103 protein-coding genes, 3 tRNA genes and 2 pseudogenes (1 of these 108 cut by a window edge) are annotated in these 115,343 nt (G+C 57.9%); 42 read left to right on the top strand and 66 right to left on the bottom strand.

What is annotated here, in order from left to right; translation table 11 throughout:
* On the top strand, positions 1-136 hold the final stretch of the coding sequence (gene gutQ, locus Electrica_RS04960; RefSeq protein ID WP_141963733.1) for an arabinose-5-phosphate isomerase GutQ. It extends 830 nt beyond the left edge of the window; only the last 136 of its 966 coding nucleotides appear in the window; its start codon lies beyond the left edge, outside the window; the stop codon is at positions 134-136.
* Here the strand turns inward: gutQ and norR are convergent.
* Entirely contained in the window at positions 99-1,643 is a 1,545-nt protein-coding gene (norR, locus tag Electrica_RS04955) for a nitric oxide reductase transcriptional regulator NorR (RefSeq protein ID WP_131048923.1), read from the bottom strand. The genes gutQ and norR overlap by 38 nt on opposite strands.
* Before the next feature lie 187 nt (positions 1,644-1,830).
* Between norR and norV the strand changes: the two genes are divergently transcribed.
* Both norV and norW read left to right on the top strand, forming a co-directional pair.
* On the top strand, positions 1,831-3,273 hold the full coding sequence (norV, locus tag Electrica_RS04945; RefSeq protein ID WP_141963731.1) for an anaerobic nitric oxide reductase flavorubredoxin: 1,443 nt from the start codon (positions 1,831-1,833) through the stop codon (positions 3,271-3,273).
* Positions 3,270-4,403 (top strand): NADH:flavorubredoxin reductase NorW, encoded by a 1,134-nt coding sequence (gene norW / locus Electrica_RS04940; RefSeq protein ID WP_141963729.1) that lies wholly within the window; start codon positions 3,270-3,272, stop codon positions 4,401-4,403. Before norV ends, norW begins: the two co-directional genes overlap by 4 nt.
* A 331-nt stretch (positions 4,404-4,734) precedes the next feature.
* On the opposite strand, the gene Electrica_RS04935 is transcribed toward norW, so the two are convergent.
* The 4 genes from Electrica_RS04935 to Electrica_RS04920 all read right to left on the bottom strand — a co-directional run bounded on the left by Electrica_RS04935 (position 4,735) and on the right by Electrica_RS04920 (position 9,713).
* A complete protein-coding gene (locus Electrica_RS04935; protein ID WP_141963727.1) occupies positions 4,735-5,781 on the bottom strand; it encodes a HoxN/HupN/NixA family nickel/cobalt transporter in 1,047 nt (348 codons plus the stop codon).
* Entirely contained in the window at positions 5,778-8,012 is a 2,235-nt protein-coding gene (hypF, locus tag Electrica_RS04930; RefSeq protein ID WP_141963725.1) for a carbamoyltransferase HypF, read from the bottom strand. Before hypF ends, Electrica_RS04935 begins: the two co-directional genes overlap by 4 nt.
* Before the next feature lie 12 nt (positions 8,013-8,024).
* The gene (gene hydN, locus Electrica_RS04925; RefSeq protein ID WP_141963722.1) at positions 8,025-8,552 is read right to left on the bottom strand and encodes an electron transport protein HydN; all 528 of its coding nucleotides are present in this window, start codon (positions 8,550-8,552) and stop codon (positions 8,025-8,027) included.
* A 147-nt stretch (positions 8,553-8,699) separates the two neighbouring features.
* Positions 8,700-9,713, bottom strand: a complete 1,014-nt coding sequence (locus Electrica_RS04920; RefSeq protein ID WP_141963720.1) for a LacI family DNA-binding transcriptional regulator — start codon at positions 9,711-9,713, stop codon at positions 8,700-8,702.
* Positions 9,714-9,979: 266 nt separating this feature from the next.
* Between Electrica_RS04920 and ascF the strand changes: the two genes are divergently transcribed.
* The gene (gene ascF, locus Electrica_RS04915; RefSeq protein ID WP_100686467.1) at positions 9,980-11,422 is read left to right on the top strand and encodes a PTS cellobiose/arbutin/salicin transporter subunit IIBC; all 1,443 of its coding nucleotides are present in this window, start codon (positions 9,980-9,982) and stop codon (positions 11,420-11,422) included.
* A 29-nt stretch (positions 11,423-11,451) separates the two neighbouring features.
* Entirely contained in the window at positions 11,452-12,876 is a 1,425-nt protein-coding gene (locus Electrica_RS04910) for a 6-phospho-beta-glucosidase (protein WP_141963718.1), read from the top strand.
* Positions 12,877-12,969: 93 nt separating this feature from the next.
* Here the strand turns inward: Electrica_RS04910 and hycI are convergent, their stop codons facing one another.
* The 9 genes from hycI to hycA form a co-directional block, all read right to left on the bottom strand.
* Positions 12,970-13,455, bottom strand: coding sequence for a hydrogenase maturation peptidase HycI (hycI, locus tag Electrica_RS04905; protein WP_141963716.1), 486 nt, complete (start codon positions 13,453-13,455; stop codon positions 12,970-12,972).
* Complete coding sequence (locus tag Electrica_RS04900) at positions 13,448-13,858, bottom strand: formate hydrogenlyase maturation HycH family protein (RefSeq protein ID WP_141963714.1); 411 nt, start codon at positions 13,856-13,858, stop codon at positions 13,448-13,450. Before Electrica_RS04900 ends, hycI begins: the two co-directional genes overlap by 8 nt.
* Positions 13,855-14,622 (bottom strand): NADH-quinone oxidoreductase subunit B family protein, encoded by a 768-nt coding sequence (locus Electrica_RS04895; protein WP_100686463.1) that lies wholly within the window; start codon positions 14,620-14,622, stop codon positions 13,855-13,857. Before Electrica_RS04895 ends, Electrica_RS04900 begins: the two co-directional genes overlap by 4 nt.
* Positions 14,622-15,164, bottom strand: a complete 543-nt coding sequence (locus tag Electrica_RS04890; protein WP_141963712.1) for a formate hydrogenlyase complex iron-sulfur subunit — start codon at positions 15,162-15,164, stop codon at positions 14,622-14,624. Before Electrica_RS04890 ends, Electrica_RS04895 begins: the two co-directional genes overlap by 1 nt.
* 9 nt (positions 15,165-15,173) lie before the next feature.
* The gene (gene hycE / locus Electrica_RS04885; protein ID WP_141963710.1) at positions 15,174-16,883 is read right to left on the bottom strand and encodes a formate hydrogenlyase subunit HycE; all 1,710 of its coding nucleotides are present in this window, start codon (positions 16,881-16,883) and stop codon (positions 15,174-15,176) included.
* A 16-nt stretch (positions 16,884-16,899) separates the two neighbouring features.
* Complete coding sequence (locus Electrica_RS04880) at positions 16,900-17,823, bottom strand: respiratory chain complex I subunit 1 family protein (protein WP_141963708.1); 924 nt, start codon at positions 17,821-17,823, stop codon at positions 16,900-16,902.
* A gap of 2 nt (positions 17,824-17,825) precedes the next feature.
* On the bottom strand, positions 17,826-19,652 hold the full coding sequence (gene hycC, locus Electrica_RS04875) for a formate hydrogenlyase subunit 3 (RefSeq protein ID WP_141963706.1): 1,827 nt from the start codon (positions 19,650-19,652) through the stop codon (positions 17,826-17,828).
* A complete protein-coding gene (locus tag Electrica_RS04870) occupies positions 19,649-20,257 on the bottom strand; it encodes a 4Fe-4S dicluster domain-containing protein (RefSeq protein WP_141963704.1) in 609 nt (202 codons plus the stop codon). The genes hycC and Electrica_RS04870 overlap by 4 nt, the downstream gene beginning before the upstream one ends.
* An 82-nt stretch (positions 20,258-20,339) precedes the next feature.
* Complete coding sequence (gene hycA, locus Electrica_RS04865) at positions 20,340-20,789, bottom strand: formate hydrogenlyase regulator HycA (protein ID WP_100686458.1); 450 nt, start codon at positions 20,787-20,789, stop codon at positions 20,340-20,342.
* A 211-nt stretch (positions 20,790-21,000) separates the two neighbouring features.
* Between hycA and hypA the strand changes: the two genes are divergently transcribed.
* From hypA to Electrica_RS04805, 12 genes are all read left to right on the top strand, one after another.
* Positions 21,001-21,351, top strand: a complete 351-nt coding sequence (gene hypA, locus Electrica_RS04860) for a hydrogenase maturation nickel metallochaperone HypA (RefSeq protein ID WP_131048937.1) — start codon at positions 21,001-21,003, stop codon at positions 21,349-21,351.
* 64 nt (positions 21,352-21,415) lie between these two features.
* Positions 21,416-22,288, top strand: a complete 873-nt coding sequence (gene hypB / locus Electrica_RS04855) for a hydrogenase nickel incorporation protein HypB (protein ID WP_141963702.1) — start codon at positions 21,416-21,418, stop codon at positions 22,286-22,288.
* Positions 22,279-22,551 (top strand): HypC/HybG/HupF family hydrogenase formation chaperone, encoded by a 273-nt coding sequence (locus tag Electrica_RS04850; protein ID WP_141963700.1) that lies wholly within the window; start codon positions 22,279-22,281, stop codon positions 22,549-22,551. The genes hypB and Electrica_RS04850 overlap by 10 nt, the downstream gene beginning before the upstream one ends.
* On the top strand, positions 22,551-23,672 hold the full coding sequence (gene hypD / locus Electrica_RS04845) for a hydrogenase formation protein HypD (RefSeq protein ID WP_141963698.1): 1,122 nt from the start codon (positions 22,551-22,553) through the stop codon (positions 23,670-23,672). Before Electrica_RS04850 ends, hypD begins: the two co-directional genes overlap by 1 nt.
* The gene (hypE, locus tag Electrica_RS04840) at positions 23,669-24,679 is read left to right on the top strand and encodes a hydrogenase expression/formation protein HypE (RefSeq protein WP_141963696.1); all 1,011 of its coding nucleotides are present in this window, start codon (positions 23,669-23,671) and stop codon (positions 24,677-24,679) included. Before hypD ends, hypE begins: the two co-directional genes overlap by 4 nt.
* A gap of 273 nt (positions 24,680-24,952) precedes the next feature.
* A complete protein-coding gene (gene flhA, locus Electrica_RS04835; RefSeq protein ID WP_167686261.1) occupies positions 24,953-27,010 on the top strand; it encodes a formate hydrogenlyase transcriptional activator FlhA in 2,058 nt (685 codons plus the stop codon).
* A gap of 38 nt (positions 27,011-27,048) precedes the next feature.
* The gene (locus tag Electrica_RS04830; protein ID WP_131048943.1) at positions 27,049-27,477 is read left to right on the top strand and encodes a TOBE domain-containing protein; all 429 of its coding nucleotides are present in this window, start codon (positions 27,049-27,051) and stop codon (positions 27,475-27,477) included.
* A gap of 195 nt (positions 27,478-27,672) precedes the next feature.
* Positions 27,673-28,590: a metal ABC transporter substrate-binding protein gene (locus tag Electrica_RS04825; RefSeq protein WP_141963692.1), complete on the top strand. Its 918-nt coding sequence runs from the start codon at positions 27,673-27,675 to the stop codon at positions 28,588-28,590.
* The gene (locus Electrica_RS04820; RefSeq protein ID WP_141963690.1) at positions 28,587-29,408 is read left to right on the top strand and encodes a manganese/iron ABC transporter ATP-binding protein; all 822 of its coding nucleotides are present in this window, start codon (positions 28,587-28,589) and stop codon (positions 29,406-29,408) included. Before Electrica_RS04825 ends, Electrica_RS04820 begins: the two co-directional genes overlap by 4 nt.
* Positions 29,405-30,256, top strand: a complete 852-nt coding sequence (gene sitC, locus Electrica_RS04815) for an iron/manganese ABC transporter permease subunit SitC (protein WP_141963688.1) — start codon at positions 29,405-29,407, stop codon at positions 30,254-30,256. Before Electrica_RS04820 ends, sitC begins: the two co-directional genes overlap by 4 nt.
* The gene (gene sitD, locus Electrica_RS04810) at positions 30,250-31,104 is read left to right on the top strand and encodes an iron/manganese ABC transporter permease subunit SitD (protein ID WP_142255840.1); all 855 of its coding nucleotides are present in this window, start codon (positions 30,250-30,252) and stop codon (positions 31,102-31,104) included. Before sitC ends, sitD begins: the two co-directional genes overlap by 7 nt.
* 30 nt (positions 31,105-31,134) lie before the next feature.
* On the top strand, positions 31,135-31,362 hold the full coding sequence (locus Electrica_RS04805; RefSeq protein WP_407081250.1) for a metal ABC transporter permease: 228 nt from the start codon (positions 31,135-31,137) through the stop codon (positions 31,360-31,362).
* A gap of 71 nt (positions 31,363-31,433) precedes the next feature.
* Here Electrica_RS04805 and Electrica_RS04800 read toward each other — a convergent pair whose 3' ends face one another.
* Entirely contained in the window at positions 31,434-31,784 is a 351-nt protein-coding gene (locus Electrica_RS04800; protein ID WP_141963686.1) for a nitrous oxide-stimulated promoter family protein, read from the bottom strand.
* A 75-nt stretch (positions 31,785-31,859) separates the two neighbouring features.
* Complete coding sequence (locus tag Electrica_RS04795; protein WP_141963684.1) at positions 31,860-32,153, bottom strand: SelT/SelW/SelH family protein; 294 nt, start codon at positions 32,151-32,153, stop codon at positions 31,860-31,862.
* Positions 32,154-32,369: 216 nt separating this feature from the next.
* On the opposite strand from Electrica_RS04795, the gene Electrica_RS04790 reads away from it, so the two are divergent.
* From Electrica_RS04790 to Electrica_RS04770, 5 genes are all read left to right on the top strand, one after another.
* The gene (locus tag Electrica_RS04790; protein ID WP_141963682.1) at positions 32,370-34,739 is read left to right on the top strand and encodes a TonB-dependent receptor domain-containing protein; all 2,370 of its coding nucleotides are present in this window, start codon (positions 32,370-32,372) and stop codon (positions 34,737-34,739) included.
* Positions 34,740-34,900: 161 nt separating this feature from the next.
* Entirely contained in the window at positions 34,901-35,932 is a 1,032-nt protein-coding gene (locus tag Electrica_RS04785) for a hemin-degrading factor (RefSeq protein ID WP_141963680.1), read from the top strand.
* Positions 35,929-36,747, top strand: coding sequence for a heme/hemin ABC transporter substrate-binding protein (locus tag Electrica_RS04780; RefSeq protein WP_141963678.1), 819 nt, complete (start codon positions 35,929-35,931; stop codon positions 36,745-36,747). The genes Electrica_RS04785 and Electrica_RS04780 overlap by 4 nt, the downstream gene beginning before the upstream one ends.
* Positions 36,747-37,742: a FecCD family ABC transporter permease gene (locus Electrica_RS04775; protein WP_131048952.1), complete on the top strand. Its 996-nt coding sequence runs from the start codon at positions 36,747-36,749 to the stop codon at positions 37,740-37,742. Before Electrica_RS04780 ends, Electrica_RS04775 begins: the two co-directional genes overlap by 1 nt.
* Positions 37,735-38,523: a heme ABC transporter ATP-binding protein gene (locus Electrica_RS04770; RefSeq protein ID WP_141963676.1), complete on the top strand. Its 789-nt coding sequence runs from the start codon at positions 37,735-37,737 to the stop codon at positions 38,521-38,523. Before Electrica_RS04775 ends, Electrica_RS04770 begins: the two co-directional genes overlap by 8 nt.
* Positions 38,524-39,197: 674 nt before the next feature.
* Here the strand turns inward: Electrica_RS04770 and Electrica_RS04765 are convergent.
* Complete coding sequence (locus Electrica_RS04765; RefSeq protein WP_208764236.1) at positions 39,198-40,682, bottom strand: carboxylesterase/lipase family protein; 1,485 nt, start codon at positions 40,680-40,682, stop codon at positions 39,198-39,200.
* Positions 40,683-40,784: 102 nt separating this feature from the next.
* On the opposite strand from Electrica_RS04765, the gene Electrica_RS04760 reads away from it, so the two are divergent.
* Complete coding sequence (locus Electrica_RS04760; RefSeq protein ID WP_141963674.1) at positions 40,785-41,687, top strand: LysR substrate-binding domain-containing protein; 903 nt, start codon at positions 40,785-40,787, stop codon at positions 41,685-41,687.
* Between the two features lie 79 nt (positions 41,688-41,766).
* Here Electrica_RS04760 and Electrica_RS04755 read toward each other — a convergent pair.
* Positions 41,767-41,931, bottom strand: a pseudogene (locus Electrica_RS04755) (integrase); the annotation flags it as partial.
* A gap of 126 nt (positions 41,932-42,057) precedes the next feature.
* Between Electrica_RS04755 and mutS the strand changes: the two are divergent.
* Complete coding sequence (gene mutS, locus Electrica_RS04750) at positions 42,058-44,625, top strand: DNA mismatch repair protein MutS (RefSeq protein ID WP_142255838.1); 2,568 nt, start codon at positions 42,058-42,060, stop codon at positions 44,623-44,625.
* A gap of 124 nt (positions 44,626-44,749) precedes the next feature.
* Here mutS and Electrica_RS04745 read toward each other — a convergent pair whose 3' ends face one another.
* The 4 genes from Electrica_RS04745 to Electrica_RS04725 all read right to left on the bottom strand — a co-directional run bounded on the left by Electrica_RS04745 (position 44,750) and on the right by Electrica_RS04725 (position 47,507).
* Positions 44,750-44,902: a Hok/Gef family protein gene (locus Electrica_RS04745; protein WP_100684545.1), complete on the bottom strand. Its 153-nt coding sequence runs from the start codon at positions 44,900-44,902 to the stop codon at positions 44,750-44,752.
* Between the two features lie 337 nt (positions 44,903-45,239).
* Positions 45,240-45,476, bottom strand: a complete 237-nt coding sequence (locus Electrica_RS04735; RefSeq protein ID WP_141963672.1) for a non-oxidative hydroxyarylic acid decarboxylases subunit D — start codon at positions 45,474-45,476, stop codon at positions 45,240-45,242.
* 10 nt (positions 45,477-45,486) lie between these two features.
* Complete coding sequence (locus Electrica_RS04730; protein WP_141963670.1) at positions 45,487-46,914, bottom strand: non-oxidative hydroxyarylic acid decarboxylases subunit C; 1,428 nt, start codon at positions 46,912-46,914, stop codon at positions 45,487-45,489.
* Positions 46,914-47,507, bottom strand: coding sequence for a non-oxidative hydroxyarylic acid decarboxylases subunit B (locus Electrica_RS04725; RefSeq protein WP_142255837.1), 594 nt, complete (start codon positions 47,505-47,507; stop codon positions 46,914-46,916). Before Electrica_RS04725 ends, Electrica_RS04730 begins: the two co-directional genes overlap by 1 nt.
* A gap of 171 nt (positions 47,508-47,678) precedes the next feature.
* On the opposite strand from Electrica_RS04725, the gene Electrica_RS04720 reads away from it, so the two are divergent.
* Entirely contained in the window at positions 47,679-48,098 is a 420-nt protein-coding gene (locus Electrica_RS04720) for a MarR family winged helix-turn-helix transcriptional regulator (protein ID WP_131048956.1), read from the top strand.
* On the opposite strand, the pseudogene Electrica_RS04715 reads toward Electrica_RS04720, so the two are convergent.
* Positions 48,095-48,268: pseudogene (locus tag Electrica_RS04715) on the bottom strand (LysR substrate-binding domain-containing protein); the annotation flags it as partial. The gene Electrica_RS04720 and the pseudogene Electrica_RS04715 sit on opposite strands and share 4 nt — an antisense overlap.
* Before the next feature lie 105 nt (positions 48,269-48,373).
* Here Electrica_RS04715 and Electrica_RS04710 point away from each other — a divergent pair.
* Positions 48,374-48,751, top strand: a complete 378-nt coding sequence (locus Electrica_RS04710) for a DUF4440 domain-containing protein (protein WP_141963668.1) — start codon at positions 48,374-48,376, stop codon at positions 48,749-48,751.
* A gap of 55 nt (positions 48,752-48,806) precedes the next feature.
* On the opposite strand, the gene rpoS is transcribed toward Electrica_RS04710, so the two are convergent.
* From rpoS to cysG, 13 genes are all read right to left on the bottom strand, one after another.
* Positions 48,807-49,799, bottom strand: a complete 993-nt coding sequence (gene rpoS, locus Electrica_RS04705; protein ID WP_004866938.1) for an RNA polymerase sigma factor RpoS — start codon at positions 49,797-49,799, stop codon at positions 48,807-48,809.
* A gap of 153 nt (positions 49,800-49,952) precedes the next feature.
* On the bottom strand, positions 49,953-51,074 hold the full coding sequence (nlpD, locus tag Electrica_RS04700; RefSeq protein ID WP_100684539.1) for a murein hydrolase activator NlpD: 1,122 nt from the start codon (positions 51,072-51,074) through the stop codon (positions 49,953-49,955).
* 124 nt (positions 51,075-51,198) lie between these two features.
* The gene (locus tag Electrica_RS04695) at positions 51,199-51,825 is read right to left on the bottom strand and encodes a protein-L-isoaspartate(D-aspartate) O-methyltransferase (RefSeq protein WP_100684538.1); all 627 of its coding nucleotides are present in this window, start codon (positions 51,823-51,825) and stop codon (positions 51,199-51,201) included.
* On the bottom strand, positions 51,819-52,580 hold the full coding sequence (surE, locus tag Electrica_RS04690) for a 5'/3'-nucleotidase SurE (RefSeq protein WP_100684537.1): 762 nt from the start codon (positions 52,578-52,580) through the stop codon (positions 51,819-51,821). The genes Electrica_RS04695 and surE overlap by 7 nt, the downstream gene beginning before the upstream one ends.
* Positions 52,561-53,610, bottom strand: a complete 1,050-nt coding sequence (truD, locus tag Electrica_RS04685; protein WP_141963666.1) for a tRNA pseudouridine(13) synthase TruD — start codon at positions 53,608-53,610, stop codon at positions 52,561-52,563. The genes surE and truD overlap by 20 nt, the downstream gene beginning before the upstream one ends.
* Positions 53,607-54,086: a 2-C-methyl-D-erythritol 2,4-cyclodiphosphate synthase gene (gene ispF, locus Electrica_RS04680; RefSeq protein WP_131048958.1), complete on the bottom strand. Its 480-nt coding sequence runs from the start codon at positions 54,084-54,086 to the stop codon at positions 53,607-53,609. The genes truD and ispF overlap by 4 nt, the downstream gene beginning before the upstream one ends.
* A complete protein-coding gene (ispD, locus tag Electrica_RS04675) occupies positions 54,086-54,796 on the bottom strand; it encodes a 2-C-methyl-D-erythritol 4-phosphate cytidylyltransferase (RefSeq protein WP_100684534.1) in 711 nt (236 codons plus the stop codon). The genes ispF and ispD overlap by 1 nt, the downstream gene beginning before the upstream one ends.
* 19 nt (positions 54,797-54,815) lie before the next feature.
* Entirely contained in the window at positions 54,816-55,127 is a 312-nt protein-coding gene (gene ftsB, locus Electrica_RS04670) for a cell division protein FtsB (protein ID WP_004866952.1), read from the bottom strand.
* Between the two features lie 140 nt (positions 55,128-55,267).
* Positions 55,268-55,594, bottom strand: a complete 327-nt coding sequence (locus Electrica_RS04665) for a DUF3561 family protein (protein WP_100684533.1) — start codon at positions 55,592-55,594, stop codon at positions 55,268-55,270.
* A gap of 48 nt (positions 55,595-55,642) precedes the next feature.
* Positions 55,643-56,248 carry an adenylyl-sulfate kinase gene (gene cysC, locus Electrica_RS04660; protein ID WP_141963664.1) on the bottom strand — a complete coding sequence of 202 codons (606 nt, stop codon included), beginning with the start codon at positions 56,246-56,248 and terminating at the stop codon, positions 55,643-55,645.
* The gene (cysN, locus tag Electrica_RS04655) at positions 56,248-57,675 is read right to left on the bottom strand and encodes a sulfate adenylyltransferase subunit CysN (RefSeq protein ID WP_141963662.1); all 1,428 of its coding nucleotides are present in this window, start codon (positions 57,673-57,675) and stop codon (positions 56,248-56,250) included. Before cysN ends, cysC begins: the two co-directional genes overlap by 1 nt.
* 9 nt (positions 57,676-57,684) lie before the next feature.
* Positions 57,685-58,593 carry a sulfate adenylyltransferase subunit CysD gene (gene cysD / locus Electrica_RS04650; protein ID WP_004866959.1) on the bottom strand — a complete coding sequence of 303 codons (909 nt, stop codon included), beginning with the start codon at positions 58,591-58,593 and terminating at the stop codon, positions 57,685-57,687.
* A 9-nt stretch (positions 58,594-58,602) separates the two neighbouring features.
* A complete protein-coding gene (cysG, locus tag Electrica_RS04645) occupies positions 58,603-60,009 on the bottom strand; it encodes a siroheme synthase CysG (RefSeq protein WP_160703333.1) in 1,407 nt (468 codons plus the stop codon).
* A 247-nt stretch (positions 60,010-60,256) separates the two neighbouring features.
* On the opposite strand from cysG, the gene Electrica_RS04640 reads away from it, so the two are divergent.
* Positions 60,257-61,300: an aminopeptidase gene (locus Electrica_RS04640; protein ID WP_141963660.1), complete on the top strand. Its 1,044-nt coding sequence runs from the start codon at positions 60,257-60,259 to the stop codon at positions 61,298-61,300.
* 68 nt (positions 61,301-61,368) lie between these two features.
* On the opposite strand, the gene cysH is transcribed toward Electrica_RS04640, so the two are convergent.
* From cysH to cysJ, 3 genes are all read right to left on the bottom strand, one after another.
* A complete protein-coding gene (cysH, locus tag Electrica_RS04635; protein ID WP_141963657.1) occupies positions 61,369-62,103 on the bottom strand; it encodes a phosphoadenosine phosphosulfate reductase in 735 nt (244 codons plus the stop codon).
* Between the two features lie 98 nt (positions 62,104-62,201).
* Complete coding sequence (cysI, locus tag Electrica_RS04630; RefSeq protein ID WP_100684527.1) at positions 62,202-63,914, bottom strand: assimilatory sulfite reductase (NADPH) hemoprotein subunit; 1,713 nt, start codon at positions 63,912-63,914, stop codon at positions 62,202-62,204.
* Complete coding sequence (gene cysJ, locus Electrica_RS04625) at positions 63,914-65,713, bottom strand: NADPH-dependent assimilatory sulfite reductase flavoprotein subunit (protein ID WP_141963655.1); 1,800 nt, start codon at positions 65,711-65,713, stop codon at positions 63,914-63,916. The genes cysI and cysJ overlap by 1 nt, the downstream gene beginning before the upstream one ends.
* A gap of 319 nt (positions 65,714-66,032) precedes the next feature.
* Here cysJ and queD point away from each other — a divergent pair, with 319 nt between their 5' ends.
* Positions 66,033-66,395, top strand: a complete 363-nt coding sequence (gene queD, locus Electrica_RS04615) for a 6-carboxytetrahydropterin synthase QueD (RefSeq protein WP_100684525.1) — start codon at positions 66,033-66,035, stop codon at positions 66,393-66,395.
* Between the two features lie 80 nt (positions 66,396-66,475).
* Here queD and queE read toward each other — a convergent pair whose 3' ends face one another.
* Positions 66,476-67,147, bottom strand: coding sequence for a 7-carboxy-7-deazaguanine synthase QueE (queE, locus tag Electrica_RS04610; RefSeq protein ID WP_131048703.1), 672 nt, complete (start codon positions 67,145-67,147; stop codon positions 66,476-66,478).
* A gap of 464 nt (positions 67,148-67,611) precedes the next feature.
* Between queE and Electrica_RS04605 the strand changes: the two genes are divergently transcribed.
* Complete coding sequence (locus Electrica_RS04605; RefSeq protein WP_131048702.1) at positions 67,612-68,721, top strand: SDR family oxidoreductase; 1,110 nt, start codon at positions 67,612-67,614, stop codon at positions 68,719-68,721.
* 81 nt (positions 68,722-68,802) lie between these two features.
* Here the strand turns inward: Electrica_RS04605 and eno are convergent, their stop codons facing one another.
* The 5 genes from eno to rlmD all read right to left on the bottom strand — a co-directional run bounded on the left by eno (position 68,803) and on the right by rlmD (position 76,622).
* Positions 68,803-70,101 carry a phosphopyruvate hydratase gene (gene eno, locus Electrica_RS04600; RefSeq protein WP_141963653.1) on the bottom strand — a complete coding sequence of 433 codons (1,299 nt, stop codon included), beginning with the start codon at positions 70,099-70,101 and terminating at the stop codon, positions 68,803-68,805.
* 80 nt (positions 70,102-70,181) lie between these two features.
* The gene (gene pyrG, locus Electrica_RS04595) at positions 70,182-71,819 is read right to left on the bottom strand and encodes a glutamine hydrolyzing CTP synthase (RefSeq protein WP_100684522.1); all 1,638 of its coding nucleotides are present in this window, start codon (positions 71,817-71,819) and stop codon (positions 70,182-70,184) included.
* Positions 71,820-72,042: 223 nt separating this feature from the next.
* A complete protein-coding gene (gene mazG / locus Electrica_RS04590) occupies positions 72,043-72,834 on the bottom strand; it encodes a nucleoside triphosphate pyrophosphohydrolase (protein ID WP_100684521.1) in 792 nt (263 codons plus the stop codon).
* 136 nt (positions 72,835-72,970) lie between these two features.
* The gene (relA, locus tag Electrica_RS04585) at positions 72,971-75,208 is read right to left on the bottom strand and encodes a GTP diphosphokinase (RefSeq protein ID WP_100684520.1); all 2,238 of its coding nucleotides are present in this window, start codon (positions 75,206-75,208) and stop codon (positions 72,971-72,973) included.
* Positions 75,209-75,317: 109 nt separating this feature from the next.
* The gene (gene rlmD, locus Electrica_RS04580) at positions 75,318-76,622 is read right to left on the bottom strand and encodes a 23S rRNA (uracil(1939)-C(5))-methyltransferase RlmD (protein ID WP_141963651.1); all 1,305 of its coding nucleotides are present in this window, start codon (positions 76,620-76,622) and stop codon (positions 75,318-75,320) included.
* A 167-nt stretch (positions 76,623-76,789) separates the two neighbouring features.
* On the opposite strand from rlmD, the gene barA reads away from it, so the two are divergent.
* Positions 76,790-79,543 carry a two-component sensor histidine kinase BarA gene (barA, locus tag Electrica_RS04575; protein ID WP_141963649.1) on the top strand — a complete coding sequence of 918 codons (2,754 nt, stop codon included), beginning with the start codon at positions 76,790-76,792 and terminating at the stop codon, positions 79,541-79,543.
* A 77-nt stretch (positions 79,544-79,620) separates the two neighbouring features.
* On the opposite strand, the gene Electrica_RS04570 is transcribed toward barA, so the two are convergent.
* From Electrica_RS04570 to syd, 8 genes are all read right to left on the bottom strand, one after another.
* Positions 79,621-80,760 (bottom strand): glycerate kinase, encoded by a 1,140-nt coding sequence (locus tag Electrica_RS04570; protein ID WP_131048699.1) that lies wholly within the window; start codon positions 80,758-80,760, stop codon positions 79,621-79,623.
* 70 nt (positions 80,761-80,830) lie between these two features.
* On the bottom strand, positions 80,831-82,171 hold the full coding sequence (gudD, locus tag Electrica_RS04565; protein ID WP_141963647.1) for a glucarate dehydratase: 1,341 nt from the start codon (positions 82,169-82,171) through the stop codon (positions 80,831-80,833).
* 15 nt (positions 82,172-82,186) lie between these two features.
* A complete protein-coding gene (locus tag Electrica_RS04560; RefSeq protein ID WP_141963645.1) occupies positions 82,187-83,542 on the bottom strand; it encodes an enolase C-terminal domain-like protein in 1,356 nt (451 codons plus the stop codon).
* A gap of 2 nt (positions 83,543-83,544) precedes the next feature.
* A complete protein-coding gene (gene gudP / locus Electrica_RS04555) occupies positions 83,545-84,897 on the bottom strand; it encodes a galactarate/glucarate/glycerate transporter GudP (protein ID WP_100684514.1) in 1,353 nt (450 codons plus the stop codon).
* 493 nt (positions 84,898-85,390) lie between these two features.
* Positions 85,391-85,834 (bottom strand): flavodoxin, encoded by a 444-nt coding sequence (locus Electrica_RS04550; protein ID WP_100684513.1) that lies wholly within the window; start codon positions 85,832-85,834, stop codon positions 85,391-85,393.
* Positions 85,835-85,836: 2 nt separating this feature from the next.
* Complete coding sequence (truC, locus tag Electrica_RS04545) at positions 85,837-86,631, bottom strand: tRNA pseudouridine(65) synthase TruC (RefSeq protein ID WP_100684512.1); 795 nt, start codon at positions 86,629-86,631, stop codon at positions 85,837-85,839.
* Positions 86,631-86,960: a YqcC family protein gene (locus tag Electrica_RS04540; RefSeq protein ID WP_100684511.1), complete on the bottom strand. Its 330-nt coding sequence runs from the start codon at positions 86,958-86,960 to the stop codon at positions 86,631-86,633. The genes truC and Electrica_RS04540 overlap by 1 nt, the downstream gene beginning before the upstream one ends.
* A gap of 793 nt (positions 86,961-87,753) precedes the next feature.
* Complete coding sequence (gene syd, locus Electrica_RS04535) at positions 87,754-88,299, bottom strand: SecY-interacting protein (RefSeq protein ID WP_131048693.1); 546 nt, start codon at positions 88,297-88,299, stop codon at positions 87,754-87,756.
* A gap of 68 nt (positions 88,300-88,367) precedes the next feature.
* Here syd and queF point away from each other — a divergent pair, with 68 nt between their 5' ends.
* From queF to Electrica_RS04510, 5 genes are all read left to right on the top strand, one after another.
* Complete coding sequence (queF, locus tag Electrica_RS04530; RefSeq protein ID WP_131048692.1) at positions 88,368-89,213, top strand: NADPH-dependent 7-cyano-7-deazaguanine reductase QueF; 846 nt, start codon at positions 88,368-88,370, stop codon at positions 89,211-89,213.
* Positions 89,214-89,324: 111 nt separating this feature from the next.
* The gene (ppnN, locus tag Electrica_RS04525) at positions 89,325-90,692 is read left to right on the top strand and encodes a nucleotide 5'-monophosphate nucleosidase PpnN (RefSeq protein WP_131048691.1); all 1,368 of its coding nucleotides are present in this window, start codon (positions 89,325-89,327) and stop codon (positions 90,690-90,692) included.
* 544 nt (positions 90,693-91,236) lie between these two features.
* Positions 91,237-92,526, top strand: a complete 1,290-nt coding sequence (locus Electrica_RS04520; RefSeq protein ID WP_141963643.1) for an HAAAP family serine/threonine permease — start codon at positions 91,237-91,239, stop codon at positions 92,524-92,526.
* A 56-nt stretch (positions 92,527-92,582) separates the two neighbouring features.
* Positions 92,583-93,950: an L-serine ammonia-lyase gene (locus Electrica_RS04515; protein WP_141963641.1), complete on the top strand. Its 1,368-nt coding sequence runs from the start codon at positions 92,583-92,585 to the stop codon at positions 93,948-93,950.
* Positions 93,951-94,096: 146 nt separating this feature from the next.
* On the top strand, positions 94,097-95,032 hold the full coding sequence (locus Electrica_RS04510; protein WP_141963639.1) for a sulfonate ABC transporter substrate-binding protein: 936 nt from the start codon (positions 94,097-94,099) through the stop codon (positions 95,030-95,032).
* A 40-nt stretch (positions 95,033-95,072) separates the two neighbouring features.
* Here the strand turns inward: Electrica_RS04510 and Electrica_RS04505 are convergent, their stop codons facing one another.
* From Electrica_RS04505 to ssuD, 8 genes are all read right to left on the bottom strand, one after another.
* Complete coding sequence (locus Electrica_RS04505; RefSeq protein WP_131048687.1) at positions 95,073-96,296, bottom strand: acyl-CoA dehydrogenase family protein; 1,224 nt, start codon at positions 96,294-96,296, stop codon at positions 95,073-95,075.
* 10 nt (positions 96,297-96,306) lie between these two features.
* Positions 96,307-97,728 (bottom strand): MFS transporter, encoded by a 1,422-nt coding sequence (locus Electrica_RS04500; RefSeq protein WP_141963637.1) that lies wholly within the window; start codon positions 97,726-97,728, stop codon positions 96,307-96,309.
* A gap of 170 nt (positions 97,729-97,898) precedes the next feature.
* Complete coding sequence (locus Electrica_RS04495) at positions 97,899-98,777, bottom strand: MetQ/NlpA family ABC transporter substrate-binding protein (protein ID WP_141963635.1); 879 nt, start codon at positions 98,775-98,777, stop codon at positions 97,899-97,901.
* Positions 98,774-99,472 (bottom strand): methionine ABC transporter permease, encoded by a 699-nt coding sequence (locus tag Electrica_RS04490; protein WP_141963633.1) that lies wholly within the window; start codon positions 99,470-99,472, stop codon positions 98,774-98,776. Before Electrica_RS04490 ends, Electrica_RS04495 begins: the two co-directional genes overlap by 4 nt.
* Positions 99,469-100,488, bottom strand: coding sequence for a methionine ABC transporter ATP-binding protein (locus tag Electrica_RS04485; RefSeq protein ID WP_131048683.1), 1,020 nt, complete (start codon positions 100,486-100,488; stop codon positions 99,469-99,471). Before Electrica_RS04485 ends, Electrica_RS04490 begins: the two co-directional genes overlap by 4 nt.
* Entirely contained in the window at positions 100,485-101,891 is a 1,407-nt protein-coding gene (locus Electrica_RS04480) for an LLM class flavin-dependent oxidoreductase (protein ID WP_131048682.1), read from the bottom strand. The genes Electrica_RS04485 and Electrica_RS04480 overlap by 4 nt, the downstream gene beginning before the upstream one ends.
* A gap of 71 nt (positions 101,892-101,962) precedes the next feature.
* Positions 101,963-103,360 (bottom strand): FAD/NAD(P)-binding protein, encoded by a 1,398-nt coding sequence (locus Electrica_RS04475; RefSeq protein ID WP_141963631.1) that lies wholly within the window; start codon positions 103,358-103,360, stop codon positions 101,963-101,965.
* Positions 103,361-103,406: 46 nt separating this feature from the next.
* On the bottom strand, positions 103,407-104,579 hold the full coding sequence (gene ssuD, locus Electrica_RS04470) for an FMNH2-dependent alkanesulfonate monooxygenase (protein ID WP_131048680.1): 1,173 nt from the start codon (positions 104,577-104,579) through the stop codon (positions 103,407-103,409).
* 271 nt (positions 104,580-104,850) lie between these two features.
* Here ssuD and Electrica_RS04465 point away from each other — a divergent pair, with 271 nt between their 5' ends.
* Together Electrica_RS04465 and xni are read left to right on the top strand one after the other, a co-directional pair.
* Complete coding sequence (locus tag Electrica_RS04465) at positions 104,851-106,794, top strand: sigma-54-dependent Fis family transcriptional regulator (protein ID WP_141963629.1); 1,944 nt, start codon at positions 104,851-104,853, stop codon at positions 106,792-106,794.
* Positions 106,795-106,914: 120 nt separating this feature from the next.
* Entirely contained in the window at positions 106,915-107,676 is a 762-nt protein-coding gene (xni, locus tag Electrica_RS04460; RefSeq protein WP_141963626.1) for a flap endonuclease Xni, read from the top strand.
* 145 nt (positions 107,677-107,821) lie between these two features.
* On the opposite strand, the gene rlmM is transcribed toward xni, so the two are convergent.
* The 3 genes from rlmM to gcvA are packed head-to-tail and all read right to left on the bottom strand — an operon-like array spanning position 107,822 to position 110,247.
* Complete coding sequence (gene rlmM / locus Electrica_RS04455) at positions 107,822-108,922, bottom strand: 23S rRNA (cytidine(2498)-2'-O)-methyltransferase RlmM (protein WP_141963624.1); 1,101 nt, start codon at positions 108,920-108,922, stop codon at positions 107,822-107,824.
* On the bottom strand, positions 108,915-109,310 hold the full coding sequence (locus Electrica_RS04450) for a DUF423 domain-containing protein (protein WP_100684494.1): 396 nt from the start codon (positions 109,308-109,310) through the stop codon (positions 108,915-108,917). The genes rlmM and Electrica_RS04450 overlap by 8 nt, the downstream gene beginning before the upstream one ends.
* A gap of 19 nt (positions 109,311-109,329) precedes the next feature.
* Positions 109,330-110,247 (bottom strand): glycine cleavage system transcriptional regulator GcvA, encoded by a 918-nt coding sequence (gene gcvA, locus Electrica_RS04445; RefSeq protein WP_141963622.1) that lies wholly within the window; start codon positions 110,245-110,247, stop codon positions 109,330-109,332.
* A 444-nt stretch (positions 110,248-110,691) separates the two neighbouring features.
* Between gcvA and csdA the strand changes: the two genes are divergently transcribed.
* On the top strand, positions 110,692-111,897 hold the full coding sequence (csdA, locus tag Electrica_RS04440; RefSeq protein WP_141963620.1) for a cysteine desulfurase CsdA: 1,206 nt from the start codon (positions 110,692-110,694) through the stop codon (positions 111,895-111,897).
* A complete protein-coding gene (gene csdE / locus Electrica_RS04435) occupies positions 111,897-112,328 on the top strand; it encodes a cysteine desulfurase sulfur acceptor subunit CsdE (RefSeq protein WP_131048676.1) in 432 nt (143 codons plus the stop codon). Before csdA ends, csdE begins: the two co-directional genes overlap by 1 nt.
* A 293-nt stretch (positions 112,329-112,621) precedes the next feature.
* On the opposite strand, the gene tcdA is transcribed toward csdE, so the two are convergent.
* Together tcdA and mltA are read right to left on the bottom strand one after the other, a co-directional pair.
* The gene (gene tcdA, locus Electrica_RS04430; protein ID WP_131048675.1) at positions 112,622-113,440 is read right to left on the bottom strand and encodes a tRNA cyclic N6-threonylcarbamoyladenosine(37) synthase TcdA; all 819 of its coding nucleotides are present in this window, start codon (positions 113,438-113,440) and stop codon (positions 112,622-112,624) included.
* Positions 113,441-113,572: 132 nt separating this feature from the next.
* Positions 113,573-114,670 (bottom strand): murein transglycosylase A, encoded by a 1,098-nt coding sequence (gene mltA / locus Electrica_RS04425; protein ID WP_100684490.1) that lies wholly within the window; start codon positions 114,668-114,670, stop codon positions 113,573-113,575.
* A 215-nt stretch (positions 114,671-114,885) separates the two neighbouring features.
* Here mltA and Electrica_RS04420 point away from each other — a divergent pair.
* From Electrica_RS04420 to Electrica_RS04410, 3 genes are all read left to right on the top strand, one after another.
* Positions 114,886-114,962: transfer RNA gene (locus tag Electrica_RS04420), tRNA-Met, on the top strand.
* Positions 114,963-115,012: 50 nt separating this feature from the next.
* Positions 115,013-115,089: transfer RNA gene (locus tag Electrica_RS04415), tRNA-Met, on the top strand.
* Positions 115,090-115,135: 46 nt separating this feature from the next.
* Positions 115,136-115,212, top strand: a tRNA-Met gene (locus tag Electrica_RS04410).
* Positions 115,213-115,343 lie beyond the last annotated feature (131 nt).

Below are 115,343 nucleotides of genomic sequence, written 5' to 3'. Positions count from 1 at the left end.
GGCAGAAAGCCGCGCGGTCGAAGCCAAAGAGCGGCTGATGAAGCACAAAATCAGCGCCGCCCCGGTGGTCGACGAAAACGGCCTTCTGGTTGGGGCGATTAACCTACAGAACTTCTATCAGGCCGGGATTCTTTAAGCCCCAGACGCTTCGCCAGCCGGTGCAGGTTGGCGACATCAAGCTCCAGCGCGCGGGCGGCGGCAGCCCAGTTGCGATGGTTATCCGCTAACGCGCGGGAAATCGCCTCGCGCTGGAAGGCCTCGGTCGCCGCGCGCAGATTGATAGCCTGCATCGGCGCCGCCGGTGTCGCGGCGGGCAGCCCGGGCGCGTCGACGGCAAATTGAAAATGCGCCGGGGAGAGCCGCACCTCGTCGCCAGCCTGCGTCGCCCGCGCCAGCACCACCGCGCGATGAATCGCATGTTCCAGCTCACGCACGTTGCCAGGCCACGGCCAGCTGCGCAGCCTTGCCCGCGTGGCATCGCTCAGCACCACCTGCGCCAGCCCCATCCGCAGGCGACACTGCTCGCAGAAATACCCCGCCAGCAGCACCACATCATCGTCACGATCGCGCAACGCCGGCACCGAGAGCGGAAACACGCTCAGGCGGTGATAGAGATCGGCGCGAAAACGGCCGGCGATCACCTCCTGGCGCAGATCGCGGTTGGTGGCCGCCAGTACCCGCACGTCGACCCGCAGGCTGCGATCGTCGCCCACGCGCTGAATATCGCCGTACTGCAATACGCGCAGCAGCTTGGCCTGCAGCGCCAGCGACAGCTCCCCGATTTCATCAAGAAACAGGGTCCCGTTATCGGCCATTTCAAACTTGCCGCTGCGGTTGCTGATAGCCCCGGTAAACGCCCCTTTCACATGCCCGAACAGCTCGCTTTCCGCCACGCTCTCCGGCAGCGCCGCACAGTTCAGATAGATCAGCGGATTGGCCGCCCGCGCCGATCCCTGATGGACCGCTTTCGCCACCAGCTCTTTGCCGGTGCCGGTTTCTCCGCTAATCAGCACGTTCAAATCCGACGCGGCGACGATATCGATCTCTTTTTTCAACTGCTGTATCGGCGCCGACAGGCCGATAATCTCCTGGCGGTCGGGAGGCGTATAGCTCGCGCTCGCCTCCGGCAGCACGTTCTGATTTTCGAGGCGGGCAATGAGCAGCGCGTTATTCAGCGCCCCTGCCACCAGCGCCGCAATCAGCCGTAGCTCCTCATCGCTGAAGCTATCGAAACGGTCGGCGTCCATCCCGTCGAGAGTCAAAGCGCCTATCAGGGTTTGTCCGGCAAACAGCGGCAGCCCTACGCAGGCGTGAACCTTGAGGCTCTCCTGGCCGGGAATCAACCCGTCATAAGGGTCGGGCAGATCGCTGTCCGCCGGAAAGCGCACGACGTCCCCCGCGCGGGCAATCGCCTCCAGCCGCGGGTGCCCGGCCAATGCAAAGCGTCGCCCCAGCACATCCTGAGCCAGTCCGTCGATCGCCAGCGGCACAAACTGATGGGCATCGTAGCGCAGCAGCGCCGAGGCATCACATCCCAGCACCTGCCGCAGGGTGGCTATCAAACGCGAGAACCGGTCGGCGTGACCAATATCGCTTTGTAAATCAATGGCGATTTTCGCCAGTACCTCTACGGAAAAGCTCATTGCAGCCCCATTGTCATTTTGACATTAATCATTGTCATAACGACTATTTTAACCATTGTCATTTTGACATCAACCGCTTTAAGAAGAAAATATAAAAACATTTAAAATCAATAAATTAAAAAGTTGGCATGCAACTTGATATAAGCAATTCATCTTATCTGAACACGCTGAATTAATTGAGGTGGCTATGTCTGTTGTGGTTAAAAATAATATTCATTGGGTTGGCCAACGTGACTGGGAAGTGCGTGATTTTCACGGTACTGAATACAAAACGCTGCGCGGCAGTAGCTACAACAGCTATCTCATCCGTGAAGAGAAAAATATCCTGATTGATACCGTCGATCATAAATTCAGCCGCGAGTTCGTGCAGAACCTGCGTAGCGAGATCGATCTTGCCGATATTGACTGCATCGTGATTAACCATGCGGAAGAAGACCATGCCGGCGCGCTGACCGAGCTGATGAACAGTATCCCGGATACGCCGATTTACTGCACCGCCAACGCCATTGACTCCATAACCGGCCATCACCATCACCCGGAGTGGAACTTTAAGGTGGTGAAAACCGGGGACAGCCTCGACATCGGTAACGGCAAGCAGCTGATCTTCGTCGAAACGCCGATGCTGCACTGGCCGGACAGCATGATGACCTATATGACCGGCGATGCGGTGCTGTTCAGCAACGACGCCTTCGGCCAGCACTACTGCGACGAGCACCTGTTTAATGACGAAGTCGATCAGAGCGAGCTGTTCGAGCAGTGTCAGCGCTACTATGCCAACATCCTGACCCCGTTCAGCCGCCTGGTGACGCCAAAAATCACCGAAATCCTCGGCTTTAACCTGCCGGTCGACATGATAGCCACCTCCCACGGCGTGGTCTGGCGCGACAACCCGACGCAAATCGTTGAGCTGTACCTGAAATGGGCCGCCGATTACCAGGAAGACCGCATCACGCTCTTCTATGACACCATGTCGAACAATACCCGCATGATGGCCGATGCGATAGCCCAGGGAATTACCGACATGGACCCGCGCGTGGCGGTGAAAATCTTCAACGTCGCCCGTAGCGATAAAAACGAAATCCTGACCAACGTCTTCCGCTCAAAAGGGGTGCTGGTCGGCACCTCGACCATGAATAATGTGATGATGCCGAAAATCGCCGGACTGGTTGAAGAGATGACCGGCCTGCGTTTTCGCAATAAGCGCGCCAGCGCCTTCGGCTCTCACGGCTGGAGCGGCGGTGCGGTCGATCGCCTGTCCACCCGCTTACAGGATGCCGGCTTTGAAATGTCGCTGAGCCTGAAGGCCAAATGGCGCCCGGACCTCGACGCGCTGGAGCTGTGCCGCGAACACGGCCGTGAAATTGCCCGCCAGTGGGCGCTTTCGCCGCTGCCGGTCGCCGCAGTACAAACCGCGCCGGAACAAGAAAACTGCGCCTGTGCAGCAGCAGCCGATCTCGGCCCGTCGATGCAGTGCAGCGTCTGCCAGTGGGTTTACGATCCGGCGAAAGGCGAACCGAACCAGGATGTCCAGCCGGGGACGCCGTGGAGCGAGGTCCCGGATAACTTCCTGTGCCCGGAATGCTCTCTCGGCAAAGAGGTATTTGACGTACTGGCGACGGAGGCAAAATGAGTGATGGCATCGTCATCATCGGCTCGGGCTTTGCGGCCCGTCAGCTGGTGAAAAATATCCGCAAGCAGGATACCCACATTCCGCTGACGCTGATCGCCGCCGACAGCATGGATGAGTACAACAAACCGGACCTCAGCCATGTGGTCAGCCGCGGCCAACGTGCCGACGATCTGACCCTGCAAACGGCGGGTGAATTCGCCGAACAGTACCATCTGCGTCTGTTTCCGCACACCTGGGTCAGTGGCATCGACGCCGGAGCGAAAGTGGTGAAAAGTGAGGATCGTCAATGGCGCTACGACAAGCTGGTGCTGGCGACGGGCGCAGCGCCGTTTATTCCGCCGGTGCGGGGGCGCGAGCTGATGCAGACCCTCAACAGCCAGCGCGAATACGGCGCCGCGCAGAGTCAGCTCCACGATGCGCAACGCGTGCTGATCGTCGGCGGCGGCCTGATTGGCTGCGAGCTGGCGATGGACTTCTGCCGCGCCGGGAAAGCGGTGACGGTGGTCGATAACTCCGCCAGCGTGCTCTCTGCGCTGATGCCGCCGGAAGTCAGCAGTCGTCTGCAGCATCGGCTCACCGATATGGGCGTGCACCTGATGTTGAAAACGCAGCTTGAAGGACTGGAGCAAACCGCCGCCGGCATACGCATCAGCCTTGATCGTCAGCGCAGCGTCACCGTCGATGCGGTCGTGGCCGCCGCCGGTCTGCGCCCGGAAACGGCGCTGGCGCGCCATGCCGGGTTGATGATTCGTCGTGGCGTGGTGGTGAACAGCCGGCTGCAGACCAGCGATCCGGCCATTTACGCCCTCGGCGACTGCGCGGAAATCAATGGCAGCGTCCTGCCGTTTCTGCAGCCGATTTTACTGAGCGCGATGTGCCTTGCGAAAAACCTGCTGGCGCAGGCGAGCGAACTGACCCTGCCGCCGATGCTGGTAAAGGTCAAAACGCCGGATCTGCCGCTGCATCTGGCCGGTGAGATGCAGCGAGACGATCTGACGTGGAATCTGCTTGCCGCCAAAGAGGGGCTGGTGGCGAAAGGAGTGGATGCCGCTAACCAGCTGCGCGCCTTTGTCGTCAGCGAAGACAAAATGAAAGAGGCCTTTGCGCTGCTCAAACAATTGGTGAGTTAACCTGCCCGGACGGACGGTATTCGTCCCGTAGACCCACGCAAGCGCTGCGCCGCCGGGCATCATGCCAGCCCGGCTAAGGTAGCCCGGCTAAGCGCAGCGCAAGCCGGGGGGGAATCAACCTGCCCGGACGGGCATTATTCCCGTATTAACCTGCCCAAACGAACGTTATTCCCGGGTTGCGGCGCAAGCGCCTTACCCGGGCTACGCTTCTGCGTTGGTATTTTGCCGGGTGGCGCGATGCTGACCCGGCCTACAGTTCGGCCTTCATCCCGTAGGCCCGCGCAAGCGCAGCGCCGCCGGGCATCATGCCAGCCTGGCTCAGGTAGCCCGGCTAAGCGCAGCGCGAGCCGGGGGAATCCCCAGTCTGGCACGCCAGATTATCGTAACCGCGCCAGCGGTAGTTGAGCACCGACAGCGCCCAGCAGGCGACAAACAGCCCGATAACCACAAAACCGGCGTCGCCGAGATTATCGTTCAGCGCGCCGACCCAGCGCCATAGCCCGCCGCTAAGCGAAAACTTGTCCATCAGCAGCCCCAGCGCTTCCAGACCACCGATAAATAATGCCACTACCACCGACGTGCCGGTAATGGTCATATTGTAATAGAGCTTGCGCTGCGGCTTGCTAAATGCCCAGCCGTAGGCGCCGACCATCAGCACATTATCGAGGGTATCCACCAACGCCATCCCGCTGGCAAACAGCGCCGGAAAGACCATGATCGCCCAGATGGACATGCCGCTTGACGCGCTGGCGGCAGAAATCCCCAGCACGCCGATCTCGGTGGCGGTATCAAATCCGAGGCCGAACAGAAAGCCCACCAGATACATCTGCCAGCTACGACTAATCAGACGAAAGGTTTTACCGAACAGCCAGCTCATCATGCCGCCGCCGGTCGCCACCTCATCGCTCACCTTGCCGCCTCTCTTCCACGCGCGAAAACTGCGCCAGACGCTGCGTAAAATCACCAGATTGATAAACGCCATCAGTAATAAAAACAGCGCCGAGACCGCCGTGCCAATCACGCTGCCGGTATCGTGAAACCAGCTCATCTGCCGACCGAAAGCGGTGGCGGTCGCGGCAATCGCCGCCGAAGCCAGTACCACAACCGACGAGTGACCCAATGAGAACCAGGCTCCGACGGCAAAGGGTCGACGCCCCTGCTGCATCATTTTGCGAGTGACGCTGTCGATCGCCGCGATATGGTCGGCATCGACCGCATGGCGCAATCCATACCCCCAGGCCAACAGACTCGCCGCCATCAGCGCGCCGCTATCGCCAAACGCCTGCCAGGCCCAGCACCAGGCCAGCAAATTTGCCACAATCAGTCCCAGCACCAGCGCGGCGGCACGCGGCTGCTGGCGTAAAATTGTCACTATCATGATGATGCCCTGTGAGCCTGCCAGCGGGCTGCGGCCACGACCGCCTGACCAAACGCGATGGCCCCATCGCCGGCAGGGAGCTGCTGCGGAAACAGCAGAGTAAAATCCGCCAGATAAAAGGTCAATCGTGAGACCAGCAGCCGGTTATGCAACACGCCGCCGCTGAATGCCAGCGTAGTTATCCCCCGCGACGTCGCACAATCGCTCGCCATCGCAGCCACTCCGCAGGCGAGCGCATCGTGAAAGGCCCAGGCTTTTTGTTCGCGGTTCGCCCGCCATCCCAGCCACTGCGGCCAGAAGGTAGCCAGATCCAGTTCGCCCGCCTGCCACGGCAAGCGGACAGGATGCGTGACGCCATCGCAGGCGCTGGCTAACGCCTCCAGCCGACAGGCCGCCTCGCCTTCATAGCTCAGGCTGTCCGCCGCGCAGCCCAGCGCGCAGGCCACCGCATCAAACAATCGCCCGCAGGACGACGCCTTCGGCGCATTCATCCCCCGCGCAATAGCCCGTGCCAGCAGCGGCCAGTTGTGTCGGCGCAGCGCCGCGGTTTGCGCATCGTGTTGCCAGTCGTCGACGTAGGCCAGGCAGTGGGCCAGCAGATTGCGCCACGGCTGACGAGCCGCCAGATCGCCGCCGGGGAGCGCCACCGCCGGTAGTCCGCCGAGGCGTTCGCACTGCCGGTAGTTGACCCGCAGGCACTCGCCGCCCCACAGCGCGCCGTCTTCCCCCATACCGATACCGTCAAGGACCACGGCTATCACCTCGCCGCCGTCCAGCGGCCAGCCGTGTTCCGCCAGGCAGGCGGCGGCATGGGCATGGTGATGCAGGACACGCTCAACCGGCAGCGCCAACGAGGCCGCCCACTGCGTCGAGCGGTAGCCCGGATGCGCATCGCTAACCACCAGGCTGGGGGTGAAACCATAAACCTCTTGCATCAGACGCCGCGCCTGATGCCACTGTTGTTCTACGCCCTCATCGCCGAGGTCGCCGAAGTGCTGGCTCAGTACCGCCTGCTCTCCACGCGCCAGACAAAAGGTATTTTTCATATCGGCGCCGAGGCACAGCAGCGGCGGCACGTCACGAAACCCCGGCGGTAGCGGCATCGCGTCGGGCACATAGCCCCGCGAACGACGTAGCATTTCACCACTTTGCCGCACCACCGAGTCATCCATCCGCTGCACGATGTCGCGGTTGTGCAGCAGAAAGCCATCGGCAATCCCGGCCAAATCGCGCAGCGCATCGGCGTTGGCGATCGCCGGCGGCCGTCCGCTCAGGTTGCCGGAGGTCATCACTAAAGGTCGTGCCAGCGCCTGCAAAACCAGATGCTGCAACGGATTAGATGGCAGCATCACCCCCACTTCATGCAGCGCGGGCGCAATGTCGTCACACAGGCCATCAACCTGTGATTTATCGATCAATACGATGGGCGCTGCGGGTGACGTCAGTAACGCCTGCGCCGCTTCCGGCAGGCTGTCTGCCGTCGGCAGCATCACCGCCAGCGGCTTTGCCGGACGATGTTTGCGCGCGCGCAGCAACGCCACCGCGCGCGGATTCCCGGCGTCACACACCAGGTGAAAACCACCCACCCCCTTGATGGCGACAATCAGTCCGTCTTGCAACTGGCGAATGGCCGCCTGCAAGGCCGCCTCTCCGATCAGCGATTGCGCTTCAGTACGCCACTCCAGACCCGGGCCGCAGTCGGCGCAGGCCACCGGCTGAGCATGAAAACGTCGATCGCCAGGGTGGCGATACTCGGCCTCGCAGCGCGGACAGAGGGGAAAAGGAGCCATTGAGGTAAAGGGACGGTCATAGGGCATCGCGCGAATAATGGTAAAACGCGGCCCACAGTGGGTACAGTTAATAAACGGATAGCGGTAGCGGCGCTCCTGCGGATTGTTCATCTCCGCCAGGCACGCCGGACAGGTGGCCGCATCGGGCACAATCTGGGTACGCATACTGCCGCCGCCGCTTTCGCGGATGGCGAAATCCTGCGGCTGCCTACGCCAGTGAAACGGCCGGGTTTCCACGCTGTCGATGCGCGCCAGCGGCGGGCAGCGGCGGGTCAGCGCGGCGAGAAACGCCGCCTCATCGCCCAGCAGGCGCACCAGTACCCCGTCACCGTCGTTACATACGTCGCCGCAGCGTGCTGACTGCTGCGCCAGCTGCCAGACAAAGGGGCGGAAGCCCACCCCCTGCACTTTACCGCGAATGCGAATCTGCACCCCGTTCATCGCGCCATAGCCTTACCAGGCCAGCGCCGTACGACGACGTTTTTCGTTATTCATCTGCTCGAGCTTATTGCGATCCACGCAAACCAGCGCATGCGTCGGGCAGGCCCCTATACAGGCGGGTCCCTCTTCGCGGTGATGACAAAGATCGCATTTATTGGCTTCCGCTTTTTCCGCCATCACGTTCAGCCCGGCGCCGCTATGACGAATCACCGGACGCACGACCACCTCCATAGCGCCGTAGGGACAGGCCACCACGCAGGTTTTACAGCCGATGCAGCGCTCCTGCATCACGTGGATAAAGCCTTTATCCCGGCTAATAGCGCCGTTCGGACAGACGTTGGCGCACGGCGCGTCTTCACACTGACGACAGGCGGTCGCCGTCGAGACGTTAACGCCTTTGATCACATGGATACGCGGTAAGAAGGATTTGGGCGTCAGCGCGGCGCAGTCCTGATTTTCCTGATGAGAGACCACGCAGGCCACTTCACAGGTGCGGCAGCCGATGCATTTGCTTGCGTCGGCGATAATGAAACGGTTCATCCATTTCTCCAGCAGTAAGAAGGTTACGCGGCGGAGTATGCATAATACGTTCCAGTTTTTATCACACTGATATTAAAGGAAATGAATAATATAAAGACGAAGAACCGATTCTGTCATCGTCACATCTGACGATGACAGGTGACGACGTCAGGCGAACGGTCCCGGGGCTATCGAGTCACGTTCAAGCAACTCGCCAGGGAAGGTTTGCTGATATTTAAAATCGCCGCCGTCGAGCATAAAGATCAGTCGGTTAATGCTCTCCTTGATCATCTCCGTCACCGGTATTTTGACGCTGGAGAGCGCCGGAACCATATACGGTGCCAGCACGATATCATCGAAGCCGATGACCGAGACCTGCTGCGGGATCCGCACGCCCTGCTGATGTAGCTGCTTCATCGCGCCAATCGCCATGTCGTCATTGCTCGCCACCAGCGCACTGTAACGGACATCGCGCCGATGCAGCGTCTCTACGCCGGCAGCGCCGGTTTCCGGCGTCCACCGGCCCTCAACAATCAGCTCATTATTCAGCGAAATTCCGTGTTTCGTCAGCGCATCTTTATAGCCGGAAAGGCGTTCAATCCCGGTTGGCGAGTCCAGCGAGCCGGTGATAAACGCAATATCGCGATGACCGCGGGTAATCAGCTTTTCGACCGCCATAAACGCCGAGGCTTTTTGATCGGACCAGACGCAGTGGCTGGCATTGCGCCGCAGGCGGCGGTTGAGCACCATAATCGGCTGCGCCTGGTTTTCCACGATCTCGTCCATTTCATCAACGCTGAGAAAACGCGGATAGATGATAATGGCATCGCAGCGCAGGTCGAGCAGGTGCTGGATCGCCGCGCGCTCTTCTTCGGCGCTGTGCTTGCCGTCGGCCAGAATCAGCTGGCGTCCTTTGTCTTCCGTCATCCGCGCAACGTGAAACAACAACTCGCTAAAATAGACCCCGTGATAAAGGGTGTTGGTCACCACCAGCCCCAGCGTCTGACTCTTTCTGGTGGCCAGGTTACGCGCCAGCAGATTCGGCCGGTAGCCGCTTTCCGCCACGGCCTGGAATACGCGATCTTTCGTTTCCTGGCTGACATAGCCGTTGCCCGACAGTACCCGGGAAACGGTCGCCTTCGAGACGCCCGCGCGTTTCGCCACCTCCAGCATCGTTGCCATGTTGTTCTTCCTGTTGCAAAAGATGCCCGCAGTGTACTGCACGCCTCGCCGTTTTACAGCTTTGACTCGCGCGCAGCGCAGATTCTTTCCCGCCTCACATAGCGATCGAAATCACAAAACGGAAAAATGATTTTTTTAGATCTTGTTAGAACAAATGAAACTCATCATGATTTTGTGGAACCGGTTTCCTATGTATCTCAGATAGTGCACGCTCCTCAGGTGCGATAACTAGCCAGTACCCTATTGATTAAACAGGATAAAATCCGATGTCTAAAAATTACGCAGCCCTGGCGAAGCAAATTCTGACGGCAACAGGCGGGGCGGATAACATCGCGGCTGTCACCCACTGTATGACCCGTCTGCGGTTTGTGGTCAAAGATAACGCGCGGGTGGACAGCGCCGCGCTGAAAAGCCTGAAAGGCGTGCTTGGCGTGGTGCGCAGCGACAACCAGTGCCAGGTCATTATCGGCAATACGGTATCGCAGGCGTTTCGCGAAGTGGTCAACCTGCTGCCGGACGATATGCGCCCCGCGGAGCCTGAGGGTAAACCGCCGCTGACGTTAAAACGTATCGGCGCCGGGATCCTTGATGCGCTGATCGGCACCATGTCGCCGCTGATCCCCGCCATCATCGGCGGATCGATGGTCAAACTGCTGGCGATGATCCTTGAGATGAGCGGCGTTCTGCCTAAAGGTTCGCCCACGCTAACCATTTTGACCGTTATCGGCGACGGCGCGTTCTTCTTCCTGCCGCTGATGGTCGCCGCCTCCGCGGCGGTAAAATTCAAAACCAATATGTCGCTGGCGATCGCCATTGCCGGGGTGCTGGTCCATCCGAGTTTTATTGAGCTGATGGCGAAAGCGGCTCAGGGCGAGCACGTTGAGTTCGCCTTTATTCCGGTGACGGCGGTGAAATACACCTATACCGTTATTCCGGCACTGGTGATGACCTGGTGCCTGTCATATATCGAACGCTGGGTAGATAAAATTACCCCGGCGGTGACGAAGAACTTCCTTAAGCCGATGCTGATCGTGCTGATTGCCGCGCCGCTGGCGATCCTGCTGATAGGCCCGCTTGGGATCTGGATCGGCAGCGCCATCTCCGCGCTGGTGTACACCATTCATAGCTATCTGGGCTGGCTGTCGGTGGCGATTATGGGCGCCCTGTGGCCGCTGCTGGTGATGACCGGGATGCACCGCGTTTTCACCCCGACCATTATTCAGACCATTGCCGAAACCGGTAAAGAAGGGATGGTAATGCCGTCAGAAATCGGCGCCAACCTGTCGCTGGGCGGCTCATCGCTGGCGGTAGCCTGGAAAACCAAAAATCCGGAGTTGCGCCAGACTGCGCTGGCGGCCGCGGCCTCCGCCATTCTGGCCGGGATCTCCGAACCGGCGCTGTACGGTGTCGCGGTGCGCCTCAAACGTCCGCTAATCGCCAGCCTGATCAGCGGCTTTATCTGCGGCGCGGTGGCCGGTATCGCCGGGCTTGCCAGCCACTCGATGGCGGCACCGGGCCTGTTCACCAGCGTCCAGTTTTTCGATCCGGCTAACCCGATGACCATCGTCTGGGTCTTTGGGGTGATGGCGCTGGCGGTGGTGCTCTCCTTCGTGCTGACGCTGCTGCTCGGCTTTGAAGATATCCCGGTGGAAGAGGCCGCCGCCGATGCCAGAGCGCGCCAGACCACGACCCGGCCATCACACGTCTGAACACTATTTTTTTGCAAGCGAGGTAACGCATGTCGACTTTTCCACACGGCTTTTTATGGGGCGGCGCGCTGGCCGCAAATCAGTCTGAAGGAGGGTATCTCGAGGGCGGCAAAGGGCTGACCACCGTGGATACGCTGCCCCACGGCGCGAACCGCATGCCGGTAAAGCTCGGGCTGGAGAAGCGTTTTCAGCTACGTGACGATGAATTTTATCCAAGCCACGAGGCCATCGATTTTTATCATCGCTATAAAGAAGATATCGCTCTGATGGCGGAGATGGGCTTTCGCGTCTTCCGCACCTCAATTGCCTGGAGTCGTCTGTATCCGAATGGCGATGAGCTGGAGCCGAATCAAGCAGGGATCGCCTTTTATCGCTCGCTGTTTGCAGAGTGCAAAAAGTACGGGATTGAGCCGCTGGTGACCCTTTGCCACTTCGATGTGCCGATGCATCTGGTCATTGAATACGGTTCATGGCGCAATCGTAAAATGGTGGAGTTCTTTACCCGCTACGCCCGTACCTGCTTTGAAGCCTTCGACGGGCTGGTGAAGTACTGGCTCACCTTCAACGAAATCAACATTATGCTCCATAGCCCCTACTCCGGCGCCGGGCTGGTGTTTGAAGAGGGGGAGAACCAGGAGCAGGTCAAGTACCAGGCGGCTCACCACGAGCTGGTGGCCAGCGCGCTGGCCACCCAAATCGCCCACGAGGTCAACCCGCACAACCAGGTCGGCTGTATGCTGGCGGGCGGCAATTTTTATCCGTACTCTTGTAAGCCGGAAGATGTGTGGATGGCGCTGGAAAAGGACCGCGAAAACCTGTTCTTTATCGATGTGCAGGCGCGCGGTGCCTATCCGGTGTGGGCTGCGCGGGTATTCCGTGAAAAAGGGGTGGTGATAGCCAAAGAGCCGGGCGATGACGAGATTCTCAAGCATACCGTTGATTTTGTCTCTTTCAGCTATTACGCCTCGCGCTGCGCCTCAGCGGAGATGAACGCCAGTAACACCAACGCCGCCAATATCGTTAAGTCACTGAAGAATCCGCATATTCAGGCCAGCGAATGGGGTTGGGGCATTGACCCGCTTGGTCTGCGCATCACCATGAATATGATGTATGACCGTTATCAGAAGCCGCTGTTCCTGGTGGAGAATGGCCTCGGCGCCCGGGACGAGCTCGACGCCAACGGCGAGATTCATGATGACTACCGCATCAGCTATTTGCGCGAGCATATCAAAGCGATGCGCGACGCTATTGCCGACGGGATCCCGGTGATGGGCTATACCAGCTGGGGCTGCATCGATCTGGTCTCCGCCTCTACCGGCGAAATGAGCAAGCGCTATGGCTTTGTGTACGTTGATCGCGACGATGCCGGTCACGGTACGCTGGCGCGTAAGCGTAAAAAATCGTTCTGGTGGTATAAGAAGGTGATTGCCAGCAACGGGGCGGATCTGGAGTAGCCTGTATTGCCGGGTGGCGGCTTGCGCCTTACCCGGCCTACACACTGCGATTGCACCGGCCGCCCTCCGGGGTTTTCCCTGCCTGCGCTGCGCTTAGCCGGGGGATACCGCCTCTTCGGCCGCCTCAAGCTGCGCAAATCCGCCGCTGCCCTGCCAGCCGTTAAGCTTCTGATACACCCGTTCGACCGCGTCCTTAATCGGCTGGGTCATCGGGTAATAAAAGCCGACGATATCCGGCTGAATCCCGAGAAAAATCACCTCGCCAACATCCTCTTGCAGCTGGTCAATCAGATAATTGAGCGGCATATTGTGGGTGGTCATCATAAACATTTCGGCGATATCGTCCGGGTCGACGAGACGAATTTCACCGGGGTTGAGCCCCATATCGGTAGCATCGACGATCAGCAGGCGATCGGGACGTAGCTCGCGAATGGCGACGATGTCGTTTTCCGGGGCGCTGCCGCCGTCAATCACTACCCATTCACCGACCGGGTTGGTGGCGCACATCTCCGCCAGCAACGGGCCTGCGCCGTCGTCGCCCATCATGCTATTGCCAACACAGAGTAAAACGTCAGTCACGGAGTCTCCTCACCATCAGGTAGATGGCGCTTTCCTGGTGAATATCATGCAGCATGCTGAGCATGGTTTTACTCCACGCCTGCTGTTCGGGGGTCTGCCGGGCCTGCGCTTTATCAAAGGCGTGGGCGAGCATCGTCACATGGTTGCTGTCGATCACAATCTCGCCGTACTTCGGCACGCCTTCCATTTTGCGCCGCGCGGCGCTGCCAGCTTCCAGCGTAGCTATCCACGCCAGATACTGTTCCCACGGGCAGCTCAGCGCCGTCTCCAGACAATCAATGACGCCGAGGTGGTGGCCAATCGCCAGGCTGTAATAGACCACCTGCTGCGCCTGATCCGGCGTGGAGTCGTTCTCATCAATAAATTTACGGCTCAGCTGACTAAACACCACCGTCTCGCTCATCGGATACGCGCCCCCTCGACCACCAGGTTCAGATGGGTGACTATCTCGGTCAGACGCGGATCTTTTTCCGCCTCCAGCCAGCGCACCACCTGGCTATCCCCCTGCGCCAGCAGGCGCATATAGTCATCGGCAATCTGACGCCCGTAGCGGTAACCCGCCAGGCGACGCGCTTCGCGGTCGATACGCACGCGCAGCGGTTGCACCATGCCGGGGTGGAGAATCTCCGCCGCTTTGTCATCCTGCTCGCCCGGCAGACGGGCATGTATTTTCTGTTCCAGCAGGCCCAGCGCCATGGCGAAGCCGTACAGCGTCGCGGCCGGGGTCGGCGGACAGCCCGGAATATAGACGTCCACCGGGACAATTTTGTCGGTGCCGCCCCACACGCAGTAAAGGTCGTGGAAAATACCGCCGCTGTTGCCGCAGGCGCCGTAAGAGATGCAGATTTTCGGATCCGGCGCCGACTGCCAGGCGCGCAGCGCCGGTGAACGCATGGCGCGGGTGACCGCGCCGGTAAACAGCAGGATGTCGGCATGGCGCGGTGACGGCACCACTTTGATCCCGAAGCGTTCGGCATCAAACAGCGGCGACAGGGTGGCGAAAATCTCAATTTCGCAGCCGTTGCAGCCGCCGCAGTCCACGCGATAGACATAGGCGGAACGCTTAATTTTCTTCAGCAGCGATGCCTTCATGCTGGCGATAGACTCCTCCACCGTCATCGGCAACGGGATGCCGTTTTCATCGCGCGGGCCCAGTAAATTGCTCATCAGCTGGCCTCTCTCATATGGCGAGTCAGTTCAATACGGTCGGACGGCACCAGGCACTTCTGGCGTTTACACTCCGGGCAGGTCTCGAAGCTTTCGCGATGCAGTTCAGCGCGCGTATCGCCGTTGTGCCTGAGCAGCGCGATGGCGTAGTCGATCTCTTTTTGTACGGCGAACGGGCGTTCGCACACCCGGCAGTGGCAGATGGCAAAGCGCGACTGCTGGAGGAAATCCTCTTTCTTCCATACCGCCAGCTCATACTCCTGCGACAGCTTGATGGCCGCCGTCGGGCACACCTCTTCGCAGCGGGCGCAAAAAATGCAGCGCCCGAGGTCGAACTGCCACGCCAGCTCGCGCGTCACCAGGTCCGTCGCCACCGTCAGCGCGTTCGACGGGCAGGCGTTAACGCAGGCCGCGCAGCCGATACACTGCTGCGGCGTATGTTCCGGTTTGCCGCGAAAGTTTTTATCTACCGGCATCGGCTCCAGCGGATAAGCGTGCGTCGCGTTGCCGGTTTTGATCACTTTTTTGATAAAGGTAAACATGGCGATTCCTTATTTCAGCGGCGAGTTTTTACGCTCGATGCTGTAGCGCTCCAGCTCTTTGTACGGCACCACTTTGCTTTTTTTCTTCCGCACATCGACCACGGTCATGCGGTCGGTACAGGAGTAGCACGGGTCGAGACTACCGATAATCAGCGGCGCGTCGGAGACGGTGTTGCCGCGCAGCATATAGCGCAGGGTCGGCCAGTTGGCGTAGGTGGCCGCACGGCAGCGCCAGCGGTACAGTTTCTGGTTGTCGCCGGTCATGCTCCAGTGGATATCATCCCCGCGCGGCGCTTCCGAGAAGCCCAGCGCAAAACGGTGCGGGATATAGGTAAAGCCTTCCACCGCCAGCGGGCCGCCCGGCAGGTTATCGAGGCCGAAGTCGATCATATTCAGCGCAGTGTAGACTTCGTTGATACGTACCTTCAGACGCGAAATCACATCGCAACCCTGCTCGCTGTGCACTTCCATCGGCAGCAGGCCGTAACCGACAAACGGGTGATCGGCACGGGTGTCGCGGGCGTGGCCGCTGGCGCGTACCATCGGGCCGACGTTGCTGAAGTCGCGGGCGATTTGCGGGTCAAGACGACCGATGCCGACGGTACGCTGTTCCATATTCGGCGTACTGAGCAGCATATCCACCAGCTCCTGCACATCACGGCGCATCTGCTGCGCCAGCGCTCTTGTCTGGATCATGTCCTCTTTCAGCAGGTCGCGACGGATGCCGCCAATCAGGTTCATCCCGTAGGTTTTACGCGCCCCGGTGAGGATCTCCGCCATCTTCATTGACGTCTCACGCACGCGGAAGAACTGCATAAACCCGGAGTCAAAGCCGGTGAAATGGCAGGCGAGGCCGAGGTTCAGCAGGTGCGAGTGCAGGCGTTCCACCTCCAGCAGAATGGCGCGGATCATCTGCGCGCGTTCCGGTACCACGATGCCCATCGCATTCTCGACGGAAGTGGTATAGGCCGTACTGTGGGCAAAGCCGCATATCCCGCACACCCGGTCCGACAGGAAGGTCACTTCGTTGTAGCCCATGCGGGTTTCCGCCAGCTTTTCCATGCCGCGATGGACGTAGAACAGGCGGTAATCGGCATCGATGATATTCTCGCCGTCAACGAACAGGCGGAAGTGGCCGGGTTCATCGGAGGTGACGTGCAGCGGGCCAATCGGCACCACGTTGTTTTTCTTGCTGCCCAGCTCGTTGAGAAACTCGTAGGTCTCCGCATCGGTAGTCGGCGCCGGGCGCTGACGATAATCCATGCTGTCTTTACGCAGCGGATAGAGTTCATCCGGCCAGTCGTCCGGCAGTACCAGGCGACGCTCATCCGGCAGCCCTACCGGTATCAGACCGTACATATCGCGCACTTCGCGCTCGCCCCACACGGCGGCAGGCACGCGCGGCGTCACCGACGGATATTCCGGTTTGTCGGCATCCACTTCGACGCGCACGGTTATCCAGCAGCGGGTGCCCTGCTCCATCGACAGCACGTAATACACGGCATAATGGCCGTTAAGCTTCCGTTCGTCGTTACCGAACAGCACCGACAGCCAGCCGCCCTGCTGGTAGTAGAGGAACTCCACGACTTCCGGGAGATAGTTGACCTTCACCGTCACGGTGAGCTGATCTTTGGTCTGCCAGGCCTCGTCGAGCACCACGCCCGGGAAGGCCTGATGCAGCGCGGCGAGATAGTGTTGACCGATTTTTTCTTCAGACATGCTCAAACTCTCTTAATCACGCCGCCAGCAAGGAGACGAAAGCTAAAAACGCAAAGCCAAAACCGGCCCAGGTGACGCGGGAAGTGGCACAAAAACGCAGACGCGCCATGCTGTTTTCAAACAGGGCGATAACCAGCACGCCCGCCACCAGCTTGACGATGGCGACGACCAGCGCCAGCAGCAGGCCAGCGACACTAAAGTGAGTCATCTGCCCCCACGGGATAAACACGCCGACAAACATCTGCAGCACCACCAGTTGCTTGAGGCTGATGCCCCACTTCAGGACCGCAAAACCGCTGCCGCTGTATTCGGTCAGCGGCCCCTCCTGCAGCTCCTGCTCCGCTTCCGCCAGGTCGAACGGCAGCTTGCCCATTTCGATAAAGGTGGCAAATGCGCAGGCGCACAGCGCCAGCACCAGCGGTACCGAGTGGGCAGCGGGCCAGTGATAAAGGGTGTCGGTGATGCTGCTGATATGGGTGGAACCGGCGACCTGCGCCGTCACCCACAGGCCAAGCAGCAAAATGGGCTCCACCAGTACGCCAAGTATCGCTTCGCGGCTCGCCCCGAGCGCGGTAAACGGACTGCCGGTGTCCAGACCGGCGATAGCAAAGAAGAAACGGGCGATAGCAAACAGGTAAATCAGCGTGATCAGGTCGCCCAGCCCTGGCAGCGGCGAATCGACGGTGACGACCGGCAGCGCGCTGGCAATGGTCAGCATGACGCCTACCATCACATACGGCGTCAGGCGGAATACCCAGCCGGAGGCATCAGGACCGACGCTCTGACGACCCAGCAGTTTGAGGATGTCGCGATACTCCTGTAGCACCCCCGGTCCGCGGCGGTTGTGCAGGCGGGCGCGCGCCACGCGGGTGAGCCCGGACAACAGCGGCGCGGCGGCGAACAGCGCCAGCGCCTGCAATAGTGCAATTAAAACGCTCATTCTCAGGCTCCTCGCGAAATGACAATAACCACCAGCGCCGCCAGCTCAACCAGCGCGACGCCGCGGAACAGCGCAGGCGCCGAGGCGCACTGCCAGCCGGGGATCAGACGCACCGGATTCAGCCAGTGACGCAATTTCAGCAGCGGCGCAAAGGCCTCTTTAACCGGCATGGCGAAACCATGAGCGGTGATGACCATCGATTTTTCATGGTCGTAGCCGCAGACCCATGCCGCACCGCGAGAGCGGGCCGGCAGACGGTCGCCTTTAAAGAAGATCATCAGCAGGAACGGCAGCAGCGGACAGGCCAGCAGCAGAATGGCGATCAGCGGCTGCGACACCACGCTTGCGATCTGCGCCTGCACCGGTAAAACCCTGATGACCAGGGTCAACAGCCACGGTGCGGCGACCCCGCCCGCCACGCAGCACAGCGCGGCGAGTACGACGCTTGCCGTCATCAGCCGCGGCGCGCAGGTGGCGCTCTCCGCCTCCGGAGTCCGCGGTGCGCCAAGGAAGGTGACGCCGTAGACTTTCGCCATACACATCACTGCCAGCGCGCCGGTTATCGCCAGGCCAACGGCCAGCAGCGGCCCAAGCAGGCGGCCGATGAAGGCGTCGCTGGTGCTCAGTTTGAAGAAGGACTGGTAGATAACCCACTCGCCGGCAAAACCGTTCAGCGGCGGCAGCGCGGCCATCGCCATCAGGCCGACCAGCATCGCCAGCGAAATCAGCGGCATTCTTTTCCCTATCCCGCCCAGTTTTTCGATATCGCGATGGCCGGTACGGAACCACACGGCGCCGGCGCCGAGGAACAGCGTCGTTTTGAACAAACTGTGATTGATCAGGTGATACATCCCGCCGATAAAGCCCAGCGCCATCAGGCTATTGCTGTTGAGCGCCAGGCCGGTGACGAAGGCGCCAAGCCCCAGCAGAATAATGCCGATATTTTCCAGAGTGTGATAAGCCAGCAGGCGCTGAATATTGTGTTCCATCAGGGCATACAGTCCGCCGATAAATGCGGTGACCATCCCCACGACCAGTAGCAAGATGCCCCACCACAGCGGCGGCGCGCTCCCGGCAAGCGAGACCGTCAGCATGCCAAACAGCCCCACTTTCATCACCACCGTGGAGAACAGCGCGCACGCCGGCGCGCTGGCCCCGGCGTGCGCCTGCGGCGCCCAACCGTGCAGCGGGATAACGCCCGCCAGCAGCGCAAAACCGACCAGCGCCGGTAGCCACAGCAGCATATTTTGCGGGCCGTGGGCGGCGAGCAGGCCAATCTGCGCCAGGTCAAGGGTGCCGTACAACGACCACACCAGCCAGCAGCTCCACGCCATCAGCAGCGTTCCCAGGCGTCCCAACGCAAACCACAGCTTTGCCGATTGCGCGCAGCCGGTCAGAAATGCCCCGCACAGGGCCATTATCTCCGCCATCACCACCAGCGTGCCGAGGTTGGTCACCACCAGCGCGCAGGTTGCCGAAGCCAGCAGCAGGTTCACCAGCAGGCCGTTGGCTTTTACCTGCGGATGGCGGTGCCAGGCAATATTAAACAGGGCGATGGGCAGGGCACTGAGGCCAATGGCGAGCAGCCATAGCGCATTGATACCGTTGACCCTAACCGGCAAAGAGAGCATCGGCAGCATGCCGTCGTTCAGCCGTTCCGGGGTTATCAGCGTCGCGATAGCGGCGACGATCAGCATGGCGCTGGCCACCGCGCCGCCGATCCCGGCAATCGCCCCGCTTAACGGTTTTCTCCGGGTAAAGATAAATGCCAGCACGCCGCTGGCGGCATACCACAGCACCGCCTGGTTCACTAAAGAAATCACGCTCATTTCACGCCCTCCGGTTGCGACTGAAACAGCGACATATCGCCGAGGTCGGTATTAAAGGTCAGCTCACGCTTGCGCTTGCTGGACTGGGCGATATCGCGGATATCCACCAGCAGCAGCGCTTTCGTCGGACAGGTACGCACGCAGGCCGGTCCCTGCTCATCGAAATGGCACAAATCGCATTTCACGGCGATAGCGCGCACACCGGGCACCCAGTCGAGCAACGAACTGACGCGAGCTGGCGCCGGGGGCGCAGCGGGCGCCATCGGGGTATTGGCGTTGGCCGGAATATCGAGCGCACGGCTGCCGGAAAATTCAATCGCCCCGAACGGGCAGGCAATGGCGCACAGCTTGCAGCTTACGCACAGGCTTTCATTCAGCTGAACCGCGCCATCGACGCGATTGATAGCATTAACCGGACACACCGCGGCGCAGGGGGCATCTTCGCAGTGGTGGCACATTTGCGGCGCCGATTCTTTTTCATTACGCATGACCTGCAGTCGCGGCATGGCCTGCAGGCCGTGCTGGCGATGCGTTTCTGAGCAGGCGGCTTCGCAGGTGCGGCAGCCGATACAGACGGTGGAGTCAGCAATTACAAAACGGTTCACCGGGCAATCCTCGGGTGAAAGTCATTTTTGACGAAATCAGGGAGTTCAGCTGTCATTTTCGACACCTGTCGACACCTTACGATTAATGGGCCAGCGCCAGATGGCTTAAATCCACCGGCTGGTCGTGTTCCATGGCGTCATACAGACGGTCATAGACGCTGGCAATAATGGCCAGATAATGTTCCAGCACCTGTTCGCGCGAACGGTTGCTGAACCGGCCGTCAACGGTGCCGTCGGAAGCCAGCGTTGCCTGAGCAATCAAGCGTTTATCTTCACCATTGCGCGTTTCGACGTAGTACTCGATGGTGTGGTTGTTGAACCCTTCCGCCAGCGCGACATACACCTGAAAATGTTCAAACAGGACGAAGCACAGCTCTTTATCCGGCGCACAGCTCATCGCATGATGCAAACGCGCTTTTGACAGGGTGATGCCCTGAACCAGCGAATTGCAGTACTGACGCCACTGATCCTGATAGCGACGGTGACGGTCGGCGATGTAGTCCGCCTTTTCACTTATTTCCCAAATAGTCATCTCGGTGTCCCCGGTTGCATGAGATGCACCGTACAAGCATTTTCCATGCCAAACTTTAATTAATTGATATTTAATGATTTTAATAAAAGGCCCGCGCCGTACTGACATGACGATGACATCCGTCAGCTGTCGTCATCGACAGTTCATCCGACAGTAGAGATGACCTGGCATCGTTATTGCATATATGGCCCATCGCGATACGGAGGCGACCATGCACGAAATCACTCTTAGCCAGCGGGCGCTGGAAATTATTGAACAGCAGGCGCAGCAGGCCGGCGCGCGTCGGGTGACCGGCGTGTGGCTGAAGGTCGGCGCATTTTCCTGCGTGGAAGCCAGCGCATTGACCTTCTGTTTTGAGCTGGTGTGCCGCGGCACGCTGGCGGAAGGCTGCGAACTGCATATTGCCGAACAACAGGCCGAATGCTGGTGTGAATCCTGCCAGCAGTACGTGCATCTCATCTCGCAGCACGTGCGGCGCTGCCCGCAGTGCCAGAGCGACACCTTACAAATCGTCGCCGACGACGGCTTACAGATCCAACGAATAGAAGTGAGCCCCGACTGATTCGGGTTGTTTCCGACGAGACCAAAACAACGTGAACGATGACGGGACAGATCAGGAGTAAACTATGTGTACCACTTGCGGCTGTGGGGAAGGCAACCTTTATATCGAAGGTGATGAGCATAACCCCCACTCGGCGTTTCGCAGCGCCCCCTTCGCGCCAGCCCCGCGCCAGACCATGACGATTACCGGCGTCAAAACCGATAGCTTCTCCCCTACCCGCTCAGAGAGTGGCGACCTGCACTACGGCCACGGCGAGGCAGGAACCCACGCGCCGGGCCAGAGCCAGCGCCGGATGCTCGAGGTGGAAATCGACGTGCTGGATAAAAACAACCGTCTGGCGGCCCGCAACCGCGCACGCTTTGCCGCGCGCGGCCAACTGGTGCTGAACCTGGTCTCCAGCCCCGGCTCCGGCAAAACCACACTGCTAAGTGAAACCCTGCTGCGGCTGAAAGGAAAAACCGCCTGCGCGGTCATCGAAGGCGACCAGCAGACGGTCAACGACGCCGCGCGCATTCGCGCCACCGGCACCCCGGCTATTCAGGTCAATACCGGCAAAGGCTGCCACCTTGATGCGCAGATGATTGCCGATGCCGCCCCGCGTCTGCCGCTGGCGGATCATGGCATTCTGTTTATTGAAAACGTCGGCAACCTGGTGTGCCCGGCGAGCTTCGACCTCGGCGAACGTCACAAGGTGGCGGTGCTGTCGGTCACCGAAGGCGAAGATAAGCCGCTGAAGTATCCGCATATGTTCGCCGCCGCCAGCCTGATGCTGCTAAATAAAATCGACCTGCTGCCGTACCTCAACTTTGATGTTGCGAAGTGCCTTGCCTGCGCGCGCGAGGTCAATCCCGATATTGAGATCATTATGCTGTCCGCCACCAGCGGCGAAGGCATGGATAAATGGCTCAGCTGGCTGGAGGCGCAAACATGTGCATAGGCATTCCGGGGCAAATCTGCGCCATTGACGGCCATCTGGCGAAGGTCGAAGTGTGCGGCATCCAGCGCGAAGTCGATCTGACGCTGGTGGGAAGCGTGGATGAACGGGGGCAGCCGCGCCTCGGCCAGTGGGTACTGGTCCACGTGGGCTTCGCCATGAGCATCATTAATGAAGCGGAAGCCCGCGATACCCTTGAGGCATTGCAAAATATGTTTGACGTCGAGCCTGACGTGGGCGCGCTGCTGTACGGCGAGGAGCGATAATGCGTTTTGTTGATGAATATCGCGCGCCGGAGCAGGTGATGCAGTTGGTTGAGCATCTTCAGGCGCGCGCGCATCTGCTGCCTCATACCGCCGGGCATCCGCTGCGCATTATGGAGGTGTGCGGCGGCCATACGCACGCCATCTTTAAATTCGGTCTCGACCAGCTGCTGCCGGAGAATATCGAATTTATTCACGGCCCCGGCTGCCCGGTCTGCGTCCTGCCGATGGGGCGAATCGACACCTGTATCGATATCGCCAGCCGCCCGGGGGTGATTTTCTGCACCTTCGGCGACGCCATGCGTGTGCCCGGTAAAAACGGCTCCTTGCTGCAGGCGAAATCCCGCGGCGCCGATGTGCGGATCGTCTATTCACCGATGGATGCGCTGAAGCTGGCGCAGCAGAACCCGCAACGGGAAGTGGTGTTCTTCGGCCTCGGTTTTGAAACCACCATGCCCGCTACCGCGCTGACGCTGCGTCAGGCCCGCGAGCGCAACGTGGATAACTTCTTCTTTTTTTGTCAGCACATCACCCTGCTCCCGACCCTGCGCAGTCTGCTCGACCAGCCTGATAACAGCATCGATGCCTTTCTTGCTCCGGGCCATGTCAGTATGGTCATCGGCACCGAGGCCTACGGATTTATCGCCAGCGACTACCGACGTCCTTTAGTGGTGGCTGGTTTCGAACCTCTTGATCTACTGCAAGGCGCGGTGATGCTGGTTGAGCAGACAATAGCGCAGCGCAGCCAGGTCGAAAATCAGTACCGCCGCGTGGTGCCTGATGCAGGCAACCCGCTGGCGCAATCGGCGATTGCCGACGTTTTTTGCCTGTCCGGCGATAGCGAGTGGCGCGGGCTGGGGGTCATCAACAACTCCGGCGTGCGCCTGACGCCCGCCTATCAGCGCTTTGACGCTGAAGCCCATTTTCAGCCGGCGCCGCAGCGCGTCTGCGACGATCCGCGCGCGCGCTGTGGCGATGTGCTGACCGGCCGCTGTAAGCCGCATCAGTGCCCGCTGTTTGGCCAAGTCTGTAACCCACAAAGCGCGTTTGGCGCGCTGATGGTCTCATCAGAAGGCGCTTGCGCCGCCTGGTATCAATATCGCAGTCAGGAAAATGAAGTATGAAAAGCGTCCAGTTAGCGCACGGTAGCGGGGGTCAGGCAATGCAGCAGCTGATCGCCTCCCTGTTTATGCAGGCTTTCGCCAACCCGTGGCTGGCGGAGCAGGAAGATCAAGCGCGTCTCGATCTGGCACAACTGACCGCTCAGGGCGATCGTCTCGCCTTCTCCACCGACAGCTACGTTATCGATCCGCTGTTTTTCCCCGGCGGCGACATCGGCAAGCTGGCAGTATGCGGCACCGCCAACGACGTGGCGGTCAGCGGCGCTCTGCCGCGCTACCTCTCCTGCGGATTTATCCTCGAAGAGGGGCTGGAGATGGCCACGCTGGAACGCGTGGTCAACAGCATGGCCCGTACCGCGCAGGCCGCTGAGATAGCCATCGTCACCGGCGATACCAAAGTCGTGCCGCGCGGCGCGGCAGATAAACTGTTTATTAATACCGCCGGGATCGGCGCTATTCCGGCGGGTATTCGCTGGGGGGCGCAGCAGATTGCTCCCGGCGACGTGCTGCTGGTCAGCGGCACGCTGGGCGACCACGGCGCCACCATTCTCAACCTCCGCGAACAGCTGGGACTGGACGGCGCGCTGTCCAGCGACTGCGCGGTGCTGACGCCCTTAATTCAGACGCTGCGCGCTATTCCCGGCATTAAAGCGCTGCGCGATGCGACCCGAGGCGGAGTGAACGCCGTGGCTCATGAATTTGCCGCCGCCAGCGGCTGCGGTATTGAGCTGCACGAACAAAAGCTGCCGGTGAACGAGACCGTGCGCGGGGTGTGCGAACTGTTAGGCCTGGACGCGCTTAACTTCGCCAATGAAGGCAAGCTGGTGATTGCCGTCGCCCGGGAAGCGGCTGAGGCCGCGCTGGCGCAGCTTCAAAGCCACCCGCTTGGCCGCCGCGCCGCGATTATCGGCGACGTGGTCGAGCGTGCCGGGGTGCGTACGATCGGCCTGTACGGCGTGAAGCGGACGCTGGACCTTCCCCACGCCGAGCCGCTGCCGCGGATTTGTTAACGGGGACGGGCTCCCGGATTGCGGCTGGCGCCTTATCCGGGCTACCGGCTACGCACGGACCCGTAGCGAGGCTAAGCGCAGGACTGTAGCCCGGCTAAGCGCAGCGCGAGCCGGGAAAAACCAGCACCATTATCCAGCCCAAATCCGCGGGCAGCTACGGATGGGTTGGCAGCGGCAACAACCGCTTTATTAACATACTATTATTTGTGTCATCACTTTCTTACGCGCCGCTTTGCAGGTGCGTTTTGGACCTCAGTAATGTCGTATACACCATTGGGCGATTTCGGGCAGCAAGGGCTGTTCGATATCACCCGCATTTTATTACAGCAGCCCGATCTGGCGGCGCTGAGTGAAACGCTGACCCGCCTGGTGCAGCAATCCGCGCTTGCGGATCGGGCGGCGATTATTCTGTGGAACGCCGGGAACCATCGCGCGGCAAGGTATGGCTGTGACGAAGCGGGCCTACCGGTCAGCTACGAAGATGAGACCGTACTGGCGCACGGGCCGGTGCGTCGCCTGTTGTCGCGTCCCGATGCGCTGCACTGCGACAAAGAGACCTTTGTCGAGGCCTGGCCTCAACTGACCAGCAGCGGACTCTATCCACCGTTTGGCTATTACGGCCTGCTGCCGCTGGCGGCGGAAGGCCGCATCTTTGGCGGCTGCGAGTTTATCCGTAACGACGCCCGACCATGGAGTGAGAAAGAGTTCCAGCGGCTGCATACGTTTACCCAGCTGGTTGCGGTGGTGACCGAGCAGATCCAGAGCCGGGTCAGCAACAACGTCGATTACGATCTGTTGTGCCACGAGCGCGACAACTTTCGCATTCTGGTTGCTATCACTAACGCCGTGCTCTCCCGACTGGATATCGACGAGCTGGTCAGCGAAGTGGCCAAAGAGATTCACCACTATTTCCGCATCGACGCGATCAGCGTGGTGCTACACAGCAGCCGCAAAGGCAAACTGAATATCTACTCGACCCATTATCTCGACGCCAGCCATCCGGTTCACGATCAGAGCGAGGTGAATGAAGCCGGTACGCTGACCGAACGGGTGTTCAAAAGCAAAGAGATGCTGCTGCTCAATTTGCACGAGCACGACTCGCTGGCCCCGTATGAGAAAATGCTTTTTGAGATGTGGGGCAACCAGATTCAAACCCTGTGCCTGCTGCCGCTGATGTCCGGCAATACGCTGCTGGGCGTGCTGAAACTGGCGCAGTGCGATGAGAAGGTGTTCACCACCACCAACCTCAAGCTGCTGCGGCAAATTGCCGAGCGGGTGTCGATCGCCGTCGATAATGCCCTCGCCTACCGCGAAATTCAGCGGCTAAAAGAACGGCTGGTGGATGAGAATCTCGCGCTCACCGAACAGCTGAATAATGTCGAAAGCGAGTTTGGCGAAATTATTGGCCGCAGCGAAGCCATGCACAGCGTACTCAAACAGGTCGAGATGGTCGCCCAGAGCGACAGTACCGTCCTGATCCTCGGCGAAACCGGCACCGGCAAAGAGCTGATTGCCCGCGCTATTCATAACCTCAGCGGACGTAACGCGCGGCGAATGGTGAAGATGAACTGCGCCGCGATGCCCGCCGGGCTGCTGGAAAGCGATCTCTTCGGCCATGAGCGCGGCGCGTTTACCGGAGCCAGCGCCCAGCGCATCGGCCGTTTCGAACTGGCAGATAAAAGCTCGTTATTCCTCGATGAAGTGGGCGATATGCCGCTGGAACTTCAGCCGAAGCTGCTGCGGGTTCTGCAGGAACAGGAGTTTGAACGCCTCGGCAGCAACAAGCTGATCCGCACCGATGTCCGGCTGATCGCCGCCACCAACCGCGATCTCAGGCAGATGGTCGCCGATCGCGAATTTCGCAGCGATCTCTACTATCGCCTGAACGTCTTTCCGATCCACCTGCCGCCACTGCGCGAACGTCCGGACGATATCCCGCTGCTGGTCAAAGCGTTTACCTTTAAAATCGCCCGCCGCCTCGGGCGCAACATCGACAGCATTCCGGCAGAAACCCTGCGCACGCTGAGCCGCATGGAGTGGCCGGGCAACGTTCGTGAGCTGGAAAACGTGATTGAACGCGCGGTGCTGTTAACCCGCGGTAGCGTGCTGCAATTGTCGCTGCCGGAGATGAATATCGACGAGGAGACGATAACGGCGGAGGTGCTTGCGCAAGAGGGCGAGGATGAATATCAGCTGATCGTCCGGGTGCTGAAAGAGAGCAACGGCGTGGTTGCCGGGCCGAAAGGGGCGGCGCAGCGGCTGGGGTTAAAGCGTACGACACTGCTTTCGCGCATGAAACGTCTGGGTATTAACAAAGATGAGCTAGTATAAATCCGGTAGTCAATTAATCAGCCACACAAGGAGATTTTATGGCGATATCAGCACGTAACCAGCTGACCGGTACGGTCAGCGCAGTTGCCGCCGGCGCGGTCAACGATGAAGTGGAATTGACCCTTGCGGGCGGCGCAAAACTGGTGGCGATCGTCACCCACAGCAGCAAGGAGGCGCTGGGTCTGGTTGCCGGTAAAGAAGCCATCGCGCTGATTAAAGCGCCGTGGGTCACGCTGGCTACCGAGGATTGCGGTCTGAAGTTCTCCGCACGCAACCAGTTTGCCGGTAGCGTCACCCGCATCACAGAAGGGGCGGTCAACGCAACGGTGCACATCAAAACCGACGCGGGTTTCGATATCGTCGCCGTCGTCACCAATGAAAGTCAGGAAGAGATGAAGCTGGTCGAGGACAGCCGGGTGATTGCGCTGATCAAAGCCTCTGCCATTCTCATCGCCACCCGCGCGTAATCCGCTGCAAACGCCGCTTCACACGAAACGGCGTTCTTCGAAACATCTTGCCACTTTCCCCGCGACAGACGATTTCCACGGCGTCACCCTCAACTTACAAATAATAATCATTTTCATTTATAAATAGCATGTGCTATATAACATAGCAATGGCTATAACAGATGATTAATTAACCACATTGATGTGAGGGATCCTATGCTGCACCTGCCGCCTCTGAAGCACCTGCTCTTTACCGCTCTGCTCGGCCTGCTGGCGATCGCCCCGGCCCAGGCCAGTGAAAAATTCAAAGTGATCACCACTTTTACGGTGATTGCCGATATGGCGCAAAACGTCGCCGGGGAGGCGGCCGAGGTCAGCTCGATTACCAAACCCGGTGCCGAGATCCACGAATACCAGCCGACGCCCGGCGATATAAAACGCGCCCAGGGGGCACAGCTGATCCTCACCAACGGCCTGAATCTCGAACTGTGGTTCGCCCGCTTTTATCAGCATCTGAACGGGGTCCCGGAAGTGGTCGTCAGCGAGGGCATTCAGCCAATGGGGATCAGCGAAGGCCCCTATAACGGCAAACCCAACCCCCATGCGTGGATGTCGGCGGATAACGCGCTGATCTACGTCGATAATATTCGTGATGCGCTGGTCAAGTACGATCCGGCGAATGCGCAGACCTATCGTCAAAACGCCGCCGTTTATAAAGAGAAAATCCGCCAGACCATGGCGCCGCTGAAGGCCGAGCTGGCGAAACTGCCGGCAGAGAAGCGTTGGCTGGTCACCAGCGAAGGCGCGTTCTCCTACCTGGCACGCGACAACGGGCTGAAGGAGCGCTACCTGTGGCCAATCAATGCCGACCAGCAGGGCACGCCGCAGCAGGTGCGTAAAACCATCGATATCATGAAAAAAGAGCATATCCCGACTCTCTTTAGCGAAAGCACCATTTCAGATAAACCGGCGCGCCAGGTAGCGCGGGAAGCCGGCGCCCACTATGGCGGCGTGCTGTATGTTGACTCCCTGAGCACCGCCGATGGCCCGGTTCCGACCTATCTGGATCTGCTGCGGGTCACGACGCAAACCATCGTCCAGGGCATCAATGACGGGATGAGGAAACAGCCATGAGCGCTGATATGCCGGGCCTCGCGGTCAACCAGGTCAGCGTGACCTATCGCAACGGCCACACCGCGCTGCGCGATGCCACCTTCAGCGTCCCGCGCGGCTCAATTGCCGCGCTGGTGGGCATCAACGGTTCGGGAAAATCGACGCTGTTTAAAGCGCTGATGGGCTTTGTTCGCCTGGCCCATGGCGAGATTGCCATACTCGGCCAGCCGGTTCATCGCGCGCTGCGCCAGAATCTGGTGGCCTATGTCCCGCAATCAGAGGACGTTGACTGGACCTTTCCGGTACTGGTAGAGGATGTCGTCATGATGGGCCGCTACGGGCATATGGGCTGGCTGCGACGGGCCACAGCCCATGACCGGGAAGTGGTTGATGCAGCGCTGGCCCGCATCGGGATGAGCGACTATCGCCACCGGCAAATCGGCGAGCTGTCCGGCGGGCAGAAAAAACGGGTGTTCCTTGCCCGCGCCATCGCTCAGCAGGGCAAGGTCATTCTGCTGGATGAGCCGTTTACCGGCGTTGACGTCCAGACCGAAACCCAAATCATCGCCCTGCTGCGCGAGCTGCGTGATGACGGCTGCACGCTGCTGGTCTCGACCCACAATCTCGGTTCGGTCAGCGAGTTTTGCGATTACACGGTGATGGTCAAAGGTACCGTGCTGGCCAGCGGGCCGACGGAAACGACCTTTACCGCCGCCAATCTCGAACTCGCTTTCAGCGGCGTGCTGCGCCACGTGGTGCTCAGCGGCGGCGAAGAGCAGATTATCACCGACGATGAACGGCCGTTTATCAGCCGCCGGACGACGGGAGGTGAAGGATGAGCTGGCTGATCGAGCCGTTCGGCTATCAGTATATGCTGAATGCAATGTGGGTCTCGGCGCTGGTGGGCGGCGTGTGCGCCTTTCTCTCCTGCTACCTGATGCTGAAAGGCTGGTCGCTGATTGGCGATGCTCTCTCCCACTCCATCGTACCGGGCGTGGCGGGAGCCTATATGCTCGGCCTGCCCTTCGCCGTCGGCGCTTTTCTCTCCGGAGGGCTGGCGGCGGGGAGCATGCTGTTTCTCAACCAGCGTTCGAAACTCAAAGAGGATGCCATTATCGGCCTGATTTTTTCGTCGTTCTTCGGTATCGGGCTGTTTATGGTGTCGCTCAACCCTACCTCGGTGAATATCCAGACCATTATTCTCGGCAATATCCTGGCGATCGCCCCGGAAGATATTATTCAGCTGGCGGCCATCGGCGCGGTTTCCATGGCGCTTCTGCTGCTGAAATGGAAAGATCTGATGGTGACCTTTTTCGATGAGAACCACGCCCGTTCCATTGGCCTGAACACCACGGCGCTGAAGCTGCTGTTCTTCACCCTGCTGGCGGCCTGTACCGTGGCGGCCTTGCAAACCGTGGGCGCCTTTCTGGTCATTTGTCTGGTCGTCACCCCGGGAGCGACTGCCTGGCTGCTGACCGACCGCTTTCCACGCCTGCTGGCGATTGCCGTCGCGATTGGCAGCCTGACCAGCTTTTTCGGCGCCTGGCTAAGCTACTATCTGGATGGCGCCACCGGCGGCATTATCGTCGTGGCGCAGACCTTGCTCTTTCTGCTGACCTTTGTCTTTGCGCCAAAACACGGCCTGTTGGCCAACCGCCGCCGCGCCAGGGAGGCCTCATGTTGCTGAGCACGCTTCTCGAACCGTTGCAGTTTTCGTTTATGGTCAACGCCATGCTGGTGGCGGTTATCGTTGCCATTCCCTGCGCGCTGCTGTCGGTTTTTCTGGTGCTGAAAGGCTGGGCGTTGATGGGTGATGCGATGAGTCATGCGGTCTTTCCCGGCGTGGTGGTGGCCTATATTCTCGGCATTCCGTTCGCCATTGGCGCCTTTGTTGCCGGGCTATTCTGCGCCATCGCGACCGGTTATCTCGACGATAACAGCCGCATCAAGCGCGATACCATTATGGGCATTGTCTTTTCCGGCATGTTTGGCGCCGGGCTGGTGCTGTATGTCGCCATTCAGTCCGAAGTCCATCTCGACCATATTCTGTTTGGCGACATGTTGGGGATTTCCGCCAGCGATGTTGGGCAAACGTCGGCGATTGCGCTAGTAATTGCGCTGATTATCGGACTAAAGTGGCGCGATTTTCTGCTGCACGCCTTCGATCCGCATCAGGCTAAAGCCAGCGGATTACGCTGCGGCCTGCTGCACTACGGACTGCTGTGCATGATTGCCCTGACCATCGTGGCGACGCTCAAAGCGGTGGGAATTATTCTGTCAATCTCGCTGCTGATTGCCCCCGGCGCCATTGCTCTGCTGCTGACCCGGCGTTTTATCCGCGCGCTGCTGCTGGCGGTGGCGATTGCGGTGAGCTGTTCGCTGGGCGGCGTGTGGCTGTCGTTTTACCTGAATAGCGCCCCGGCACCGACCATCGTGGTGTTGTTTACCGCGCTGTTTATTATCACCTTTGTCTGGAGTTCGGTTCGCGATAAGCGAACCACGGCCCACTCCGGCGAGGCCCCGGGTCGCGGCTGACGCCTTACCCGGGCTACTTTACCCGAGGCCATTGCTCTGCTGCTGACCCGGCATTTTATCCGCGCGCTGCTGCTGGCGGTGGCGATTGCGGTGAGCTGTTCGCTGGGCGGCGTGTGGCTGTCGTTTTACCTGGATAGCGCCCCGGCACCGACCATCGTGGTGTTATTTACCGCGCTGTTTATTATCACCTTTGTCTGGAGATCGGTTCGCGATAATCGAACCACGGCCCACTCCGGTGAGGCCCCGGGTCGCGGCTGACGCCTTACCCGGGCTACTCAGACCGACCGCACGCAGTGTAGCCCGGCTAAGCGCAGCGCAAGCCGGGGAAATCACCGCGGCTTTTTAGGCCGGTATTTTTGCGGAAGCTCTGGCACGGGACGTCGGTCGTCAATGAGGTGGCGAATCGTCAGAATCGGATGGCGCCAGAGCATTCGCGGCCCGGCCCAACGCATGATTTGCTTCATTTCTTCGCGTTTTGCCGGCTGATAGCAATGGACCGGGCACTGCTTACAGGCCGGCTTCTCTTCGCCAAACACGCACTTATCCAGCCGCTTATCGGCATAGGCGTTCAGCGCCTGATAATGTTCCACGTCGGCCTGCGCGTCCGGGCAGCGGCGCTGATAGAGCGAAATCATGCTGCGGATAGTCTTTTTTTCCCGGTCGATACGTTGACCCGCCATGGCGCTTCTCCATCAATAAAGATGCAAAAATAATACACCTTTATAGCCTCTGGCGCAGCCGTTTTCCCCTGGCGCTTACGTCGGATCGGCTGACCTATCGACGTGGCCCAGCGACTTCTCCGGGAAACAGACATCCCGTACCCGGCGCTTAAGCTCCGCCGCGTCCGGGAAACCCTCATCCTGCTTGCGGTCCCAGATTTGTACGTCGTCGACGGTAATGGTGAAGATGCCGCCGGTGCCCGGGACCAGCGTGACCGAGCCGATATCGGTACTGAACGTATGCAGCAGCTCCTGCGCCATCCAGCTGGCGCGCAGCATCCAGTTGCATTGGGAGCAGTAGTTGATCGTAATCGCAGCTTTGTGACTCATGATGTTCTCGCTGTATGTAAAGGGCAGATTGTAAACAACTTGCAGATTAAATGAGGAATACATGATTATTTTGTTGCAAATGATAATACCTATCATTACCATTCGCAATTATAAGTCATGGAGAAAAAGAGTCCGCTAACGGAAGCAACGGGACTCGCCTGCAAATCTGGAAGTAACGCGTGAGCCGATACTAATAATTATCAAGGCGTGGCTACTATGTATAAATCCACTCACTCACCGGCCTGGTTTAAGAAAAGCCTGCTGGTGACTTCGTTGCTTGCAGCAATCTATCAGACGACCGCCGGGGCAGCTGATACCACCGCACACACCACCACCAGCGATGCATCATTGGATAGCTCCGAGCAGATGACCGTCACCGCACCCGCTCCTCTGCTTAAAGCCGGCAGCGAACATTCGGTCAGCTCGCAGGAGTTGCAGGACAAAGGAGCCAAAGATTTTGGTTCCGTCATGCGTTACGAACCCCTGATCGGCGCAACCGGCGCCAGCGGCGGCTCGGGTAATGGCAAAAGCGGCTTCGACCGCGGCGGCTATACCGGTTATAACATTCGCGGGCTGGAAAGCAACCGCGTCGGGATTGATGTCGACGGCATCGCGCAACCGAATGCGACCGGACGCGGCTACGTCGGTCGTGCCGGTCTGAATACCTTTGGCATCGGGCGCGATTACATCGACCCGTATATGTACGGCAGCATCCATATTCAGTCCGGCGCCACCTCGACGGAAACCGCCAACACCGCTATCGGCGGCAGCGTCTCCTTCCAGCCGAAATCCGCCGATGACTATCTGCATCCGGGGAAAACCAGCGCCTTCGGCTACCGGAGCGGCTACGACTCAGCCGACCGCAGCTGGCATAACGGCGTGACGGTGGCCGGCGGAGATGAAACCCTGCGCGGTATTTTCGTCTACAGCCGCCGTGACGGTCAGGAAACGGCAAATAACAGCGATAAGATTGACGCCTATCCGGCCAACTGGCACTCCGATGCCTTTATGGCCTCCGGCATCTGGCAGCCGAATGATGACCACAAGCTGACCAGCACGCTCGACTACTACCATAAAACCAACCATAGCCATTTTGACAGCTGGGATAACAACGGCAACAGCATCACTGGCGAGGCCAACCAGACCAGCCAGACTCGTCGCTGGGGCATCAGTCTGAAAGACGACTGGACGCCAATGAATGACTACCTCGACAGCATGTCGACCAAAGTCTACTACCAGCACACCGAGGCCCATGACTGGACCTGGATGCCGGACAGCACCGCCAGAGCCATGGAAACGGTCAACTCCAACTACGATACCGACACCTGGGGCATTCAGACTACGCTGGCGAAATCTATCGGCCGCCACGACCTGAGCGCCGGACTCAACGCCAGCACCATCAAAACCCAGCGTCCGTTCAGCCAGTCGCCGGCCCCGAGCATCTACAGCGAAATCATGCAGCCGGAAGCCGACAGCCGGGGCTACACTCTGGGCGGCTTCGTTCAGGATAAGATCAACTTCGATCTCGACAGCCACAACTTTGCCGTGATCCCCGGCGTGCGCGTGGTGCATCAATCCACCAAACCGGAGAGTCTCGGCGATCTGACCACCAACAGCAGCGTGTTGACGGAGTCCTCCGTCGCCAGGCTGTATGGTAAAAACGCCGATACTCAGGTGCTGCCGTCCCTGACGTTCCAGTACGATATCACTCCGCGTACCATGACCTACCTGCAGTATAAACGCGGCGCCGAGTTCCCCAATGCCAGCCAGTTGTACGGCTCCTGGAACCTCGGCTCCAGCTACGCCGGACGAGCGCAGTATGCGTTGATCGGTAACACCGATCTGAACACGGAAACCAGCGACAACGTCGAGTGGGGCTTAAAAGGCGAAGTGGTCGAAGGGATCACGTTGCGCACCGCCCTGTTCTACAACAACTACAAGAACTTCATCGCCTATAGCCGCTATACCCGTTCCGGCAATCCGGACCATTTCACCAACGTTCCGTCGAATATCTATACGATTTATCAGGCGGAAAACCGCGATAAAGCCTATATCTACGGCGGCGAAATCAGCGCCAAATTCAACTTCGGCAGCTGGTTTGACGAGGTTAACGGCCTGAGCGCGACGCTGGCCTATGGCTATAGTGAAGGGAAATCGAAATCCAGCTATCTCGGCGACAAGTATATCGACCTCGACAGCGTGGCGCCGATGAAGGCTATCGTCGGCGTGGCCTGGAACGATCCGGCGAAACGCTACGGGACCGCGCTGACCGCCACCTTCGTGAAAGGTAAGCAAGCCAGCGCCACTAACCGCGAAAGCTATATCAACACCGGTGCCGCTATTGCCAACGCCTCCAGCGAATACATGCGTGTGCCAGGCTACGGCATGCTGGACCTGACGGCCTGGTGGCAGGTGGCGAAGAACGTGCGGCTTAACGGCGGCGTTTACAACATTACCGACAGGCAATACTGGGATTACCTGAGCAGCCGCAATATTGAGACGTCGACGAATCAGGACGCCTACGATAAAGCGCTGGCGACGATGCCGGGCCGGACCTGGCAGCTGGGCGTCAACGTCGATTTCTGATGGCCCGCAGAATAATCCATCCCATGGATTTCAGCCTGCCGGCGGGAGTCGCGATACGCAGACTCAGGTGAGTGATCCGACAGCCCGCGCGCATCATGCTGAAAGACAGCCTGCTCCCTGGCCACGGCCGGGGATATTCATCGTAGAGAAGGATATGAATTATGCAATACAACGCAAACGAACTGTGGCAGCGCTATCAGACCACCAAAGCGCAGGCTGACGTCAAATATGCCCGCGATATCGCCGCTGAAATGGGCATTAGCGAAGCGGAATTAACCGCCGCTCGCGTTGGCCACGACGCCGTTCGCCTGCAGGACGATATACGGGCAATCATCGCCGGACTGGAAGACGTCGGCGAGACCAAATGCATCTGCCGTAATCAATATGCGGTCCATGAGCAGGTGGGCCAGTTTACCCACCAGCATCTGAGCGGCCATGCCGGACTGGTGCTGAACCCGCGGGCGCTCGATCTGCGTCTGTTCCTCAGCCAATGGGCCAGCGCCTTCCACCTGAGTGATAACGGCCGCCAGAGCATTCAGTTCTTCGACCATCACGGTGACGCGCTGTTGAAAGTCTATGCGACCGCGCAAACCGATATGACGGCGTGGGGAGCGCTGATTGCCGGGAAAACCCATGCTGCCCCGACCCCATTAGCTATCCGCCCCGTTGATGCCCCGCGCTACGCCGCTTCCGCCGACGGCGCGGCGCTGGAAAATGAATGGCGCGCCATGACCGACGTCCATCAGTTCTTCGGGCTGTTGCGAAAATATAACCTCTCCCGTCAGCAGGCTTTCCGTCTGGTCAGCGATGACCTGGCCTGCCGCATTGACCACGATGCCCTGCCGCACCTGCTGGAAACTATTCGCGAAGAGGGCAATGAGATCATGATTTTCGTTGGCAACCGCGGCTGCGTGCAAATCTTCACCGGCATCCTCGAAAAGCTGGCCCCGATGCGCGGCTGGCTCAACATCTTCAATACCACCTTCACCCTGCACCTGCGCGCAGACAGCATTGATGAAATCTGGGTAACCCGTAAGCCAACCTCGGATGGCCACGTCACCAGCGTGGAGCTGTTTGCCCAGGACGGTACGCAAATCGCCCAGCTGTACGGGCAGCGTAGCGAAGGGCACCCGGAGCAGGCAACATGGCGTAGCCAGGTTGACCGCCTGACGACGGAAGGACAGAGCGCATGAAACGCTGGCTGATACTGTTTGCCGCTCTGCCGCTGTTTGCGCATGCCGCTGCCGAACGCATTATCTCCCTTGGCGGCGATGTCACGGAAATCGTCTATGCCCTGGAGGCGCAGCAGCAGCTGGTCGCCAAAGACAGCACCAGCACCTGGCCTGCCGCCGCGCGATCGCTGCCGGATGTCGGCTATATCCGTCAGTTGAACGCCGAGGGGATCCTGTCGTTACGCCCGACGCTCGTCCTGGCAAGCGCACAGGCCCGGCCTTCTCTGGTCTTACAAAAGGTAGAGGACAGTCGAGTAAAAGTGGTCAATATCCCGGGCGGTAACCATCTGTCGGCGATTGACAAAAAAATCGCCGCGGTCGCCGACGCACTGGGTAAGCAGACTGAAGGCGACGCCCTGCGCCGCACCGTCGCCGCTCAGATAGCGCAAATCCCCACGCAGCCGGTCGGTAAACGGGTGCTGTTTATTCTCAGCCACGGCGGAATGAACACCATAGTCGCCGGGCAAAAGACCGCGGCGGACGGCGCTATTCAGGCCGCCGGGCTGCAGAACGCGATGCAGGGATTCGACCATTATCGCAGCATGTCGCAAGAAGGGGTGATCGCCAGTCTGCCGGAGCTGGTGGTTATCTCCGCTGACGGGCTTAAAGGCATGGGCGGCGAGGCCGGTTTATGGAAGCTGCCGGGGCTGGCGCAAACGCCTGCCGGTCGCCATAAACAGGTGCTGGTGATTGATGATATGGCCCTGCTCGGCTTTGGCCCGCGGACGCCGCAGGCGGTCAGCGCGCTGCGGAAAAAAGCGGAGCAGCTCCCCTGATGCGCCCCACCCTCGCTCGCCATCTGTGGTTAATGGCCTTGCTGCTGGTGAGCCTGACGCTGTTCGCGACCACTCTCGGCGCGATGTCTCTGCCGCTTGCCAGCCTGTGGCCGCCGGGGGATGAGGTGCTACGCCATATCTGGCTAACCATTCGTCTGCCGCGCGTCCTGCTGGCGCTGCTGGTCGGCGCCGCGCTGGCGCTCTCCGGCTGCGTCATGCAGGGGTTGTTCCGCAACCCGTTGGCCGATCCGGGCCTGCTGGGGGTCAGCAGCGGCGCGGCGCTGGCGGTGGCCTGCTGGCTGGTCCTGCCGTTGTCGGTTCCGGCGCTGGTGGCGCTGTATGCCCCGATGCTGGCGGCGTTTATCGGGAGTATCGCCGTCATGGTGGTCATTTTTATCCTCAGCCGGACCGGTGAAGGTTCGCTCTCGCGCCTGCTGCTGGTCGGTATCGCCATCAATGCGCTGTGCGGCGCGCTGGTGGGAGTGCTGGCGTGGATAAGTAATGACACCCAGTTGCGCCAGCTGTCGCTGTGGGGGATGGGCAGTCTCGGCCAGGCAGAGTGGCCCACGCTGCTGGTCGCGGCCACCTTGATCTTTCCTGCTTCGCTGGTCATCTGGCTGATGGCTTCCCGTCTCAACCTGCTACAGCTTGGCGATGAAGAAGCCCACTACCTGGGAATTAACGTCCGGGCGGTGCAGCGTCTGTTGCTACTGTGCAGCGCGTTGCTGGTGGCCTCTTCGGTGGCGATCAGCGGCGTGATTGGCTTTATTGGCCTCGTGGTGCCGCACCTGATACGAATGTGGCTGGGGCCGGATCACCGCGCGCTGGTGCCAGGCTCGCTGCTGGCCGGGGCGATCTTGCTGCTGCTGGCCGATACCCTCGCCCGCACCGTCGCCGCCCCCGCCGAAATGCCGGTCGGTCTGCTGACCAGCATGCTCGGCGCGCCGTGGTTTTTATGGTTGATTTTCCGCCAGCAGAGGACGACGTATGGATAATCGTGACAGCACCTGGCGCGCCACGTCACTCTCTTTGCAGCTGGGTAAACGCCGGGTCATCGACGATGTGTCGGTCCGGCTGTGCGGCGGAGAGATGACTGCGCTGATTGGCCCTAACGGCGCCGGGAAATCAACGCTGCTGCGGCTGCTGACCGGTTTCTTATCCCCGAATGGCGGTGAACGTTATGTAGAAGGACGCCCGCTGGAACACTGGTCGTCGGAAGCCCTCTCCCGCCGCCGGGCGGTGATGCTGCAACGCACACAGCTTCATGCCGACTGGCCGGTGGAAACGGTTATCGCCATGGGGCGCTCTCCATGGGGTAAACACCCGGACCCGCAGATGATTCAGCAGGTGATGGCGGAAACCGGCTGCGATCATCTGGCGGGCAGACGTTATCCTTCGCTCTCCGGCGGCGAGCAGCAGCGGGTCCAGTTGGCCCGTTGTCTCGCTCAGCTGTGGTATGACGATGCGCCACGGGGCTGGCTGTTTCTCGACGAACCGACCTCGGCGCTGGATCTTTACTATCAACAGCATCTGCTGCGTCTGCTGAAACGGCTGACCCGCAGCGGCCAGCTGCACGTCTGCATCGTGCTGCACGACCTCAATCTCGCCGCGCTGTGGGCTGACCGCATTCTGCTCCTCCATCAGGGAAAACTGGTCGCCGAAGGAACGCCGCAGGAGGTCATTCGTCAGTCGGTTATCAGCCGCTGGTACGGTGCTGAAGTGCGAATGGGTGAGCATCCCGACGTCGCCATCCCCCAGGTGTATCTGGCGCCATAGCCGGAGACGAGTACGCCCGCAGGTACTCGTCCGCCGTTCAGTTGCAATGCACACACGACATCTATCTTGCTCATTACACGCTATTTAAAATTTAAGTCGAAAAAGGAGGCACATTCAGATTAATCAGTTAACATAGCCTTACGTGGCAAGGCTATTTTATATTTTGACAGATACAAAAGTATAATAATGAATAAAAGTCATTACTTCGAAAATAAAACTGGAACTTACAGCGTGAAATACGAATTTATTTATATGTAAATGAAGCAATCTGAAGATATTACAATCGTGCAGAACGCTATCTTTTTTGCGCCTGTGAAAATGAATGATAGCCAACACCTGCACCTCGCTGATTTCAGATGTTCTAGAGTTGAAGACCGGGATTGCTTCATCATAGAGTTCCCGATATAAACTGGATAGTGTATTTGTTATGTAAGCAAAGGCTTGAGGAGGATAGTCCAAAAAATACTGGGTGAAAAATGAAAGCCTACATTCGACTTCCTGTGCCGGTGATGCCGCCGCAATTAATTTTTCCAATGGCAAACGGAGCCAAACCAGGTTCTGGCATTTATATTTCTTGCTCGTGCTTATGCCATCGGAAATTGCAGAAGCGCGCAGGTTGATTTTTGCCCCAGCTCCCGGCGAACCTCCTTGCCCATCGGGAGCGCTATCTGAAGCTATTCGAGATGGTGGATAACGCTTATCCGCTTATCAAAATGCATGACGGCGCGTTGCTCCTGATAGCTGGGCCAGGACAGGATGTTTTCACCGTTGGGTTCCCCCGTATAGACGAAGGCGCTTAATGCCTGCTGAAAACGCTCAGTCAGCGCCTCCAGCTCGCGCTGGTTAGCGCCCTGTAGCATTGGCGCAGCGGCCCACTCCCCAGGGTTGCCAAATAAGAATGGCAGATCGAGGCAATGTCCGGCGCCAAGTTCCGGCAGAGGTGATTGCCAGTCAAAATGATAGAAATAGGTCTGCGGTTGCTTCCAGGCTATCTGGCTATCGGCAAATGTAAAAGCCGGGCGGATGAAATCAGCCTCACTTCGCATGTCTGCGACCACATTACGCGGGGTATCCGGAATGCGCCTGGCCCTGGCTGTTTTTAGCATCAAAGCCCCCTTGTCTTTACCGTACTGTTTCTCAAACAGCGCGGTCAGCTGGCTGTCCGTCAAACTATCAAGCGGCGAGTGGCCCAGGGAGAATGAAAAGTACTCTTCCCGGGTGATGCCAATAACCGTCTTACACCACGCGGCGCTTCCTGCGGCAATAGACTGTATGGGATCGCGTGGAATAAGGTAGCCATCAATAACCGGCATAAAGGGTGGTGTGATATCCCCGTCAACGGTTTTCGGCGGCTTAATACGTTGTAACGCCGCCAGCAGCTCCCGGGAGGTGGGAACCCGCAATTTATCCACCGCATCTGCGGGATAGCCCAGCTCTTTGAGCAAGAGGGAGCGAAATGCTGTCGATTCCTCGGTCGTTTTCAGCGATAAACCCAGCGGGGCACTCATCAGGATCGCCTGATCAAAAAGCGATTGTCCGATTGGCGTGCCCAGCATAACGGCAATACTGTATGCCCCTGCCGACTGCCCCACGACGGTGACGCGTTGGGGATCGCCCTTAAACGCTCCAATAGCCTGCCGTATCCATCGTAAAGCCGCAATCTGATCGTGAAGCCCAAGGTTCACCGCATCGAGTTCAGGAACAGGCATAAATCCCCATATGCCCAGACGATAATTCATCGTGACCACCGCCATCCCGCTATTTTTTGCCAGTTCATGGCCATCGTAGCAGGATAGCGAACCGCCTCCGGTCATAAACGCGCCGCCGTGAATGAATACCAGGACGGGGACGGGACGATCGACGTTTTGAGGTACCCAGATATTGACGTGCAGGCTATCTTCGTCCTGGCGGCAATGACTGGCGCCCATCACGGCATCCAGGCGTGACGGGAGCTGAGGACAGACCGTTCCAGGTTGGGTCGCATCATAAACCTCATCCCAGCATGGGGGAGAGGATGGCTTATCAAACCGGCTTACCCCGCTACGCGGCTGCGAATAGGGAATTGCCCGGAAGGCACTGATCCCATCCACGCATAGACCACGTACTTTTCCGAATGGCGTTTCTGCAATGACGCTGCTGACTGTGTTCATATCCGACATTTGAGTTTCCTCCACAATGGCTGAGTTCCCACAGTATAAAATTGAACCGAGGCTACCTTCGTTCTATTATCAATCCTGTTTCGTCCCATATATGGAACAATCATGGATTATCTTGACGATCTCTATCTTTTTAAACAGGTTGTTGATTGTAATGGTATTTCATCAGCCTCCCGTCATCTGGGCATCGCAAAATCCACCCTTTCCCGGCGGATCAATGCCCTGGAATCACGTCTGGGGGTCAAGCTATTCCACCATAGCCCGCGCCAATTTCAGCTCACGCACTTTGGCATCGCGTGTTACGAGAAATGCACGGCATTAGTGGATCAGGCAGAACAGATCCACAGTATGGCGGAACAGTTGCGTGCACACCCGGCGGGGCGACTACATATCATTTGCCCGCCGATGATAGGTTCATTAGTGATAGAAGAAATAGCGGCGGAATTCGCCTGTCTTGCGCCAGAGGTTCAACTTTATCTTGAAGAGACAACCGGCATCTACGATCCGAGAAGTTCGCAGGCAGATATTGTGATTTATCCGGCGTTTAAACCATTGGCAGACTCCACCCTCGTTGCTCGCCAATTTCTTATTTCATCTTATGCGTTAGTTGCCCACCCTGATGTACTGGCTGGTAAACCGGCGTTAGTCCACCCTCAGGATTTGGCTGGATTCAACTGTCTGGCGCTGGGAGAAGGCACGCTCAACGGGGTCTGGGAGTTGACAAATGAGCAGCAGATCTCCCGGTTTTATTTTAAGCCCGCATTTATCGCCACTCAGCCCACGGCATTGCTGCATGCCGCCCGTCAAGGAATGGGGATTGCGTCATTGCCCGGACTGTTAATCCAGGACGACCTGCAACAAGGTAAGCTGGTGCCCGTTTTGCCGCACTGGCAGCCCGTTCCTGTCACCTTCTTTGCCCTCCATCCGGGTAATAAAGTTATCACCGTCGCAGCCCGCAGGTTCTTAGATCTATTGCTTGCCAGAACTCAGCATTTTGAACATGGGTGATTTAAGTAGCCTCAATAAATTGCAACATTATATTAACATATAACGAGAGCGCGCGACCCGGCCAGGGACAGCCTTTATTTTTGGCACCGAACCCAACGGATGAATCACGATGGCTGTCAGTGATAAGATACGGTTTTCGCTCTGGATTGGGTAAGTAGACAACTTTTCCAGCTTTGTCCAGACCTGGTTTGACGTCGATAGATAGCTTATTGATTATAATCGACTGATTGAGTGTCATTTTCATCAATGTATCCCAGATAGTCGTCAGAATACTTCTGGTATACAAATTTATCGATTTATATGGGTTTAAAGCGGTTTTACATGGGGCTACATAGGGAATCGCAAAACTTAAAAAATGAGTAAAATTAATATGCAAGAGTCTGTCGACAAGGATCTCTCAGACCATACGCCAATGATGCAGCAGTATCTTAAGCTGAAAGCTCAGCACCCGGAGATCCTGCTGTTCTATCGTATGGGGGACTTTTACGAGCTGTTTTATGACGATGCGAAACGCGCATCGCAACTGCTCGATATTTCGCTGACCAAACGCGGTGCCTCGGCGGGCGAGCCGATCCCTATGGCCGGAATCCCACACCATGCGGTGGAAAACTACCTTGCCAAACTGGTCAATCAGGGCGAATCGGTAGCCATTTGCGAACAGATTGGCGACCCGGCCACCACCAAAGGTCCGGTCGAGCGCAAGGTGGTGCGTATCGTCACGCCCGGCACCATCAGCGATGAAGCGCTGCTGCAGGAGCGTCAGGATAACCTGCTGGCCGCTATCTGGCAGGACAGCAAAGGCTTTGGCTATGCGACGCTGGATATCAGCTCCGGTCGTTTTCGCCTGAGCGAACCGGCCGACCGTGAAACCATGGCCGCCGAGTTGCAGCGTACCAACCCGGCTGAACTGCTGTATGCCGAAGATTTTGCCGAGTCGGCGTTGATTGAAGGCCGCCGCGGCCTGCGCCGCCGTCCGCTATGGGAGTTTGAAATCGACACCGCGCGCCAGCAGCTGAATTTACAGTTTGGCACCCGCGACCTGGTCGGTTTCGGCGTCGAAAACGCGCCACGGGGTCTTTGCGCCGCCGGCTGCCTGTTGCAGTACGTCAAAGATACCCAGCGCACCTCCCTGCCGCATATTCGCTCCATCACGATGGAGCGCCAGCAGGACAGCATTATCATGGACGCGGCAACCCGCCGTAACCTTGAGATAACCCAGAATCTGGCCGGTGGTTTCGACAATACGCTGGCGTCGGTGCTCGACTGCACCGTAACCGCGATGGGCAGCCGGATGCTCAAACGCTGGCTGCATATGCCGGTGCGCGATACGGTGGTGCTCGTCGAACGTCAGCAAACCATCGGCGCACTGCAGGAGCGTTATAGCGAACTGCAGCCGGTGCTGCGTCAGGTGGGCGATCTGGAACGTATTCTGGCGCGACTGGCGCTGCGCACCGCGCGTCCGCGCGATCTCGCCCGCATGCGTCATGCGTTCCAGCAGCTGCCTACCCTGCGCGAGATGCTGGCCGACGTCAGCTGCGCGCCGGTCCAGAAGTTGCGCGATAAAATGGGCGAGTTCAGCGAACTGCGCGAACTGCTCGAACGCGCGATTATCGATGCGCCGCCGGTGCTGGTGCGCGACGGCGGCGTTATTGCCCCCGGCTACCATGAAGAGCTCGATGAATGGCGCGCGCTGGCGGATGGCGCCACCGATTATCTCGATAAGCTGGAAATTCGCGAACGCGAAAGGCTAGGGCTGGACACGCTGAAGGTCGGTTACAATGCCGTTCACGGTTACTACATCCAGATCAGCCGCGGCCAAAGCCAGCACGCCCCGATTCACTACGTCCGTCGCCAGACGCTGAAAAACGCCGAGCGCTACATTATTCCGGAACTCAAGGAGTATGAAGACAAAGTACTGACGTCGAAAGGGAAAGCGCTGGCGCTGGAGAAACAGCTCTACGAGCAGCTGTTCGATATGCTGCTGCCGCACCTTGCCGACCTTCAGCAAAGCGCCAGCGCGCTGGCGGAGCTGGATGTGCTGGTAAACCTCGCCGAGCGTGCGGAAACCCTGAACTACTGCTGCCCGACCTTTAGCGATAAACCGGGTATCCGCATCAGTGAAGGCCGCCACCCTGTGGTTGAGCAGGTTTTGAAAGAACCTTTTATCGCCAACCCATTAAATCTGGTCCCGCAGCGGCGGATGCTGATTATTACCGGCCCGAATATGGGCGGTAAAAGTACCTATATGCGTCAGACTGCGCTGATTGCGCTGCTGGCCTGGATAGGCAGCTACGTCCCGGCGGAAAAAGTTGAAATCGGCCCCATCGATCGCATCTTTACCCGCGTCGGCGCGGCCGATGACCTGGCAAGCGGCCGTTCCACTTTCATGGTCGAAATGACCGAAACCGCCAATATTCTGCACAACGCCACCGAACACAGCCTGGTACTGATGGATGAAATCGGCCGCGGGACCTCTACCTACGATGGCCTGTCGCTGGCGTGGGCCTGTGCGGAAAGCCTGGCCAATAAGATTAAGGCACTGACCCTTTTTGCCACCCACTACTTCGAACTGACCCAGTTGCCGGAGAAAATGGAAGGCGTGGCGAACGTCCATCTTGATGCGCTGGAACATGGCGATACCATCGCCTTCATGCACAGCGTCCAGGATGGCGCCGCCAGCAAAAGCTACGGTCTGGCGGTTGCCGCGCTGGCGGGCGTGCCTAAAGAGGTGATTAAGCGCGCGCGGCAGAAATTGCGCGAACTGGAGAGCATTGCCCCAGGCGTTGCCGCCACGCAGGTCGACGGTACGCAGATGTCGCTGCTCTCCGCCCCGGAGGAGACCTCGCTGGCGGTAGAAGCCCTGGAGAACCTCGATCCGGATTCGTTGACCCCGCGTCAGGCGCTGGAGTGGATTTACCGGCTGAAGAGCCTGGTGTAACGCCTTCTTGTTCCGCTGAAGCGACAAAAGGGCAGCCCGCTAAGCGCTGCCCTTTTACAAAAATAAATGGGTGCGAGAGGATGCGACCTGACAACCAATACGCGGGGTCGCCCCCGCGCGGTTGCTACTTCTTCGGTTCGTAAGCGAGAACAGCTTTAAACTCCATACTACGCTCTTTAATATTCAGCTCGCACAATGAGCCGCGTACCATTAGCGTAAATCCCAGCACCGTAATACACAGTACAATGATTGCCACAAGGGCATATTTTGTCAGCATGTCTTGCCTCCCTGCAAAGAAGAGACTAACATCTGAATTGTTCAGGTTCAAACGCCAGCCTCAGTTGATAGAAATATCTCCTGGGGCTTTCGCCTGTCTGAACCCTGTCAATGCTCAAAGCCAGACAGCCTCAAGCACCCGCCGTTATTCTATACTCACCTGGTCGACAAAATTACCCCACCGGAATAAAACGGAATGGAATTATTTTAGATTGCGAGAAGACTCGCAAATATTGATATGCCGTTAATCTTTTACGTTATTTTGAATTTTAATTAATAAAGATTTTTTCATTGATAAGAGAAATATAAAAAGGGCCCGACTGCGCGGCCCCGTTTATTTAGCCTTTATCTTCCGCCAGCAGCGGCGGAATACTCGGCACCATCGGCGCCTCATCAATATCTTTCTGGGTCATCCGAAATGCTTCCGGGTAGTGCTCGCGACTAATACGGCGCAGCGGTTCGGTGTCGCGCCAGGTATAGAAACAGTGCTGGCACTGGAACACAGTCCAGACATCTTTTACCGGCGACTTCGCCAGCACGTCAATCTGCGCATCGGCGCAACGTGGACACATCATCTTTTTCTCCTTACTTACGGTTGGCCAGCATGGCGGTCAGTTTTTCAACCCAGGCTCTGGTTTCAGGGAGATCCCGCACCGGCTGGCTGTAGTGGCCGCGGAGATCCGGCGCAACCGGCGTGGTGGCATCAATAACCAGTTTGTCGGTAATTCCCGCCGGGCTGGAGCCAGGGTCAAGCTCCAGCACGGACATATTCGGTAGCTGTACCAAATCTCCCGCCGGATTGACCTTCGAAGACAGTGCCCACATCACCTGAGGGAGGTTGAACGGGTCAACGTCCTCATCAACCATAATCACCATCTTCACATAACCCAGGCCGTGCGGCGTGGTCATTGCCCGCAGGCCAACCGCCCGCGCAAAACCGCCGTAGCGTTTTTTGGTCGAGATAATCGCCAGCAGGCCGTGGGTATACATGGCATTGACAGCCTGCACTTCCGGGAACTCAGCTTTGAGCTGCTGATATAGCGGTACGCAGGTCGCCGGGCCCATCAGATAATCAATTTCGGTCCACGGCATACCGAGGTACAGCGATTCAAAAATCGGTCTCGTGCGATAAGAAACTTTATCGATGCGCACCACCGTCATATTGCGCCCGCCGGAGTAGTGACCGGTAAATTCACCGAACGGGCCTTCGATTTCACGTTTGCGGCTCTCGATAACGCCTTCAAGAATCACCTCCGACCCCCACGGCACATCAAAACCGGTCAGCGGTGCGGTGGCAATCGGATACGGGCTTTCACGCAGCGCACCCGCCATTTCATATTCCGACTGATCGTACTTCAGCGGCGTTGCGCCCATGAGCGTGATAATCGGGTCATTGCCTAATGTAATAGCGATTGGCAGATCTTCGCCGCGCTCTTCGGCTTTGTGCAGGTGTAGCGCGATATCATGCATGGGGACAGGCTGCAGGCCGAGCTTGCGTTTGCCCTTCACCTCCATGCGATAGATTCCGACGTTCTGCTTGCCAAAGTGGTTGGGGTCGAGCGGATCGCGCGAGACGACGCAGGCTTTATCGAGATAAAAACCACCATCCCCATCGTTCAGACGAAACAGCGGCAGAATATCAAACAGGTTAATATCCTGGCCGTCGACGGTATTCTCCGCCCACCCCGGGTTAGCCCTGCGCTCCGGCGTGACCGGGTATGCATCCCAGCGGAGGATAAACTCATCAATCTGTTTCCTCACCGGCGTGTTAGCCGGCAGACCCAGCGAGATAGCATGGTTCTGCCACGAACCGATGGTATTCATCGCCACCCGGGCATCGGTAAAGCCGCGAATATTGTCAAACCACAGCGCCGGTGCCCCATCGCCGATACGCCCGGTGGCGTTAGCCGCGGCAGCCAGATCCGGTTCGGCGTTCACTTCTTCACAAATTTTCAGCAATTGCCCCTGGTCGTCCAGCGCCTGTAAAAAGCTGCGCAAATCATCAAAAGCCATTATTTATCCTCCTGTGAAAAATTCTCTGTGGCCCGTAGTCCGTTCCAGCGACGCGCTTTGTGGTACTCAAGACCAAACTGATCCAGAACTCGCGTGACAACGTGGTCAGTCACGTCTTCAATCGTTGCCGGATGGTTGTAATAAGCAGGCATCGGCGGCACTATCGCCACCCCCATACGGGACAGGGCCAGCATGTTTTCCAGGTGGATAGTGCTCAACGGCATTTCCCGTGGGACAAGCACCAGCCTGCGCCCCTCTTTCAGCACCACATCCGCCGCACGTCCAACCAACCCTTCTGCATAACCCGCACGAATTCCGGCCAGCGTTTTCATACTGCAGGGGATGACAATCATGCCCGCGGTACGAAAGGAGCCTGATGAGATGATGGCGGCCTGGTCAGCAGGGCTATGTGAGAAATCGGCCAGTTCAGCCACTTCACGAGCGCTATACGGCGTTTCCAGTTCAATCGTGGTTTTAGCCCACTTCGACATCACCAGATGGGTTTCCACTTCCGGCATCCCGCGAAGCGCCTTAAGCAGCGCGACACCCAACGGAGCACCGGTGGCACCGGTTATCCCGACAATCAGCTTCATCATTTCCTCCACATATCGTTCGTATACGAACGTTTTTATTAAAACTACGCCTGATACCCATCGCGTGCAAGTGCGTTCACGGTTGGCCGCATTTTTAATCAAATGCGGGAAAGATGCGTAAAAGCGTCGCAAACGGCTATTATAGAGCCGACGTTTTTTTACGGAGTTCCCATGGAGTTAAGAAACGAGGCGTTCCACCTCTTGCGCCAGCTTTTCCAGCAGCACACCGCCCGCTGGCAGCACGAACTGCCGGAGCTGACTAAGCCCCAGTATGCGGTGATGCGCTCGATTGCAGAGCACCCGGGAATTGAACAGGTCACGCTGACGGAAGCGGCAGTCAGTACGAAAGCGACGCTGGCGGAAATGCTCAGCCGTATGGAGAGCCGCGGACTGGTCCGTCGCGAACACGATCCGGCGGATAAACGTCGCCGGTTTGTCTATTTAACCGCGGAAGGTGAAGCGTTGCTGGCACATTCAGTACCGCTGGGAAATGCCGTCGATGACGAGTTCCTGGGACGGTTGAGCGACGCAGAGCGCCAACAGTTCTCGCAAATCATCCACAAGCTGATCGCGCAAGAAACAAAAGATTAGCGCTGGCGTAAGAAATCGATAAACGCCCGGCCCCTGGTCGGGACATGCTGCGCGTCCGGATAGAGCGCATACACGCCCTGCGGGGGAAAGGTAAACTCCGGCACCACCTGCACCAGTTTGTGCTCCGCCAGCGCCGGTGCCACCAGTCACTCGGGCAGCAGGGTAACGCCAGGCCGCGATGATAGAACAGCGACCCCGCCTCGGTGAGCGTGAGCCGTCGCGTGGATCGTAACAATAGCGATAGTCACGCGCCTGCACAAAAAAATGGAGACCCCATGAACCCGTATATTCAGGAAACGATCGACGCCCATGTGGCTATTGAAAACTGGCTGAGTCAGAAACAAGGCGCGGTAGAGGCCTTAATGGCACGCTTTTCCCCTGATTTTTCAATGATCGGTATCGGCGGAAACGTGATGAACCATCAGGCGCTCAGCGCTTTCTTTGCTACCTCAGGCGGCAGTCGTCCAGGCTTGCGCATCGCCATTGATAGCACGGCCACTCTCGCCGAATGGCGCGATGGCGCGGTGATATGCTATCGGGAAAGGCAGTGTTTGCCCGAACAGGGCGAGACCATCCGTTGGTCAACGGTCTTATTCAGGAAAGCTGAAGGGCGCATTTTGTGGCGTCATTTACACGAGACCCGACAGGCGTAGTATGCAAAGAAAAAGGCCCGATCGTCCGATCGGGCCTTTTTGAGAGGAAAATGGCTTATTCGCGGAATAGCGCTTCGATGTTCAGCCCCTGTCCTTGCAGGATTTCCCGCAGGCGGCGCAGGCCTTCTACCTGGATCTGACGTACGCGTTCGCGGGTCAGACCAATTTCACGACCAACATCTTCAAGCGTAGCGGCTTCGTAGCCCAGCAGGCCAAAACGACGCGCCAGGACTTCACGCTGCTTGGCGTTCAGTTCGAACAGCCATTTAACGATGCTTTGTTTCATATCATCGTCCTGCGTGGTGTCTTCCGGACCGTTGTCTTTCTCATCGGCCAGAATATCCAGCAGCGCTTTTTCCGAATCGCCGCCCAGCGGCGTGTCCACTGAGGTAATACGCTCATTGAGACGCAGCATACGGCTCACGTCATCAACCGGCTTATCCAGCTGCTCGGCAATCTCTTCCGCACTCGGCTCGTGGTCCAGCTTATGGGACAACTCACGCGCGGTACGCAGATAGACGTTCAGCTCTTTGACAATATGGATAGGTAAACGGATGGTACGGGTTTGGTTCATGATAGCCCGTTCAATCGTTTGACGAATCCACCAGGTGGCATAGGTCGAGAAACGGAACCCACGTTCCGGGTCAAACTTCTCAACCGCGCGGATCAGCCCCAGATTGCCCTCTTCAATCAGATCCAGCAACGCCAGACCACGATTGCTATAACGACGAGCAATTTTCACCACCAGACGCAGGTTGCTTTCAATCATCCGGCGGCGTGAAGCCACATCACCACGCAATGCGCGACGGGCGAAATAAACTTCTTCTTCGGCCGTCAGCAGTGGGGAATAACCAATCTCACCCAAATAGAGCTGCGTCGCATCCAGCACGCGTTGCGTGGCGCCTTGCGACAGAAGATCTTCCTCGGCCAGATCGCTATCACTGGGTTCCTCTTCTACTAAGGCTTTCTCATCGAAAACCTCGACTCCGTTCTCATCAAATTCCGCGTCTTCATTTAAATCATGAACTTTCAGCGTATTCTGACTCATAAAGATGGCTCCTACCCGTGATCCCTGAGCAAAGCACCTTCGCGATACATCATTCAACGACGCCAGACGGAGACGTTTTGCCCCGGTGAAGGGGCAGTTGCGACCGGCCTGACGTCGGTTAACTGATGCGACGCTTATCCGTACTTCGCCAAATTATCGCTGCGGTAAATACTGCAGCGGGTTGACGGATTTCCCCTTGTAACGAATTTCAAAATGCAATCTTGTAGAGCTGGTGCCGGTGCTACCCATGGTAGCGATTTTCTGCCCCGCTTTAACTTCCTGTTGTTCCCGGACCAGCATTGTATCGTTATGAGCGTAGGCACTCAGGTAATCATCGTTGTGTTTGATGATAATAAGATTACCGTAACCGCGCAGCGCGTTACCGGCATAGACGACGCGCCCATCAGCGGTCGCGACAATAGCCTGTCCCTTACTGCCTGCAATATCAATACCTTTATTGCCGCCTTCTGCGCCACTAAAGTTCTCGATAACCTTGCCATCAGTCGGCCAGCGCCATGTGGAGATAGGCGAACTGGTTGACGTACTGCTTGCAGTCGGTTGGTTGCTGCTAACAGCGGGAGCCGTCACTGGCGCAACGACAGTCGTCGCTGGCTTATTGTTCGGCAACATCTTATTAGCATTCTGTTCACCTGAGGATTCAGAATACGTAATAGTTGGTTGTGACGCAACCACCGCGGTCGATTTTTGTGCAGTATTTGAGGCCGCCGTCGCACCTCCACTTGCCCGCACGCTTGCCGCAGCAACGGCGTTATCACCGGTGATCGGCTGGCCTGCGGAGTTGCCAACCTGCAGCGTCTGACCGACGTTCAGGCCGTACGGCGCGGGGATGTTGTTGCGTTGCGCGAGGTCACGGAAATCGTTGCCTGTTACCCATGCAATATAGAACAGCGTATCGCCGCGTTTCACGGTATAGGTGCTACCGCCCGTATAGCTGCCTTTCGGAATATCGCCATATTTACGGTTATAGACTATCTTACCGTTCACGGTCTGCACCGGCTGCTGGGCCATCGGCTGAACCTGCGGCGCTGGCGTCTGAACCGGCTGTACCTGAGGTGTGCGCGGAACAATGGCGGATCCTGTCGTCGGCGGCGGAGTGATCAGCATCCCGGAATTCGTTCCCGAGGATGGGGCTCCACCCGCCGTGCTAACCGGTGCTGGCGGATGATTGGTGTTTGAACACCCCGCCAGCCAGAGTGAAACCAATGATAACGCCGCAATACGGCTTAAGGTAAATTTTGGGCTTCCCGCGCTCATTTATCCCCCAGGAATATGTTAACAGCCAATATCTTGCTTACCGGACAACACCCGGCCAGGACACTGAAAATGTGTCCACCCTACGCCTAAAGTCAGGCAAAAAAAACCTGGATTAATCCGGGTCTCATGCCAGCTCCCCTTGCACCAGGGGAACAAAGCGTACGGCTTCAACGGTATCCATCACAAATTCATTACCGCGACGACGGATCCGTTTCAGAAACTGATGCACCTCGCCGACCGGTAATACCAGCACGCCTCCCTCATCCAGCTGCGCCAGCAGCGCAGGCGGCACTTCCGGCGGTGCGGCGGTGACGATAATCGCATCAAAGGGAGCGCGTGCCTTCCAACCCTGCCATCCATCGCCATGACGGGTTGAAACATTATGTAAATCAAGTTGTTTCAGGCGACGACGCGCCTGCCACTGTAAACTCTTAATTCGTTCGACCGAACACACATGATGAACGAGGTGTGCCAGTATCGCCGTCTGGTAGCCTGAACCGGTGCCAATCTCCAGCACCCGCGATTCCGGCGTCAGCGTCAGAAGCTCCGTCATCCGCGCCACCATGTAGGGTTGCGAGATGGTTTGCCCCTGGCCGATAGGTAATGCCGTGTTCTCCCACGCCTTGTGTTCGAAGGCTTCATCAACGAATTTTTCACGCGGTACCTGGGCTATCGCCTCCAGCACACGCTCGTCAACAATGCCCTGAGTACGCAGCTGATTCAGCAGGCTTTCAACACGTTTGCTTACCATTGAGTGTCCACTCCGACGCGATCCAGCCAGTCGGCCACCATCCCGTGAGCCTGGTGGGCGGTTAAATCAACGTGCAGCGGCGTCACGGAGACATAGCCTTCGTCGACGGCGGCAAAGTCGGTATCCGGCCCGGCATCGTGCTTCTCTCCCGGCGGGCCAATCCAGTACAGCGTATTGCCGCGCGGATCTTTTTGCGGAATAACCTGATCGGCGGGATGTCGGCTACCGCAGCGGGTCACGCGGATGCCTTTAATCTGCTCAAGAGGCAGATCGGGCACATTGATATTGAGGATACGGCCGGTACGCAGCGGCTCGCGGCTTAAAGCCCGCAGGATAGAGCAGGTGATGGCCGCCGCGGTGTCATAGTGCTGATGGCCATTCAGGGAGACGGCCAGGGCCGGAAAGCCGAGATGTCGGCCTTCCATTGCGGCAGCGACAGTGCCGGAGTAGATAACGTCATCGCCGAGATTGGGACCGGCATTAATGCCGGAAACCACGATATCCGGACGGGGACGCATCAGGGCGTTAACCCCGAGATAGACACAGTCCGTCGGCGTCCCCATCTGGACGGCGATATCGCCGTTATCGAAAGTGAAAGTGCGTAGCGAAGACTCGAGGGTCAGGGAATTTGATGCGCCACTGCGGTTACGATCGGGTGCAACTACCTGGACCTCAGCAAACTCCCGTAAGGCCTTCGCCAGGGTCTGAATGCCCGGCGCATGAATCCCGTCATCGTTACTCAGCAATATTCGCATAGTCACCCGTTGTATTGATAAGTTCCCTTACCACGCTGGTGGCGAAGCTGCCCGCTGGTAGCCAGAAATGCAGTTCAACGGTTACGTCATCCCACCAGTTCCAGCTCATCTGCTGCGGATAGAGCAGCATCGCCCGGCGCGCCGCTTCAACTTTTTCACGCACCAGCAGAGCCTGGAGCGGCGTCTCTTCGGCAACAGCCGCCTGCTCGGCGGCCAGCGCCTCGCGTTGGCTGCCCCACTCACCGCTTCCCGGTAACGCCGCCGTAATCAGCAGTTCACGGTTATCAACCCGCTCCTGCAGCTGCATGCGCTCCTCAGAGGTGGCGACAAACCAGCTCCCGCGCCCCGCTAATTGTAGCGCATCGCCATCAACAACCTGATTAAATTCCGGTTTTTTTAATCTAATACTGACCTGTTGATTAAACAAGCCGCTACGCGCCGCCGACAGCCAAAAACTGCGTTTATTGCGATCGCGAACCGCTGCGCCGCTCTCCGCCCAGCGCAGCGCGCCCAGCAGATTACTGCCGCCAATACCAAAGCGCTGGGCGCCGAAATAGTTCGGCACCCCCTGCGCGGCAACAGCCTGCAGACGCCGCACGACATCGTCGCGATCGCTGATTTCCCGCAGAATCAGAGTAAACTGGTTGCCCTTGAGCGCGCCGAGCCGCAGCTTGCGTTTATGCCGCGCGTATTCCAGCACCTGGCAACCTTCCAGCTGAAACTTGCTCAGGTCGGGCATCTCTTTGCCCGGGAGTCGGGCGCACAGCCACTGTTCGGTCAAGGCATGCTTATCTTTCTGCCCGGCAAAACTCACTTCACGCGCATGGATTTTAAGAAACTTAGCCAGCGCATCAGCCACAAACCGCGTATTGCAGTCCGTTTTCAGAATCCGTACCAGCAGATGCTCACCTTCGCCATCCGGCGCAAAGCCGAGATCTTCGACCACCACGAAATCTTCCGGGTTGGCTTTCAGTATCCCCTGCCCCTGTGGTTTACCGTGCAGCCAGGTGAGGTCATTGAAAGCGATCATGACTGAACCTTATGCAGCAGCGCCACCGCTTCACAGGCGATGCCTTCACCGCGGCCGGTGAAACCGAGCTTCTCGGTAGTGGTGGCTTTGACGTTGACCTGATCCATATGGCAGCCGAGGTCTTCGGCGATAAAGACACGCATCTGCGGAATATGCGGCAGCATTTTCGGCGCCTGAGCAATGATGGTGACATCCACGTTTCCGAGGGTATAGCCTTTGGCCTGAATCCGCCGCCAGGCTTCGCGCAGCAGTTCGCGGCTGTCGGCGCCCTTAAAGGCCGGGTCGGTATCCGGGAACAGCTTACCGATGTCCCCCAGCGCCGCCGCCCCCAGCAGGGCATCGGTCAGCGCGTGCAGCGCCACGTCGCCATCGGAATGGGCCAACAGCCCTTTTTCGTAAGGGATGCGTACCCCACCAATAATGATTGGGCCTTCACCACCAAAAGCGTGTACGTCAAAACCATGTCCAATTCGCATTAAGCCTTCTCCTGGTGTCGGGAACGGGTAAGGTAAAATTCTGCCAGCGCCAGGTCTTCCGGGCGCGTCACTTTAATATTATCAGCTCGTCCGGCCACCAGTTCGGGATGGAAGCCGCAGTACTCCAGCGCCGAGGCTTCATCGGTGATGGTCGCGCTTTCATTAAGCGCGCGCGTCAGGCACTGGAGGAGTAATTCACGCGGGAAAAATTGCGGCGTCAGCGCATGCCATAGGTCATTGCGATCGACGGTGTGCGCAATAGCCCCCTTGCCGGGTTCAGCGCGTTTCATGGTATCGCGCACCGGCGCGGCGAGAATGCCACCCACGCGACTGGTTTCGCGCAGCGCCAGCAGGCGCCGGAGGTCGTCCTGGTGCAGGCACGGGCGCGCGGCATCGTGCACCAGCACCCATTCGGCTTCGGGCAACGCCTGCAGACCAGCCAGTACGGAGTCAGCGCGCTCGGCGCCGCCGTCGACGACGGTAATTTGTGGATGGGTGGCCAGCGGCAGTTGGCTAAAGCGGATATCGCCGGGACTGACGGCAATCACCACGCGCTGCACGCACGCGTTCGCCAGCAGCGCGGCGACCGCATGTTCGAGAATCGTTTTGTTACCGATTGAGAGATATTGTTTCGGGCATTCCGTTTGCATACGGCGGCCAAAACCGGCCGCCGGCACCACGGCGCAAACACCCGGAAAAGTGGCTGCCATGTCGTCATCCTGGGCTTGTTTATCGATTGTTCTGCGTCGACCCCTGGTTGCGCTTAGACGCATCCGGGACCAGACGATAAAATGTTTCGCCCGGGCGGGTCATGCTTAGTTCATTGCGTGCGCGCTCTTCGATCGCTTCCTGACCGCCGTTAAGGTCATCGATTTCCGCAAAGAGTTGATCGTTGCGCGCCTTTAATTTGCTGTTAGTGGCTTGCTGCGCGGTGACGTCATCATTCACCCGGCTATAGTCATGCAGACCATTTTTACCGAACCACAGCGAGTACTGTAGCCAGACCAGCAAAGCCAATAGTAGCAGCGTTAATTTACCCATTCTGCCCCCTGAAAAACGGCATCATCATCCCATAACTCGCCCGAGTATTTCACTCCGACGCGCGGACGACGCCGCGTAACGCGGGGACTGTAACACATTTCTGTCGCCGATACCCAGGCTTGATTCATACGCAGAAAGGACTATCCCAGCAGCCAGAGAAACAGCAGGCCAAACATCATCCCCACGGTCAAAATCGTCGCGCATGCGCTGTACAGGAGCTTACCGCTCAACAGCGAGTGCAGCGCAATCCCAACCACAACGGCGACCGGCATTAAGGCGAGAAAAAAGGGCCAGGTGTAGAGAAGGAAAAATAACGTATTACTGCCATACATGAGGAAGGGAATACCCAGCGCCAGCAGCCATGAAATAAAACCCACGGCGGCGCCTGACAAAGACCAGGTGGTCTCGTCATGGGACACCGCGGGCGGTTCCGGACGAATAAGACTGATGTTCTGGGTATTGCGCATATCGAATCCTGTTGACCTGGCGACCAGCATCTCAATGCCGCCGCCGTTTCAGGATCTGATAATATCTTGCTGTCTGAGGAGGTCTAATAGTTGGTGCACCAAATTTGTTACCAATTGTTCACCATCCAGATGAATTTCCGCCTTTTCTGGCGATTCGTACACCGAATCTATCCCGGTAAAGTTGCGCAATTCACCCGCACGCGCCTTCTTGTATAACCCTTTTGGATCCCGCGCCTCGCAGATAGCCAGCGGCGTATCGACAAACACTTCGATAAAGGTCCCTTCGCCCAGGCGCTCACGCACCATCTGGCGTTCAGCGCGGTACGGGGAGATAAAGGCGGTCAACACCACCAGCCCGGCATCAACCATCAGTTTCGCCACTTCCCCGACGCGACGAATATTTTCTTTACGATCGCTATCGCTAAAACCGAGATCGCTGCACAGGCCGTGCCGCACGTTATCGCCATCCAGCAGATAGGTGCTAACGCCCAGTCGATGCAGCGCCTCTTCCAGCGCACCGGCAACGGTAGACTTACCAGAGCCGGACAGCCCGGTAAACCACAGCACCACCCCGCGATGGCCGTGGTGCTGTTCGCGCTGCTGCCGGGTGACCGGATGGGCGTGCCAGACGACGTTTTCGTCATGCAGGGCCATTACTTGCCTCCCAGCAGGTCGCGCGCATCCCAGTGCGGGAAGTGTTTACGGATCAGCTGGTTCAGTTCCAGTTCAAACGCGCTGTAGGAGGATGCCGACGCCTGACGTTGTTCCTGCGGTTCGCGCACCATACCGGCGCCCACCGTCACGTTGGTCAGCCGATCGATGAAGATCAGCCCGCCGGTGACCGGGTTATGCTGATACTTGTCCAGTACCAGCGGCTCGTCGAAGGTCAAATCGACAAGGCCAATCCCGTTCAGCGGCAGCGACTCGACTTCACGCTGGGTCAGGTTATTGATATCAACCTGATAGCGAATCCCGTCGACGCGAGCGCGGGTTTTCTTGCCGGCAATTTTGATGTCATAGCTCTGACCCGGGGATAACGCCTGTTCGGCCATCCACACCACATCCACGCTGGCGCTTTGCACCGCAGGCAGCGTCACCTGCGCATCCACCAACAGGTCGCCGCGGCTGATATCAATCTCATCTTTCAACACGATGGTGATGGCTTCACCGGCGCCGGCTTCCTGCAGGTCGCCGTCAAACGTCACAATACGCGCCACGCTCGACTCCACGCCCGACGGCAGTACCTTCAGGCGCTGTCCGACCGTCACGCTGCCGGAAGCCACGGTACCGGAGAAACCGCGGAAATCGAGGTTGGGCCGGTTAACAAACTGGACCGGGAAACGCAGCGGCTGGCTTTCCACCACGCGACGAATTTCAACGGTTTCCAGCACTTCCAGCAGCGTCGGGCCGCTGTACCACGGCATACTGGCGCTCTGGGTTGCGACATTGTCCCCCTCGAGGGCAGAAAGCGGAACAAAGCGAATATCAACATCGCCCGGCAGCTGCTCCGCAAAAGAGAGATACTCTTCGCGAATGCGATTAAACGTCTCTTCGCTAAAATCCACCAGGTCCATTTTATTCACCGCCACCACCAGGTTTTTAATTCCCAGCAGCGTCGAGATAAAGCTGTGGCGGCGGGTCTGATCGAGCACGCCTTTGCGCGCATCCATCAGCAGAATCGCCAGATCGCAGGTGGAAGCGCCGGTGGCCATATTGCGAGTGTACTGCTCGTGCCCCGGCGTATCGGCGATAATAAATTTGCGTTTCTCGGTGGAGAAATAGCGATAGGCGACATCGATGGTGATGCCCTGCTCGCGCTCAGCCTGCAGGCCATCCACCAGCAGCGCCAGATCCAGTTTTTCACCCTGCGTACCGTGACGCTTACTGTCATTATGCAGCGATGAGAGCTGATCTTCGTAAATCTGCCGGGTATCGTGCAGCAGGCGGCCAATCAGGGTACTTTTCCCGTCATCGACGCTGCCGCAGGTCAGGAAACGCAGCAGGCTTTTGTGCTGTTGCGCGTGCAGATAAGCTTCTACGCCGCCTTCATTAGCAATTTGTTGGGCAATGGTCGTGTTCATGGCGGCTCCTTAGAAATACCCCTGACGTTTCTTCAGCTCCATGGAGCCGGCCTGGTCGCGGTCAATCATACGACCCTGACGCTCGCTGGTGGTGGAGACCAGCATCTCTTCAATAATCTCCGGCAGCGTCTGCGCGTTGGATTCCACCGCGCCGGTCAGCGGCCAGCAGCCTAAAGTACGGAAGCGCACCATCTGCTTTTTGATCATCTCGCCCGGTTGCAGATCGATACGATCGTCATCAATCATCATCAGCATACCGTCGCGCTCAAGCACCGGACGCTCGGCCGCCAGATACAGCGGAACGATTTCAATATTTTCCAGATAGATGTACTGCCAGATATCCAGCTCGGTCCAGTTGGAGAGCGGGAACACGCGGATGCTTTCGCCCTTGTTAATCTGGCCGTTGTAGTTGTGCCACAGCTCCGGACGCTGGTTTTTCGGATCCCAGCGGTGGAAACGGTCGCGGAAAGAGTAGATACGCTCTTTGGCGCGGGATTTTTCTTCGTCGCGACGGGCGCCGCCGAACGCGGCGTCAAAGCCGTATTTGTCCAGCGCCTGCTTCAGACCTTCGGTCTTCATGATGTCGGTGTGCTTGGCGCTGCCGTGAACAAACGGGTTAATCCCCATCGCCACCCCTTCCGGGTTTTTGTGCACCAGCAGTTCGCAGCCGTAGGCTTTGGCAGTACGGTCGCGGAATTCATACATTTCGCGGAATTTCCAGCCGGTATCAACGTGCAGCAGCGGAAAAGGCAAGGTTCCCGGATAAAACGCTTTACGCGCCAGATGCAGCATAACGCTGGAATCTTTACCGATGGAGTACATCATCACCGGGTTAGAGAATTCGGCGGCCACCTCGCGAATAATATGGATGCTTTCCGCCTCCAGTTGCCGCAGGTGAGTGAGTCGTTTTTGGTCCATAACCGTTCCTTAAGCCAGATTCACCACAGACGCGTTAAACGCATCTGCTTGAGTTGTTTGTTGAAACCAGGCGAGCTGTTGGTGTAATTGCACCACTTCGCCCACCACCAGCAGAGCGGGCATCGGAGCATCTTTCGCCAGCTCTTCGAGCTGCTGTAATGTGCCCGTTATCGTTTGCTGATCGGCGCGGGTACCGCGAGAAATTACCGCCACCGGCGTATTGCTGTCCCGGCCGTGGGCGATAAGCTGCGCGCTAATCTCCGCCGCTTTCATCGTGCCCATATAGATAGCCAGCGTCTGACGGCTCTGCGCCAGCAGCGACCAGTCGTGCGCGGCGCTGTCGGCCTTGTAATGACCGGTGACGAAGGTGACGCTCTGGGCGTAATCGCGATGGGTCAGCGGAATGCCGGCATAGGCCGTCGCCCCGGCGGCAGCCGTTACGCCCGGGACCACCTGAAACGGGATCCCTGCATCGGCGGCGGCCTGTAGTTCTTCGCCGCCGCGTCCGAAAATAAACGGATCGCCGCCTTTCAGGCGCACCACCGTTTTGCCTTCTCGCGCCGCATCGACCAGCATCTGGTTCGTTTCATGCTGCGGCACCGAATGTTCGCCCGCGCGTTTACCCACGCAAATCATCTCGGCGTCGCGGCGCACCAGCTCGCGGATCTCCGGCGTCACCAGGTGGTCATAAAACACCACGTCCGCCTTCTGTACCGCCTGCAGGCCGCGCAGCGTCAGCAGCCCGGCATCGCCCGGTCCGGCGCCGACGAGAATAATTTCACCCAGCCGTTTTTCCGGCTGATACAGTTCTTCTTCCAGCGCCTTATCGGCGGCGGCTTTATTTCCGGCAATCATCAGACTGGCAAAGCGGCCATTGAAGACCCGCTCCCAGAAGCGCCGCCGCGCTGCGGTGGTCGTCAGATGGGTTTTAATATGCTGCCGCCAGTAGCTTGCCGCTTCGGCAACGCGTCCGAGATTGGTCGGCAGTAAAGCTTCAATTTTTTCGCGAATCAGCCGGGACAGTACCGGCGCCGAACCGCCGGAGAAAATGGCGATCAGCAGCGGAGAGCGGTCCACGATGGAGGGAAAAACCACCGAGCAGAGCGGCTGATTATCGACAACGTTCACCAACCGGTAACGGGCGCTGGCGGCAGCGGAAACCCGCTGATTGAGCGCGTCATCGTCGGTCGCGGCAATCACTAAAAAGACGTCGTCGAGCTGGGGTTCTTCAAATTCGTGGGCCCGCCACTGAATCTCCTGACGCTCAACCAGAGCGGCGACGTCTTCGCATAAGGCTGCCGCCACGACCTGCACGTTGGCTCCTGCCCGCCGCAAGAACATAATTTTGCGCGCCGCAATGTCCCCGCCGCCAATAACCAGCACCGGTTTTGCTTTCAGTTCGGCAAATAAGGGCAAATAGTCCACGTTGCAACAACCCGCTTACAATCAGTCATAGAGCGACTATAGGGTGCTGTTTAGAGCAAATGAAATTACTAAATGGAATGAGTAGTTACTCAAAAGAATAACGACCTGAAAAAACAAATATCAAAAAGTGCTTAACGCGCGACTTTTCCGCTATTTAAGAGGAAATGAAATTGTTTAACCGCAGTCACAGTTTCATACTAAGGGCGTTAAATATTTCCCTCGAGAAAGGACCCCCGCTATGTTTTCCGCGTTGTGCCGCCGCCTCCTTCCCCTGGCGCTTGGCGCAGGTTTTGTCTTCTCCGCCCCGGCTTTCAGCGCCATCGGCGAAACCGCAAATACCCAGGCTCGTCATATCGCGACTGTTTTTCCCGGAAGAATGACCGGTTCACCCGCAGAAATGCTGTCAGCGGACTATGTGCGTCAGCAGTTTGCCCAAATGGGCTATCAAAGCGACATCCGCAGCTTCCATGCGCGCTATATCTACAGCAATACGGATAAACGGAAAAACTGGCAAAACGTCACCGGCAGCACCGTCATTGCCGCCCACGAAGGCGCGGCTCGCCAGCAGATCATTGTGATAGCCCATCTCGATACCTATGCCCCGATGAGCGATGCTGACGTCGAACGCAACCTTGGTGGTCTGACTTTGCAGGGCATCGACGATAATGCCATGGGCGTCGGCGTGTTGCTGGAGCTGGCCGAGCGGTTGAAAAGTGTGCCCACCCACTATGGCATCCGCTTTATTGCTTCAAGCGGCGAAGAAGAAGGTAATCTCGGCGCGCAAAATGTCCTGAAACGAATGAACGATGCGGAGAAGAAAAATACGCTGCTGGTGATTAATCTCGATAACCTGGTGGTTGGCGATAAGCTCTATTTTAATAGCGGGCGCAGCACTCCCGCCTCGATTCGCAAACTCACCCGAGACCGCGCGCTGGCCATTGCGCGCAGCAAAGGGATCGCCGCCTATACCCATCCAGGCCTCAACCATGATTCTCCGCAGGGGACCGGCTGCTGTAATGACGCCAGCATTTTTGATAGCGTGGGGATCCCGGTCCTGTCCGTGGAGGCCACGAACTGGTCGCCGGGTAAGAAAGATGGCCATCAGCAGCGCAACAAATCCGCCGCCTTCCCGCAAGGAACCCTCTGGCATGACGTGCAGTTCGATAACCAGCAGTATATTGATAAAGCTCTGCCGGGGCGTATCGAACGCCGCAGCCGCGATGTCGTCAAGGTGATGCTGCCGCTGATAAAAGAGCTGGCGAAGGCAGAGAAGCACAGCTAATCTGCTGGCCGACGATATGAAAAGCCCTCGTCGTTCAGACTGAGGGCTTTGTCTCAGGAAACCGTCTCTTAGCCTTCGTGCAGTCCGCACTCGCGCTTAAGACCAAAGAAACGGGTCTCTTCTTCCGCCATGCCCGGCTCCCATTTGCGGGTGGTGTGGGTATCCCCTACCGACAGATAACCTTCATCCCACAGCGGATGGTATTTCAGGCCGTGTTTTTGCAGATACTGGTATACCGTCCGGTTATCCCAGTCGATGATCGGCAGCAGCTTAAACACGCCGCGCTGTACCGCCAGCACCGGTAGCGTGGCACGGCTGCCGGACTGTTCCCGGCGGAGTCCCGCAAACCAGGTTTGCGCGTTCAGCTCTTCCAGCGCCCGGTTCATCGGTTCGACTTTGTTGATTTCATTGTATTTCTCAATGCCTTCAACGCCCTGCTCCCACAGCTTACCGTAGCGTGCCTCCTGCCAGGCGGCGCTCTCCTTCGCCCGATAGACCTTCAGGTTCAGCTTGAGCTTGTCCGTTAACTCATCGATAAAGCGATAGGTTTCCGGGAACAGATAGCCGGTATCGGTCAGAATGACCGGAATATCCGGCCGTACCTGATTGACCAGATGCAGACTCACCGCCGCCTGAATACCAAAGCTCGACGAGAGCACATAGTCACCCGGCAGGTTTTCCAGCGCCCACGCCACGCGCCCTTCGGCGTCCAGCGTTTCGAGATGCGCGTTGGTTTCTGCGAGAGCCAGAATACGTTCGACTTTTGGCAATGCGTTAAGCGCGTTTAGATCGAGTACGGACATAAAGACCTCGTTAGCCTGTTTTGCCGGGCAGCGCTGCGTTTGCCCGGCCTACTAAACCCGTAGGCCCGGTAAGCAAAGCGCCACCGGGCAATTGGGTGTTACTCCCAGAAATCCCGTGCGGGATCGAGCACCGGGCGAATGATGCCCGCACGCACCGTAAAGTCGCCGAAGCCTTCACCCGCTTCGCGCTCTTTCGCCCAGCGCCCTACCAGTTGGTCAATTGAATCGAGAATCTCCGACTCGGTTATATTCTCGCGATACATCCGTGGAATACGCGTCCCGCTGCGGTTACCGCCGAGATGCAGGTTGTAGCGACCCGGCGCTTTACCCACCAGCCCGACTTCCGCCAGCATCGCACGACCGCAGCCGTTCGGGCAGCCGGTCACACGCGTCACGATATGCTCATCGCTCACGCCGTACTTGCTCATGATCCCGTCGACCTTATCAATAAACGACGGCAGGAAGCGTTCTGCTTCGGCCATCGCCAGCGGACAGGTCGGGAAGGAGACGCAGGCCATTGAGTTTTCACGCTGCGGGGTGACGGCATTCATCAGCCCGTGGTCGCGCGCCAGCTTCTCAATCCGCGCCTTTTCCGTTTCCGGAACGCCGGCAATAATCAGGTTCTGGTTCGCCGTGATCCGGAACTCGCCCTGATGGATCTTCGCTATCTCCAGCAGACCGGTTTTCAGCGGACGGCCTGGGTAATCAAGAATACGTCCGTTTTCAATAAACAGCGTCAGGTGCCATTTTTTGTCGATCCCTTTGACCCAGCCGATGCGATCGCCGCGACCGGTGAACTCATACGGACGGATCGGTTCAAACTTGATCCCCGCCCGGCGCTCCACTTCGGCCTTGAAGGTCTCGACGCCGACGCGCTCAAGCGTATATTTGGTTTTCGCATTTTTACGGTCGGTACGGTTGCCCCAGTCACGCTGGGTGGTGACAACGGCTTCCGCGACCGCCAGGGTGTGCTCCAGCGGCAGGTAGCCAAACTCGCTCGCCGTACGGGCGTAGGTTTTTTTGTTGCCGTGCTCAATAGACAATCCGCCGCCCACCAGCAGGTTAAAGCCGACCAGCTTGCCGTTTTCGGCAATCGCCACGAAGTTCATGTCGTTGGCGTGTAGATCGATATCGTTCTGCGGCGGAATCACCACGGTGGTTTTGAACTTACGCGGCAGATAGGTCTGACCGAGGATCGGTTCTTCGTCAGTGGTGGCGACCTTTTTCTGATCGAGCCAGATCTCCGCATAGGCGCGGGTACGCGGCAGCAGGTGCTCAGAGATCTTTTTCGCCCACTCATAGGCTTCAGCATGCAGCTGAGACTCGTGCGGGTTAGAGGTACAGAGCACGTTACGGTTCATGTCGTTGGCGGTGGCCAGCGCGTCCAGACCAACCGAGTGCAGCATCTGATGCACCGGCTTCACGTTCTTCTTCAGAATGCCGTGGAACTGGAACGTCTGACGGTTGGTCAGACGAATGCTGCCGTAAATGGTGTTATCGGCGGCAAATTTATCAATCGCCTGCCACTGCGTGGTGGTGATAACGCCACCCGGCAGACGGCAGCGCAGCAGCATCGCATGACGCGGCTCCAGCTTCTGTGCCGCGCGCTCGGCGCGGATATCGCGGTCATCCTGCTGATACATGCCATGAAAGCGAATCAGCAGAAAGTTGTCGCCTTTAAAGCCACCGGTGAGGGGGTCGTTTAAGTCTTCTGCGATCGTGCCGCGCAGGTAGTTGCTCTCTACCTTCATACGCTCGGCGTCGGTCAGTTTACCTTCGACCACCAGAGGTCCTGGATGTTTTTCGCTCATTAGTAGACATCTCGCTGATAACGGCGCTCAACGCGCAGCTCACTTAAAAATTCGTCCGCCGCTTCGGCGTCCATCGCGCCGTATTCGGCAATCACTTCCAGCAACGTCTGCTCAACGTCTTTCGCCATACGATTGGCATCGCCGCAGACATAAATATGGGCACCGTCATTAATCCAGCGCCACAGTTCGGCCCCCTGCTCGCGCAGCTTGTCCTGAACATAGACTTTTTGTTGTTGATCGCGGGACCAGGCCAGGTCGATACGGCTCAGCACGCCTTCTTTGACGTAGCGCTGCCATTCCACCTGATAGAGGAAATCTTCCGTAAAGTGCGGGTTGCCGAAGAACAGCCAGTTCTTGCCTTCCGCGCCATCCGCCGCACGCTGCTGCATGAAGGCACGGAACGGCGCAATACCGGTCCCCGGGCCAATCATAATCACCGGCGTCTGCGGGTTGGCAGGCAGACGGAAGTTGTCGTTGTGTTCGATGAAGACGCGAACTTCGCCCTCTTCTTCCAGGCGATCGGCCAGGAAGCTGGACGCACCGCCAGCGCGGGCGCGGCCTTCGATGTCGTAGCGAACGGCGCCAACGGTGATATGGACTTCGCTTTCGACTTCCGCCTGCGATGAAGCAATGGAGTAGAGACGCGGCGTCAGCGGACGCAGCAGACCGATTAAGGTGTCAGCATCCAGTTGCGCCGGAGAGAAACGCACCATATCGACGATTGGGGTGTTGGCGGCATACTGTTGTAACTGGGCTTTGTCGCCCACCAGCGGCAGCAGCGTTTCGCTACGGGTCAGGGTGGCATAGTTTTCGACGATAGTGGCGGTGTTGACCGTGAGTTCAAAATGCCACTGCAGAGCTTCTGCCAGCGGCAGGGTTTTGCCCTCGACGGTTACCGACTCGTCGCCCTTCAGCCACAGCAGTTCAACCAGCTCTTTCACCAGCTCAGGATCGTTCTGATACCAGACGCCCAGCGCATCGCCAGGCTGGTAACGCAGACCGGAGTCAGCGAGGTCGATTTCAATATGACGCACATCTTTTTCAGAATCGCGGCCGGTGATTTTCTGATTCACCGCCAGCGTCGCCGTCAGCGGCGCTTCTTTGGTATACGGGCTGGAGTGAATGTCATTCACCGCCCCGCTTACCGCGGCCTGGGCCGGAGCCGCGACTGGCGCACGGGCTTTCAACACGTCGACCACGCGCGCGCGCCATTGCGCCGCCGCAGGCTGGTATTCGACGTCAGCGTCAACGCGATCCAGCAGGCGTTCACCGCCCAGCTCAGCCAGACGGCTGTCAAAGTCTTTCCCGGACTGGCAGAAGAATTCGTAGGAGGTATCGCCTAAGCCAAATACCGCAAAGGCGGTGCCTTCAAGCTTCGGCGCTTTTTTGGAAAACAGGAATTTATGCAGCGCAACGGCCTCTTCCGGCGACTCGCCCTCACCTTGCGTCGACGTCACGATAACCAGCAGCTTTTCGGAGGCAATTTGTTTGAATTTATAGTCGCCTGCGTTCACCAGTTTCACGTTCAGCTGTGCTGCCAGCAGATCGTCACGCAGCGCTTCCGCCACCCGGCGGGCGTTGCCGGTTTGCGATGCGGAAATAAGGGTAATGCCCGGCATTTCTGCCGCCTGCGCAGGAACCGCTGTCGCCGCGCCGGCGTGCTGATTCAGCACGCCCCAAAAGTAGCCCGAAACCCAGGCAAGCTGAGTCGGCGTGAAGTCTGTCGTGGCCGCCTGAAGGCGCGCCAGTTGCTCCGGGTTCAGCGGAAGCAAATTGGAAGGTGGGGCCTGTGTCGTCATGCGTCGTTATGTTCCAGTAAGCAAAGCTGTTATTCGCACCCTGTCAGCGCGGCAAAAACAGAAGAGAATGTAAGGTTAACGGCGCTAATAGTAACAATTAAAGAAGGGATGGAAATAACAAATAACCAAATGGACTAACCTGTTTTAGTTATAGTTATTAACAACAAAAACGATTAATTAAGCTCATGAAATTAAAAAGAATATTATGTAAACAGCTGGCGAATACGTCGATATTTTGCTCAGGGCCGTTTTAGTTAATGATAAAAAAATCGCTTTCCGGTACCCTACGGCGGTTTTTTTGTCTTATTGAGAGTAAAAGATGTCCACCACCCTGTTTAAAGATTTCACCTTCGAAGCCGCCCATCGCCTGCCTCACGTACCGGAAGGTCATAAGTGCGGTCGCCTGCACGGCCACTCTTTTATGGTGCGACTGGAGATTACCGGTGAAGTCGATCCCCATACGGGTTGGATCATGGATTTTGCCGAACTCAAGGCCGCGTTTAAACCGACCTACGATCGCCTGGATCACTACTACCTGAACGATATTCCCGGCCTGGAAAATCCAACCAGCGAAGTGCTGGCGAAGTGGATTTGGCAGCAGATGAAACCGCTGGTGCCGCTGCTGAGCGCCGTGATGATCAAAGAAACCTGTACCGCAGGCTGTATCTATCGCGGCGAATAACGCACGGGTTGTAAACCGATCGTTTGCTGGCCCGCAGAACAAAAAAGGCCCGGTATGCATCCTGCAACCGGGTCTTTTTATCAGGCAATATTCAGATATTTATGCGTCTGCATTGAGAGCCGCCAGTTGCGGGCGATGCAGGTCTCAATACACAGACGCGTCGCATCCTCTTTCTGGCTGATGGGCTGCAGAGCAATAATCCGCGGCTTGTCGTCGGTCAGCGTTTCCAGCAGTTCGTCCAGCGCTTCGATATCCCGCACGCGCCCTACCGGATGCTTAATTTCATCGGCCCGCAGCAGCGCCTGCGACAGCACATCGTAGCCACCGCGCATGTTGACCTTCGGCGATACCGTTACCCAGGTATTGGGGCTACAGCGCACTTCATGAGTACCGCTGGTTTCAATCTGGCAACTGAATCCGTTCTGCTCCAGCAGCATAGTCAGCGGCGTTAAATCGTGGATGCAGGGTTCACCGCCAGTGATCACGACGTGACGGGCGGTCCAGTCCTGACGCCCAATGATCGCCAGCAGGTCTTCGCCGCTTGCCGGGCCCCACTTATCGCTCTCTTTGGTTTTCGCCAGAATACTAAACAGCGACACTTCCCGATCCGCAAGCTTATCCCAGGTATGTTTAGTATCGCACCAGGCGCAACCAACCGGGCATCCCTGCAGACGAATAAAAATGGCAGGCACGCCGGTGAAGTAACCCTCGCCTTGCAAGGTCTGGAACATCTCGTTAATCGGGTACTGCATAATCATCTCTGTTTAAGTTCGAAACGCGCATTATCGCAGATTTAGCGCCCGGGGTCTTGTCTTCAGCAGTGATTGCACATTACCCGCTATCCATGGTTCTATACTGCTTGTCGCGAGCCATTTCTTCCGGCGCCTTACAGGATATTCAGAACATTGCTTCACCTGATTGGCTCAGCCGTTTTATTTTTCTCTCCATTGATGTAACAAAATATTTTATATATGACATTTATATGAAACTATAAAACTCGAAAAGAAAAATAAAATATCTATAAAAATCAGAATAGTACAAATGGATACATAATAAATGGAATCTTTTTAAATGTCAGAATGTCTTATCTAATCCGCATCGGCTAGTAACCTTAATTTAGTCTTAAGAAGCCATTTAAATCCCCTTTTTCTATTGATTTACTGTTTAGTTTTCCCCGCTTAAAATCCAGTCGACTAACCATGTTGAGACTGCATTCATGAATACATTATTAATTACAGGCGTTACCGGATTTCTGGGGGGAGCGGTTTTAGAGAATATCCTGAATCAAAAAAAAGGGATTAATCTACTGCTTTTAGTTCGTGCCGAAAATGCCGAAGCGGCTCTTAACCGCGTGAAAGAAAACATGCGCAAATTCAACATTGCTGAGGAAAAACTGGCGGCGCTGACCCCGCGGAATATCCTCCTCGGTGATTTGGTCAATCCACAAGGGTTTCTTGACGATCCGCGCCTGGAGCAGGTGACTCACGTCCTCAACTGCGCTGCCGTCGCCTCCTTTGGCAATAACCCGCTCATCTGGAAGGTGAACGTGGAAGGCACCCTGCAGTTTGCCCAACGCATGTCCCAGGTTGCCGGATTACAGCGCTTTCTGCACGTCGGCACGGCAATGTCATGCTCGCCTGAACCTGACTCGTTGGTGGCGGAAAGCGCCGAATTCCGTGAGCGCGCTGAACACCTTGTCGAGTACACTCACTCCAAATCCGCAATAGAACAACTGATGCAGCAGACCTGTCCGACGCTTCCGTTGACGATCGCTCGCCCGTCGATTGTGGTGGGCCATACTCATCACGGCTGTCAGCCCTCCAGCAGTATCTTCTGGGTATTCAGCATGGGTTTAATGCTGCAAAAATTCCTCTGCTCGATGGAAGATCGGATCGATGTGATTCCCGTCGACTATTGCGCCGATGCGCTGATGATGCTGCTTGATAACCAGCTTGCGCGCGGCGAAGTCGTGCACATTTCGGCAGGCGAAGAAAATAGCGTGAAATTTGCGGAGATCGATCGCGCCATGGCCTCTGCGCTGGAACAGGTGCCCGTCGGCGATAAGTATGCGCAGGTCAGCTATGAGACGCTGGTCAAGATGCGTCGCGAACTGAAGGATATCTTCGGACCCTGCAATGAACGTCTGATGCTCAAAGCCATGCGCCTCTATGGCGCCTTCGCGACCCTTAACGTACGCTTCAGCAACGATAAGCTGCTCAGCCTGGGAATGCCGAAGCCGCCGCGCTTTACCGATTATATCGATCGCTGCGTACAGACCACCCGCGGGCTTTCGATTCCGCAGCAGATGGCGGTCGACTTTAAGTAATCGCCGGCGCGAAGATAAACAGCAAAGGTAAAAAAAATGCCAGTCCGAAGACTGGCATTTTCATCTCAGATAAAGACAGGCTTATGCCTGACCTTTGATCTCTTTACGACCGTTGTACGGTGCTTTTTCGCCCAGCGCTTCTTCGATACGAATCAGCTGGTTGTATTTAGCAACGCGGTCAGAACGGCTCATAGAACCGGTTTTGATCTGGCCTGCAGCGGTACCCACTGCCAGGTCAGCGATGGTCGCGTCTTCAGTTTCGCCAGAACGGTGAGAGATAACGGCAGTGTAGCCAGCGTCTTTCGCCATTTTGATCGCAGCCAGAGTTTCGGTCAGGGAACCGATCTGGTTGAATTTGATCAGGATGGAGTTAACGATGCCTTTCTCGATACCTTCTTTCAGGATCTTGGTGTTGGTTACGAACAGATCGTCACCAACCAGCTGGATTTTGTCGCCCAGGACTTTAGTCTGGTATGCGAAACCAGCCCAGTCAGATTCGTCCAGACCGTCTTCGATAGAAACGATCGGGTACTGTTTGGTCAGGTCTTCCAGGAAGTGAGTGAACTCTTCAGAGGTGAACGCTTTGTTGCCTTCGCCAGCCAGAACGTATTTACCGTCTTTGTAGAATTCAGACGCCGCGCAGTCCATCGCCAGAGTGATGTCTGTGCCCAGCTCGTAACCTGCTGCTTTAACCGCTTCAGCGATAACAGCCAGCGCTTCTGCGTTGGAGCCCAGGTTCGGCGCGTAGCCGCCTTCGTCACCCACTGCAGTGTTCATACCTTTAGCTTTCAGAACTTTAGCCAGGTTGTGGAACACTTCAGAACCCATACGTACGGCTTCTTTCAGGGATTTAGCGCCAACCGGCTGAATCATAAATTCCTGGATGTCGACGTTGTTGTCAGCGTGCTCGCCACCGTTGATGATGTTCATCATCGGAACCGGCATGGAGTATTTGCCCGGAGTGCCGTTCAGCTCAGCGATGTGTTCGTACAGCGGCTGGCCTTTAGAGGCAGCGGCTGCTTTGGCGTTAGCCAGGGACACAGCCAGAATGGCGTTCGCACCGAAGTTAGATTTGTTTTCAGTACCGTCCAGGTCGATCATGATTTTATCGATGCCAGCCTGATCTTTGGCGTCTTTGCCAAGGATAGCCTGAGCAATCGGGCCGTTGACCGCGCCAACAGCTTTCAGTACGCCTTTACCCATGAAACGGGATTTGTCGCCATCGCGCAGTTCCAGCGCTTCGCGGGAACCAGTAGAAGCACCTGACGGAGCTGCTGCCATACCAACGAAACCACCTTCCAGGTGTACTTCGGCTTCAACAGTCGGGTTACCACGGGAGTCGATGATTTCACGACCGATGACTTTAACGATTTTGGACATTAGGTTTTCCTCAGTACAAGTTAAACTAAAACTCCAGACAAACAATGCACCCGAAGGGGTGCATTGCCGTTCTAACTCTTTTACTTCGCCTGACGCTTTTGATACTCGCTTGCCGCTTTCACAAAACCGGCAAACAGCGGATGGCCATCACGCGGCGTCGAAGTAAACTCCGGGTGGAACTGACAAGCAACGAACCACGGGTGATTCGGCACTTCGATGATCTCGACCAACTGATCATCCCCGGAACGGCCTGCAACACGCAGGCCCGCATTTTCAATCGGTTTCAACAACATGTTGTTGACTTCGTAGCGGTGACGGTGGCGCTCGGTAATGATTGACTCACCGTACAGCTGGCGCACCAGGCTCGCGTCGTCCAGCTGGCACTGCTGCGCGCCCAGGCGCATGGTGCCGCCGAGGTCGCTCTTCTCAGAGCGCACTTCAACGTTGCCTTCTTCATCACGCCATTCAGTAATGAGCGCCACGACCGGATACTTACAGTCTGGCACAAATTCTGTGGAGTTGGCGTTTTCCATCCCCGCGACGTTGCGCGCGAACTCAATCAGCGCAACCTGCATACCCAGGCAAATACCCAGATACGGAATATTATTTTCACGCGCATAGCGTGCAGTGGCGATCTTCCCTTCAACACCGCGGTAGCCGAAGCCGCCAGGGATCAGGATAGCGTCGAGATTCTTCAGAATTTCAACGCCGCGCGTTTCCACATCCTGCGAATCAATCAGCTTGATGTTAACGGTCACGCGGTTTTTCAGACCACCGTGTTTCAGCGCTTCAATCACTGACTTGTACGCGTCCGGCAGTTCAATGTACTTGCCGACCATACCGATCGTGACTTCACCAGCCGGATTAGCTTCTTCGTAAATCACCTGTTCCCATTCGGCCAGGTTTGCTTCCGGGCAGTTCAAGCTGAATCGTTTACAAATATAATCGTCAAGGCCCTGAGATTTCAACAGGCCTGGAATTTTATAAATGGAATCGACATCTTTCATCGAAATAACGGCTTTTTCTGGCACGTTACAGAACAATGCAATTTTTGCACGTTCGTTAGCCGGAATCGCACGATCGGAACGGCACACCAGAATGTCAGGCTGAATACCGATGGACAGCAGTTCTTTTACAGAGTGCTGAGTCGGTTTGGTTTTGACTTCACCCGCTGCCGCCAGATAAGGAACCAGGGTCAGGTGCATGAACAGCGCGTGTTCACGGCCGATATCTACCGCCAGCTGACGGATAGCTTCGAGAAACGGCAGGGATTCGATATCGCCGACGGTACCACCGATTTCTACCAGCACCACGTCATGGCCTTCGCCACCGGCAAGCACGCGTTCTTTAATGGCGTTAGTGATGTGCGGGATAACCTGTACGGTTGCGCCCAGATAGTCGCCGCGGCGCTCTTTACGCAGAACGTCGGAGTAAATACGGCCCGTGGTGAAGTTGTTGCGGCGGCTCATTTTGGTACGGATGAAACGCTCGTAGTGCCCCAGGTCCAGATCGGTTTCAGCGCCGTCTTCAGTAACGAACACTTCCCCGTGTTGGATTGGGCTCATGGTGCCCGGATCGACGTTGATGTACGGATCCAGTTTCATCATGGTTACGTTAAGCCCACGGGCTTCGAGAATAGCGGCCAGGGAGGCTGCGGCAATGCCTTTACCCAGAGAGGATACGACCCCGCCGGTCACAAAAATATAGTTCGTTGTCATGCTGAACCTGAGAAGTTAGGGTGAAACGATGGAATAACCAGGACGGGAAAGTAGTATACCCGAACACGGCGAGCGCCACAAACTTTCATTCTCCGTCTCCTTTCCAGGTCATGACAAACATAAGGAGTGAGAAAATAGCCCCTTTTGGGTAAATGTTTTTGACGCAAATCAAGCGCTTGTCATTTAAAAAATCACACAAATAGCGCTTTATCGCAAAATTTCGTTAGAGATCAGTTTCCTGGCGTTTTACCTCTTGCCACACTTCCTCCATGGTATCGAGGTCTACACCGGTCATTTCCAGGCCGCGAGCGGCGACGATTCGTTCAACTTCACGGAAACGACGTTCGAATTTCAGGTTCGCTTTCTGCAAGGCGACTTCAGCTTTTACCCCTAAATGGCGGGATAAATTGACCGTTGCGAACAGCAGATCGCCCATCTCCTCCTCCAGTTTAGCTTCATCGACGACCGCCTGCTGCGCTTCGTGCATGACCTCATCGATCTCTTCATGCACTTTATCCAGCACCGGGCCGAGCGATGTCCAGTCAAACCCTACCGCCGAGCAGCGACGCTGAATTTTGTGTGCACGCATCAGCGCCGGCAGGCTGTGCGGAATATCGTCCAGCGCGGAATGCTGCGCCTTTTCCGCCCGTTCAGCGCTTTTTATCTGCTCCCAGCGTGCCAGCACGTCAGCGCTGTTGCCGGCGGTAGCCTCGCCGAAGATATGCGGATGACGGCGCTCCAGCTTGTCGCTGATGGCGGCACAGATGTCGTCAAATGCAAAGCGACCTTCTTCCTGGGCCATCTGGGCGTAGAACACCACCTGAAACAGCAGGTCTCCCAGCTCGCCGCGCAAATCGTCGAAATCTTCACGGGCGATGGCATCCAGCACTTCGTACGTCTCTTCAAGGGTATACGGGGCGATAGTGGCGAAGGTCTGCTCTTTGTCCCACGGACAGCCGTTTTCCGGATCACGCAGGCGTTTCATAATGCCAAGCAGGCGATCGATTTGGGTCATAGTGATTCCTTGCAACATATTGGTTTTATTTACCTTCCCCGGCTAAAACACGGGAAAAATCAGCGCAGTTCGCGGGTAAAAGACGCGCAAAACCCTCTCTCCGTCAGAGAGAGGGTCAGCATGGGAGGCAAAGCGGTTAGCCGCCGTGCAGACGGCGGGCATCAATCACATCCGGAACCTGGTTCAGTTTCCCGAGCACGCGGCCGAGGACCTGCAGGTTGTAGATTTCAATGTTCATATCGATAGTCGCCAGCTGCTGTTTGGTGTCGCTACGGCTGGCAACGCCCAGCACATTCACCTTCTCGTTAGCGAGAATGGTGGTGATATCGCGCAGCAGGCCGCTACGATCGTTGGCCACGACCCGAACGACTAACGAATAGCCAGCGGAATAGCTTTCTCCCCAGACCGCGTCAACGATACGCTCCGGGGCGTGCGATTGCAGCTCAGCCAGCTGATCGCAGTCTGCCCGGTGCACGGAAATCCCGCGCCCCTGGGTGATGAAACCGACGATCTCATCGCCTGGAATCGGCTGACAGCAGCGCGCGATGTGGTGCATCAGATTACCCACCCCTTCCACAACGACGCGACCGTTGTCTTTGCTACGATTCTGCGGCGCCCAGGTTTTCTGCTGCAGTTGTTTCAGCGCCGCCGCGTCCTGCTCTTCGGCGCTCGGCTTATTGAACTGCGACTGCAGGAAGTTGACCATCTGGTTAAGGCGAATATCTCCGCCGCCAATGGCCGCCAGCAGCTCATCCAGCTCATTGAAGTTGTAGCGCGGCAGCAGCTGTTTCTCTGCCTCCTTGAGGCTAATCCCCAGGTGCTCAAGCTCATCATCGAGAATCTGTCGCCCGGCGAGAATATTCTTGTCGCGATCCTGCTTGCGGAACCAGGCGTGGATTTTGGAACGTCCGCGGCTGGTGGTGACATAGCCGAGGTTGGGGTTCAGCCAGTCGCGGCTTGGGTTTGGCTGCTTCTGGGTAATGATTTCAATCTGATCGCCCATTTGCAGCTGATAGGTAAACGGTACAATGCGCCCGCTGATTTTGGCGCCAATGCAGCGGTGGCCGACGTCGCTATGGATATGGTAGGCGAAGTCGAGCGGCGTGGAGCCGGCAGGTAAATCGACCACGTCGCCTTTTGGCGTAAAGACATATACCCGGTCGTCAAAGACCTGGCTGCGCACCTCATCGAGCATTTCGCCGGAATCCGCCATCTCTTCTTGCCAGGCGATCAGCTTACGCAGCCAGGCAATACGATCTTCATAGCCGCGTCCGCCGCCTGCCGCCGCGCCAGCGCCTTCTTTGTACTTCCAGTGCGCGGCGACGCCCAGCTCGGCATCTTCATGCATCTGCCGGGTACGAATCTGGATCTCCACCGTTTTACCGCCCGGCCCCAGTACCACGGTATGAATCGACTGATAGCCATTCGGTTTGGGATTGGCAACGTAATCATCGAACTCATCCGGCAGATGGCGATAGTGAGTGTGCACTATCCCCAATGCGGCATAGCAGTCCTGCAGGCGCTCGGCGACAATACGTACCGCGCGCACATCAAACAGCTCATCAAAGGTGAGATGTTTTTTCTGCATTTTGCGCCAGATGCTGTAGATGTGCTTCGGCCGGCCATAGACTTCGGCCTTCACCCCTTCGGTTTTCATTTCGACACGCAGATGGCCGACGAACTCATCAATGTAGTGTTCACGATCGATGCGCCGCTCGTGCAGCAGTTTGGCAATCCGCTTATATTCATCGGGATGCAGGTAGCGGAAGCAATAATCTTCCAGCTCCCATTTCAGTTGGCCAATACCTAAACGGTTGGCCAGCGGGGCGTAGATATTGGTGCACTCTTTTGCCGCCAGTACGCGTTCGTCTTCGGGCTCATCTTTGACTTCCCGCAGGTGGGCGATCCGCTCGGCCAGCTTGATGACCACGCAACGGAAATCGTCGACCATCGCCAGCAGCATGCGGCGAATATTATCAACTTGCTCCGATGAGACCGAGTCGGTATGGGTGGCTTTAAGCTGGCGAATCGCCGCCATATCGCGCACGCCGTGAATCAATGTCACGACGGACTTACCGACGCTCTCCTGCATCACCTCTTCGCTGACGACGTTACCATCCGCCAGCGGGAACAGCATCGCGGCCCGCAGCGTATCGATATCCATGCTTAGCGTAGAAAGGATTTCCACCATCTCTACGCCGCGCCATAAGATCAAATCCGCTCGAGGATGCCCCTGCGTTTTCTCGCGACAATAGTCCCAGGTTTCGGCTAAGCGTTCACACGACTGCTGGCTGGAAATTCCCAGACTCGCGATCCATTTCTTCGGGTCAAATTCACCAGCTTTATTTAAATGTGCACTTCTTACCGCAACCATTGTCCTCTCCTTAAGGGACCTGGCCTGCCGAAGTCGGCAAGCCTCAACGTTGACACTTCATCCTTCGGTACGCCGGGGGATTGGCTGCCTCGGTCTGATCCGAACGATTCTATGCATCTCTGTGCTCAAACAACACCATTGATTCCAGATGTCCGGTGTGCGGGAACATGTCCAGCATCGCCAGGCGTTGAATCTTATATCCCGCCTGCAGCAGCAGGTCGCTATCGCGCGCCAGAGTCGCCGGATTACAGGAGACATAGACGACGCGACGCGGGGCAAGTTTTATAATGTGTGACATCACGCCCGGCGCCCCGGCTCGCGCCGGGTCGAGTAATATTTTATCAAAACCATGCTGCGCCCAGGCCTGGCGGGTCACATCTTCTTCCAGATTTTCATGAAAGAATGTCACGTTGTGCAGCTGATTGAGCGCGGCATTTTCCCGCCCTTTCTCAACCAGCGCCGGGACGCCTTCAACGCCCACGACATTGGCCGCACGCGTAGCCAGCGGCAGGGTAAAATTCCCCATCCCGCAGAACAGATCGAGCACCCGGTCCTGAGGCTGAATATCCAGCCACGCCAGCGCCGTTTGCACCATCAGCTGATTGACGCCATCGTTCACCTGGATAAAGTCGCGCGGGCTAAACATTAAGCGTAGCCCGTCGGAAGTATACCAGGGGGATTCCCCGCTAATATGTTCCAGTTTCTCGCTTTGCGGCGCCAGGTACAGCGCGAGTGCGTGAGATTGCGAAAATCGTTCCAGTTTTTCTTTATCGCCGGCCGGTAATGCTGCCGTGTGGCGCAGGACCATCAGCGGGCCATTGTCCGCCAGCACCAGCTCGACATGCCCGAGCTGACGCGTTGATTTCAGGCCGGACAAGCACTCGCGCACCGCCGGCAGCAATGCCTCAAGATCGGGCGCCAGAATGGGGCACTGCACCACGTCGATTATCTCGCTGGAGCCAGCCTGACGAAAGCCCATCTGTAATTGTGAGGTCTTTGGCTGATAATTCAAGCTCAGACGTGCGCGCCGACGATATCCCCACGGCGAAGCGGCTATAATGTCGTCAACATCGCGCTTCATCAGCCGGGCAAGCGCGGCGCGTTTACTTTGCTGCTGGAGCTCTACGCTGGCATGCTGTTGCTGGCAGCCACCGCAGGTACCGAAATGCGGGCAGCGCGGCGCCTGGCGCTGCGGGCTGTCATTAAGACGGCGTTTGACCTGCGCCCGGGAGTACTGTTTTTTGTCTTCAACCACGACAACGTCAGCCTGTTCCTGGGGCAATAAGCCATGAATAAATAGCGCTTTACCATGGTGACGAGCAACGCCCTGACCAAAGGGATCGAGGTCATTGACTGTAACGGTTATGATCTGGCGCGTCGTCACACGCCGTTTTGCAGAGTAGAATTGCGCCATCGTAGAGATTTGTCTCAATCAAATAAACTGACTCTATACACGAGTCCATACAAAGTGCGTCAGGGCGGCCAGTCAGCGTCCCCGGCGGCGAAGAGTGGCCCGTCGCAGGAACCGCCAACGCAGAGCACTTGATGGATGAAGGGTATATTCTCCCATAATGGAACCGCATGACCAACTACAGCCTACGTGCCCGCATGATGATTCTTATCCTGGCGCCAACCGTACTGATCGGTTTGTTGCTCAGTATTTTCTTCGTCGCGCATCGCTATCACGACCTGCAGCGTCAGCTGGAAGACGCCGGGGCCAGTATTATTGAACCGCTGGCGGTCTCCAGTGAATATGGTATGAATCTGCAAAACCGCGAGTCCATCGGCCAGCTGATTAGCGTTCTGCATCGCCGCCATTCCGATATCGTACGCGCTATTTCGATTTATGATTCGCAAAACCGGCTATTCGTCACCTCTAATTTTCAGCTCAACCCCAGCGAGCTGCGTCTGGAAAATGGGGCGAAATTTCCTCGCCAGCTAAGCGCGGTGCGCAAGGGCGACGTCATGATTTTGCGTACGCCTATCGTCTCAGAAAGCTATTCACCCGATGAATCGCCGATGTCCGATGCCAAAATGCCCGGCAACATGCTGGGCTATGTCGCCCTCGAACTGGATCTCAAATCAGTGCGGCTGCAGCAGTACAAAGAGATTTTCATCTCCAGCGTCATGATGCTGTTCTGCATCGGCATTGCGCTGATTTTCGGCTGGCGCCTGATGCGCGATGTCACCGGGCCGATCCGCAATATGGTGAATACCGTCGACCGCATTCGTCGCGGCCAGCTCGACAGCCGCGTCGAAGGGTTTATGCTCGGCGAACTGGATATGCTGAAAAACGGCATCAACTCCATGGCTATGTCGCTGGCGGCCTACCACGAAGAGATGCAGCACAATATTGACCAGGCGACCTCCGATCTGCGCGAAACCCTCGAACAGATGGAGATTCAGAACGTTGAGCTGGATCTGGCGAAGAAGCGCGCCCAGGAGGCGGCCCGCATCAAATCAGAATTCCTCGCCAATATGTCTCACGAGCTACGAACGCCGCTCAATGGCGTTATTGGCTTTACCCGCCTGACCCTGAAGACCGATTTAAATACCACTCAGCGCGACCACCTCACCACTATCGAGCGCTCGGCGAACAACCTGCTCGCTATCATTAACGACGTGCTGGACTTCTCGAAGCTGGAAGCGGGTAAACTGATTCTCGAGAGCATTCCGTTCCTGCTGCGTAATGCGCTGGATGAGGTTGTGACGCTGCTGGCGCACTCCGCGCACGATAAGGGACTGGAGCTGACGCTGAACATCAAAAATGATGTTCCGGATAATATTATCGGCGACCCTCTGCGCCTGCAGCAGATCATCACCAACCTGGTGGGCAATGCCATCAAGTTTACCGAACATGGCAATATTGATGTTCTGGTCGAACAGCGCGCGCTGAGCAACACCAGCGTACAAATCGAAATTCAAATCCACGATACCGGGATTGGGATCCCGGAACGCGATCAGTCCCGTCTGTTCCAGGCGTTCCGTCAGGCCGATGCCAGTATTTCCCGTCGTCACGGCGGCACCGGGCTCGGGCTGGTGATTACCCAGCGGCTGGTCAGAGAGATGGGCGGCGATATCTCATTCCACAGCCAGCCGAATCGCGGCTCCACATTCTGGTTCCATATCAACCTCGACCTCAATCCCAACGCGGTTCAGGAGAGTCCGCCGACCCAAGGTCTGGCGGGCAAAACGCTGGCCTACGTCGAGGCCAATGCGGCGGCGGCGCAGTGCACCATGGAGCTGCTGGCGACCCTGCCGCTGGAGGTGGTGTACAGCCCGACATTTTCCGCGCTGCCGGAAGCACACTACGATATCCTGCTGGCCGGCCTTCCGGTATCAATGCGCGACCTGAGTCAGCAAAAGGATAACCTGACGAAAGCCTGCGCCATGGCCGACAACTTACTGCTGGCACTCCCCTGCCATGCGCATATCAATGGCGAAACCCTGAAGCAAGACGGCGTCGCCGCCTGCCTGCTCAAGCCGCTGACCGCCACGCGGTTAATCCCGGCGCTCACCGCCTCCTGCCGCAGCCGAACGCCGATAATCGCGCCCCATACTGACAGTCACAAGCTGCCGATGACGGTGATGGCGGTGGACGATAATCCGGCGAACCTGAAGCTTATCGGCGTGCTGCTCGAAGATCTGGTCCAGCACGTCACGCTGTGTGAGAGCGGTCAGCGCGCCGTCGAGCAGGCCAGAGAGATGCAGCTGGATCTGGTTCTGATGGATATTCAGATGCCGGATATGGACGGTATTCGCGCCTGCGAGCTGATTCGCCACCTTCCCCATCAGCAGCAAACGCCGGTGATCGCCGTCACCGCCCACGCCTTTGACGGGCAAAAAGAGAAACTGATGAAGGCCGGGATGAACGACTACCTGGCGAAGCCCATCGAAGAGGATAAGCTGCACAGCTTGCTACTGCGCTATCAGCCGGGAAGGCATACCGTGCCGCGGCGGGCGGTGGAGCCTGTCGAAGCCCCCATCGACTGTAACGTGACGCTCGACTGGCAGTTGGCGCTACGCCAGGCCGCCATGAAACCGGATCTGGCGCGGGAGATGCTGCAAATGCTGCTCGCCTTTATGCCAGAGGTGCGTAATAAAGTGGAAGAACAGCTGGTTGGCGAAGAGCCGGAGGGGCTGCTGGATTTGATTCATAAACTTCATGGAAGCTGCAGCTATAGCGGAGTTCCGCGGCTGAAAAAGCTGTGCCAGACCCTCGAAAGCCAGCTGCGCGCCGGGACCGCCGCCGAAGAGCTGGAGCCGGAGCTGCTGGAACTGCTGGATGAAATGGATAATGTCACGCGGGAAGCGTGCAAAATGCTGGGCATATAAATCGTCTTCCCCGGCTTGCGCGGGCTATGGCGCAAACGACGCCGCCCCGGCGGGCGGCGCGTGACCGGGGAAGCGTCTTACAGCTTGCGTCCCATGTTCAGCACCGCGGCAACGTTTCTCGCCGTCATGCGCACGTTATCGGCTGCGTTCTCCAGCGCCTCCTCCAGTGTACAGACCGAATAAATCACGCTGAATACCGCATCCAGCCCGTGCTGATGAACAATCCCCACATCCGCGGTCAGGCTGCCGGCAATAGCAATAACCGGTACGTTATAGCGCTGCGCAACCTTCGCCACCCCCACCGGCACCTTGCCATGGATCGTCTGGCTGTCAATGCGCCCTTCGCCGGTGATAACCAGGTCTGCGTCCGCCACCAGCTCCGCCAGGCGCAGCGCATCGGTCACAATCTCAATGCCCGGACGCAGCCGCGCGCCACAGAATGCATACAGGGCGGCGCCCATGCCGCCTGCCGCGCCGCCGCCCTCAAGATGCAGCACGTCAACGGCTAAATCACGTTGAATAATGCGCGCATAATGCGCCAGCGCGCGATCGAGACGGACTATCATCTCTGCCGTCGCCCCTTTTTGCGGCCCAAATACCGCCGTAGCGCCTTCCGGCCCCGTTAGCGGATTGGTCACATCGCAGGCCACATCAATGCGGCAATCGGCGAGACGGCTATCCAGTTCGCTCAGATCAATGCGCGCCAGTTGCTCCAGCGCGCCGCCACCGACGGCAATCTGCTGATTATCCGCCGTCAGCAACTTTCCGCCCAGCGCCTGCACCATTCCGGCGCCGCCGTCATTCGTCGCGCTACCGCCAATACCAATAATAATCTGCTGGACGCCGGCATCCAGCGCGTGGCGAATCAGTTCCCCGGTTCCCCAGGTGGTCGTTACCAATGGGTTACGGCACGTCGGCGGTACGCTTTCCAGTCCGCTGGCCGCCGCCATTTCAATAAAAGCACAGCGCTCATCGCCGGAAAGGCCGTAGAAAGCGTGCACCGGTTTGTTCAACGGGCCGGTCACCGTCACCGGCACCAGACGCCCCTGAGTGGCGGCAACCATCGCTTCGACGGTCCCTTCTCCGCCATCGGCAACAGGCAACTTGACATACTCCGCATCAGGATAAATCTCCTGAAACCCCGCTTCTATCGCCGTTGCAACATCCAGAGCACTCAGGCTCTCCTTGTATGAATCCGGTGCAATCACTATTTTCATCCGCTGTCCTTAATATGCACAAACATCCGGTAGCAAAACCACTCAGGTTCCCGCAGGAAGCGGATTTTCCTTAGCGCACCATACACGGACGCTTGTTATCAAACGTCCAGTTCGGGATAAGGTACTGCATGGCCATCGCATCGTCACGCGCGCCCAGCCCGTGCTTTTCGTACAGCGCATTCGCCTGCATCACGCGGTCCATATCCAGCTCGACGCCGAGGCCCGGCGTGGCGGGCACCTGCACCATACCACCTTTGATCTCAAAAGGTTGCCGGGTCAATCGCTGATTGCCTTCCTGCCAGATCCAATGGGTATCGATGGCGGTAATGTTGCCTGGCGCCGCCGCCGCAACGTGGGTGAACATCGCCAGCGAGATATCGAAATGGTTGTTGGAGTGCGAGCCCCAGGTCAAACCAAATTCATGGCACATCTGCGCCACGCGCACCGATCCCTGCATGGTCCAGAAGTGCGGATCCGCCAGCGGAATGTCCACCGATTGCAGAGACAAAGTATGCCCCATCTGACGCCAGTCGGTGGCAATCATATTGGTGGCCGTCGGCAGGCCGGTGGCGCGGCGGAACTCCGCCATCACTTCGCGGCCCGAGAAGCCCTGTTCAGCGCCGCAGGGATCTTCCGCATAGGCCAGCACCCCTTTCAGCTGTTTGCCAATGTTGATGGCTTCATCCAGGCGCCAGGCGCCGTTGGGATCGAGCGTTACGCGCGCCTGTGGGAAACGTTTAGCCAGCGCCACTATCGACTCCGCCTCTTCTTCGCCCGCCAGCACGCCGCCTTTGAGTTTGAAATCGTTGAAGCCATATTTTTCGTAGGCCGCCTCCGCCAGACGCACGACGGCGTCCGGCGTCATAGCCTCTTCATGACGAAGCCGGTACCAGTCGCACTTCTCATCGCCCTGACTTTGATAGGCCAGCGGCGTGGCATGACGGTTACCGACGAAGAACAGGTAGCCCAGCATTTCGACTTCGCAACGCTGTTGGCCATCGCCGAGCAGGGAGGCGACGTTGACGCCCAGATGCTGTCCCAGCAGGTCCAGCAGCGCGGCCTCAATCCCGGTGACAACGTGAATGGTGGTACGCAGATCAAAAGTTTGCAACCCGCGGCCGCCGGCGTCGCGGTCGGCAAAGCGGCGGCGTACCGCCCCGAGGACGTTTTTATACTCGCCGAGCGCTTTCCCGACGACTAGCTCAGCGGCCTCTTCCAGCGTCTGGCGGATTTTCTCGCCGCCGGGGATTTCCCCTACGCCGGTATGGCCTGAGTTATCTTTGATAATCACAATATTGCGGGTGAAATACGGGGCATGGGCTCCGCTAAGATTCATCAGCATACTGTCGTGGCCGGCAACCGGAATAACCTGCATCGCGGTGACGACGGGGGTAGAAAACTGCGTGGTCATGATGAAATCCTTTTGTTATTGATTGGCGACAGCGGTGCGGCCGAACACGGGACGCTTGCGGTCGAATTTCCAGCCGGGGATCAGATACTGCATCGGCACCGCGTCATTACGCGCGCCTCCCGGCAGCGCCTGATAGGCTTGATGGGCTTTTTGCACCTGCGCCCAGTCCAGCTCGATACCGAGGCCGGGCGCATCCGGTACGGCAATCTTGCCGTGCTCAATCTGCAGCGGATTTTTGGTCAGACGGCAGTCGCCTTCCTGCCAGATCCAGTGAGTATCGATTGCCGTCGGGTTGCCCGGCGCGGCGGCGCCCACGTGAGTAAACATCGCCAGTGAAATGTCAAAATGGTTGTTCGAGTGGCAACCCCATGTCAGCCCCCAGTCATCACACAGCTGGGCGACTCGCACCGCGCCGGAGAGCGTCCAGAAGTGCGGATCGGCTAACGGAATGTCTACCGCGTTGAGCATCACCGCATGCCCCATTTCCCGCCAGTTGGTGGCAATCATATTGGTGGCGACCGGTAGCCCGGTGGCGCGACGAAATTCCGCCATCACCTCCCGCCCGGAGAAGCCCTGTTCAGCGCCGCACGGATCTTCCGCATAGGTCAACACCTCCTGCAGGCCCGTGCACAGTTCAATCGCCTCATCCAGCAGCCAGGCACCGTTCGGGTCAACCGTAATCCGCGCATCCGGGAAGCGTTGTTTCAGCGCACGCGCGCTTTCAATTTCCTGCTCACCGGGTAAAACGCCGCCCTTCAGTTTGAAATCTTTAAAGCCGTAGCGATCTTGCGCGGCCTCGGCAAGGCGCACTATCGCAGCGCTGGTCAGCGCCTCCTGATGACGCAGGCGGTACCACTCATGATCTCCTGGGGTACTCTGCAGATAAGGAAGGTCCGTTTTGTTTCGATCGCCGATATAGAAGAGATAGCCCAGCACGGTGACCGCATCACGCTGTTTACCCGGCCCCAGCAGTTCGCAAACCGGGACATTCAGCGCTTTGCCCAGCAGATCCAGCAGCGCGGCCTCCAGCGCCGCGACCGCATTAACCCGCAGTTCAAAGGTCCAGGCCCCCTTGCCAAAGGTGTCAAAATCCGCCGCCTGGTTGCCTTTATGGACCTGCTGAACCACGTTATTCAGGCGGGCGACCTCTTTTCCCAGCACCAGCGGAATAGCGTCCACCAGCGTCTGATAAATCACTTCACCGCCGGGCGCCTCGCCGACGCCGGTATTCCCCGCGTTGTCGGTCAGTACCACGATATTGCGGGTAAACCAGGCGCTATGCGCCCCGCCGATGTTCAACAGCATGCTGTCGTGGCCAGCCACCGGAATGACTTTCATATCGGTGATTGTCGGACTGGATTGAGTATTCATGATTAGCGCTCCGTGACCGGTTTAAGTTCAATGCGTTTGATATCGCCCACCAGCACCAGATAGCTCAGTACCGCCACCAGCGCATGCACCCCGACGTAAATCAGCGCGCCGTTGAATGAGCCCGTCGTTCCGACGATGTAACCAATCGCAATCGGCGTCACGATGCCGGAGATATTGCCGAACATATTGAACAATCCGCCCGACAAACCGCTGATCTCTTTCGGCGCCGTATCGGCCATCACCGCCCAGCCGAGGGCGCCAATCCCTTTGCCGAAGAAGGCCAGCGCCATGAAGCCGATAATCATCCACTCCACGTTAACGTAGTTACAGAACACCATAGCCATCGACATCAGCATGCCTGCGACAATCGGGGTTTTACGGGCAATATTGAGCGAGCCGGTGCGACGCATTAACCAGTCGGAAATAATCCCGCCCAGAACTCCGCCGGCAAACCCGCAGATTGCCGGCACCGAGGCGACAAAGCCGGCTTTCAGAATCGACATGCCGCGCGCCTGCACCAGGTAGACCGGGAACCAGGTGATAAAGAAGTAGGTCAAGGCGTTGATGCAGTACTGGCCGATATAGATCCCGACCATCATCCGGGAGCCAATCAGCTGTTTGATCTGCCCCCATTTTTCGCTAAGCGGGACTTTGCGGACATTTTTCTTCTGATCCATATTGATCAGCGCGCCGCCTTCGGCAATGTACTCCAGCTCTTTTTTGTTTACGCCGGGGTGCTGATTCGGTTCATGGATGACTTTAAGCCATACCAAACTGATGACAATCCCCAGCCCTCCCATAAAGAAGAAGACGTGCGACCAGCCCACTTCATGGGTTAACCAGCCCATGATCGGCGCGAAGATAACGGTGGCAAAGTATTGCGCGGAGTTGAATATCGCCACCGCGGTTCCCCTTTCCTGCGCCGGGAACCAGGCCGCGACGATTCGACTGTTGCCGGGGAACGAGGGGGCTTCCGCCAGCCCGACCAGAAATCGCAGGGTAAACAGCGCGATAATAATACCGAAGCCGCTAAAGATATCGACGAAGCCCTGTAACAGGGTAAACATCGACCAGATGAAGATAGACCAAAAATAGACCCGTTTTGAACCAAAGCGGTCCAGCAACCATCCGCCGGGGATCTGACCGATAACGTAGGCCCATGAGAACGCGGAAAAAACATAGCCCATGCCCACCGCGTCCAGGCCAATATCTTTGGCCATTTCCGAACCGGCTATCGACAGCGTTGCGCGGTCGCCGTAGTTGAAAGAGGTGACGATAAACAGCATCACCACTATCCAGTAGCGGGCATTGGTGCGTTTTTCCGCGCCGCTAGCCGCCTGACTTAATGTACTCATTGTTGCACTCCTGAATCATAGCCGTTAGCTACGTTCATTCTGAATGGCACAACCTGTAGGGGAGTCAGAATGACGTGTTTGAGTTTTTCATTGTTTTCGTTTTATCTGGCGTGCTGCTTTTTTAACTGGCAGGGAAAGTATAAAAAGAGGGCCCGAGCGGCTCACCGTGCATACACACAGCTTTAGCGGAGATTTAGCAATAGATTTATGGCTTATGCCTGACGGGATAGGGGGTAGTTCACGGAAATGAAAAGCGGAGGCGAGGAACAGCGGAAACGGCGAGACAAACGGCAGGAGTGTGAAATGCCTCACTTGACCCGGTGGAAACTCCCGGAATAAATCGTCCGCGTGAACCGCTTGTCGTGCAAATGCCCGATGTCCGGGACCGGTAAAAGGGTTAACATTTTATCGACCGTTTATCTGGCACTGGCATCAGGAAGTGACGCCCTCTATGTAGGGAGAGGGCGCAACTTTTATCCGTTGATGGATTGGTTTATTCGAGCAGGCTCGCCCACTGTTCAACCCATGGGTTAGACACGCTCTCGGGTTCAGGGTCCTCGCTGGCATCGATCATCAGCATGTCGCCGATACGTCTGGCGCCCTGCTCCTGCAGCAATGCATCGAAGGTCTTACCGCCGCCGCAAAAGTTAGCGTAGGTGCTATCGCCAAGCGCGATAATCCCGTAGCGCAGGTGCGGCTGGTACATGTCTTTCATCCCTTCATACAGCGGGACGATGCTGTCCGGCAGATCGCCCTGACCGGTGGTGGAGGTGACGACCAGCACATATTTGCCGCTGTACGGCTCCCAGTCCTGAACCTCCGGGTCTTCAAACACCTTCGCTTTATGCCCGAGACCGCTCAGAATGGCTTCAGCCTCTTCGGCCACCAGCAGCGCGTTTCCATACATCGTGCCTACAAAAATACCGATATCTGCCATGATTATCTCCCTGAATTGACCTCAATTTCTTCATCCTGACCGCTGTCGTCAGCAAACTCAACCCTTTCATTTAGCGGCAGAAGGCCGCGCCAGCCAAACTGCGACAGCGCCCGCATCCAGACCTCGTCAAGGCCCGCACGGATCGTCAACGGCTCGCCGGTAAAGGGATGCGTTAACGATAGCTGGCTGGCGTGAAGCATCAAGCGGTCAACGGAAAAATGCTCTGCGGCGCTGCGGTTTTGCCGGAGATCGCCGTGTTTACTGTCGCCGATAATCGGGTGACGTAAATGGGAAAGGTGGCGGCGCAGCTGGTGTTTACGCCCGGTTTCAGGCTCCAGCTCAACCAGGCTGTAGCGCGTCGTCGGATAACGTCCGGTGGCCACCGGCATTTCGACGGTCGCCATTCCGCGATAGCGCGTAACCGCCGGCTGGGGTTCTTTATCGTCACGGGCAAATTTATCGGCGATTTTATCCAGCTCTTCCACCAGCGGGTAATCGAGCACCGCTTCGTCGGTCAGCCAGCCGCGCACCACCGCGTGGTAGCGCTTTTGTATCTGATGCTGCTCAAACTGTTGAGACAGGCGCCTTCCCGCTTCGCTCGACAGCCCCATCAGCAGGACACCCGACGTCGGGCGGTCAAGGCGATGGGCGGTAAACACATGCTGACCAATCTGGTCACGCACGGTTTGCATCACCACCACTTTTTCATCGCGGTCCAGCCAGCTGCGATGAACCAGCCAGCCGGAGGGTTTGTTCACCGCCACCAGCCACTCATCCTGATAGATAATCTCCAGCATCAGGCGTCATCACCGGCAAATAACGTATCCAGCAGCAGCAGCTCAGCCAGTACCCGCTCGCGCAGCGGATGCGCGGCATCGAGAGCCATCTCATAGTAGGGCGCAACGGCGAAATCCTGCGGCAATGGCTGTTCGCTATCGAGTAAGTGGTGCATACGAGGGATCAGGACCCACTGCAGCCACTCCAGCGGTTCAAGCGTGTCCATACAGAAAGGCTGTTGGCTGGCAAAAGCGCCGCTTTCCGGCGCATTTTCTTGCCAGTGGTCCGTTTCGCGCAGCAGCGCTTCAAGGGCGTGCAAACGCTCGCGCACGCTAAGGTGAAGAGTCATGGGAAACCTCGATGAGTTGTAAACCGGACGCAGGATAGCAAATACAGCGGCGAAAACTACTCAAAATCATGGCGCCCGGCACATGACAACGCGCGCGGTCATGCGCCAGGGCGGCACGGGCCAGACTCGTTGCCCGGCATGGCCTGAAGCTGTCCCAGGCGATGCGGCCTTCGCTCAAATGCCCCGGCCAAAGGCGCTGCAATAAAAAACAGGCATAAAAAAAGGGAGCACTGTATAAACAGTGCTCCCGGTTCGTTTTGCAGCAATCCAGCTACATTGGTGCTCCCTGCTCGTCCATGAAAACTTTTCCTGAGGTCTCCTGACCATGTTCATCCGTAAACCTGTGCATCCTGCTCCCACACCACCCCGATGTGAAATCACTTATCCTTAAGTCTGTCCCGATCTTCCTGATCCACCGTTCATCATGAGCGGCTCACATTCTCCATCCTGGAGGTGTCCTTTACGCGTTCCTGCGTTATCCTGCGCTTCATCCTGAAGCCTGTCCTTGCAACGCCTTCCCGGCGGGTCCTGCATGAAGAGTCATCATCCTGATGTTCACTTCATTTCGCGACTTCCTGTCGACACACATAGGATCCCTGATTCCGCTTCGTCTTACAAGCCTTCTTAAGAGAATCTCTTAAGGTTAATCCCTGGCTGAACAGGCAAAAGGAAGAATAACTCACTGAATTGTATTGATTTATAAGAAATAAAGCTTCGGAAAATTGGCTTAAATGATGACGATCTCTTACAGGTCTTGTAAGAGATCTCTCACAAACGGGTGGGGAAAAATGGATTACAGCACCGGCTCAAGCTGCTCAAGGAAGCTTGCCAGGGAAGGCGAAAGAGTGGTGCGTTTACGCGTGCCGAGCGTCTCTTTAAGCACTTCGCCGCTCAGATTGCACACCGAAATGACCTCCAGTTCGCTCTCAAGCGTGGCGATAAACAGCGTTGGCGACAGCTTCAGCCGTTTTTGCACCACCAGATGGCCGATTAAATTCTCCTGCACGCGCCGGAAGTCATCCGGACTCCAGGTTTGCAGCAGCAGCATCGTCTCACCGGCAAAACGCGCGGCCATATCGCCAGCGAACTGAGTGGTATAATAACTGTGAATCGGCTGTTGTACCACAATATCCAGTGCCCGTTCAACCGCGCTGATATTTTGTTCCGCGGTAAAAGGCTGCGGCTGCCAGAAAACGGCGTCGTCGTCCGTCGCGCTGATGCAGGGTGACGGTACGCCATAAAGCTCTTCGCTACGCGGCAGGCTGGCGCGCTGCTGCTGCCAGGCAGCGCAATAACGTTGGGTGAAGGCTTGCAGCGCTTCTGCGGTTTGATAGTCCACCGGTTTCTCTCTTCACGTCAGACAGGATACACTTGGCGTATAGTGTACCCGCTTTACTATGGTGAAACATGTCTTCTTACGATAATCATCAGGCGCTCGCTGGCCTGACGCTCGGTAAATCAACCGATTACCGCGATACTTACGATGCCTCGCTGCTACAGGGCGTACCGCGCAGTCTGAACCGCGATCCGCTGGGCCTGCACGCGGACAATCTGCCTTTTCACGGTGGCGATATCTGGACGCTGTACGAACTCTCCTGGCTCAACGCTAAAGGGCTGCCGCAGGTCGCCGTGGGCCATGTTGAACTCAATGACACCACCGTGAACCTGGTCGAGTCGAAGAGCTTTAAGCTCTATCTCAACAGCTTTAACCAGACCCGTTTTGCCAGCTGGCATGAGGTTCAGGCGACGCTGACGCACGATCTCAGCGCCTGCGCGCAGGGGGAAGTCACGGTTTCACTCTATCGCCTCGACGAACTCGAAGGCCAGCCGGTCGCACATCTGCACGGCACCTGCATCGACTTTCAGGATATTGAAATCGATAACTACCAGTTCAGCGCCGACTATCTGCAGGATGCCGCAAGCGGCAAAGTCGTCGAGGAGACGCTGGTCAGCCATCTGCTGAAGTCCAACTGCCTGATTACCCATCAGCCGGACTGGGGTTCGGTGCAAATTCAGTACCGCGGTTCCAGAATCGATCGCGAAAAGCTGCTGCGCTACCTGGTGTCGTTCCGTCACCACAACGAATTCCACGAGCAGTGCGTAGAGCGCATCTTCAACGATATTCAACGTTTCTGCCAGCCGGAAACCCTTTCCGTTTATGCGCGCTACACGCGACGCGGCGGCCTGGACATCAACCCGTGGCGCAGCAACACCGATTTTGTTCCGGCCACCGGTCGCCTCGCGCGGCAATAATAAACATTTTCACAATTTGCGTGCGTTAACCCGCGCGCAAGGTTGTGAAAACGCCATCAGCAAGGCTATTGTAATCACAGGAAGACGATAATCGTCCTGTAAGGAGTTCACTTGATTACACACGTTAGCCCGCTTGGTTCAATGGATATGCTGTCACAGCTGGAAGTGGATATGCTTAAACGCACCGCCAGCAGTGATCTCTATCAACTCTTTCGTAACTGCTCGCTTGCTGTACTCAACTCGGGGAGCCTGACCGATAACAGCAAGGAGCTGCTGTCTCGTTTTGAAAACTTCGATATCAACGTGCTGCGTCGTGAACGCGGCGTGAAGCTGGAACTGATTAATCCCCCGGAAGAGGCCTTTGTTGACGGGCGCATTATCCGCTCCCTGCAGGCCAACCTGTTTGCCGTACTGCGCGATATCCTGTTCGTTTACGGGCAGATTCACAACACCGTGCGTTTCCCGAATCTCGACCTCGAAAGTTCAGTGCATATCACCAACCTGGTGTTCTCTATTCTGCGTAACGCCCGTGCGCTGCACGTCGGCGAAGCGCCGAATATGATCGTCTGCTGGGGCGGCCACTCAATTAACGAAAACGAATATCTGTACGCCCGTCGCGTCGGGACTCAGTTGGGTCTGCGCGAACTGAATATCTGCACCGGCTGCGGTCCAGGCGCGATGGAAGCGCCGATGAAAGGCGCCGCGGTCGGCCACGCCCAGCAGCGTTACAAAGACAGCCGCTTTATCGGCATGACCGAGCCATCAATTATCGCCGCCGAGCCGCCTAACCCGCTGGTTAACGAACTGCTGATCATGCCGGATATCGAAAAACGTCTTGAGGCGTTTGTCCGTATCGCCCACGGCATTATTATCTTCCCGGGCGGCGTCGGCACCGCGGAAGAGCTGCTTTATCTGCTGGGGATTCTAATGCACCCGGCCAACACATCGCAGGTCCTGCCGCTGATCCTCACCGGTCCAAAAGAGAGCGCCGACTATTTCCGCGTGCTGGATGAGTTCATCGTCCATACGCTGGGCGAATCGGCGCGTCGCCACTATCGCATTATCATCGACGACGCCAGCGAAGTGGCGCGCCAGATGAAGAAAGCGATGCCGCTGGTGAAAGAGAGCCGCCGGGAAACCGACGATGCCTACAGCTTTAACTGGTCGATTCGTATCACCCCGGATCTGCAAATGCCCTTCGATCCGACGCACGAAAACATGGCCAACCTCAAGCTTTATCCCGATCAGCCGGTCGAGTTGCTGGCAGCAGACCTGCGACGCGCGTTCTCCGGCATCGTGGCCGGCAACGTCAAAGAGGTGGGTATCCAGGCGATTGAAAAATTCGGCCCTTACAAGCTGCACGGCGATCCGGAGATGATGCGTCGGATGGACGACCTGCTGCAAGGCTTCGTCGCCCAGCACCGTATGAAGCTGCCGGGCGGCACCGCTTATATCCCTTGCTACGAAATCGGTTCCTGATAGCGGGTTAACCCGTCATTGCGGATTACGGCACGCGCTGGCGTAATCCGCTTTCTCCTTTTCTTGCCATCTTAAACTCCCTTTAGCCTCTTGAACTTCCCCGGCCCAGGCTCCCATTGATCCATATATTTTAAGAATGCTTTGTAACATTCTTACAAAGCCAATCGTTTGCGTTTACGTAAAAAGCAATAAATATCACTGATAAAAAGTCATTTAAACGTGAAAACATCGCCAGTATCTCATTTTTACAGTAAAAACATCGTTATTAAGCCTCCCTCCTTTTATCTCATATCCTGTAAATGGTAGCCTTCGCGCCACAAATACCTGGCTGATCACCAGATACAGACTGTTGAACTAAAAATACCCACCCAGAAAGTGGATTATTGCAATTGGGATCGCGATCACTGATGCATTTAGCAGATAAATGTATCTTTCCGCCCCACTTGTTACGGAGAAAATCATTAAAAAACCGTAATCGAACGCATTTCATATTACTTAATTGATTTTAATCATTATATTTGGTCGCTTCATCCAGGAGATACAGATGGAAACCACTCAAACCAGCACTATCGTATCGGGCGAAACCCGTAGCGGATGGCGCAAAACAGATACCATGTGGATGCTGGGGCTGTACGGTACGGCAATCGGTGCGGGCGTGTTGTTCCTGCCGATTAATGCCGGTGTCGGCGGCATGATCCCCCTGATCATCATGGCAATTCTTGCCTTCCCGATGACCTTTTTCGCCCACCGCGGAATGACCCGTTTTGTCCTTTCCGGTAAGAATCCGGGGGAAAACATCACGGAAGTGGTGGAAGAGCACTTCGGTATCGGCGCAGGCAAACTGATTACTCTGCTCTACTTCTTCGCCATCTACCCGATTCTGCTGGTGTATAGCGTGGCGATTACCAATACCGTCGAGAGCTTTATGACCCACCAGCTGCAGATGACCGCACCGCCGCGTGCGATCCTGTCGCTGATTCTGATTGTGGGCATGATGACCATCGTGCGTTTCGGCGAGCAGATGATTGTGAAAGCGATGAGTATTCTGGTGTTCCCGTTCGTTGTCGCGCTGATGATCCTCGCGCTGTACCTGATTCCTCAGTGGAACGGCGCGGCGCTGGAAACCCTCTCCCTGAGCAGCAGCACCTTTAGCGGCAATGGTCTGTGGATGACTCTCTGGCTGGCGATTCCGGTGATGGTCTTCTCCTTTAACCACTCGCCGATCATCTCTTCCTTCGCCGTGGCGAAGCGTGAAGAGTACGGTCAGGACGCAGAGAAGAAGTGCTCCAGCATCCTGGCTCGCGCTCATATCATGATGGTACTGACCGTGATGTTCTTCGTCTTCAGCTGCGTACTGAGCCTGTCTCCGGCCGACCTGGCGGAGGCAAAAGCGCAGAACATCTCGATTCTGTCTTACCTGGCGAACCACTTTAACGCACCGGTCATTGCCTGGATGGCGCCGATCATCGCGATGATCGCCATCACTAAATCCTTCCTCGGCCACTACCTGGGCGCCCGTGAAGGCTTTAACGGCATGGTGATTAAATCCCTGCGCGGTAAAGGCAAATCCATCGAAATCAATAAACTGAACAAAATCACGGCGCTGTTCATGCTGGTGACCACCTGGATTGTGGCGACGCTGAACCCAAGCATCCTCGGGATGATCGAAACCCTCGGCGGCCCGATTATCGCGATGATTCTGTTCCTGATGCCGATGTATGCCATTCAGAAAGTCCCGGCCATGCGCAAATACAGCGGCCACATCAGCAACGTCTTCGTGGTGCTCATGGGCCTGATTGCTATCTCCGCGATTTTCTACTCTCTGTTCAGCTAATCTCTCCCCCCGCGCCGCCAGCAGGCGGCGCGCTCCCCGACAGTACTGGATGCAACATGATCAGCGTATTCGATATTTTTAAAATCGGCATTGGCCCTTCCAGCTCCCATACCGTTGGCCCCATGAAAGCGGGCAAGCAATTCACGGACGATCTTATCGCCCGCGGGCTGCTTGCCGACGTCACCAAAGTCGTTGTCGACGTTTACGGCTCCCTTTCCCTCACCGGTAAAGGCCACCATACCGACATCGCAATTATTATGGGCCTGGCGGGCAACCTGCCTGACAGCGTTGATATCGACGCCATCCCGGCATTTATTCAGGACGTCAACACCCACGGCAGCCTGATGCTGGCAAACGGTCAGCAGGAAGTTGAATTCCCGGTTGACCAGTGCATGAATTTCCATGCCGATAACCTGTCGCTGCATGAGAACGGGATGCGCATCACCGCCCTGGGCGGCGACAAGGTTCTCTACAGCCAGACTTACTACTCCATCGGCGGTGGGTTTATTGTCGATGAACAACATTTCGGCCAGAGCAATGAAGCGCCGCCCGTGGTGCCTTACCCGTACAAAAATGCGGCCGACCTGCAAAGACACTGCCGCGAAAGCGGGCTCTCGCTTTCCGGTCTGATGATGCAAAACGAACTGGCATTGCACAGCAAAGAGCAGTTGGAACAGCACTTCGCCGCCGTCTGGGAAGTGATGAGCAGCGGTATTGAGCGCGGGATCACCACTGAAGGCGTACTACCAGGCAAGATGCGGGTACCGCGTCGCGCCGCCGCCCTGCGCCGGATGCTGGTCAGCCAGGACAATACCAACAGCGACCCGATGGCGGTGGTTGACTGGATCAACATGTTTGCGCTGGCGGTCAATGAAGAGAATGCCGCCGGTGGACGCGTAGTGACCGCGCCCACCAACGGTGCCTGCGGCATCGTGCCGGCGGTGCTGGCCTATTACGACAAGTTTATCCGCAAGGTGAATGCCAATTCGCTGGCGCGTTACCTGCTGGTAACCAGCGCTATCGGCTCGCTGTATAAGATGAACGCCTCGATTTCCGGCGCCGAAGTCGGCTGCCAGGGCGAGGTCGGCGTAGCCTGCTCAATGGCGGCGGCCGGCCTGACGGAACTGCTGGGCGGCAGCCCCGGCCAGGTGTGCATCGCGGCGGAAATCGGCATGGAACATAACCTGGGTCTGACCTGCGATCCGGTTGCCGGCCAGGTACAGGTTCCCTGTATCGAACGTAACGCCATCGCCGCCGTCAAAGCGGTCAACGCCGCGCGAATGGCGCTGCGCCGTACCAGCGAACCGCGCGTCTGCCTCGATAAGGTCATCGAAACCATGTACGAAACGGGTAAAGATATGAACGCCAAGTACCGCGAAACCTCGCGCGGTGGCCTGGCGATGAAAATCGTCGCCTGCGATTAACGCCCCCTCCCGGTATGCTACGGCATGCCGGGCTCTCCTCTCCCCGCCTCCCCCTTCATTTATGTTATATAAATGATAATTTAGTTATTTATTGGTTATAAAGACGATTTGTTACCTTACGCAAAACCGCTCAAGGAGAACGAATCATGCACAGATTATCCCGCGCCGCGCTGCTACTGCTGGCTGGCTTATCCACTTCCGCGCTGGCGAAAGCGCCGGAAACCGTCAACATCGGCTACCAGAAGGCCAATATCTTCGCCCTGTTGAAATATCGCGGCACCCTTGATGAAAGCTTCAAAAAGCAGGGAATCGCCGTGCGCTGGATTGAATTTCCCGCCGGCCCGCAGATGCTGGAAGGGCTGAACGTCGGCAGTATTGACCTGGCGGCCACCGGCGATGCGCCGCCGGCCTTTGCCCAGGCGGCACAGGCGGATCTGGTCTACCTCGCGCACTCGCCGGCCAACCCCAAAACTGAAGCCATCGTGGTGCCGGAAAACTCGACGATTCACAACGTGGCCGACCTGAAAGGCAAGCGCGTGGGGCTGAATAAAGGCTCTGACGTCAACTACCTGCTGGTCGCCGCGTTGGAAAAAGCCGGACTGAGCTATAAAGATATCACTCCGGTTTACCTGCCTCCGGCCGATGCCCGCGCCGCTTTCCAGCGCGGGGCCATTGATGCGTGGGTTATCTGGGATCCGTACCTTGCCGAAGTCGAAACCAATGCCAGGGCGCGACAGCTCCGCAACGCTGAAGGGCTGGTGCCGCACTACACCTTCTATCTCGCCAGCCGCAAATTTGCCGAAAACTACCCTGAGACGGCAAAACAGGTGGTGGATGAGTTAAGTCAGCTAAGCGACTGGGCCAACACCCACCAGGAGGATGCCGCCGGCATTCTGTCAACCTCAACCGGGCTGGACAAGGCTATCTGGCTGAAAGCCCTTGCCCGCCTGCCCTACGGCGCTGAACGCATGACGCCTGAAGTGTATAACGAGCAGCAGGCGCTGGCGGATACCTTCACCCGTATCGGCCTGCTGCCGGTGAAAGTGGACGTGCGCAGCGCCAGCTGGTCGCAGGATAAATAACCCTTGCCGGCGACGGGCCTCCCCGTCGCCTTCCCTCTTGCTAACCCTGCGCCTTTTCGCCATCGCCAATCTGCCAGATAAAGGTCGGCGCTTCGCCGTTGACCAGCCAGTTGCCGATATTGCGCGCTTTGTAGATAACCGGGTTATGCGAGGCCACGGTGCGCGCGTTGCGCCAGTGCCTGTCGAGCGCTTTCCCCACCCGGGTATCCGACGCGCCGAGGGCGTTGAACAACTCGGTCGCCGCGCGCGGCACCCACTCGCTGGCAACCACCTGCGCCTGCGCCGCTTCGACCTCCGCCAGCCGGTTGCGCTGCTCAATCAGCGCCTCATCGCCGCTGGCATGAACAATATAGGCCTGCTGCAAAGACTCCGCCGCCTGCAGTACCGCCGCGCGGGTCGCCCACGCCCAGCTACTGATTTGCCCCACCACCTGCAGCACCTGAGGATCGTCGCGCGGCACGGCGGCATTGCCGTGGCTGTACATGCGGCGGCGTTTTTTCACCCCCTCGGCCGCGTCGCGCTCTACCGCCAGGCCGATTCCCGCCAGCGTCGCCAGTAAGATATGCTGATAAAAGGCGGTCTGATAGCGAAAGCGTTCAGCAAAATCATAGACATGCTCCTGCTCAACCTGCGCCTGCTTAAAGCGGGTGGTACCGCTGCCGGTCAGACGCTGACCAAAGCCATCCCAGTCATCCTCCCGCTCAACGGCATTCTGCCGGGTGCTGACCAGCGCGATGACGTCGCCGTGGTTGTCGCTGCGGCGGGCAAAAACATCAATCCAGTCGGCGTACAGCGTTCCGGTGCTGTAAAACTTCTCGCCGTTTAAACGCCAGCCGTGGTCATCCGGCGTCACCTGGGTCATCACCTCCCCAAGTTTAACCCCGCCCGTTTCGGTCCAGCCGCTGCCCACCAGCTCACCGTCGCGAAAACGTTGAAACCAGCGATCGCGCTGCGCGGAGTCCGGTTGATTCAGACGGTCTTCAACAAAGGCAAAATGGGCGCGCAGCGCCTGCGGCAGGTTGGAGTCAGCCTGGGCCAGCTCAATCAACAGGGCAATCAACTGCGGCAGCGATGCGCCCCAGCCGCCCTTTTCCCGCGGAATGCGCAGCGTGCCAAACCCCGCCTCCTTCAGCCAGCGAATCTGCTCATCGGGCAAAATACGCTGCTGTTCGCGGTTCGCCGCCCCCTGCGCAATACGGGAAAAAATTGGCCGGAAAGCCGCGGCCAGCTGTTCATAATCGGTGCCGGTAGAGAGTAATGTCATAATCTGTTCCTCAATGGTGGCTGTCGTCAATATCGTGACGCGTCGGCTCGTGGCGGACCGCAAGCAGGAAGAAAATCGGAATAATGGCGGCCAGCGACACCACCCAGAACATTTGCGTGCCGAGAGAGGCCTGCAGCAGCGGCAGCACAAACAGCGCCAGCGCGCTGCCGATCCCGGAGAGCGCCCGGCTGAAACCGACGCCGGTGGCGCGAATCGCGGTGGGATAGGAGAGCGCCGGATAAATCATCAGCTGCGCGCCGGGGCCAAACCCCTCGGCAAACAGCCACAGCCCAAGCATCGCAATCGCCAGCACTACGCCGACGGTGGCCTGCGGCTGCCCGACGAGGGCAAGGACAATCAGGGCGATAAATTGCAGCGCAAACCCGGCAATCGCCACATGGCGCGACGGGTATTTCCACGCCAGATGCATCCCCAGCAACCCGCCGGTAAAGGCAAACAGCGCATTCAGTCCCAGCGAGGCGGAGAGGGTTTCAAACACCCCGGCGCCGAGAAACCGGGCGAGAATCGACGGCAGGAAGAAAGCGATGGCGGTGTACTCAAAGGCGATACAGATATTCATCACCCCGGCGACGATAGTACGTTCGCGGTACGGTTTTTCGAACAGTACCCGGAAGCTCACTTTCGGCGGCGGCGCGCGATGTTCAGCCGGCGCCTCATGGGCGGCAATGCCGTAAGAGTCGCGCAGAATCCTCACCGCTGAAGTCAGGTCCCCCTGGTTTGCCGCCCACAGCGGCGACTCATTCATAAACTTGCTGCGCACGGCGATAATCAGCAGCGCCGGAACGGCGCCAAACAGCAGCGAGGCGCGCCACAGCCAGTCGAGGTGCTCCTGTGGCAGCAGGAAATAGAGGCCGAAAATAATCAGAAAGCAGACCGTCGAGGCGGCGTACCACATCGGGCACCAGGCGGCGAGGCGCGCCGCTTTATTACCTTTGCCGGTAAAACGCGAAAATTCAGCGAGATAGGACATAGCGACCGGCAGATCGATACCCACGCCGATGCCCATCAGGAAACGCGCGCCAATCAGCACCCAGACGTTGGGGGCCAGACCCGCAGCGATGGCCGAGACGACGAAAAACAGCATGTCGGCCATAAACACCGAATAGCGGCCATATTTATCCGTCAGCCAGCCGCCGATCACGTTGCCAATAATGGTACCCACCATGATCGATGAGGTGACCAGGCCGGTCAGCAGCGGCGAGAGCTGGAATTCACGCACTACGTCATCGATGCCGTAGGAGAGGGTGGTGAGATCATAGGCGTCGAGAAAGACGCCGCCGAGAGCGAGGAAGACAATCATCCGCGCATATTTAGCCTGTTCCTTGCCCGAATTGATCAGCCGCGCCACATCCCCGACGCTACTCACCGGAGCGGAGGCCACGCCGGGATTATCAACAGACAGCGTACTCATGTTTTCACCTTATTATGTTGTGCAGGTGATCGCAGTTATAGGCCGTCAGACGATAAAGTGAAACCAACAAAAACGCATATAAAAATCAATATATTCAATAAGTTAAAAAAATAAAACAACAAAATCAGGACGTGCTTTCGCCCGTCCTGCAAGGTCATCGATTGGCAAACTTATTCCGCAGAAACCGGCACCAGCACATCCTTAACCAGCGGGTCGTCGGTGGTTTTCAACCAGCTCTGAATGCGCGGGTCGGAAAACGCCTGCTGCAATTTGACGATATTCTCCTGCGACAGATAAGGCGTCCCGATAACCAACTGCGACGCAAAAGTCCGCGGCGCAGGCGGGAATAAGATGCCCTTCTCGCGCAGCACTTTTCCGGCATCAAACTGCGAGACATAGCCGATTGCCGCATCCACCGAATTAAGCGCCCGCGGCATGGTTAACAGGTCCAGCTCTTTGAAATGAAACTGATGCGGGTTGCCGACGATATTTTTCAGCTTCGCCGTACGCGGCTCCACCGCCGGGTCGAGCGTAATCAGGCCAATACGCTGCAGCAGCCACAGCGCCTGCCCCTGGTTAGCGCCGTCATCCGGCACCACGATCGTCGCCCCGTTCGGCAGATCCTTAACCGATTTATAGCGATCGGAGTAGATGCCAAAGGCCCACTGGAACACCGGCACCGTGGTGGAAAGCGCGAAGCCGTTGGCATCCACCACCTGCTTCAGCCACCATTGATGCTGATAGATGGTTCCGGCGTACTCCCCTTGCGCCACCGCGCGATCCGCCTGCACCGGATCCTGCACGCCCACCGCCTCCAGCTTGAGGCCATAATCCGGCGCAATATGCTGGCCGATGTACTCGATAATTCTCTGTTCGCCGGCCATCGCCGGTTCATAGTGGATTTTCAGGGTGGTGCCAAACACCACCTGCTGCGACTGGGCCTGTCCCCGCCACCACCAGAAGGCGACGGCCAGCGCCACTATCACCAGCAGCGCCGCCAGCCACGGCCAGCGACGGGCCTTACGTAATTCAAACGGTTCTGTTGTCATGAAGCGATCCCCTGCGTGTGGCGAAGTTTGGTGACCAGGCGGTCACCGAAAAATTGAATCAGCTGAATCGTGGCGATCAGCACAATAATGGTGGCGATCATGATGTGGTTGTCGAAGCGCTGGTAGCCGTAAACCACCGCCAGATAACCGATGCCTCCCGCGCCGATGGTGCCGGCAATCGCGGAATATTCGATCATTGAGACCAGATTTAGCGTCACTGCCGCCACCAGCGCCGGCAGGGCTTCGCTCAACTGGGCGCTGCGGATAATTTGCCAGCGCGAGCCGCCGCAGACGATCCCCACGGCGGTGACCTCCGCCGGCAGTTCGCGCAGCGCGTTTTCCACCAGCCGGCCAAAAAACGGCACCCCGGCGGCAATCATCGGCACCACAGCGGCCGGGATGCCGATCGTCGTCCCGGTGAGCCAGAAGGTGAAGGGAATAATCGCCGCCATCAGCACCAGAAACGGCAGAGAGCGCCCCATATTCACCAGCCAGTTCAGTACCCGGTACAGCGCGACATGCGGGAATAATCCGCGCGGCGAGGCATTGAACAGCACCACCCCGACCACCCCGCCAAGGGTCACCACAAACAGCATCACAATGGCCACCATCAGCCAGGTTTCGCCATACGCGGGCAGCAGCAGCGTATGGATCTCGCTCCAGGGGGTATCCTGGCTTATCACCGTGGGTTTCATACCGCCTCCTTGAGTTCCGGCGCGCCATCCAGCACCTGCGCCGCGATACCAAGCTGGGCCAGCAGCGCCAGCACCCTCGACGGCGGCAGCCGCTCGCCCTGGAAACGCACGCCCACCTGAAGCCTTCCCGCCAGCCGGTCGTTGATCAACTCAACGTGCCCCCCGAGCACATCTATCTGCAGGGCGAACTGCTGGCTCAGACGACTGATCCAGTCGGTCGCCACCGGAACATCCCAGCGATAGCTCAGCCGCAACAGCAGATCGCTGGCGACCGTAACCGGAGAGAGTGGCAGCAGCTGCTGGCCCAGCAGCGAATCCGGGCGCGCCAGCAGCTCTTTCACCTGGCCGGACTGGACAATCGCGCCATCGCGAATTTCCGCCACCGCATCCGCCGCCGCCCGTACCGCATCCATCTCGTGGGTGATCAGCACGATCGCCAGGCGGTATTCATCGCGCAGGCGTTTGAGCAAATTCAGCACCGTTGCGGTGGCCTGCGGATCCAGCCCCGAAGTGGCCTCATCCGCCAGCAGCACTGACGGGCGCAGCGCCAGCGCACGCGCAATAGCAATCCGCTGGCGCTGGCCGCCGGAGAGCTGCGCCGGCCAGGCATCCGCCTTATGACTCAGCCCCACGCTCTCCAGCAATTCGCCGACGCGGGCTTTAATATCGCGTTCAACCACCCCGAGATATTCCAGCGGCAGGGCGATATTCTGCCAGGCCGTTTTACGGCTGAGCAGCGCGGAGGACTGAAAAACGGTGCCAATGGTGCGTCGCTCGCGACGCAGCGCCTCGCCGCTGAGCAACGACAGGTCGTTGCCGTTAACCCGAATACTGCCGCTGTCGGGGCGCTCCAGCAGACTGATAAGGCGCGCGAGGGTCGATTTTCCCGCGCCGCTCGGCCCGACCACCGCGGTGATCGAGCGGGTCGGCACCCGCAGCGACAGCCCCTTCAGCACCTCGCTGACCCGCCCGTCTGCGGTACGATAGCTTTTATGCAGGTTGTCAATTTCGATCATGTCACCTTCTCCTCTGTCCCGACGTCGATGCGGGCGCCACGCCGGTATCCGGCGCCCGGATGCGGCGCCACCAGCCGTGGCCCGGCGCCAAACAGTTTTTCGCGCAGGGTGCCTTCGCGATACTCCTGCTTAAAGACGCCGCGTTTTTGCAGTTCGGGAATAAGCAGTTCCACCACATCGCGGAAGGTTTCATGGGTAACGGCATACGCCAGGTTGAAACCGTCAACATCGGTCTCCTCAACCCACGATTGCAGCTCGTCGGCGACGGTTTGCGCACTGCCGACAATCAGCGGGCCGAAGCCGCCAATGCCGACCCAGTCGGCCAGCGCCTGTACCGTCCACTGGCGATCGGGATCGGCGGTGGAAAAGGCTTCAACCGCCGACTGAATGGCGTTGGTATGCAGGTATTTCAGCACCTGATCCGGCTGATACTGGCCGAAGTCGATCCCGGTCCAGCCGGAGATCAGCGCCAGCGCCCCTTCATAGCTGACGTACGATTTATACTCCTGCCATTTGGCCTGCGCCTCGCGGTCAGTTTCACCGACGATCGCCGTTTGCAGGTTGAAAATCAGGATGCTGCGCGGGTCGCGTCCGGCTTCGGCGGCGCGGCGGCGAATATCCGCCACCGTCTTTTTGAGCAGCACTTTCGACGGCGCGGCGACAAACACGCACTCGGCGTGACCGGCGGCAAACTGTTTACCCCGGCTGGAGGCGCCGGCCTGATACAGTACCGGCGTGCGCTGCGGCGACGGTTCGCAGAGGTGGATCCCCGGCACGGTGAAGAAGTTGCCCTGGTGGTTGATCGGATGAATTTTTTGCGGATCGCTGAAGATCCCCCGCTCGCGATCGCGCAGCACCGCGCCATCCTCCCAGCTCCCTTCCAGCAGCTTATAAACCACGTCGAGATACTCATCGGCGTAGTCATAGCGCGCATCGTGATCAGTCTGCGCCTGATGACCAATGTTGCGCGCCCCGCTTTCCAGATACGAGGTGACGATGTTCCAGCCCACCCGGCCTTTGGTCAGGTGATCAAGGGTCGAGAGACGGCGGGCAAACGGGTACGGGTGCTCAAACGACAGCGACGCGGTCAGGCCAAAGCCCAGATGCTCCGTCACCAGCGCCATCGGGGTAATCAACGCCAGCGGATCGTTCACCGGCACCTGCGTCGCCTGGCGAATGGCGGCATCGCCGTTGCCATTCAGTACGTCATAAATCCCCAGTACGTCGGCAATAAACAGGCCGTCGAACTTACCGCGTTCCAGCAGGCGCGCCAGGTCAACCCAGTAATCAAGGTCCTTATACTGCCAGGAGCGGTCGCGCGGATGGGTCCACAGACCCGGCGACTGGTGGCCGACGCAGTTCATATCAAAAGCATTCAGGCGAATTTCACGTTGTGATGACATAGGGCTCTCCACGGTGCATTCCTTCAACGGAACGCACGCTTAATACATCAAAGAAAAAGGGGGAATGGGGGTTAGATCGTGGGACATCGGGCGAATTGCCCAATCCCCAGCGCCTGTAAAGCTTCAGCGGCGACGGCGGCGGCATGGTCGGCCACCTGCGGCAGCCCCATCAGTTCGCCAAAATAGCCGCGCGCCGCCGGGCCAGAGATCAGCAGATTGGGCAACGCGCGCCCCTCTCGGCCAATCGCCCGGGAGCGAGCATCAACGTCCAGCCCAAGACCCAGCTTATCGACGCGAATCAGACCGCGCCGGGCCAGCTCGCGCAGCAGCGGCTGGCTGTCGATCAGCCCGCCGTGGGCCGGGCCGGTCGTCAGAATCAGGCTATCGACCGTCAGGGCGATGCGCGCACCTTCGCGCGCGGTCAGGGTCAGTCTCAGAGAACGCGCTTCGCTCTCCAGCGCCGTCAGCCGTGCGGCCAGCACCTTCAGACTCCCCTCGCGCTGACGTTGCTCAAGCACCTCGGCGACCTGCGGCGCAATGCGATAACGATGCACATCCCAGTAGCGCCGCAGATGACGCAGGAAGCGCTGACGGTCGGCAAACGTCAGACTCTGCCAGATGTGTTGTCCCTGCTGGCGCACCGCGTCGAGCACCACCTGCCAGGGAAGCCCCTGCTCTGCCGCGCGGGCAACATCGGCGCGCACCTGCCGCAGCCGCTGACGGAGCGAGCCCTGAGCGTACTCGCCCGGCCAGGGCGTCGCAGCGCCGCCGGTGTTGCCCCTGGACAGCAGACCGTGGCGCGAAAAGGCGCTAATCGGTCCGCGGTGGCCGAGCCGGGATAGCGTGGCGATGCAGTCCGCCATCGTCAGCCCGGTTCCCATCACCGCCACCCGCGCATACGGGGCGATTGTCGCCAGACTGTCCGCGCGCCACGGGTTGGCAATCAGCGCCGGATGGTCGTGAAACGGCGCCGCCAGCCGCGGCAGCGCCGGCGGCGGATGGCTAGTCGCCAGAATCAGCACATCGCTTTGCAGCCGACGACCGGTATCGGTGATGAGACCGCTTTCGTCAACGCTCAGCGCCTGTTCGCGCAGGTGAACCAGCCGTCCGCCGCTCGCCTGTACCGCCGCGGCGAAACGCTGGCTGACATAGCGCCCAAACTGGCCGCGCTGGGGGTACAGCGCGCCGTCTTCACGCCGCGCCTGCGGGTCGTCAGCAAAAGCAGGCTGACTACGGTACCAGCGGTCAAAAGCGCCCTCTTCCTCACCGGCCAACTGCATCCGCGAGGCGGGCACGTTGATGCGGTGGCTGGGTTCCGCGGTGGAATAGGCGACGCCTGCGCCAACAACGCTACGCGGCTCCAGCAGCGTCACCCGTAGCCCTTGCGGCATCAGGCCAAGCAGATGAATCGCCACCGCCGCGCCGCTAAAGCCGCCGCCGACAATAACGATGTGAGGTTCAGCGGGCATAGGCCACCGCCTTATAAAAGAAGAAGCGAAACATAGCGACCCCCGCTCAGCTGGCGCTGACCTGTTTTACCGGGCGCTTATCGCCGCCGATGGTTTCACCGAACGGCCCGGTATTGACACCGCGCGCCTTTGGCTGCGCGTTGCTGGCCAGCGGCAGCAGCGGCATCACCAGCTCGGCAAAGCGGTGCGCCTCTTCCAGATGCGGGTAGCCGGAGAAGATAAAGTTAGTGATCCCCAGCGCCTGATATTCACGGATGCGCTCCGCCACCTGCTGCGGATTGCCCACCAGCGCCGTCCCCGCCCCGCCGCGCACCAGCCCAACGCCGGCCCACAGATTTGGCGCGATACGCAGATTGTCGCGGGAACCGTTGTGCAGGGCGCTCATCCGCGCCTGGCCCGCGGAATCCATGCGCGCAAAAATCTTCTGCGCCTGGGCAATGGTGTCATCATCCAGGTGGGCAATCAGCCGGTCGGCGGCGGCCCAGGCCTCCTCTTCCGTTTCACGGACAATCACGTGCAGGCGAATACCGTATTGCAGGGTGCGTCCACGGGCGGCGGCGCGTTCACTGACGATAGCCAGCTTTTCCGCCACTTTTTCCGGCGGCTCGCCCCAGGTTAAGTAGCTGTCGATATGCTCAGCGGCGACGTCGATGGCGTCGTCTGACGAGCCGCCAAAATAGAGCGGCGGGCCATCTTCCTGCACCGGCGGAAACAGCACCTCCGCCCCTTCGACATGAATATGCTTGCCGCGATAGTCCACCTTTTCGCCTTTCAGCAAACGGGAGTACACGTCGAGAAATTCGCGGGTCACCTGGTAGCGTTCACTGTGATTGAGGAAGATCCCATCGCCTTTGTTCTCCACCGGATCGCCGCCGGTCACCACGTTGATCAGCAGCCGCCCCTCCGACAAACGATCGAGGGTAGCCGCCATTCGCGCCGCCAGCGTCGGCGGCTGTAGCCCAGGGCGCACCGCCACCAGATAACGCAGGCGACGGGTCAACGGCGCCAGCGCCGACGCCACCAGCCAGGAGTCCTCGCAGCTTTTTCCGGTCGGAATCAGGACGCCGTAATAGCCAAGGCTATCGGCGGCCAGCGCGACCTGCTGGAGATAAGGTAGATCCACCGGGCGGCCGCCTTCAGTGGTGCCCAGATAACGGCCATCGCCGTGGGTGGGCAAAAACCAGAACACATTGATCTTATCGTTCGCTTTCTGCGTCATTATCCATTTCCTATATAACCATATTCGATATTTATCGAAGAGATGTTTTAATTTGGTTATATGACTGTTAGCGATTATCGTGCCAACGACGAGATGAAAATAAATAAAACAAAATCAATGTATTAAAAAACACGTCCGGCGTCTCAGCTGTTGCAAATGCGTCAGCGCCTGCGTGGGCGCTGTCGGTTTTGCAGCAAACCGGCGGCGTCCCCCTCTGGTGTCTGCCGCCGGCAAAGGATAAGTTCAAAGCGTCATTTAACGGAGGTCCGCCATGCTCAATCCTGAATCCCTGTCCGATACGCCCGTGCTCATCGACCCGGCGTCGAAAGCGTTTCAGAGCCTGCTGGATAAACTGGCGCCCACGGAAGCCACCGTGCTGATCGTCGGCGAAACCGGCACCGGTAAAGAGGTGGTCGCCCGCTATCTTCATCATCACAGCACGCGTCGCCACCAGCCGTTTCTTGCCGTTAACTGCGGCGCGCTGACCGAAAGCCTGGCGGAAGCTGAACTCTTCGGCCATGAAAAAGGCGCCTTTACCGGCGCGGTGCAGAGCCACCCCGGCTGGTTTGAAGCCGCCGAGGGCGGGACCCTGCTGCTCGATGAGATCGGCGAACTCAGCCTGCCGCTGCAGGTTAAGCTGCTGCGCGTGCTGCAGGAGCGGGAAATTACCCGCGTCGGTTCGCGCAAGGCCATCAAAGTGAATGTGCGGGTCATCGCCGCCACCCATGTCGATTTAGCCCAGGCGATCCGCGAACGCCGCTTTCGCGAAGACCTCTACTACCGTTTGAATATCGCCATTGTGCCGCTGCCGCCGCTGCGCCAGCGCCGCCAGGATATTCCTCAGCTGGCCAATCACTTTTTAACGCTATATGCCCGCCGCCTGGGCCGCCCGACCCGCCGCCTGGCGCCGGAAACGCTGGCGAGACTGATGGACTATCCGTGGCCCGGCAATATCCGCGAACTGGAAAATACATTGCATAACGCGGTTCTGCTCAGCAAAGAGGAGGAGATCACGCCCGCGCAGCTGCGGCTGAGCACGTTGCACGATACGCCGGCGACCGCCACGGACAACGAACTGGATAGTTTTATCTATCAGCAGCTTAACCAACCCGGCGAGGCGCTGTGGGAGCGCATGACCGGGGCGCTGATCCGCGGGGCGATGGCCCGCTGCGATGACAACCAAAGTCAGGCGGCGGCGCTGCTGGGCATCAGTCGCCATACCTTACGCACGCAGCTGGCCAACATTGGACTGATTAAAAGCCGTCGGCGACCAGAAATCCCGCCGCGCCCGCTGTCCGGCGCCGTTTCCGCCGACCGCGAGTTACGAATTGGCTATCAGCGCTTTGGCAATCTGGGCATTTTAAAGGCCCGGCAGAGTCTGGAGAGCGCCTTCGCCCATCTTGGCGTCAGCGTGTTGTGGAGCGAATTTCCCGCCGGACCGCAGCTGCTGCACGCCCTCGCCTGTCACGAAATCGATTTTGGCACCACCGGCGAAGCGCCGCCGGTCTTTGCCCAGTCCAGCAACAGCGAGCTGGTGTACGTGGCGTGGGAACCGCCCGCGCCGCAAAGCGTCGCGATGGTTGTCCCGCAGCATAGCGCGATCCGCACAATTGCCGATTTGCGCGGGAAACGTATTGCGCTGAATAAAGGGTCAAACGTACACTGGCTGCTGTTGCAGATTCTCGAGGAGGCGGGGCTGGGCTTAAATGACGTCAGGATTGTCTACACCCCGCCCAAATACCCGCTGACCGCCAGCGACTATCTGGCGGTGGATGCCTGGATGATGTGGGATCCGCTGTTAAGCGACGCCGAACACACCGGGGAGCTACGGGTGGTGGCCAACGGCGAAGGTCGGGTGCAAAACCATCAGTTCTACCTGTCGCGCCGCGACTACGTGACGCGCCACGGCGATATCATGCAGCGCCTGCTGCACGAGCTGACGCAAACCGGGCAGTTTATCGATCGTCGGCGGGATGAAGCCGCCGGGCTGCTGGCGGCGGAGCTGGGGATTAACGTCGCATCGCTCTCGCTGGCGTTGGCCCGCCGCAGCCATCGCCCGCGGATGATGGACCTCAAAGTGATCCGCGCGCAGCAAACTATTGCCGACCGTTTTTATGCGCTGGGTCTGATTGGCAAGCCGGTATCAGTCCGCGAAGCGGTCTGGTACGGCGAGGCCACCAACAGCGAAGCGGGCCTGCTGCTGCACGCCGAGTAAGCCTCTTTGCGGCGCCTCTTCCCGAATGACCCCGTGCCGATAGCCTCTCCGCCACGGCAATGATACCCTTAAGGTTCTGTGAATAAGGGCCGGTTTCGACAGGCTCGCCAGGAGGTATCTGTGGCCGTTCATCTGTTAATTGTCGACGCACTCAATCTGATCCGCCGCATTCATGCGGTGCAGGGGTCCCCCTGCGTTGACACCTGCCTGCACGCGCTGGAGCAGCTCATCATTCATAGCCAGCCCACCCATGCCGTGGCGGTTTTTGATGACGAAGATCGCGCGCAGGGCTGGCGACACCAGCGCCTGCCGGAATACAAAGCCGGACGCGCGCCCATGCCGGAAACCCTCGACGCCGAAATGCCCGCCCTGCGCGCGGCCTTTGAGCAGCGCGGGATCCGCTGCTGGGCTTTAGCAGGCAACGAGGCGGACGACCTCGCCGCCACGCTGGCATGCAAAGTCGCCCATGCCGGACATCAGGCGACGATCGTCTCGACCGATAAAGGCTATTGCCAGCTGCTGTCGCCGACGATTCTGATCCGCGACTACTTTCAGAAACGCTGGCTGGACGCCCCTTTCATCGCCAACGAGTTCGGCGTCACGCCGGAGCAGTTGCCTGATTACTGGGGACTGGCGGGAATAAGCAGTTCAAAAGTCCCGGGGGTCGCCGGAATCGGACCGAAGAGCGCGGCGCAACTGTTAACGGAGTATCAGGATCTGGAGGGCATCTATGCTCAGCTGGCAGAAGTGCCTGAAAAATGGCGTAAAAAACTGGAAGAGCATAAAGAGATGGCCTTTACCTGCCGCGAGATAGCCCGCCTGCAGACCGATTTACAGCTCGACGGCAATTTACAGCAGCTGCGGCTGGCCCCCCAGGCGTAACAGACAGGGCGAAGCCGCCCGGTGATGTAGCCTGCAATCGTACAGGCCAGGATTGACCATCTGTGATGTGACGCACATTGTTTCGGATGCGCAGATGGTGGCAGAACCCGGATAACGAAGCCGTTATCCGGGACGCGACGCGGGCTTAGCGTTCGTCGCGACGACCGCCAACGGCCGCCCACAGGCGACGGACGTGAACGGTCACTTCTTCACGGTCGTGATACAGCTGGCGCGCCTGGATCTGGGCATTAACCCCGTGTTCATCCAGCTGTTCCTGGATATAGGCGAGGTTACGCGACAGCTCTTCATAGCGCTTTTTCATCGGCAGCTTCAGGTTAAAGATGGTTTCCCGGCACCAGCCGTTCACCAGCCACTGCGCCATCAGCGCCGCCACTTTCGCCGGTTTCTCCACCATATCGCACACCATCCATGAGATGTTGTTGCGCGTTGGACGATACTTGAAGCCATCTTCACGCAGCCAGGTCACCTGTCCGGTATCCATCAGACTCTGCGCCATCGGGCCGTTATCCACGGAAGAGACCCACATGTTGCGTTTCACCAGCTGATAGGTCCAGCCGCCGGGACAAGCCCCCAGATCCACCGCATACATCCCGTTGCCCAGACGCTCGTCCCACTCATCTTGCGGGATAAAGACGTGAAACGCCTCTTCCAGCTTCAGCGTAGAACGGCTCGGCGCATCGGACGGGAACTTCAGACGCGGGATCCCCATATAGAACGGCGAGTTGTTGGTGGTGTACGAGTAGCCGGTATAGCAGCAGCCGGGGGCAATAAAGAACACATGCACCACCGGGCGCTTCGGCGTTTCATAGTTAGTGAGCACGCCCGCGTCACGCAGCGCCGCGCGCAGCGGTACCGTCAGCTTACGGCAGAACCTCATCAGCTCTTTGCTTTCATTGGTATCGGCCACTTCCACCCGCAGATCGCCGCCCTTCTCGACCACGCCCTGCAGCATCCCGACGATCGGCGTGATGCGATCTTCCGGCGGCAGGTCGCGCAGCAGTTCGCCGGCTACAAACATCTGACGGGCGAAAACCAGCGAGCTGAACGGCAGTTCACGCACCAGTTTGTCGCCATCTTCCATCTGATAGCACTCAAAAATGACATAGCCGGAGTCTTCTTTCACCCGGGCAAAACCAAACACCTCAAGGCGGGAGGCCTTATCGGTAATTTCTGCTGCGCACTCCTTCTCAAACCCGGGGCGACAATAGAGGACAACCTTATTCATGAACAACGCCCTTACGTTTCAGACGAATTGCACCAATTAACATTAAAACCCAACCGGCGAGGAAGCTCACGCCTCCGACCGGCGTTACGAACGCCCACAGGCGTAAATGCGACAGCGCCAGGCAATAGAGACTGCCGCTGAACAAAACGGTACCGAGCGCCATAAAGACGCTGCTCCAGTAAAACCAGATACTGATACGGCGCTGCATCGCCACCGCCAGACCCAAAATAGCCAGGGTATGGAAGGCCTGGTACTCAAGCCCGGTATGAATCCAGGCCATTTCCGCCGCGCCTAACGACCGGCTTAACACGTGCGCGCCAAAGGCGCCCAGAGCAACAAAGATAAAACCGCTTATCGCGGTGAATATCAGCATAAAACGGCTGGTCATGTTTTTACCCTACAATCATTTATTGTTCGTAACGAAAACGAAATTTTTCTTGTTCGCTCGCCGCTTTCGCCAGTATCCATTGTCGGAAAGCGGCTATTTTACCCAGTTCAGCCTGACTGTCATGACAAACGAGATAAAACGCATTCTTACTGACCAGAACATCATTAAACGGGTAGACCAACCGGCCGGCCTCGATTTCGGACTGGGACATCACATTATTGGCCAGCGCGACCCCTTGCCCGTGAATAGCCGCCTGCAGCACCATCGCGCTGTGGCTGAAAATAGGCCCCTGCTGCACATTAATATGGCTTAGACCCAGCTGACGGGTATAAGTTTGCCAGTCGCGGCGGGAAGCGTCGTGCAACAGCGTATGTTGCGCCAGATCCGCAGGGGTTTTCAATGCTTTGTCTCCGGTAAGCAGCGCCGGCGAACAGACAGGCAGCAGATATTCGGCGTACAATTTTTCGACGCGCAGACCCGGCCAGTTGCCGCGACCGTAGAAAATCGCCACGTCGACGTCATCCGCCAGTTTGTCTTCCTGACGGTCCACGGCCTGGATTCTGACATCAATCCCCGGATAAGCTGAGTTAAAGCTTGAGAGTCGCGGCACCAGCCACTGGATAGCAAAACTGGGCAGTAAACTCACCGTTAAGGCCCCTTTCGCGCTTCGCGCCTGCAGTTTACGCGTTGCCTCGGTCAGCTGCGAAAAAATCTCTTTAATATCCTGAAAATAGCTCTGGCCTTCCTCCGTCAGCAGCAGCGATCGATTGCGGCGGCGAAACAGCTTCAGCCCTAGAAAATCCTCTAGTGACTTGATTTGGTGACTTACTGCGGCCTGCGTCACAAAAAGCTCATCTGCTGCGCGAGTGAAGCTTAGATGACGTGCGGCGGCATCAAAAACACGTAATGCATTCAGGGGCGGTAATCGCTTTGACATGGTTATTCTGGCTTAGATGTTAAGGCGTTTTAACAAACAGGAAACAACAGTTAACCTATTAGTTTTTTTTATCTGAGCCATTATAATTTGTCCGTTGAGGTTCTACCAGCAAATACCTATAGTGGCGGCACTTCCTGAGCCGGAACGAAGAGCTTTTTTTGGAATGCGTGTTCCAACAAGCTTTTGGCTTACGGTTGTGATGTTGTGTTGTTGTGTTTGCAATTGGTCTGTGTTTGCAGACCATGGTAGTTAAGCTACCCTTTTCACTTCCTGTACATTTACCCTGTCTGTCCATAGTGATTTAATGTAGCACCGCAACAAGCGGTGCTTTTTTTTGCCTGTCTGCCGCCGCACTGACCAGAATCTCCTCCTCTCTTCCTTATCGCCAGCCTTGCCCTGATGACTAAATTGCGCGACGATCGGCGTATTGCAACGAGGAACTCCATGAACGCATTCAATCCTGCTCACTTTCGCGCCCAGTTTCCAGCGCTGGCCGATGCCGGCGTGTACCTTGACAGCGCGGCGACGACGCTGAAGCCGCTCGCCACGATTGACGCCAGCGACCAGTTTTACCGCCTCAGCGCGGGCAACGTTCACCGTAGCCAGTTTGCCGCCGCACAGCGTCTGACTGAACGCTATGAAAATGCCCGCGAGCGCGTGGCGGCGCTGCTGAACGCTCCGTACGCGAAAGATATCGTCTGGACGTGCGGCACCACCGAAGCCATCAATATGGTGGCGCAGAGCTATCTTCGCCCGCGCCTGCAACCCGGCGATGAAATCATCGTCAGCGAAGCGGAGCACCATGCCAACCTGGTTCCCTGGCTGATGGTCGCAGAGCAAACCGGCGCCCGGGTAGTGAAGCTGCCCATCGGAGCCGATCGCCTGCCCGACGTCGCCCTCCTGCCTTCTCTTAGTACGCCGCGCAGTCGGCTGCTGGCCATCGGCCAGATGTCCAACGTCACCGGCGGCTGTCCGGACCTGGCAACGGCAATCCGCCATGCGCATGACGCCGGTATGGTGGTGATGGTTGACGGCGCCCAGGGGGCGGTGCATTTTCCCGCCGACGTTCAGCAGCTGGATATCGATTTTTATGCGTTTTCCGGCCATAAACTGTACGGACCGACGGGGATTGGCGCGCTGTATGGCAAAAGCGCGCTGCTGGATGCCATGTCTCCCTGGCTCGGCGGCGGCAAAATGATTACCGAGGTCACCTTCGCCGGGTTTGCCACTCAGCCGGTCCCCTATCGTCTGGAGGCCGGGACGCCAAATATTGCCGGCGTCATTGGCCTGAGCGCGGCGCTGGAGTGGCTGGAAGAGACCGATATCGCCCAGGCTGAAAACTGGAGCCGTAGCCTGGCGACGCTGGCGGAAGATGAGCTGGCGAAGCGGCCAGGCTTTCGTTCCTTCCGCTGTCAGGAGGCCAGCCTGCTGGCATTTGATTTCGCCGGAGTGCATCACAGCGATATGGTGACTCTGCTGGCGGAGTCAGGGATTGCGCTGCGAGCCGGACAGCACTGCGCCCAACCGCTGCTGGCGGCGCTGGGCGTCAGCGGTACCTTGCGCGCCTCGTTTGCCCCCTATAATACACAGGATGATGTTTACGCGTTGGTGCATGCCGTTGACCGCGCTCTGGAAATACTGGTGGATTAATGACAACTTCTCACCCTTTTGCTACCGGCATCACCGCAGAGACCTTACGCCAGACGTTTATCCCGCTCAGCCAGTGGGAAGATAAGTATCGCCAGCTGATTTTATTGGGTAAGCGGCTGCCTGCGCTGTCGGATGACCTGAAAGAACGGGCGAAGGAGATTGCCGGCTGTGAAAACCGCGTCTGGCTGGGCCATACCGTTGATGCTGAGGGTAAGCTGCACTTCTTCGGCGATAGCGAAGGCCGGATTGTGCGCGGTATGCTGGCGGTGCTACTCACTGCGGTAGAGGGGAAAAGCGCCGCCGAGCTGCTGGCTCAGGATCCGCTGATGCTGTTTGATGAGCTGGGGCTGCGCGGTCAGCTGAGCGCCTCGCGCAGTCAGGGGCTGAGCGCGCTGAGCGAAGCAGTTCTCGCCGCCGCCCGCGAGGCTTAATTTCTCTTAAACCTCCCCCGGTGGCGCTACGCTTACCGGGGCTACAATCGGCGCTATATCGTCGCCCGGGCAAGGGGTTACCCGCCGCCCGGGTACACCTTCCTACGCCGCCGAGCGGGTCATTCCCCCGGTGGCGCTGCGCTTACCGGGGCTACGGTCTGCGCTATATCGTAGCCCGGGCAAGGGGTTACCCGCAGCCCGGGTACATCTTCCTACTCCGCCGAGCGGGTACATTCCCCGGTGGAGCTGCGCTTACCGGGGCGACGGTCTGCGCCGTATCATCGTCTGGGGAATTACCCGGCTGAATCCGCTTCTCGCTCCGCCTTCGCCAGCATTTTCTTCAGCGCATGGGACACGGCGACAAAACCGAAGGTCGCGGTGACCATCGTCGCTGCGCCAAATCCGGAGGCGCAATCCATCCGTTTCGGGCCATCGGCGGTGCTCTTCATGGCGCAAACGCTGCCGTCGGCCTGCGGATAGACCAGCGCTTCGGTCGAGAAGACGCAATCCACTCCCAGCTTACCTTTGCTGTTCTTCACTACCCCGAACTGACTTTTTAACCGCTCGCGCAGCTTTGCCGCCAGCGGATCCTGGATGGTTTTCGCCAGATCGGCTACCTGAATCTGCGTCGGGTCGATTTGCCCGCCCGCGCCGCCGGTGGTCACCAGCGGCACCTTATAACGGCGACAGTACGCGATTAACGCCGCCTTGGGCCGTACGCTGTCAATCGCATCAATCACATAGCTGAAGCCGACGCCGAGATACTCCGCGACGTTTTCCGGCGTGACAAAATCGTCCACGACCGTCACCCGACACTCGGGGTTAATCAGGCGAATACGCTCGGCCATCACCTCGGCTTTCGCCAGGCCGACGTTGCCCCCCAGGGCATGAACCTGTCGGTTAGTGTTAGTGACGCAGACATCATCCATATCAATCAGGGTAATCGCGCCAATCCCGGTTCTTGCCAGCGCTTCCGCCGCCCAGGAGCCCACGCCGCCGATACCGACCACGCAAACATGCGCACCGGCAAAACATTGCAGCGCTTTTTCACCATATAAACGCGCCGTGCCGCCAAAGCGTTGACGCCAGGCATCGCTGATTACAACAGACATAAAACCTCAGAATGCATCAGGGCCTGCCAGCGCAAGCCCCGTCGTGCGAATAAAAAATAGATGCGACCGCCAGGTAACCCCGGAGGCGGCGCGTTGCGCCAGTCCGGGCGACAAAAAATGGACGGTAGCGCGTTAACCGCTAAAGACGTTGCCGGCGCCCGGGGCATTTTTCAGCACCCAGACGCGACCATAGTGGTTATACCAACCGGCGCGGTGGCCGGCATCTGCGCCGATCCCCTGGTAGATATCGAAGTGCTGGCCTTTAATCGCCCCACCCACATCCAGCGCAACCATCAGACGCAGCTCGTACTGGCCGTTAAACTTGCCTTTATTATCCAGCAGAGGCACTTCCGCCAGCAAGGTCGTTCCCGGCGGAATAATGCTGCGATCGGAAGCCACCGAGGCGCGACCAATCAGCGGCACCGCGCTGGCGCCTTTTACCGGAGCAAAGGACTGCGGTTTAAAGAAGACGAACGACGGGTTCTGTTCAAGCAGCTCGCGAACTTCGGCTTCACTGTGTTTCTCGCCCCATTCCCGGATTGCCTGCATCGACATGTCTTCTTTCTTCACTTCACCGCGATCGATCAGGACTTTACCAATGCTGCGATATGACCAGCCATTTTTCCCGGCATAGCTAAAGAAGTTCAGCGGCGAGCCGTCGCCAAAATCAATATAGCCGCTGCCCTGAACGTCCATAATAAAGTTGTCCATCAGCGAGTTGCTGTAGGCCAGAACATAGGCGTCGCTCAGGCCGCCAGCGTAAATGCTGGCGCGGGACGGCAGCTTACCGCGCTTCGGCGGCATGCGATAAATCGGGTACTGAAATTCACCCTGACGGGTATGGCGCGCCTGCACCACCGGGGTGTAGTAACCGGTGAACTGAACGTTACCGTAGCTATCGGCGCCCTGCATCTGCCAGGCATCAATGCCGAACTGGCTCAGGGTGCGGGTATCACCACCGGCACGCAGCCACTCCTGCAGCGCGTTATAGACGTTGCTCTGGCTATTATAAAGGCGCGGAGACGCGCTGCGGATCTGACGGACCTGCTCGGAGAAGTCCCCGGCGTTAATTGGCGAACCGACCGCATCAGGCTGGTTAACCAAAGAGAACGGCTGGGTAAACTTCCCTTCACTATACTGCTGGCCGCGATCGGTCGGTTTTGAGGAACAGGCGGCGAGCATCGCCAGCATTGCTCCTGTCGCTATATACTTTGCCCAACATCCTTTCATGGTATCTCTTCTTTATGCTGCTTAGCCGCGGTTCGTGATGAGGGAAGATAACAAACCCCCAGGGCTATTGAAATGCGCGAAAGCACCACAAATACAACATTGCGCAAAAAACCAGCCGAAAGTGGTTCTTTATACAGCATTTATTACAAATTTGATGATTTTACTGAAAAAGGGTTGCATCAAAACGCGAGCGGAGTATAGTGCGCTTCCACGGACGCGGGGTGGAGCAGCCTGGTAGCTCGTCGGGCTCATAACCCGAAGGTCGTCGGTTCAAATCCGGCCCCCGCAACCAATTAAAATCAGATAGCAGTAAGCTTTACTCGATGGAAGAGTAAAGACGGACGCGGGGTGGAGCAGCCTGGTAGCTCGTCGGGCTCATAACCCGAAGGTCGTCGGTTCAAATCCGGCCCCCGCAACCAATTTAAAATCTGATGCGCAATTTACTCGATGAAGAGTAAAAACGGACGCGGGGTGGAGCAGCTTGGTAGCTCGTCGGGCTCATAACCCGAAGGTCGTCGGTTCAAATCCGGCCCCCGCAACCAACACAATGAACACCCTGACGGGTGTTTTTTTGTTTCTGCGTACCGCTCACGGTTGCACCAGCGTCCTCTCCCGTTCTCACAACAGACCGACTTACTGGCGTTAGTCAACCGCGCGTTCTCTGTCCGCGTCA

Source organism: Klebsiella electrica, assembly GCF_006711645.1.
Taxonomy (GTDB): Bacteria; Pseudomonadota; Gammaproteobacteria; order Enterobacterales; family Enterobacteriaceae; genus Klebsiella; species Klebsiella electrica.
Note: the sequence above shows the minus strand (reverse complement) of the source record. Positions and strands in the feature narration are given on the sequence as shown.

Excerpts from the sequence above, each read along its gene's own strand:
- norR (WP_131048923.1), bottom strand. The coding sequence starts at position 1,643 with ATGAGCTTTTCCGTAGAGGTACTGGCGAAAATCGCCATTGATTTACAA.
- norV (WP_141963731.1), top strand. The coding sequence starts at position 1,831 with ATGTCTGTTGTGGTTAAAAATAATATTCATTGGGTTGGCCAACGTGAC.
- norW (WP_141963729.1), top strand. The coding sequence starts at position 3,270 with ATGAGTGATGGCATCGTCATCATCGGCTCGGGCTTTGCGGCCCGTCAG.
- Electrica_RS04935 (WP_141963727.1), bottom strand. The coding sequence starts at position 5,781 with ATGATAGTGACAATTTTACGCCAGCAGCCGCGTGCCGCCGCGCTGGTG.
- hypF (WP_141963725.1), bottom strand. The coding sequence starts at position 8,012 with ATGAACGGGGTGCAGATTCGCATTCGCGGTAAAGTGCAGGGGGTGGGC.
- hydN (WP_141963722.1), bottom strand. The coding sequence starts at position 8,552 with ATGAACCGTTTCATTATCGCCGACGCAAGCAAATGCATCGGCTGCCGC.
- Electrica_RS04920 (WP_141963720.1), bottom strand. The coding sequence starts at position 9,713 with ATGGCAACGATGCTGGAGGTGGCGAAACGCGCGGGCGTCTCGAAGGCG.
- ascF (WP_100686467.1), top strand. The coding sequence starts at position 9,980 with ATGTCTAAAAATTACGCAGCCCTGGCGAAGCAAATTCTGACGGCAACA.
- Electrica_RS04910 (WP_141963718.1), top strand. The coding sequence starts at position 11,452 with ATGTCGACTTTTCCACACGGCTTTTTATGGGGCGGCGCGCTGGCCGCA.
- Electrica_RS04900 (WP_141963714.1), bottom strand. The coding sequence starts at position 13,858 with ATGAGCGAGACGGTGGTGTTTAGTCAGCTGAGCCGTAAATTTATTGAT.
- Electrica_RS04895 (WP_100686463.1), bottom strand. The coding sequence starts at position 14,622 with ATGAGCAATTTACTGGGCCCGCGCGATGAAAACGGCATCCCGTTGCCG.
- Electrica_RS04890 (WP_141963712.1), bottom strand. The coding sequence starts at position 15,164 with ATGTTTACCTTTATCAAAAAAGTGATCAAAACCGGCAACGCGACGCAC.
- hycE (WP_141963710.1), bottom strand. The coding sequence starts at position 16,883 with ATGTCTGAAGAAAAAATCGGTCAACACTATCTCGCCGCGCTGCATCAG.
- Electrica_RS04880 (WP_141963708.1), bottom strand. The coding sequence starts at position 17,823 with ATGAGCGTTTTAATTGCACTATTGCAGGCGCTGGCGCTGTTCGCCGCC.
- hycC (WP_141963706.1), bottom strand. The coding sequence starts at position 19,652 with ATGAGCGTGATTTCTTTAGTGAACCAGGCGGTGCTGTGGTATGCCGCC.
- hycA (WP_100686458.1), bottom strand. The coding sequence starts at position 20,789 with ATGACTATTTGGGAAATAAGTGAAAAGGCGGACTACATCGCCGACCGT.
- hypA (WP_131048937.1), top strand. The coding sequence starts at position 21,001 with ATGCACGAAATCACTCTTAGCCAGCGGGCGCTGGAAATTATTGAACAG.
- hypB (WP_141963702.1), top strand. The coding sequence starts at position 21,416 with ATGTGTACCACTTGCGGCTGTGGGGAAGGCAACCTTTATATCGAAGGT.
- Electrica_RS04850 (WP_141963700.1), top strand. The coding sequence starts at position 22,279 with ATGTGCATAGGCATTCCGGGGCAAATCTGCGCCATTGACGGCCATCTG.
- hypD (WP_141963698.1), top strand. The coding sequence starts at position 22,551 with ATGCGTTTTGTTGATGAATATCGCGCGCCGGAGCAGGTGATGCAGTTG.
- hypE (WP_141963696.1), top strand. The coding sequence starts at position 23,669 with ATGAAAAGCGTCCAGTTAGCGCACGGTAGCGGGGGTCAGGCAATGCAG.
- Electrica_RS04830 (WP_131048943.1), top strand. The coding sequence starts at position 27,049 with ATGGCGATATCAGCACGTAACCAGCTGACCGGTACGGTCAGCGCAGTT.
- Electrica_RS04825 (WP_141963692.1), top strand. The coding sequence starts at position 27,673 with ATGCTGCACCTGCCGCCTCTGAAGCACCTGCTCTTTACCGCTCTGCTC.
- Electrica_RS04820 (WP_141963690.1), top strand. The coding sequence starts at position 28,587 with ATGAGCGCTGATATGCCGGGCCTCGCGGTCAACCAGGTCAGCGTGACC.
- sitC (WP_141963688.1), top strand. The coding sequence starts at position 29,405 with ATGAGCTGGCTGATCGAGCCGTTCGGCTATCAGTATATGCTGAATGCA.
- Electrica_RS04800 (WP_141963686.1), bottom strand. The coding sequence starts at position 31,784 with ATGGCGGGTCAACGTATCGACCGGGAAAAAAAGACTATCCGCAGCATG.
- Electrica_RS04795 (WP_141963684.1), bottom strand. The coding sequence starts at position 32,153 with ATGAGTCACAAAGCTGCGATTACGATCAACTACTGCTCCCAATGCAAC.
- Electrica_RS04790 (WP_141963682.1), top strand. The coding sequence starts at position 32,370 with ATGTATAAATCCACTCACTCACCGGCCTGGTTTAAGAAAAGCCTGCTG.
- Electrica_RS04785 (WP_141963680.1), top strand. The coding sequence starts at position 34,901 with ATGCAATACAACGCAAACGAACTGTGGCAGCGCTATCAGACCACCAAA.
- Electrica_RS04780 (WP_141963678.1), top strand. The coding sequence starts at position 35,929 with ATGAAACGCTGGCTGATACTGTTTGCCGCTCTGCCGCTGTTTGCGCAT.
- Electrica_RS04775 (WP_131048952.1), top strand. The coding sequence starts at position 36,747 with ATGCGCCCCACCCTCGCTCGCCATCTGTGGTTAATGGCCTTGCTGCTG.
- Electrica_RS04770 (WP_141963676.1), top strand. The coding sequence starts at position 37,735 with ATGGATAATCGTGACAGCACCTGGCGCGCCACGTCACTCTCTTTGCAG.
- Electrica_RS04765 (WP_208764236.1), bottom strand. The coding sequence starts at position 40,682 with ATGTCGGATATGAACACAGTCAGCAGCGTCATTGCAGAAACGCCATTC.
- Electrica_RS04760 (WP_141963674.1), top strand. The coding sequence starts at position 40,785 with ATGGATTATCTTGACGATCTCTATCTTTTTAAACAGGTTGTTGATTGT.
- mutS (WP_142255838.1), top strand. The coding sequence starts at position 42,058 with ATGCAAGAGTCTGTCGACAAGGATCTCTCAGACCATACGCCAATGATG.
- Electrica_RS04745 (WP_100684545.1), bottom strand. The coding sequence starts at position 44,902 with ATGCTGACAAAATATGCCCTTGTGGCAATCATTGTACTGTGTATTACG.
- Electrica_RS04735 (WP_141963672.1), bottom strand. The coding sequence starts at position 45,476 with ATGATGTGTCCACGTTGCGCCGATGCGCAGATTGACGTGCTGGCGAAG.
- Electrica_RS04730 (WP_141963670.1), bottom strand. The coding sequence starts at position 46,914 with ATGGCTTTTGATGATTTGCGCAGCTTTTTACAGGCGCTGGACGACCAG.
- Electrica_RS04725 (WP_142255837.1), bottom strand. The coding sequence starts at position 47,507 with ATGAAGCTGATTGTCGGGATAACCGGTGCCACCGGTGCTCCGTTGGGT.
- Electrica_RS04720 (WP_131048956.1), top strand. The coding sequence starts at position 47,679 with ATGGAGTTAAGAAACGAGGCGTTCCACCTCTTGCGCCAGCTTTTCCAG.
- Electrica_RS04710 (WP_141963668.1), top strand. The coding sequence starts at position 48,374 with ATGAACCCGTATATTCAGGAAACGATCGACGCCCATGTGGCTATTGAA.
- rpoS (WP_004866938.1), bottom strand. The coding sequence starts at position 49,799 with ATGAGTCAGAATACGCTGAAAGTTCATGATTTAAATGAAGACGCGGAA.
- nlpD (WP_100684539.1), bottom strand. The coding sequence starts at position 51,074 with ATGAGCGCGGGAAGCCCAAAATTTACCTTAAGCCGTATTGCGGCGTTA.
- Electrica_RS04695 (WP_100684538.1), bottom strand. The coding sequence starts at position 51,825 with ATGGTAAGCAAACGTGTTGAAAGCCTGCTGAATCAGCTGCGTACTCAG.
- surE (WP_100684537.1), bottom strand. The coding sequence starts at position 52,580 with ATGCGAATATTGCTGAGTAACGATGACGGGATTCATGCGCCGGGCATT.
- truD (WP_141963666.1), bottom strand. The coding sequence starts at position 53,610 with ATGATCGCTTTCAATGACCTCACCTGGCTGCACGGTAAACCACAGGGG.
- ispF (WP_131048958.1), bottom strand. The coding sequence starts at position 54,086 with ATGCGAATTGGACATGGTTTTGACGTACACGCTTTTGGTGGTGAAGGC.
- ispD (WP_100684534.1), bottom strand. The coding sequence starts at position 54,796 with ATGGCAGCCACTTTTCCGGGTGTTTGCGCCGTGGTGCCGGCGGCCGGT.
- ftsB (WP_004866952.1), bottom strand. The coding sequence starts at position 55,127 with ATGGGTAAATTAACGCTGCTACTATTGGCTTTGCTGGTCTGGCTACAG.
- Electrica_RS04665 (WP_100684533.1), bottom strand. The coding sequence starts at position 55,594 with ATGCGCAATACCCAGAACATCAGTCTTATTCGTCCGGAACCGCCCGCG.
- cysC (WP_141963664.1), bottom strand. The coding sequence starts at position 56,248 with ATGGCCCTGCATGACGAAAACGTCGTCTGGCACGCCCATCCGGTCACC.
- cysN (WP_141963662.1), bottom strand. The coding sequence starts at position 57,675 with ATGAACACGACCATTGCCCAACAAATTGCTAATGAAGGCGGCGTAGAA.
- cysD (WP_004866959.1), bottom strand. The coding sequence starts at position 58,593 with ATGGACCAAAAACGACTCACTCACCTGCGGCAACTGGAGGCGGAAAGC.
- Electrica_RS04640 (WP_141963660.1), top strand. The coding sequence starts at position 60,257 with ATGTTTTCCGCGTTGTGCCGCCGCCTCCTTCCCCTGGCGCTTGGCGCA.
- cysH (WP_141963657.1), bottom strand. The coding sequence starts at position 62,103 with ATGTCCGTACTCGATCTAAACGCGCTTAACGCATTGCCAAAAGTCGAA.
- cysI (WP_100684527.1), bottom strand. The coding sequence starts at position 63,914 with ATGAGCGAAAAACATCCAGGACCTCTGGTGGTCGAAGGTAAACTGACC.
- cysJ (WP_141963655.1), bottom strand. The coding sequence starts at position 65,713 with ATGACGACACAGGCCCCACCTTCCAATTTGCTTCCGCTGAACCCGGAG.
- queD (WP_100684525.1), top strand. The coding sequence starts at position 66,033 with ATGTCCACCACCCTGTTTAAAGATTTCACCTTCGAAGCCGCCCATCGC.
- queE (WP_131048703.1), bottom strand. The coding sequence starts at position 67,147 with ATGCAGTACCCGATTAACGAGATGTTCCAGACCTTGCAAGGCGAGGGT.
- Electrica_RS04605 (WP_131048702.1), top strand. The coding sequence starts at position 67,612 with ATGAATACATTATTAATTACAGGCGTTACCGGATTTCTGGGGGGAGCG.
- eno (WP_141963653.1), bottom strand. The coding sequence starts at position 70,101 with ATGTCCAAAATCGTTAAAGTCATCGGTCGTGAAATCATCGACTCCCGT.
- pyrG (WP_100684522.1), bottom strand. The coding sequence starts at position 71,819 with ATGACAACGAACTATATTTTTGTGACCGGCGGGGTCGTATCCTCTCTG.
- mazG (WP_100684521.1), bottom strand. The coding sequence starts at position 72,834 with ATGACCCAAATCGATCGCCTGCTTGGCATTATGAAACGCCTGCGTGAT.
- relA (WP_100684520.1), bottom strand. The coding sequence starts at position 75,208 with ATGGTTGCGGTAAGAAGTGCACATTTAAATAAAGCTGGTGAATTTGAC.
- rlmD (WP_141963651.1), bottom strand. The coding sequence starts at position 76,622 with ATGGCGCAATTCTACTCTGCAAAACGGCGTGTGACGACGCGCCAGATC.
- barA (WP_141963649.1), top strand. The coding sequence starts at position 76,790 with ATGACCAACTACAGCCTACGTGCCCGCATGATGATTCTTATCCTGGCG.
- Electrica_RS04570 (WP_131048699.1), bottom strand. The coding sequence starts at position 80,760 with ATGAAAATAGTGATTGCACCGGATTCATACAAGGAGAGCCTGAGTGCT.
- gudD (WP_141963647.1), bottom strand. The coding sequence starts at position 82,171 with ATGACCACGCAGTTTTCTACCCCCGTCGTCACCGCGATGCAGGTTATT.
- Electrica_RS04560 (WP_141963645.1), bottom strand. The coding sequence starts at position 83,542 with ATGAATACTCAATCCAGTCCGACAATCACCGATATGAAAGTCATTCCG.
- gudP (WP_100684514.1), bottom strand. The coding sequence starts at position 84,897 with ATGAGTACATTAAGTCAGGCGGCTAGCGGCGCGGAAAAACGCACCAAT.
- Electrica_RS04550 (WP_100684513.1), bottom strand. The coding sequence starts at position 85,834 with ATGGCAGATATCGGTATTTTTGTAGGCACGATGTATGGAAACGCGCTG.
- truC (WP_100684512.1), bottom strand. The coding sequence starts at position 86,631 with ATGCTGGAGATTATCTATCAGGATGAGTGGCTGGTGGCGGTGAACAAA.
- Electrica_RS04540 (WP_100684511.1), bottom strand. The coding sequence starts at position 86,960 with ATGACTCTTCACCTTAGCGTGCGCGAGCGTTTGCACGCCCTTGAAGCG.
- queF (WP_131048692.1), top strand. The coding sequence starts at position 88,368 with ATGTCTTCTTACGATAATCATCAGGCGCTCGCTGGCCTGACGCTCGGT.
- Electrica_RS04520 (WP_141963643.1), top strand. The coding sequence starts at position 91,237 with ATGGAAACCACTCAAACCAGCACTATCGTATCGGGCGAAACCCGTAGC.
- Electrica_RS04515 (WP_141963641.1), top strand. The coding sequence starts at position 92,583 with ATGATCAGCGTATTCGATATTTTTAAAATCGGCATTGGCCCTTCCAGC.
- Electrica_RS04510 (WP_141963639.1), top strand. The coding sequence starts at position 94,097 with ATGCACAGATTATCCCGCGCCGCGCTGCTACTGCTGGCTGGCTTATCC.
- Electrica_RS04505 (WP_131048687.1), bottom strand. The coding sequence starts at position 96,296 with ATGACATTACTCTCTACCGGCACCGATTATGAACAGCTGGCCGCGGCT.
- Electrica_RS04500 (WP_141963637.1), bottom strand. The coding sequence starts at position 97,728 with ATGAGTACGCTGTCTGTTGATAATCCCGGCGTGGCCTCCGCTCCGGTG.
- Electrica_RS04495 (WP_141963635.1), bottom strand. The coding sequence starts at position 98,777 with ATGACAACAGAACCGTTTGAATTACGTAAGGCCCGTCGCTGGCCGTGG.
- Electrica_RS04490 (WP_141963633.1), bottom strand. The coding sequence starts at position 99,472 with ATGAAACCCACGGTGATAAGCCAGGATACCCCCTGGAGCGAGATCCAT.
- Electrica_RS04485 (WP_131048683.1), bottom strand. The coding sequence starts at position 100,488 with ATGATCGAAATTGACAACCTGCATAAAAGCTATCGTACCGCAGACGGG.
- Electrica_RS04480 (WP_131048682.1), bottom strand. The coding sequence starts at position 101,891 with ATGTCATCACAACGTGAAATTCGCCTGAATGCTTTTGATATGAACTGC.
- Electrica_RS04475 (WP_141963631.1), bottom strand. The coding sequence starts at position 103,360 with ATGCCCGCTGAACCTCACATCGTTATTGTCGGCGGCGGCTTTAGCGGC.
- ssuD (WP_131048680.1), bottom strand. The coding sequence starts at position 104,579 with ATGACGCAGAAAGCGAACGATAAGATCAATGTGTTCTGGTTTTTGCCC.
- Electrica_RS04465 (WP_141963629.1), top strand. The coding sequence starts at position 104,851 with ATGCTCAATCCTGAATCCCTGTCCGATACGCCCGTGCTCATCGACCCG.
- rlmM (WP_141963624.1), bottom strand. The coding sequence starts at position 108,922 with ATGAATAAGGTTGTCCTCTATTGTCGCCCCGGGTTTGAGAAGGAGTGC.
- Electrica_RS04450 (WP_100684494.1), bottom strand. The coding sequence starts at position 109,310 with ATGACCAGCCGTTTTATGCTGATATTCACCGCGATAAGCGGTTTTATC.
- gcvA (WP_141963622.1), bottom strand. The coding sequence starts at position 110,247 with ATGTCAAAGCGATTACCGCCCCTGAATGCATTACGTGTTTTTGATGCC.
- csdA (WP_141963620.1), top strand. The coding sequence starts at position 110,692 with ATGAACGCATTCAATCCTGCTCACTTTCGCGCCCAGTTTCCAGCGCTG.
- csdE (WP_131048676.1), top strand. The coding sequence starts at position 111,897 with ATGACAACTTCTCACCCTTTTGCTACCGGCATCACCGCAGAGACCTTA.
- tcdA (WP_131048675.1), bottom strand. The coding sequence starts at position 113,440 with ATGTCTGTTGTAATCAGCGATGCCTGGCGTCAACGCTTTGGCGGCACG.
- mltA (WP_100684490.1), bottom strand. The coding sequence starts at position 114,670 with ATGAAAGGATGTTGGGCAAAGTATATAGCGACAGGAGCAATGCTGGCG.